Source organism: Pseudomonas sp. NPDC087358, from assembly GCF_044900785.1.
GTDB lineage: Bacteria > Pseudomonadota > Gammaproteobacteria > Pseudomonadales > Pseudomonadaceae > Aquipseudomonas.
Genome location: NZ_JBJDOA010000003.1, coordinates 517,394 through 631,491, shown reverse-complemented (window position 1 = coordinate 631,491; position 114,098 = coordinate 517,394). Strand labels below are relative to the sequence as shown.

Genomic DNA, 114,098 nt, shown 5'->3' with positions numbered 1-114,098 from the left:
GAGGGCCCGCTGATCCCGGCGCTGATCAGCGAAGCACGCACCGGCAAACAACGAGATGGCCAGGCCAGGCAGATCGCCGAGCGACGAGGCAAGGTGATTCGGGGTGGGCGCTAAGCGCTGTTATTGATGCGCGCCGAAGCCCGTGGCCACTGCTTACTGACGATGCAGCGCGGTTTGCATGCCCGCCGTTGTTGTCGGGGTGCCCAGCGCCGTGCCGAAGAAGCGCACCGCCTCGCTGCTGAGGTTGCGATGGATGTCTTCTCGATCCACCCCGATGGCATCAGTACACAGCCCAGGCTGCGTCGCTCGTTGCTCATCGTCGCAAGGCGCCATGAACACAAAGTGCCCGGCGCCGGCCAACAATTTGAAGTCCGAGACCTCGGGCAGCTTGCGCGCCAATGCTTCGGCGTTCTTGTCGATGGCCAATAGTTCATCGCCATCACCGCTGTAGAGCAGCACCGGCACATGAACGTCGGACAGGGTATGTCGGCCGAACATCAGCCCCAGAGGCGCCATTAGCATCAGCGCGCCGACGCGCGGATCGGCCTGGGCATGCAGGTCATCGCGATCGGCCAACAGCTCCCCTTGAGTTTTGCAGGCGTCTCGGTCCTGTGGCCGCTCGATGCAGTACTGGCGCAGGCGCTGCAGGTCAGGCTGGGCGCCAGCCAGAATCAATGCGGTTTCGCCACCGGCCGAATAGCCGATCACACCGACGCGTCGGGCGCTGATATAGGGAGAGAGCATCGGGTCGAGCAAGGCGGCGCTGATGGCCTCGGAAATCTGCAAAGGCCGCCCGTACAGGTTGCTCAAGCTACCCAGGCGGCTATGGTCAAGATAGTTATCACCGGGATGAAAGACCGCGACCACCACAAAGCCCTTGCGCGCCAACGAGGTGGCCAGATCGTGCTGTGCCAGAGGCGTGCCAGTATTGCCATGCGAGAGCATCAACAGCGGGAAGCGGCCCATGGCAATCGTCGCATCTTCAGCCGCCTGGATCGGATAACCCTGGACCCGGGTCACCGTCTCCTCATCAGTCGACGGGTAGAAGGCATAGGCATGCATGGGCTTTGAATCCAGCGGATCAAGGAACGTCAGCTCATGGAAGCCCACGCTCCACGTTGCCAGCTCGCTGGCCTGCACCGAAATCAGGCCAGCCAAGAGGCTAAATACCATCACTGCACAAAGACGCATCATCGCAATGCCCTTGACTTTATCAATCCGTGTCGTGCGATCCAGACCCGTAGGGTCTGATCTCCTTTTAAAACGGTATCTGCAGTCATCTGACCCGGAGGCATGGATAACATTCAGAGCCGTTGTCAGATCAATAGTGCACAAGCCGGGCCAAACTCAGATAAATAGACGGGGATGGCCGAATGACATATCGCGCGGGCCGGAAGATGCGCGCAATTTTACGTCGCTTTGTTACAAGTTACCCGCAAAGAAATCGCAAAGGCTGTCGCGCGCCTGAACAGGCGCCCATAAACGACGAAAGCCCCGTCATCGTTTGGCGTTGGCCTGGGATGACGGGGCTTGCGGTGCTGTGGTAGCGAGTCAGAACATCGGTAATCGCTGCTTGAAGCGGCGATCAGGCAAACAGGGTTTCGTCGATGTGCTTCTGAGCGGCGGTGATGGCGTTGGCGCGCGGCTCATCGCCATAGGCCAGGCCATGGGCGAAGACGAACTGCAAGTCGGTGACGCCGATGAAACCGAACAGCACCTTGAGCAGGTCTTCATGACCGACGCTGCTTGGCTGACCGACATGCAGGCCGCCGGCAGTGGAAACGATGACCACTTTCTTGCCTTTGCACAGACCTTCCGGACCGGCTTCGGTGTAACGGAACGTGCGACCGGCAACGCTGATACGGTCGATCCAGGCCTTCAGTTGGCTAGGAATGGTGAAGTTGTACATGGGCGCGCCGATGACCACGACGTCAGCGGCAAGAAATTCTTCCAGGGTCGCCTCGTTGGTTTCTACTTCCAGTTTCTGCGCAGCATCGCGACCTTCGGCCGGTGTACCGGCTGCAGCCAGAGTGGCGCCGGAGAAGTGGCTCAGTGCATCATTTGCCAGGTCGCGATAGACCACCTGGGTATCCGGTTGACCGGCGGTGAAGGCTGTAACCACGCTGCGGCTCAGTTGGCGCGAAGCGGAATGGTCGCCAAGGATGCTGGAATCAATGTGCAAGAGTTTCATAACGTGCTTCCCAAGTGAGAATCGCCGCTTGGCGATCAAGTGGCGAGAATCCTACCTTGCAAGGCAATCACTGATTAGTCGGCAAAAACATGATGGTTCGTCCTGCTGACAGGACGATGAAGTGATCGATTGCTTCCATGCGACGCCTGAGAAGAAATCCTGCTTCAACGGCGAGCAATGGGCGCACTATCATCGGCAATGACCCCATCGAGGCCGTTTACCCCATGAAGCTTACAATTCTCGCCATTGAAGGCGTCTTCGACACGGGCCTGACTGTCCTGCTCGATGCCTTTTCGACCGCCAATGATCTGGGCGCGATGCTTCTGGAGACCTCACCGCATTTCGATATCAGCACGGTCGGTGTCAGACCGACCGTGCGCACCGCCCTGGGCCTGGAGGTTCCGATCCAACCGGTCGATGAGCTGTCCAGGCCCGACTGGGTGATCATCCCCGCCCTGAACACCCGGATGCCCGAGCAACTGGTGGCATCGCTCGGACGTAACGACATGCTCGACGCCAAGGCACAGCTCTTGACCTGGCATGCCCAGGGCGCCGGCATCGCGGCTTCGTGCATCGGCACATTCCTGCTGGCCGAGACCGGGTTGCTCAGTGGTCAGGAGGCGACCACCAGTTGGTGGCTGGGTCCCTTTTTTCGTCAGCGCTACCCGGACATCGCCCTCGACGAGTCAAGGATGCTGGTGCCGGCCGGCAACGTCGCCACCGCCGGGGCCGCCATGGGCCATCTCGATCTGGCGCTATGGATCATCCGCAAAGCCAGCCCCGAGCTGGCAGCGCTGGTGGCCCGATACATGCTCGCTGACTATCGCTCGTTGCAGGCGCCCTACATCATCCCCGAACACATGGCGCATGCGGATCCGTTGATGGAGGCCTTCGAGCGCTGGGCGCGCAGCCACCTCAAGTCCGGGTTTTCCCTGCAGGACGCGGCCACGGCGCTGGCCACTACGCCGCGCACTCTGCAACGGCGCACCGAAGCGGTGTTGGGAAAGTCGCCCCTGGCGTTCTTTCAGGACATGCGGGTGGAGCGCGCGCAGCATCTGGTGCGCACCACCAGCCTTGACCTTGAGGCCATCGCCGCGCAAGTCGGCTACGTCGATGGCGCGACCCTGCGCACACTCCTGCGCCGTCGCCTGGGTCGTGGCCTGCGCGAGTTGCGCGCCGATCTGAAATAGCGCTCGGTGCGCCCGCTGATGCCCAGGGTCAGGCGCGCGAAGCGATGCCCATGACCAGGCAAAGCCGGTTTTGGCGAAGGTTGCGAGCGAAGTTTTCGGCCATCTGTGCGAAGCGATCTCCCATCACCAGCTTGAGCGTCGGCCCCTGTTCGGCCGCTTGCACGGCGGGCAACTGGAAGCGGTCGAACCACTCGACGATTTCTTGCGTGACGTCTTTCCAGCGAGTCACTGTCAGCCCGGCGTCGTTCAGCGACGCACGGGTCTGCGCCTCGCTCAACAGCACACTGTCTTCACTGCGCTGCGCCCAGGGCACGGGGTAAAGCGGCGCAGGCTGACCCTGCACTGCCAGCACGTCGAAAAAGCCGAAGGTTCCACCGGGCTTGAGCACGCGTGCGACCTCTTGATAGACCTTGAGACGGTTGGCGATGTTCATCACCACATGCTGGGTGTAGACCACGTCGAACTGCGCATCGGCGAGCGGCAGCGCCAACAGATTGCCGACCTGATAGTCCACGCGCTCGCCACTGCCGGTACATGAGGCAAGCAACCTGGCCACCGCAACGAAGGACTCGGTCAGGTCGACCCCGGTCACGTGGCAGTCGTAGGTTTGCGCGGTGTAGCGCGACGGGCCGCCCAGACCGGAACCTGCGTCGAGTACCTGCATGCCCGGGGCCAGACTCAACAGGGCAATGAAGTCCGCGGTGGTTTTCAGCCCGCCGCTGTGGAACTGGTCGAAGCCGGCCAACTGTTCGTCGCTGATCGGACCGTCGCCCATTTGCGCCAGCAACTGCTCTACCCGCGTCAGCAAATCCTGTTCATGGGTATCGCCCTGGTAGTGCTGGCGAGCCGCCTGGGTCTGATCGTTCATGGTGCCTTGCTCTCGTCAAGTAACAGCGCCAGCGGCGATAACGGCCCGACCGGAATGAACTCGAACGTCATCAGGCCTGCCTTGTCCAGCGGCATCCGGGCGAACATCGCGCGGGCCTCGGCGACATCGGTCACATTCAGCACAAACACCACGCCGCTCTGGTCGGTGCGCACGTTCCACTGCTCGATTTTCCCGGCGAGGCTGAGCTTGACCGTCTCGCGCACTTCCTGCGGCAGCACGGCGCTGACCGCCTCCGGGGTAGCGGTAGGCGTCAGGGAACCGATGGCGATGATCTTGGTGGTCGGCACCTTGGGCAGCTGTTGCGCCGCCGAGGCAGCGCCGGACAGCGTGAACGCCAGTGTGCTGGAGATCGCAAGCAGTGCCATACGCCGCCAGGCGCCACGGGTTTTAAAGGTAGAAACAGCTGAAATGCTCATCTTGGGGAATCCTTTGAACGTCATGAATGAAGGTTTTTGCAGCGCGGGCCCGGCATCGAGCCCGGTTGTGCCCGGCTCAGGCGTCAGCCTGTGGGCGTAACAACGCGGGCGGTACCACGGTTTCCACTCGCCCGGTCAGGACGTCGTAGACCATCCCGGTCACGGTGAAATCGCCCGGCAGCTGAGGATTGGCCTTGAGCGCGGCGACATCGATTGCCACGGCCTGGTAAGGGTCAGCGATGGCCAGGTTGTCGAGCTCTGCAACCGTCACACCCAGATTTTTCGCCAGCAATTCCGGCGCGTGGTGCAGGCAGGGGGTGATGCCGCAGTCAGTATGGTGTAGCACGATCAGGTTCCAGCCCGGGCCCATGTCTTTGCCTTGAGCCTTGGCCACCGAGCGGACGATCGCCATGTTTTGCAGGGTCGCCGGGTTGATCCGGCCACCGACGTTACGTATGACGGCGGCCTCGCCATGCGCCAGGCCCAGGACATCGGCTGGATCCACACGCGGATCGACACAGCCGATCACAACCGTCTTCATCGAAGGCATTATCTTCAGACCGGCATTGAACTCAGTGCTGGCAAAGGTGGCGTTACGCTGCAACAGGTCATCGATCACGTTCATGAAAGCCTCTCGTTGATAAGGGAGTCAGCGCATCACTGCCCTTGAGCCATCTGCTCTGGGCATGCGCGGTAGGGGTTGGGCACAGGTAGGATGATGGTCGAAATCTAATGAGCTGGCTATCGTCGAAAATGACAAGTTTCGGATCGATTGCGTCACCGTCATGCGCCCTGCCCTGTGCAACCGACCAAGGGCCGCTCCAGCTAACAAATGATAGTCGTCATTGCTATTGGACACGCAAACGCAGGCGGCGCTGCCGGCAGCCCTATCTCTTGCTGGCGGGGTGGTCCTTGCCGGCCTGTTCGCAGGCCTGGCGGTCAGCCTCGGCGTTGAAGCCAAAGTCCTCTGCCAGCTGGTCGATCAAGCCCCTGACTGAGGGCAGCAGACCGCGACGCGAAGGAAACACGGCATGGATCAGCCCGCTGGGTGGTGCATATTCGGGCAGCACCTCGACCAGACGACCGTCATGCAGTTCGTGGCGAACCATGATCTCGGGCATCTGCACGATCCCCACGCCCTGAACCGCCGCACGCCGCAGGGCATCGAGATCGGAGGTGACGAATCGGGGGTAATGGGCGACTTCGATGCGCTTTGCCTTCGGACCCAGCAGGGTCCAGCGGTGCTCACGGTTGGCCGGTCCCAGGTCCATGCTGGGCAAGCCCGCCAGATCCTCGGGCGTTTTCAGGTTGATGCCTTCGACCAGCGACGGACGAGCGACCAGCTTCTGATAGCTCTCACCAAACACCCGCGCCACCAGTTCGGTGTCCTCAAGGGGTGGAAATCGAACGCGCAAGGCCATGTCGTAGCCCTCCCCCAGGACATCGACCCGGCGGTTGGTGCTGTCGATATGCACCTGGACCTTGGGGTGCATGACCATGAACTTTGCCACCGTATCGCTGACACCCATCGCACCCAGGGCCGGCGGACAACTGATGCGCACGATCCCTTGCGGTTCGGAGCGCGAATACTCCACCACCTGCTCGGCCGCGTCGGCCTCGACCAGCATCGCCACGCAATGCCGGTAGTAATCCTGCCCGATTTCGGTGACGGCAAACTTGCGCGTCGAGCGCTGGATCAGCCGCACGCCCAGACGTTCCTCAAGCAAGGCGATGCGCCTGCTGAGCCTGGATTTGGTGATGTCGAGTTTTCGTCCGGCAGCGGCGAATCCCTTGTGGTCGACCACCTGGACAAAAAAATACAGATCATTGAAGTCGTACACCAGGCGCGCTCACAGGCAGGAAACAGAGGCCATTATTACAGCTGACCGCACAAGTGTCGTGCTGCGCAGCGAAGACGCCGGGCGATCGAGTCTGCTAAAAGGTGCACCCGCCAGCACGGTTTTCCGAGAGGACAGCGCATGAACATCGAAGAAGTTGCGGCTTTTTGCCTGGGCTTGCCCGGTGCCAGGGAAGATTACAAATGGGGCGGCGTGCGGGTGTTTTCCATCTGCGACACCAAGATGTTCGCGGTCATGGGCCTGGCCGGTGACGACCTGTCGTTCAAGGTCGGTCCGCAGCTGTTTCTGGGCTATGTCGACCGCCCGGGCATACGCCCTGCGCCCTATCTGGCTCGCGCGTACTGGATCACCCTGGCGTATCCCTACGCCATGGGCGATGTGGAACTGCGCGAACTGCTGACCCGCTCTCATCAACTGGTGGTCAGCAAACTGGCGAAGCGCCGGCAGGCGGCGCTCAAGCTCTGACATCGGTCAGGGTCAGTAGAAATGCCGGGCCAGGAAGTTACCTCCCGACAGTACGCGGTCGGCCCAGAACAACTGGTGCAACACGACGATCAACCAGAACACAAGCTGATAAGACAGCTTGCGTGTCTTGTGTCGAAACGCTTGCTGCGCCACCAGCGCACCCGGCCAGCCGCCGAGCATCTCGACCGCGTGCAGCAGTTTTTCGGGCGTGCGCTGGCCCTGCATGCGGGCCTGCTTCTTGTCGTATCCGTATAACCCGAAGGCGATCACGCTCATCAGCGGGTAGATCGCCAGCGCCAGCCATGAACCACCGTGCAGCCCCAGCGCCAGCCCGCCATACACCGGCAAGGCACACAACAGCAGCAGGATCGCCAGCTTGAACTTGAGAAACCGCACAGCGCGCCGGGCCACACGGTTTTCGGTGTTTGGCTGCATGGGCTGATTCATCGCCTCAGGCCTGCACGCTGGACCAATCGACCCAGCCGAACACCCAGGTCGCCAGAATCAGCAGCCCGAATGCAATGCGATACCAGGCGAACACCGCGTAGCTATGGGTCGCGATGAACTTGAGCAGCCCGCGTACAGCGATCATGGCGAAAATGAAGGAGGTGATGAAACCCACCGCGAATACGGCGAAATCGTCCGGTTGAAACAGATGCCGGTACTTGAACCCCGAATACAGTGATGCCGCGATCATGGTCGGCATGGCGAGGAAGAACGAGAACTCGGTGGCCGTCTTGCGCGACAGGCCAAACAGCAGACCGCCGATGATGGTCGCGCCCGAACGCGACGTGCCGGGGATCATCGCCAGGCATTGGGCGAACCCGACCTTGAGCGCATCGACCCAAGTCATCTGTTCCACCGTTTCGGCATGCACCTGGTGCTGCCGGCGTTCGGCCCAGAGCATGATGAAACCGCCAATCACCAGTGCAGCAGCGACGGTCACGGGATTGAACAGGTACTCGTGGATCAGATCGGAAAACATCACCCCCAGCACCACCGCCGGTAACACGCCGATGATCAGGTTAACGGTGAAATGCCGGGCCTCAGGCTTGGTCGGCAGGCCGGTGACGACCTCGACGATCTTGTGCCGGAACTCCCACATCACCGCCAGGATCGCCCCCAGTTGAATGATGATGTTGAACGCCATCGCCCTTTCGCCACCGAAACCGATGAGGTCGGCGACGATGATCTGGTGGCCGGTGCTGGAGATCGGCAAGAACTCCGTCAACCCTTCAACGACCCCAAGTATTAACGCCTGTGCGGCGGTCCAAAGATCCATCATTCCCCCAGTTGGAGCCCGCTCGTGGCGAAGCTCTCTTGATATGTTTTGAACACTGTCCGGTGCACGTTAAACGGTCCGATGTAAAAACCGCATGAACAGTCAAGACTGCGGGCTCAAGCACGCGAGCGCCGCGATCCTATCAGACCTGCAAGGCGAACGCTCTAGCATGGATATTGGCGCGCAGGCATTGACGTTGCAGGCCCGCTGATGACGTTTTGGCTATCAGCGGCTCAGGCGAACCTTCCTTTGATTCAGCACGCCACAATGGTTCAGAAACGGCTTACAATCGCCGACCTTTTTATCGCCTTCCTTGTTTGCAGGAGTCTTCATGTCCGGGCTTGAACTGTTCGCCGCTGCACTCGGTGTCATTGCCGTCTGGCTGACAGTCAAACAGAACCCCTGGTGCTGGCCTGTGGGGCTGGTGATGGTGCTGCTCTATACCTGGATCTTCTTCGACGTGAAGCTGTACTCGGACATGCTGCTGCAAGTGGTGTACGCGGTGCTGCAGCTGTATGGCTGGTGGCAATGGACCCGGCGCGGCGCCGCCCTGGAGGGTCGCAGCGTGACGTCGCTGGACGCCGGCGCCCTGAGTCTGAGCCTGGCCGTCGGCGCGGTGGTGAGCCTGATTCTCGGTGCGGCCATGGCGCACTTCACCGATGCCGCGCAACCCTGGCTCGATGCGGCCCTGACCGGTTTCAGCCTGGTGGCGCAGGTATGGATGGCGCAGAAACGCGTGCAGTGCTGGCCCTTGTGGATTGTCCTGGACGTGATTTTCGTCGGCCTGTTCCTCTATAAGGCGCTGTACCTGACCGCCGCCCTGTATGCGCTGTTCACCCTGCTTGCCGTGCAGGGCTGGCGTGACTGGCGCGCCGATCCGGCGCTGGCGCGCTGAAGCCGGCGATGAAGGTTCTGATGTTGGCAGGCCCCGAATCCAGTGGCAAGAGCTGGCTGGCAGGGCACATCCAGCAGCGCTTCGGCGGCGAGCTGGTCGGTGAGTACGTGCGTCACTTCATCGACCACGAGCAACGTGACACCTGTTATGCCGATATCCCTGCCATCGCCCGCGGCCAACTGGCCTGGGAGGACGCTGCACGCGCCCGGGCGCCGCACTTGCTGATCCTCGATACGCACCTGCTGAGCAACATGCTATGGAGCCGCACACTGTTCGGTGACTGCCCGCCATGGTTGACCCAGGAACTCGCGGCGCGCCGTTACGACCTGCACCTGTTGCTCTCGCCCCAGGGCGTGGACTGGGTCAGCGATGGCCAGCGTTGTCAGCCACAGCTGGGCGAGCGGCAGGCATTTTTCGATGCCAGTCGGGACTGGCTCGACCGACATGGGCAGCGCTACGAGGTGATCGAAGGAAGCTGGAGCTACCGCATGGAGCGGGCGTTCGAGGCAGTTGAAGCGCTGCTTCGGATCGATGCCGGTTGATGGATAAACAGCAGAGCGTGCCGCACACCCCCCTGGCAGCACGGCTTGCCAGGCCAGCCTGGTGAAATCGATACCGCCGGCAAGCCGGGCGGCTACACAGCCATCCGGATCGGGCGCCCTCAGCGAATCTGGTGCTTGTGCAGCAACCGATAGAACGTTGGCCGGGAAATGCCCAGCACCTTGGCCGCAACGCTGAGGTTATCGCTATGGCGGGTCAGTACATCGCACAGCGCCTGGCGCTCTGCCCGGCATTTGTATTCATCCAGCGTGCCCATGCTTGAACTGATTTCCTCCTCGCCCAGCAAGCCCAGGTCAAACGCCTCGATCTGCCGTCCTTCGGCCAACACCAGCCCCCGACGCACACGGTTTTCCAGTTCGCGGACGTTGCCCGGCCAGTCGTGTTTGCCCATGGCGACCAGCGCGTCCTGACTGAAATTGCGCGGACGACGGCCGGTTTCCCGACTGTAGAAATGTGCGAAATGGTTGGCCAGCAACGCCAGATCACCGTGCCGCTCGCGCAGCGGCGCGGTACCGACCTGCAGTACATTGAGCCGGTAATACAAGTCTTCGCGAAAATGCTTCTTGCGAATCGCCGCTTCCAGGTCCACATGGGTGGCCGCAAGAATGCGCACGTCGACCGCAATGCGTTCTGCGCCAACGTCGATGTGCCGATCCTGAAGAAAGCGCAGCAGGTTGGCCTGCACATCCAGCGGCAGGTCGCCTATCTCGTCAAGAAACAAGGTGCCGCCGTTGGCCGCTTCGATGCGCCCGCGCTTGCGTTGCCGACCATTGGCGCCCTCATCCTCATAACCGAACAATGCGGCCTGCAGTTGATGCTCGCCTATGGCACCGCAATTGATCGAGACAAACGGGCGAAGCCGCCGCTGGGACTGCATATGCAGTGTGCGCGCCACCAACTCCTTGCCGGTGCCGGTCTCGCCCCGGATCAGCACCGGTGACTCGGTCGGCGCCAGTTTGGTCAGCAACCTGCGCAGCTCACGAATCGGCCTGCTCTCGCCGAGCATCTCGTGTTCCGGCCCGCTGCCGTAACTCGAGCCCTGGGCGCGCAAGCGCGCCATGCCGTAGGCACGTCCCAGGGTGACCTGCACTCGGGCGACATCGAACGGCAGGGTGTGAAAGTCGAAGAACCACTCGCAGACAAAGTCGCCAATCAGCTCACGGCGCAGGTCATCAGCCGTCAGCACCGCTATCCATTCGGTGTTGCTGCGGGTGATCAGGTCCTTGATCAGCTGGGGCTGCTCGAAATGCTGGGGCAGCAGGCGAATCAATCCCACGTCACACGAGCGAGACGCCGCCGATTCCAACGGGCAGCTGTCAACCTCCCATCCTGCGATGCGCAGGCCCGGGATCAAACGCAGGCATTCGTCACAGGGTTCGACAATTAACAGGCGGCGGATCGATGCCAGTTCATGCATGAGTAATTCCTTGGCGCCAAGATTCAACTAACTTTCTGGAGGAAAAACATTTTTAGAAACAGTGTCTTGGAGACCTTGATGGGTACATTAGCAAGTTTTTTGACACCCCCTTGTACCGATTATCTATAAGGCTAAGATCAAATAGTGCTTAGGCTTGGGCAAAACGCACTAAAGCGGTAATCAGGCGAGTGAATCACTGCCGTAACACTCCCAATACCCTGAAAAAAACGCCGGACAGCGGGTTTAAAACATCGGCAATCGACAAATTAATCACAAAAAATGCAAATCCGTTGTGACTTCACCCCCGGCGCGGGTCATCAGTACAAGTATCCAACCGAACGGGAAGCCCGCCGCCGGTGACTGAATTGATACGGGCACTTGAGGACACTCCATGAACGCCCCTTTGCGCTTTAATGAAGCCTTGCTGATCGCCGGACACGCCTTCGAACCCTTCCAGTGCGTGGCCTGGGCCCCACAGGACGGCAACGGCGAACTGAGCCTAACCGTCGTCGACCGCACCAGCACCCGTATCGGGCGCAAACAGATCCCCAGCAGCGCCTATTGCGATCCGAAACAGCTGGCGCAGTTTCTGGAACAGGCACGCGCAGAAATCAGCGGTGAGGGCTACAGCCTGGAGCCATGGACCATGCCGGCCTGAGCTTGATGCGAACACTCATTGCAGAACTTTTGTCCTGAGTGTTCGGAGGTCTGGACGATTTTTGCCGAACAGGATGTGCATTACTCTGACGGTCAACAAGTAGACCGCCATCGAACGATCGGTTCGGGCGCGAAACTTACTTACCTTAAAGAGCACACATCATGCGAATCATTAAATTTGAACGGTATGGCGCGCCCGAGGTTTTGCAGTATCAGGAAGTCGGCGCGCAACTGCCTGCCGACAACGAAGTGCTGATCCGGGTCAAAGCCATCGGTCTGAACCGTGCCGAATCCATGTGGCGACAAGGTGCCTATGTCGAGCCGGTCAATCTGCCGGCACGGCTGGGTTACGAAAGCGCCGGCATCGTCACTTGCGTTGGCGCCGGGGTCACCCACGTCAAGCCGGGCGATGCAGTCAGCACCATCCCCTCGTTTTCCCTGAATGACTACGGCATGTACGGCGAGGAAGTCCTTGCCCCTGCCCACGCCGTGGTCAAGCACCTGCCGACGCTGTCGTTCGAGCAGGCCGTGTCCATCTGGAACCCCTACATCACGCCTTATGGCGCATTGATCGCCACCGGGCTGCTCAAGGCCAACGACACGGTATTGATCAACGCCGCCTCAAGCAGCGTGGGCGTAGGCAGCATCCAGATGGTCAACATGATGGGCGCGGTATCCGTGGCCCTGACCCGCACCGGCGAAAAACGCCAGCAACTGCTCGATGCCGGGGCGCAGTACGTGATTGCCACCGAGGAACAGGACCTGGTCGCCGAGGTGATGAAGATCACCGATGGCAAGGGTGCGCAGATCATCCTTGAGCCGGTCGGCGGCGCGAACTTTCCAAAACTGATCTCAGCCCTGCAAGTTGGTGGCACCGTGTTCGTCTACGGCGGCCTGAGCACGGATGTCACACCGCTGCCCATTCTCGAGGTAATCGCGCGCAAGCCGATCATCCGCGGCTACAACCTGTTCGAGGTCACGACCCACCCGGACAGCCAGAAGAAGGCCGTCGAGTTCATCTCTCAAGGGCTGGAGTCGGGTGCACTGAAACCCATCATCGAGAAAACGTTCACGTTCGATGAAATGGTGCAAGCGCATCACTATCTGGAAAAAAGCCAGCACCTGGGTCGGATCGTGGTCCTGGTCGACTGACCACCCCCCTCTTTCTTCAGCTTCGCCCAACGCGCCCTGTTGCCGACCAGGCAGCAGCGATGCGCGTGTGTGGACGCCTGAAAACACGCTATTTGCGAGGCAACGTAATGAGTACTGTCCAAACAGATTCAACTGCCGGGATGTCCTGCGCCGCCGAGGCAACCGAGATGGCCGCCTCGACCCCGCGCCAGTGGCTGTCGGTGTTCTCCGTGGCCCTTGGCGCTTTCGCCTTTGTCACCACCGAATATCTGCCTGTCGGGGTGCTGCCGCAGATCGCCAGGGAGTTGAGCGTCTCCGACGGCACGGCCGGTCTGATGGTGACCATCCCGGGCATCATCGCCGCGCTGTCGGCACCGACCATGATGATCGGCGCAGGCAAGGTCAATCGTCGTCACCTGCTGATACTGCTGGCCATGTTGCTGGTCGCGTCCAACCTGATCAGTGCCCTGGCGCCTGATCTGCTGACCATGCTGCTCGGACGCGGATTGCTGGGGGTCGCTCTTGGCGGGTTCTGGGCGATCGCCATCGCGGCTGCCGGGCGTCTGGTGACCCCGGACAAGGCGGCCAAGGCGACAGCGATCATCTTCGCCGGCATTACCTTCGCCACCGTATTGGGCGTGCCCTTGGGCACCTTCATCAGTACGCTGCTTTCCTGGCGGGCATCGTTTCTGGCCACCGCCGCACTGGCGCTAGCGGCCCTGGCAGCGCAATTCGTCACCCTGCCTTCGCTGCAAGCCAACGAAAGCCTGCAGGTCAAGACCCTGCTGCGTTACGTGAGCAAGAACAGCACTCAGCGCAGCATCCTGCTGATGGGTCTGATCATCGCTGCGCATTTTGCCTCCTACACCTACATCGCGCCGTTTCTGGTGCAACGGGCAGGCTTCAGCGCCGGGACCATCACCCTGACCCTGCTCGGTTTCGGCCTGCTCGGCATGCTCGCCAACTTCATGGTATCGGCCAGCGTCACCCGCCATCTGCAGCTGTCTCTGGGCGCTGCCGTGGGGCTGATGTTGCTGGCCCTGGTGTCGCTGCCCTTCGTGGTCGGCAATGACCTTGGCGTCGGCGCCGCAGTGCTGGTCTGGGGCGTGGCCTACGGTGCCATCCCGCTCGCCTTGAGCACCTGGATGCAACTGACCTCGCCCAGGCTTGCCGAAGCCAGTTCGGCGATGCTGGTGACCACGTTTCAGGTCGCCATCGCCTCGGGCTCGTTGCTCGGTGGCGTCATCGTCGACGGCTACGGCATCGCCCAGACGCTGTTTTTCGGTGCGCTGCTGGGGTTGCTGGGACTGGTGGTGATGGCGACCTTCGGTTTTGGCCAGGATCGCTTGATCGAGAAGTTACAGCGTTGAGCGCGGGTGTCTGAGCGTTGCTGCGGACGTAGGAGGCGATGGACGAAAGCCCTCGCCGATCGCGGGTTCACTCGCGCCACTGGTCAAAAACGCAGCAGCGACATCTCATCTCATCTCATCGATATGGCGGTATTCAGCCTCCAGCCGGCGGGCGATCTGGTTCGCCCTGCCCAGCCTGATCGGCCCCTGCTCGATGTCGATCAGCAGGCTTGGGCAGTGGAACGGTTCGCAGACGGGCATATCCTTGACCCGGCCATCCGTCACGATCACCACCCGCTGCACTTCTGCCGGGTAGCGCTTGCGCCGTTTGACCAGCCATTCGCCAGCCTGGCTGATCGCATCGAACAACGGCGTTCCGCCACCAGCGCCCAGGGCCTGGAGCCACGGCTGCAGCGCCGCTCCGGCTTTCAGGCCGTGATGTTGCCAGTGTGCACTGGCGCCGCTGGCGGTAAGCAAGGCCAGTCGCGCGCGCTGCCGATACGCATCGTCGAACAACTGGGCGAGCAGACCCTTGGCCTGACTCAACGCCTGATGGCGACGGGTCGAGGCCGACGCGTCGACGATCACCAGCCACAGCGTTTGCGCGCGATGGGTTCTGGGCTGGTGAACCAGATCTGCACGGCGCTGAGGGCGGCCGCGCAGTAATGTCGGCAACCAGGCGACGGCACCCTCGATCCCGGAGCGCGCTGCACCGCTTTTGCCGCCATTGAGTGTGCCCGGGCGGGGGTTGGCATTCGCCCCCGTCATATGGCGAGGGCGAATGCCTAGGGCTTTTTTGGCCAGCTCGGCACGTCACGACGAGCGCCGGTGGGCACCGGCTGCGCGGGCATTTCGCCCCAACTGCCCTCGCCTTGCCCAGAGGCCTGGGGCTGCGGTTGTGTCGGATGATCGGCTGTGGCAGGTGCCGGCGGCTGCGGCGGCTGGGCTTCGCGGCGCCGGTGACGCAGGGCGAAGTCGGCCACGGCGTCGATATCGTCCTCGCAGATGGCCGACGCGCCGCGCCAGGCGGCATGGGCCCGCGCCGCACGCAACCAGACCAGATCGGCACGCAAGCCATCCACGCCGGCGGCAAAGCAGCGCTCGGTGATGATTGCCAGACTCTGGTCATCCAGTTCGATGCCCGCGAGCAAGCCGCGCGCCGTCTCGCAGCGGGCCTTCAAGGTCAATTGCTCAGGCGCCCACAACTGGCAGAACGCTTGGGGATCGGCATCAAAATCCAGTCGGCGGCGAATGATCTGTCCGCGCTGCCGGGGCAAGGTCTGCCCGCTCAGCGCGACGTTGAGGCCAAAGCGATCGAGCAGCTGCGGACGCAGTTCGCCTTCTTCCGGGTTCATGGTGCCGATCAACACGAAACGCGCCGGGTGGCGATGGGAAATACCGTCGCGCTCCACCAGATTGACCCCGCTGGCTGCAACGTCCAGTAGCAAGTCCACCAGGTGGTCAGGCAGCAGATTGACCTCGTCGACATACAGCACACCGCCATCGGCCTTGGCCAGCACGCCGGGCGAGAAGCTTGCACGCCCCTCGCCCAGCGCCGCGTCCAGGTCCAGCGTGCCGATCAGGCGCTCTTCGGTGGCGCCCAGCGGCAGGGTGACGAACTGCCCACTGGCCAGCAGATCGGCCAGGCCCCGTGCCAGGGTGGACTTGGCCATGCCACGCGGCCCTTCGATCAGCACACCGCCGATTCTCGGGTCGATAGCGGTCAGACACAGGGCCAGCTTTAGCTCGTCGGCGCCGACCACAGCGGCCAGGGGGAAATGTGGAGTGTCGGTCATATCTATTCTCGTCAATCTCGGCTCAGTCACAGATCCAGTAGCGTGCGATCACCTGTAGCCGTCCGGCTCGCCGGCGGTGGGCATCATCGGGTCCCTACCGCCGGCAAGCCGGGCTTCTACCACGGACGACGCGAGCCTCAGGATTCTTCTATATCCAGCAACAGGTTTTCCAGCGCCTCGCGGTAGCCACCGGGCTCCTGCCACAGCCCGCGTTGCTGGGCCTCGAGCATGCGCTCGGTCATGTCGCGCAAGGCATCGGGGTTGTGCTGCTGGATGAACTCCCGGGTCGAGGGGTCGAGCAGATACGCGTCAGCCAGCAACGCGTACTGGTGATCGTCGATCAACTCGGTGGTGGCATCGAAGGCGAACAGGAAGTCCACCGTCGCGGCCATTTCGAATGCACCTTTATAACCGTGGCGCTTGACCCCTTCGATCCATTTCGGGTTGGCCGCCCGCGAGCGCACCACCCGGTTCAGCTCTTCCTTGAGGCTGCGGATTTTTGGCAGGTCGGGCTGGCTGTGATCGCCATGGTAACTGGCAACCTTGCCGCCACTGAGGCTCTCCACCGCCGCCAGCATCCCGCCCTGGAACTGGTAATAGTCGTTGGAGTCGAGCAGGTCGTGCTCGCGGTTGTCCTGATTCTGCACCACCGCCTGCACCTGACTCAGGCGCCGGGCAAAGTCCTGGCGGGCAGGCGTGCCTTCATCCGCCGCGCCGTAGGCATACCCGCCCCAATTGAGGTAAACCTGGGCTAGGTCTTCGCGGGTCTGCCACACACGACCGTCGATGGCGTTCTGCACACCGGCACCGTAGGCACCAGGCTTGGCCCCGAAAATACGCCAGCCGGCCTGCTTCGTCGCTTGCTCGGCGCTCAGTCCGCCACGCTGCAACTGCTCGCGCTCCTGACGCACGCGCGCGGCCAGCGGGTTCATGTCATCGGGTTCGTCAAGCGCGGCCACCGCCTGCACCGCCGCGTCGAACAGGCGAATCAGGTTGGCGAACGCGTCACGAAAAAAGCCGGAGACCCGCAGGGTCACGTCGACCCGAGGGCGATCCAGCAGGCTCAGCGGCAGGATCTCGAAATCGTCGACCCGCTGACTGCCCGTCGCCCACACCGGGCGTACGCCCATCAGGGCCATGGCCTGGGCGATATCATCGCCACCGGTGCGCATGGTTGCGGTGCCCCAGACCGACAAGCCAAGTTGACGTAGATAGTCACCATTGTCTTGTAAGTGCCTCTCCAGCAACAGATTTGCCGATTGAAAGCCAATTCTCCAAGCGGTCATGGTCGGCAGATTTCGCACGTCCACCGAAAAGAAATTGCGCCCGGTCGGCAATACGTCCAGGCGTCCGCGGCTCGGCGCACCGCTGGGACCTGCCGGCACGAAGCGGCCACCGAGCGCATCCAGCAGGCCGCGCATTTCGGCAGGGCCACAAGCGTCCAGACGGGGAGCGACCACTTCATAAATTGAGTTAACAACATCTTCCAACCCCTTGTCGTTAAAGCAATTTGGCTTGCCTGAATGAGAAACACACTGTTCGACCAACCGGGCGGCATACAGCTCCAGACGTTCACGCGTGTCGCCGATGGTGCGCCACGGCTCGGCACTGACCTCATGCAACGCCTCAGGGCGTGGCCCGCCCCATGGCTCGCCCAGCACACAGTCCAAGGGATCGAAATCCAGCGCCAGGGCGTTGCTCAAGACCCGCAGCAAACTGGCCTGCGGCCCGCGACCATCGCCCCTGGGCACGCGCACCAGCGCCAGCAGGGTATCGATGCGCAGCCGCCCGCCTGGCGACTCACCGAACACATGCAAGCCGTCGCGAATCTGCGACTCCTTCAGGTCACACAGGTACGTGTCCAGGCGCGGCAACCAGATCGCCGCATCGGCGTCGCTGTCCAGATGCTCGTCCAGCGCCAGCTCACGATCGATGTGGGTCTCGCGGACCAGATCGAGAATATCGTTTTGCAGCTCGCGGGCGCGGCGGGGGTCGAGCAGCTGCGCTTCGTAGAACTCATCGGCCAGCAGCTCCAGATTACGCAGCGGGCCGTAGGTCTCGGCACGTGTCAGCGGCGGCATCAGATGGTCGATGATGACTGCCTGGGTGCGCCGTTTGGCCTGAGCGCCCTCGCCCGGATCATTGACGATAAAAGGATAGATGTTGGGCATAGGGCCCAGAATCGCATCCGGCCAGCACTGTTGCGACAGGCCCACGCCCTTGCCCGGCAGCCACTCCAGATTGCCGTGCTTGCCAACGTGAATCACAGCATGGGCGCCATAACGGTTGCGCAACCAGAAATAGAACGCCAGGTAGCCATGCGGCGGCACCAGATCCGGGTCGTGGTACACCGCGCTGTGATCGACGTTGTAGCCCCGGGCCGGCTGAATGCCGACAAAGGTCATGCCCAGGCGCAAGCCTGCGACCATCATCCGGCCGTTGCGGCACATCGGATCATGCTGCGGCTCGCCCCAGCGCTCGATCACCGCGCTGCGATTGGCTTCGGGCAGGGCCTGGAACGCGGCCAGGTATTCGTCCATGACCATGCTCTGGTGGCACGGCCGTTGATCGAGACTGTCGGGGTCATTGGTCACGCCACCGAGCAAGGCGTGGATCAGCTCGGTGCCGGTGCCGGGCAGCGCCTGAACCGGATATCCCTCGCCCTGCATCGCCTTGAGGATATTGAGCGCTGCCGCCGGTGTGTCCAGCCCGACCCCATTGCCGATCCGCCCATCGCGGGTCGGGTAGTTGGCGAGAATCAGCGCCACGCGTTTGTCGGCGTTGGCGGTGCGCGCCAGCAGGACCCAGCGCCGGGCCAGTTCAGCGACGAAATCCATGCGCTCGGGGTGGGCGCGATAGCAGACCACATCGGACTGACTGCGCTCGCTGTACCAGGCCAGGTCCTTGAAACTGACCGCACGGCTGATGATGCGACCATCGAGCTCCGGTAGCGCAATATGCATCGCCAGATCCCGCGAGCCAAGGCCCTGCTCGCTGGCCTGCCAGGCCGGTTCGTTGTCCTGGGCGCAGATCGCCTGAATCACCGGAATATTGCGCCGGAACGGCCGCAGATGCGGCGCCTCCGGGCTCGACTGGGCGAAGCCTGTGGTGTTGAGGATCACCTCGCACTCGGTTTCATCCAGCCAGTCCTGCACCGCGGCCAGGCAAGCAGGTTCCTTGAGGCTGGCGACGGCAATCGGCAAAGGGTTCAAGCCTTGCGCCAGCAATCGCTGACAGAACACGTCGATGAAACCGGTATTGGCCGCCTGCAAGTGCGAGCGATAGAACAGCACCGCAGCCACCGGATTGCCTTCTTGCCAATCAGCCTGCCAGTCGTTCAAGCCGGCGCTGGCCTTGCCCGGATGGTATACAGCGGTGCGTGGCAGCGTCTGCGGCTCGCCCCAGGCGTAGTCGCGATCCAGCCAGCGACTGGCCAGGCAGTGAAACAGCTGCAAGGCGTTGTGCTTGCCACCCTGGCGCAGGTAATGCCACAGCCGCTCGCGATCCTGGGCAGGCTCGGTGCTCAGATCGCTGAGTTCCGGATCGGGACGGTCGTCGCCCGGCACCAGAATCAGCTTCACGCCGCCGTTTTTTTTAGAGGCCGCCGCCAGCGCCACCAGCCGCTCGACGCCATAGCGCCAGTAGCCGATACCGCCGTGCAGCGAAATCAGGATGACCTTGGCGTGGCGCAGCACCTGGTCGACATACAGATCCACCGAAGCGTGGTTCTGCACCTGCATGGGGTTGGCCAGACGCAGACTCGGGTAATCGTCTGGCAATTGCTGCGCGGTCTCAGCCAGCAACGCCAGGTGGGAATCGCCGCTGCACAGGATCACCAGCTCGGCAGGCGTTTGCCCAAGGTCAGCGATGCTGTCATCGGGGACGAAGCCTCCGGGCTGGGTGCGCAGCAGGTGCATGGTTAACCCTTGACCTCAACGGCGGCGCGCAGCTGGGCTTCGAGGACGGCTGCGTCCAGGTCCTGACCGATCAGCACCAACTGGGTCAGGCGCTGTTCGTCAGCCTTCCAGGCGCGGTCGAAATGCTTGTCGAAGCGTGTACCGACGCCTTGCACCAGCAGGCGCATCGGCTTGCCGGGAATCGCCGCAAAACCTTTGACGCGCAAAATGCCGTGCTGCACCACTGCCTGGGTCAGGGCGTCGAGCAACAGCGCTTCGTCGGCTTGCGGCAGCGAGATGGAGATGGAATCGAAGGCGTCATGATCGTGGTCGTCGTGGTCATCGCCTTCGTGGTGATCATGGTGAGTCTTGCGCCCATCGATGTGCAGCTCGGACTCGGCACCCACGCCCAGCAGAACGCTGATCGGCAGCTGGCCTTTGCTCGCTTCAATGACTTTCACCGCCGGCGGCAGTTCTTCGGCGACTTCGGCGCGCACGGCGGCCAGTGCATCGACGTCGAGCATATCGGCCTTGTTCAGAATCACCAGGTCGGCGCTGGCCAGTTGATCAGCGAACAGTTCGTGCAGCGGCGATTCGTGATCCAGGTTCGGGTCGAGTTTACGCTGCGCATCGACCTGATCCGGGAATGCGGCGAAGGTACCGGCGAGCACCGCCGGGCTGTCGACCACGGTGATCACCGCGTCGACTGTGCAGGCGTTGCGGATTTCCGGCCATTGGAAAGCCTGGACCAGCGGCTTGGGCAGGGCCAGGCCAGAGGTTTCGATGAGGATGTGATCCAGATCGCCGCGCCGCGCGACCAGTTCCTGCATCACCGGGAAGAATTCTTCCTGCACGGTGCAACACAGGCAGCCGTTGGCCAGCTCGTAGACGCGGCCATTGGCCTCTTCTTCGGTGCAGCCGATGGTGCATTGCTTGAGGATTTCACCGTCGATGCCCAGCTCGCCGAATTCGTTGACGATCACCGCGATACGACGCCCCTGGGCGTTATCGAGCATATGCCGCAACAGGGTAGTTTTACCCGAACCCAGAAAGCCGGTGACGATGGTGACGGGAAGTTTGGCCAGTGTTTTCATCGGATGCCCTTGAGCTTTGCGGCGGGCAGACTGGACGAGAACCGCGCGGCCGCCGATCAATGACAGGCATGCGGTTCGCTTCGCCACCGGATCACCCCGCCCGGTAATAATGAGAATTGCTGAGGGCGCTGTTCGAACAGCAGGCCCGGGTCGAGGCAGGTCTCCTGGCTTACGGCGGCCAGTCGCTGAAAGGTCATCAGGCGACCGGCATTCATCGCGCCTTCCCGCTTGCGCAGTGGCTATGCAATGAACATGACCGTTTACAGTTGCGGGGGCAGCTGTGGCATGGACCACATTCCCTTCTTAGCGCCGCGCCGGTGAGAACCGGAGCAGCGAACCTCAAGTGCGCAAGGCTACGCAGTGGTCCGGGGAAGGTCAACGAGCAAAAATCTTCGGGACTGAGGCCTCGTTTAGGAATGAGCTTGCTCGCGATCAACCTGGCCAGGCGACCTGATGTGGAACGGTCGATGGCAATCGCCAGCAAGCTCACTCCTACAGGGGATGCGCAACCAGCCCCCGTTGGTTGACTGAGGTGCTGCTGCATGCTTTCCTACACACCTTGTTACGGGTGCCCTTCACAGGGTGAAACGGGAAACCGGTGCGTTCAGGCCTCAAGGCTTGTGCAAGTCCGGCGCTGCCCCCGCAACGGTAAGCGAGTGAAGAGTCAGATCCACTGTGTCGGAAAGCGATATGGGAAGGCGATTCTTGAAGGCATGTGCTGCATGTGTCCCTCGCAAGCCCGGAGACCGGCCCGACAACGACACATAACAAACCCGCGGTGGGCGGGCGCTGTTGAGTTGACTACTGACGTGGGTCAGTGGTTTTCCCTGCGCCTTCCCGTCCGCTGACATTTCAGAGGGAAGCGCCATGTCGATCAGCACAACCAGCCAGACGTCCAGCAACATCAGCACCCAGAGCCAACGCCTCAGCGCTGCCATCAGCGCGATGATCCTCGGCGCGTGCCTGGTGTATTTCGCCGGTTTCTCGCACATCGACGCCGTGCACAATGCCGCGCACGACACCCGTCACAGCTCTGCCTTTCCGTGCCACTGAGACCTGCCGCCATGTTCAAGCGTATCGCTCAAACGGCCGGTTTCACCGGACTGCTCGCCGCCCTGCTGCTGACTTTGCTGCAAAGTTTCTGGGTCGCACCGTTGATCCTGCAGGCCGAAACCTACGAGAAAGCCCCCGCCGCCCAGGCACATGAGCATGAGCATGCAGGGGCCATGGCCGGTCATGTCCATGACCAACAAGCCTGGGAGCCCGAAGACGGCTGGCAGCGCGTGCTGTCCACCACCGGCGGCAATCTGGTGGTCGCCGTGGGCTTTGCCCTGATGCTGGCGGCGCTCTACACCCTGCGCACCCCGCGCACCGTTCGTGAGGGCGCGTTGTGGGGCCTGGCCGGTCTTGCCGTGTTCGTGCTGGCACCCACTCTGGGCCTGCCCCCCGAGTTGCCGGGAACCGCTGCCGCGGACCTGACTCAACGGCAGATCTGGTGGGTCGGCACCGCAGCCTCCACCGCCGCGGGGCTTGCCCTGATCGTGTTTGCCCACAACTGGCTGCTCAAAGTCCTGGGTGTGGCGATTCTGGTGGTGCCTCATCTGGTCGGTGCGCCGCAGCCTGAAGTGCATGCCTCGCTGGCACCTGAAGCCCTGCAAGCGCAATTCAAGATCGCCTCTCTGCTGACCAACGCCGTGTTCTGGGTCGCCATGGGCCTGATCAGCGCCTGGCTGTTCCGCCGCAGCGAGGCGTCCTCGGCTCACTCCGGTCTGAACCACGCCGTATGACTGCGGCCGGCGACCGGCCGATACTGGTGATCGGCCTGGGCTGCCAACGCGACTGCCCGGCGTCGGTGCTCATGGGCTTGATCGAGGTCAGCCTGCTGGAACATCGACTGTCGCTGTCCGACATCACCGCCCTGGCCTCCATCGACAACAAATCGTCGGAGCCTGGGCTGCTGGAACTGGCGCAGCAACTGACGTTGCCGCTGACGTTTTTCAGCGCTGAGCAGCTGGCCGGCTTTGAACCGCAGTTGACCCATCGCTCAGCGATAGCGTTCGAACACACCGGCTGTTATGGCGTCGCGGAAAGCGCGGCGCTGGCGATGGCTTCGCGCTTGTCGAACCGTGCTGCCAAGCTGCTGATCCCGCGCACCAACAGCTCGCAGGTGACCTTTGCCTTGGCCGGCCACGAGCCCCTGTAGCAGTCGGCCTGCCGGCGGTGGCGATCTTGCGCACGCCTGCGCCGGCAAGCCGGACTGCTTCAGGTGCGTATTCAACCCTGACACAATGCTTGAACCTCAATAGCGTCTGGAGACCCCATGACCGTTTTTTTCATCGGTGCAGGCCCTGGCGACCCTGACCTGATCACGATCAAGGGCCAGCGTCTGATTCGCACATGCCCGGTGATCATCTATGCCGGATCGCTGGTGCCCGAGGCCGTGCTGCAGGGTCATCACGCCGTGCAGGTGACCAACAGCGCTGAACTGCATCTGGAGCAGATCATCGACTTGATGAAATCTGCTCATGCAAACGGCCAGGACGTCGCCCGCGTGCACTCGGGCGACCCCAGCCTGTACGGCGCCATCGGCGAGCAGATTCGCTGCCTGCGCCAGTTGCAAATCCCGTTCGAGATCATCCCCGGGGTGACCGCCGCAGCCGCCTGCGCCGCACTGCTCGGCACCGAACTGACCCTGCCGGACATCTCGCAGAGCGTCATCCTTACCCGCTACGCCGACAAGACCGCCATGCCCGAGGGCGAAGCGCTGGGCGACCTGGCGCGGCACAAGGCGACCATGGCGATTCATCTGGGGGTCAATCATCTGGGGAAAATCGTCGCCGAGCTGAGCCCACACTACGGCAGCGACTGCCCAATCGCCGTGGTTCACCGCGCCAGCTGGCCGGACCAGGACTGGGTGGTCGGCACGCTCGCTGACATCGAGTTTAAGGTGCAAGCCAAAGGCTTTCGCCGCACTGCGCTGATCATCGTCGGCCGGGTGCTGGGCAATGATGTGTTCAGCGAGTCATCGCTGTACCGCGCCGGGCATGCGCATGTGTTCAGGCCTTGAGTGAATCGCGCTGGTTTTAGCGCTGCCTGGCGGCAGAAGCGTTTCGCCTTCGGCGAGTGACTTTTGAAAAGCGACAAAAGTCACCAAGATTGCTTGCTCCTGGTTTGGCCTGCACCCAAGTCGCGATTTGTGGTGTCTGGACTACCGCGGATTTAGAAGCAAAAATAAAAAACAGGTGTGGGCACCGGACTTAAAACCCACACAAAACAAAAAGCCCCGAACCAGTCGGGGCTTTTCGAGTCAGGCAAAGTCGCTTAGTAGTAAGCGTTTTCTTTCTGAGTGTGGTCGGTGACGTCACGCACGCCCGACAGCTCGGGGATGCGCTCGAGCAAGGTGCGCTCGATGCCTTCCTTGAGCGTCACGTCAGCCTGGCCGCAGCCCTGACAGCCGCCACCGAACTGCAACACGGCGATGTTGGCTTGATCTTCCTCGACCACGTCGATCAGGGTGACCTGACCGCCATGGCTGGCCAGACCCGGGTTGATCTCGGTCTGCAGGTAGTAGTTGATGCGCTCGTTGATCGGGCTGTCGGCATTGACCATCGGTACTTTGGCGTTTGGCGCCTTGATGGTCAGCTGGCCGCCCATGCGGTCAGTGGCATAGTCGACCACTGCATCGTCCAGAAACGCCTCGCTGAAGGAGTCGATCCAGGCGGTGAAGCTTTTCAGGCCAATGGCCTTGTCTTCCGGTTTCTCTTCGCCCGGCTTGCAGTAGGCAATGCAGGTTTCAGCGTATTGGGTGCCAGGCTGGGTAATAAACACGCGGATGCCGATGCCGGGGGTGTTCTGCTTTTGCAGCAGATCGGCCAGGTAATCGTGGGCGGCATCGGTAATAGTAATAGCGGTCATGAAAATTCCTCGCAGACGTGGGCGCAGTTTACGCCAATCCACGGCAACTGACAAAGTCCTAGTAATTCGCTCAGGTAAAGCCGCGCCCATCAAGGGATCAGGGCAGCGCCGCTTCCCGGACCGCCCTTCTGCTGTCCAGCCAGCCTTTCATCCGTCGGTACAGGCCCTTCTCGATCCATTCGTAACTGAGCCAGGCGCCCAACGCGATCACCGGGACACACACGGCGAACGCGGCATACGGATTGACCCCATAGCGCTCGGTGACCAGCCAGCCGCAGTACAGCACCAGAACATGCAGCAAGTACACCGAATACGAACAATCGCCCATGGTTTTCAGTAGGCGACTGCCACGCATGTAGGGCTCCAGCGAAATGCACGCCACTACGATCACCGCGCTGGGGATGCCCCAATGGATAAATCGCAGGTCAGGCTGCAGTTGCTTGATGGCCAGCAATGCCGCGCCGATGGCCAGCAACGGCAGCCACAGACGTTCGGTAATCCAGCCGCGACGGTAGATGACCCCGATGCCGATGCCGAGCAGGAACTCATAAACGATGTCATTGGCATAGAATCGGCTGATCAACCCCGAGCGCCCCAGTACGTCGGTCACGGCGAACAGGGCGGCGCCGATGATCAACGGTCGCAGACGTTGCTGGAACAGGAAAACCATCGAGAACAGCACGTAGAACAACATTTCGTAGTTCAGCGTCCAGCCGACGTTCAATGTCGGGTACAGGCCATAACCGCCGGGGTTTTCCGAGGGGATGAACATCAACGACAGGATGAAGCTCTGCCAGTCGACCACCTGATGCGGCAGCAGCGGATGGGCGACCACCACCAGCAGGCCCATGACCAGGGTATAGAGCCAGTACGCAGGGACGATTCGAATGATGCGGTTGAGCATGAAACGGCTGGCGGGCATATCCTTGTCCACCGTGGACAGGTAAATCACCAGACCACTGATGACGAAGAAGATGTCGACGCCAACGGCGCCTTTTTCAGTGAAAAACCGCCCGACCGGGCCGCTTGGATGAAAATCGAAAAAAATCTGCATGAAGTGGTGACACACTACGGCCCACGCGGCGAGTGCCCGCAGGGCTTGAACCGAAATCAACATCTGCAACCTCTTGCTTACACGGATTTGACCCACGATTCGGGACCTCGAAAAGGCCGCATTTCTCGGGACGACTCACAGGCTCCGACTTGGGTTTTGCGCAAAAGGTTCGGCTGGATCGACGGGCTGCATAATGGCTGCAGGCCATGTTCTACAAGGGTTTTGCGGTTTCGCCCAGTACCTGTAGGCGTGAGCGTGTTGGCGATTCAGTTGTGTCAGGGACTCATTTTTTTCCCCGGTCCAATACCCCTGTCGCGGTCCGGCTTGCTGGCGGCAGCGACTTTGCGCGCTACCACCGGCAAGCCGGACGGCTACAGGAAAGTGGCGCAGAACTCAGAGATTCTCATACCGATTCATGTCCAGCACCCCCGCTTCCTGCGGCTCGGTCTCACGAATGTACTGGTCCAGCTCATGGAAATAGCTCCAGAACAGCGGATGGCTGCGACGCACGCCCCAGCGCTGGACGATCCGCTCGAACGCGGCCTTGTCATCCCTGGCCTGCTCCATCGCATCGACAAAGGCGTGCACGTCGCTGGCGGGAATATTGAACATGAAATTGGGGTAGCTGCTGAGCACGCCCGGGTAGATCGTCAGACTGTCCAGCCCCGGCTGATAGCGATACACCTCGCCCAGCAGGAACGCCACGTTGCTGTGCACGCGATTGCGCAGCAGGCTGTAGACGATGCGTTTGCCATTGCCGTCCTGAATGCGCAGCATCGTCGCTTCCGGCAACTGATTGATGACTTTCAAACCTGCTGCGGGACGGGAGACCAGGCGACTGAGGGTCTGCTCCACATCGCTGAACACCGGATCGAGCCCCTGGCGTGAGCAAAACGCGCCGCTGCAGCGGTTGATAGGATCCGGTGTCACATTCAGGGTTGCGGCCCGCTCGATCAACTTGCGCTCGAAATCACTCTTGGGGTCCTTCTCATCGAGCTTCATGCCGGTCGGGGTGTCGTCGTCGATGGCCTGGTAATCCAGCCACATCTTCACCTTGCCACTGTTCTGGTACCAGCTGCCGAGGATCTCGTCACGCTTGTTGGCCGGCATCAGACGCAGGAAGTTGACCTCGGCGCCGTTGCGAATCAGGTCGAAATACAGACGCGTCTGCACCTGATGCGAGACGTTGCCATAAACGTCGAAATTCACCGCCAACTGGTAATAGGTGCGCTCCAGCAGCGGGTAGTCGAACAGCCACACGCTGTTGGGCAATTCGCCGATCAGCCCCTTGTTCACCGAAGCACTGTCGAAATGCCGAAAGATCGTCAGCAAGGCGTTGTCGTTTCCGGCCCACAGGGTGGCCCAGCCTGGCGGCGGCATGTGCGCATAGGCGTCGCTGCGCAGGTCTCCGTACTCGTTGCGCCTGTCGCGGTAGTCGTGCCACACACTCAGCACGCTGCCCACATCATCGTTCTGCCCCGGCATCGCCAACAGCGGCGTGGCCTTGGCGCGATAGGCGGCATCGGTGATGTAACGGTCGTGAGCCGGCTCCTGGAACAGCGTCCAGAAGTGATCGCGGATCACGTCGGTGGCGATCTCGCCGCGGCAGACCGGGCCGCGGATGAAAGTGCGCACGAAGTATTCGGCGTTATCGAGCATGAACTGGTAACGGGCCACCGCCGGGATTTCCTTGAAGGTCTCGAACGGGTTGGCGCGGTGCTGCGGACCGTAGCCCGGCAATGCACTGGCGTGCCAGCTGCCGCTATAGAACAGCTGCTTGACCCGTGCCAGCTTCTGCGGGCCCATCGGGTAGGTGATGTGCGTCTTGTGCACGATCACGCCCTGCACCGGCAGCAGGCGGTAATAGAAGAGAGTGCCCGGATCGTCGTCGGGACGACGTGTGGCGATCAGGTCCACCGGCTGCCCGCTTGGCGTGCGCGAACGCACCCATTGAAAGAAATGCCCCGGCTCGCCATCGGTGAAGTAGATGTGCGCCAGAAACAGATGCTCGAACAGCCAGCGACCGACCAGCGCCTCGGTCGAGCCCGGACGATTGAGCAGGGTTTCCCAATCGATTATCTGCGAAGCCTCCTCGGGACTTGCCTGCAACGGCGTGCGCTCCACCGGGGCCCCGGACGCCAGCCAGCTTTGCAGAGTGTTGTACTGCACATCGGTGAGCCCGGTGACCGCCAGTGGCATGCCCTGGCCGGGGTGCGCCTTGGTATAGCCCTCGAACTCCTGCGGCAGCGGGCACATGTTCTGCCGACCGAGCCCCAACATGATGTCGTCCGGCAGCCGGGCATTGGGCACCAGTGGCGTGGCATGGCCGAACTCGAGCATCCTCGCCATCAGTGCCGCCTGGTTGCTCTGGCCGTCGAGCACTGAATAAAAGCCCTTTTTGCGCCAGGCGTCGGGACCATCGGCATCGTAGAAAATCCGCGTCGGAGCCACCGCCGTGCTGCGATCGCCCTGATACACCGGCACCTTGGACGCGCCGCGCAGTACACCTTCGCCGCTGCCCAGGTTCAGCTGACAGGCGGCATCATTGCAGGCGTGGCAGGCTACGCACTTCTCGGTGAAGATCGGCTGAATATCCCGGCTGTAGGAGATCGCGGGCGGCGGAGCGGGCGACTGCGCGAACGCTGCACCGCAAAACACTACAGCCAAGGCATTGGCGAACAAGCGATGCAACATGGAACGGACGTCCTGAAAACAAGAAACCCGCCAATTCTACCCGTGGCAAGCTGCCATCAACATGAACAGAATTCATGTAAATCTCGTAACGGTTTAAAACGGTACAGGTTTGCTATCATTTCGCACCTTTGGGCAACACCTTATTTCGCATTTCTTCATCCGGGTAATCTTCATGTCAGATCGCAGCGCGCGTCTTCAAGCACTCCAGCAGGCTCTCAAAGAGCGGATCCTGATTCTCGATGGCGGCATGGGTACCATGATCCAGAGCTATCGCCTGGAAGAAGAAGACTACCGCGGCAAGCGTTTTGCCGAATGGCCGAGCGACGTCAAGGGCAACAACGACCTGCTGATCCTCACGCGCCCGGATGTGATCGGGGCCATCGAAAAGGAATACCTGGACGCCGGCGCCGACATCCTCGAAACCAACACCTTCAACGCCACACAGGTGTCCCAGGCCGACTACGGCATGGAAGCGCTGGTGTACGAACTCAACGTCGAGGGCGCGCGCCTTGCCCGCAAGGTCGCCGACGCCAAGACCCTGGAGACCCCGGACAAGCCGCGCTTTGTCGCGGGCGTCCTGGGCCCTACCAGCCGCACCTGCTCGCTGTCGCCTGACGTCAACAACCCCGGCTATCGCAACGTCACCTTTGACGAACTGGTGGAGAACTACACCGAGGCCACCAAGGGCCTGATCGAAGGCGGTGCGGACATGATCCTCATCGAAACCATCTTCGACACCCTCAACGCCAAGGCGGCGATCTTTGCCGTGCAGGGCGTGTACGAGGAGTTGGGTTTCCAATTGCCGATCATGATCTCCGGCACCATCACCGACGCCTCGGGCCGTACCCTGTCCGGGCAGACCACCGAAGCGTTCTGGAACTCGGTGCGTCACGCCAACCCGATTTCGGTCGGCCTCAACTGCGCCTTGGGCGCCAGCGAGCTGCGGCCGTATCTGGAAGAGCTGTCGAACAAGGCGCAGACCCACGTTTCCGCCCACCCCAACGCCGGCCTGCCCAACGAATTCGGCGAATACGACGAGGCGCCGAACCAGACCGCTGCGGTCATCGAAGAATTCGCCCAGAGCGGCTTTCTGAACATTGTCGGCGGCTGCTGCGGCACCACGCCGGCGCACATCAAGGCCATCGCCAACATCGTCGCCGGCTACGCGCCACGGGTGATCCCGGACATCCCCAAGGCCTGCCGCCTGTCGGGTCTTGAGCCGTTCACCATTGATCGCAGCTCGCTGTTCGTCAACGTCGGCGAGCGCACCAACATCACCGGCTCCGCCCGTTTCGCCCGCCTGATCCGTGAAGACAACTACACCGAAGCCTTGGAAGTCGCCCTGCAACAGGTCGAAGCCGGCGCCCAGGTGATCGACATCAACATGGACGAGGGCATGCTGGACTCGAAGAAGGCCATGGTCACCTTCCTCAACCTGATCGCCGGCGAGCCGGACATTTCCCGGGTGCCGATCATGATCGACTCCTCCAAATGGGAAGTGATCGAAGCCGGCCTCAAGTGCATCCAGGGCAAGGGCATCGTCAACTCGATCAGCATGAAGGAAGGCGTGGAGCAGTTCATTCATCACGCCAGGTTGTGCAAGCGTTATGGCGCCGCCGTGGTGGTCATGGCCTTCGACGAAGCCGGTCAGGCCGACACCGAGGCGCGCAAGAAAGAAATCTGCAAACGCTCCTACGACATTCTGGTCAACGAAGTCGGCTTCCCGCCGGAAGACATCATTTTCGACCCGAACATCTTCGCCGTCGCCACCGGCATCGAGGAGCACAACAACTACGCGGTCGACTTCATCAATGCCTGCGCCTACATCCGCGACGAACTGCCCTATGCCCTGACCTCGGGCGGCGTATCCAACGTGTCGTTCTCCTTCCGTGGCAACAACCCGGTGCGCGAGGCAATTCACTCGGTGTTCCTGCTGTATGCGATCCGCAACGGCCTGACCATGGGCATCGTCAACGCCGGTCAGCTGGAGATCTACGACCAGATCCCGGCCGAACTGCGTGACGCCGTGGAAGACGTGGTGCTCAACCGCACCCCCGAAGGCACCGACGCCCTCCTCGCCATCGCCGACAAGTACAAGGGCGATGGCAGCGTCAAGGAAGCGGAAACCGAAGAGTGGCGTGGCTGGGAAGTCAACGAGCGCCTCAAGCACGCGCTGGTCAAGGGCATCACCACGCATATCGTCGAGGACACCGAGCTGTCGCGCCAATCGTTCGCCCGTCCGATCGAGGTCATCGAAGGCCCGCTGATGGCTGGCATGAACGTGGTCGGCGACCTGTTCGGCTCGGGCAAGATGTTCCTGCCGCAGGTGGTCAAGTCGGCCCGGGTGATGAAACAGGCGGTGGCGCACCTGATTCCGTTCATCGAGGAAGAAAAAGGCGACAAGCCAGAAGCCAAGGGCAAGATCCTCATGGCCACGGTCAAGGGCGACGTGCACGACATCGGCAAGAACATCGTCGGCGTGGTGCTGGGCTGTAATGGCTATGACATTGTCGATCTGGGGGTGATGGTGCCGGCCGAGAAGATCCTGCAGGTCGCCAGAGAGCAGAAGTGCGACATCATCGGCCTGTCCGGCCTGATCACTCCGTCGCTGGATGAAATGGTCCACGTTGCCCGCGAAATGCAGCGTCAGAATTTCAGCCTGCCGTTGATGATCGGTGGCGCGACCACCTCCAAGGCTCACACTGCGGTGAAGATCGAGCCCAAGTACAGCAACGATGCGGTGATCTACGTCACTGACGCTTCACGCGCCGTGGGCGTGGCCACGCAGCTGCTGTCCAAGGAACTCAAGGCCGGTTTCATCGAGAAGACCCGCGCCGAATACGTCGAAGTTCGCGAGCGCACCTCGGCCCGCAGCGCCCGCACCGAGCGTTTGAGCTACAGCGCGGCAGTCGCCAAGAAGCCGCAGTTCGACTGGGCCAGCTATCAGCCGGTCAAACCGACCTTTACCGGCGCCCGGGTGCTGGAAGACATCGACCTCAACGTGCTGGTCGATTACATCGACTGGACGCCGTTCTTCATTTCCTGGGACCTGGCCGGCAAATACCCGCGCATCCTCACCGATGAAGTGGTCGGCGAGGCGGCGACCTCGCTGTTCCAGGACGCCCAGGAACTGCTGCGCAAACTGATCGACGAGAAACTGATCCGCAGCCGCGCGGTGTTCGGCTTCTGGCCGGCCAATCAGGTCGATCATGACGACATTCAGTTGCTCGACGACCAGGGTCAGCCGTTGGCGAAGTTGCATCACCTGCGCCAGCAGATCATCAAGACCGACGGCAAGCCGAACTTCTCGCTGGCCGACTTCGTGGCCCCCGCTGGCAGCGGCGTGACCGACTATGTGGGTGGCTTCATCACCACCGCCGGCATCGGTGCCGAGGAAGTCTCCAAGGCCTATCAGGACAAGGGCGACGACTACAACGCGATCATGGTCAAGGCGCTGGCCGACCGTCTGGCCGAAGCCTGCGCCGAGTGGCTGCACCAGCAAGTGCGCAAAAACTACTGGGGCTACGCCACTGACGAGCAACTGGACAACGACGACCTGATCAAGGAGAAATACGCCGGCATCCGCCCTGCCCCCGGCTACCCGGCCTGCCCGGATCACACCGAGAAAGGCGTGCTGTTCGACCTGCTCGATCCGACCCAGGGCGACGGCAAGCCAGGCATCAGCGGGGTATTTCTCACCGAGCACTACGCGATGTTCCCGGCGGCAGCGGTCAGCGGCTGGTACTTCGCCCATCCACAGGCGCAGTACTTCGCGGTGGGCAAGGTCGACAAGGATCAGGTCGAAAGCTACAACGCCCGCAAGGGCCAGGAAATGCGCGTCACCGAGCGCTGGCTGGCGCCCAATCTGGGGTATGACGAGTAATTTGCCAGGCTGATGACACAGCATGACCTGTAGCGGTCCGGCTTGCCGGCGGTAGCGGTTTCAACCCCTACCGCCGGCAAGCCGGACGGCTACAGAGGATTACGGCTATCCTTTCTTTAGCGCGACGCATAGCGCACAGGAGGGAAGATGGACAAGCCATCCCACAGCTCACCGCAACGCCCCGACGACACCCCCAAACCGCCGACCTTCTGGCAGATGCTGCACAGCGTCATGGCAGCAGCCTTTGGCGTGCAAAGCAGCAAGAACCGCTCGCGGGACTTCAGCCACGGCAAGCCGGTGCACTTCGTGCTGATGGGGATCATTTTTACCGCGATGTTTGCCCTGGGGCTGATGGGTATCGTGCAACTGGTGCTGCATTTCGCCGTGCCTTGAGTCTGCTGCCGATCATTTCGCCCCACCGAGCCGCACAAACGGGTAGTCCACGCCCGGCGGACTGTGGCCTGCGGTGAACTGCCGGACATCGATGTCGTAGTCGTCACGCTCGTTGGCCTGCATGTAGCGCACACTGTCGCCGCGTTCCCTGATCTGCATCGCCCGCACCCGCCAGGTGCCGATCGGTTGGCGCATGTCCGCCGCGGCCAGGTCATAGTCATGCAGCAAAACCAGCGCCCAGCCTCCCAGCGTGAAGTGACCACCGACCACCACACTCAAGCGTCCTTCGTGCAACGCCTGCAAGGCCGCCGTGGAATCGTTGATGGTGCCGATCAGCACATCCTTGCCGGGCTGCTTGCCGGTCTCGCGCACCGCGTCCATCACCCCGAAGGCCATCTGATCGCTGGCCGCCCAGATCAGGCTGACGGCGGGATAACGCTTGAGCAGCACCTGGGCTTGCTCATAAGCCCGGTCGCGGCGCCAGCCACCAAGCACAATCTGCCGCAGGCGCACGCTCGGGTATTGCGCCAGGGCCCGATAAAGGCCCTTCTCACGCTGCAGGGAGACAGGGGTGCTGTTGGTGCCGGAGAACGCCAGCATTTCCAGTGGCTGACCGGCTGCCAGCGGCAGCTGCGACTCGATCAGACGCTTGGCGATCAGATAGCCGCCCTCCTCATCGTTGGCGACTACGCTACCGAGAAAGTCCGGGTAACGGCTGCGCAAGTCGCCAAGAATGCTCAGCTGGTCGGCGGTGAAGGTGTTGTTCACCGCCAGCAACTTCACTCCGCTGCCAACCGACAGGCGCAGAATTTCCGGAGCCACGTTGAGCTCGTTGGAGAACACCAGGTAATCGGGCCGATCACCCCCTTGCAGCGCCTTGCGCGCCAACCCCCCGAGCGTGCGTGTGTCGCGGTCGGTGTAGTAGATCTGCAGGCTGAGCCCGAGCCGATCCGCCGCGGCCTGCATGAACCGCGAATAGCTCGACCAATACGGGTCTGACGCCGAACCGGGATTGAGAAACACCACAGAAGCCGCGCACGCGCCACTGAGCCACAACGCACCGATGGCGAGCATGAGGCAGCCACTGAAAAACCGGACCATGGTCACCGAGCCTCATACCGAAAAAAAATCCAGCCGACCTGCATCAGGCCTGCTCATACCTTATCGGCAGCCAGCGGCTAACGTTTACCCGGTTCGGCGCATTGCGTTACTGGTGACTGACCCAGAAGACGGCAGTCCCCACGACGAGAATGATGATGAAGAAAATCGCCCAGGCATCCACATGGCTGTCGGACTTGGCAACTTTAGGGTGGTTGTTACTCATTGCATCGCCTCTTGTCAGTCTTATTGGTGATTGCAGATGAAACAGACCGCAGACGGTTGACCCCGGCCTGAGCCTGAGTAAAGTCGATGCATGTCCTTATCACAAGTGTGGTAATGAGCAGGCGATGGATTGCTTAGCACTTTCGGTTATTTGCATATACTCAAACATCACTTTTGCGCATATCCGCAAACTGGTAACCTCCCCCGGCTCCGTCAGGAGTGCGCGACCGTGCGCGCAGATTTGTTCGGCAAACTGGAAGCAGGCGACAACGCATCGCCTTTCAGCTCGGCCCAGCAGCAGTGAACCGCCTGAGAACAGGACCACCATGTACGTATACGACGAGTACGATCAGCGGATCGTCGAGGACCGCGTCAAGCAGTTCCGCGACCAGACCCGCCGCTATCTGGCCGGCGAGCTCAGCGAAGAAGAGTTCCGCCCGCTTCGCCTGCAAAACGGCCTCTACATCCAGCGCTTCGCGCCGATGCTGCGCGTGGCTGTGCCTTACGGCCAGCTGACCTCGCGCCAGACCCGCATGCTGGCCAAAATCGCCCGCGACTACGACAAGGGCTACGCGCACATCAGTACCCGGCAGAACGTGCAGTTCAACTGGCCGGCGCTGGAAGACATTCCCGACATCCTGGCTGAACTGGCCACCGTGCAGATGCACGCGATCCAGACCAGCGGCAACTGCCTGCGCAACGTCACCACGGACCAGTTTGCCGGCGTCGCTGCCGACGAACTGGTTGACCCGCGCCCATGGTGCGAGATCGTGCGTCAGTGGACGACCTTCCACCCGGAATTCGCCTACCTGCCGCGCAAGTTCAAGATCGCGATCAACGGCTCGACGTCCGATCGTGCCGCCATTGAGGTGCACGACATCGGCCTTGAGCCGGTCAAGAACGCTGCCGGCGAGCTGGGCTTTCGCGTGTTGGTGGGCGGCGGCCTGGGCCGGACCCCGGTGGTCGGCGCATTCATCAACGAGTTCCTGCCGTGGCAGGATCTGCTCAGCTACCTGGACGCCATCCTGCGGGTCTACAACCGCTACGGTCGTCGCGACAACAAATACAAGGCGCGGATCAAGATCCTGGTCAAGGCGCTCACCCCTGAGGTCTTCGCCGAGAAGGTCGAGGCCGAGATGGCTCACCTGCGTGGCGGCCAGACCACGCTGACCGAGGCCGAAGTCCACCGCGTCGCCAAGCACTTCGTCGACCCGGAGTACAAGGCGCTGGCAGATTACAGCGCCGAGCTGGCCCAGCTGGACAAGGAACACCCGGGTTTCGCCCGCTGGCGTTCGCGCAACGTACTGGCGCATAAAAAGCCTGGCTATGCTGCCGTGACCCTGTCGCTCAAACCAACCGGCGTTGCGCCGGGCGATGCCACCGACAAGCAACTGGACGGTATCGCCGACCTTGCCGACCGTTACAGCTTCGGCCAGCTGCGCACCTCACACGAGCAGAACGTGATTCTGGCGGACATCGAGCAAAGCCAGTTGTTTACCCTCTGGGGCGAACTGCGTGACCAGGGCTTCGCGACGCCGAACATCGGCTTGCTGACCGACATCATCTGCTGCCCTGGCGGCGATTTCTGCTCGCTGGCCAACGCCAAGTCGATCCCGATTGCCGAATCCATCCAGCGCCGTTTCGACGACCTCGATTACCTGTTCGACATCGGCGAGCTGGACCTGAACATTTCCGGCTGCATGAACGCCTGCGGCCACCACCACGTCGGCCATATCGGCATTCTGGGCGTGGACAAGAAAGGTGAAGAGTTCTATCAGGTTTCCCTGGGCGGCAGCGCCAGCCGGGATGCAAGCCTGGGCAAGATCCTTGGCCCGTCGTTCGCACAGGACGCCATGCCGGATGTGATCGAGAAGCTGATCAACGTCTACATCGAAAAACGCAATGAAGACGAACGCTTCATCGACACCTACCAGCGTATCGGCATCGACCCTTTCAAGGAGCGCGTCTATGCAGCGAATCATTAAGAACAACGCAGTCATCGACGAAACCTGGCACCTGCTGCCCAAGGACACCACCCTGGATGGGCTGTCCAACTGCGACGACCTGATCGTGCCTCTGGCGCTGTGGCGTGACCACGCCCATGCGCTCAAGGCCCGCGATGGTGGACTGGGTGTCTGGCTGGACAGCGACGAAGAAGCCGAGGAAATCGGCGACGACGCCGGTCAGTTCCAGGTTATCGCCCTGAACTTTCCGGCCTTCACCGATGGCCGTAGTTACTCGAACGCGCGTCTGTTGCGCGATCGTTTCGGCTTCAAGGGCGAGCTGCGGGCCATCGGCGACGTGCTGCGTGACCAGTTGTTCTACCTGCGCCGCTGCGGCTTCGACGCCTTCGCGATTCGGGCGGACAAAGACCCGTATGAAGCACTCGAGAGCCTCAAGGACTTCTCGGTGACCTATCAGGCGGCGACCGACGAGCCACTGCCGCTGTTCCGTCGTCGTTGATTCGACGCTGATCGGCAGGTAATGAAAAGCCCCGGCTTCGTGAGAAACCGGGGCTTTTTGTTGTAAGCGCTACGAGTATGGGGTCGCATGATCGTTCCCACGCAGAGCGTGGGAATGATCATCACGATAAACCACAGCGCAAGCGCATCACCAGAAGCGCTGCTGGGTCAGCTTGCTCCACCACCCCGTCAGCACCCGGTCCACTGACCCGCTGGCTGCCAGGCCCACGCGTTCCTGCAAGCTCTTGCGCTCGGCATAGTGCAGATGGAACACCTCGGCGGTCCGGGCTTTTTCCGACAGGTATTCATCGCTGGTTTTCAGCTCGTCGACCAGTTGCTTGTCCTTGGCTGCCATGCCCAGCCAGACCTCACCGGTGGCGACTTCATCGATCTGCAATTGCGGGCGGTAGCTGGCGACGAAGTTCTTGAACAGCTCGTGGGTGATGTCCAGGTCCTGCTGGAACTTCTCGCGGCCCTTCTCGGTGTTTTCGCCAAACACAGTCAGGGTGCGTTTGTACTCACCAGCGGTCAGCACCTCGAAGTCGATGTCGTGCTTTTTGAGCAAGCGATTGACGTTGGGCAGTTGCGCGACCACGCCAATCGAGCCCAGCACCGCGAAAGGTGCACTGATGATGCGATTGCCGATGCAGGCCATCATGTAGCCGCCGCTGGCCGCCACCTTGTCGATGCAGATGGTCAGCGGAATCCCGGCCTGACGGATACGTGCCAGCTGCGAGGACGCCAGGCCGTAGCTGTGGACCATGCCACCGCCGCTTTCCAGACGCAGCACCACTTCGTCCTTGTGGGTGGCCAGGGTCAGCAGCGCAGTGATCTCGTGACGCATGTTCTCGGTCGCCGACGCCTTGATATCACCGTCGAAATCCAGCACATAGACCCGCGGCTTGATCTCGGTCTGCTTCTTGTCTTTCTTCAGCTCCTTGGCCTGCGACTTGCGCAAGGCCTTCAACCGCGCCTTGTCCAGCAGCGAGCCCTCGAGGCGGTCACGCAGCCCTTTGTAGAAGTCGTTGAGCTTGGTCACATGCAACTGACCGCCCGCACCGCGCCGACCGCGGCCGCGCATGGAGGCCAGGGCAATCAGGACCACAATGATCGCGACCACCACCGTGACGGTTTTTGCCAGAAAGCTGGCGTAATCGAAAATGAACTCCACACAAAACTCCTCACCTACACGTCAGATCCGATACAGGATCGCGAATGATTCCAGCATACCGACGCTTGCAGTGCCGGGCCAGCGACAGACCGCCCGCGACCGCGACAATCGCGCAATTCAAACAAGCGTATGTTTTTTCATTGACAGACCCTGCACCGTACTCATAACCTCGCATCACTTTCAACGTGCCGGGATGACGCGGACGTGGGCAGCATCTATCTGATACGACATGGCCAGGCCTCCTTTGGTGCAGACGATTACGACGTGCTGTCGCCGACCGGTTATCGCCAGGCCGAAGTCCTCGGCGCGCACCTGGCGGATCTTGGCTTGAGCTTCGATCGCTGCCTGTCCGGCAGCCTGTATCGCCAGCGTCATACCGCCGAGACGGCCTTGGCCCAGTTGGGCGCCGCAGGCCTCCCCACGCCTGCCCTGGAGACCGACCGCGCCTTCAACGAGTTCGACGCCGAGGCGGTGATTCGCGCCTTGCTCCCGGCGATGCTGCCCGATGAGCCCCAAGCGCTGGAGGTGATGCGCAACGCTGCGCACAACCGCGCCGAATTCCAGCGTCTGTTCGCCCTGATCATTGGCCGCTGGCTCGGCGGCCAGCATGACACGCCGGCGCTGCAAAGCTGGCTGGCTTTCGTCGAACAGGTACAGGCGGGCCTCAACGGCATTCTCGACAGTGCCGGCGCAAACGACCGCATCGCCGTATTCACCTCCGGCGGCACCATCACCGCCCTGCTGCACCTGATCACCCAAATGCCCGCAACCCGGGCATTCGAACTCAACTGGCAAATCGTCAACACTTCGCTCAACCACCTGAAATTCCGGGGTCGCGAGGTGTTGCTGGCTTCCTTCAACAGTCACGCGCACCTGCAACTGATGAAGGCGCCGGAGCTCATCACCTACCGCTGAGCCCGGCCAACCGCACCCCAGGGTGCCTGCAATCACTCATATAAAGGATGACACCATGACCTCCGTAGCCGATGCCGTACAAGCGATGAAAGCCAAGTTCAACCCAAGCGCCGCTGCGGGCCTGGACCTGGTGTTCGGTTTCCGTATCGACGAGACCAAAAACTTCTCCCTGATCGTCAAGGACAGCACCTGCGAACTGCAGGAAGGCGAGAACCCGGACGCACAGGTTACCCTGGTGATGGACGGCGAAACCCTGGAAGGCATCGTCAGCGGCGAGACCGACGGCATGCAGGCGTTCATGGGCGGCAAACTGCGCGCCGAAGGCGACATGATGCTGGCGATGAAGCTGAGCGAACTGTTCCCGTCCTGATCCCGGGCGATGGTCTGTAACCATGACCACGCCTGTAGCAGTCCGGCTTGCCGGCGATAGCGACTCTGAAGACGCCACCGCCGGCAGACCATGCTGCTACCGGAACACAGACAAAAAACCGAAGCCCTGAAACTTCGGTTTTTTTTCGCGCCGTGGTTTGCCACAGGGATGAATCAAGGCCGCTGATCGACCCGTAACACGCTCGCCAATAAGGCCCTGTGCGGCTTGTGAGAGGGGCCGGCGACACATTAGATTAGTCAATGATCATAGCCATCCAAAATAAACAGCAGGGATAAGCATGGCGCTAACCGACCAATCCACCCAGGTTCGATCCGGCGAAGAGCTCGACGCAGCGCTGATCGACCCTTACCTCAAAGCCCAGATCCCGGGCCTGAGCGGCACCGCCCAGATCAGCCAGTTTCCCGGTGGCGCTTCCAATCTGACCTACCTGCTCAAATACCCCGGGCAAGAGCTGGTGCTGCGCCGTCCGCCGTTCGGCCACAAGGCAAAAAGCGCCCATGACATGGGCCGCGAGTTCCGCATTCTCAATCAGCTCAAGCACGCCTTCCCCTACTGTCCGAAGGCCTACGTGCACTGCACCGACGAGTCGGTGATCGGCGCCGAGTTCTACGTGATGGAACGGGTCAAGGGCATCATCCTGCGCTCCGAACTGCCGGGGGAGCTGAATTTCGATGCCGCCCAGACCCAGGCGCTGTGCAAAAGCTTCATCGACAAACTGGTGGACCTGCATCAGGTCGATTACAACGCCTGCGGCCTGGGCGACCTGGGCAAACCGCAGGGTTATGTCGAACGGCAGATTCGCGGCTGGACCGAGCGCTACGAGAAAGCCCGTACCGCCGATGCGCCAAGCTGGGAAAGAGTCGCGCGCTGGCTGGACGAAAAGCGACCGGCCGACCATCCCGTCTCAAGCCTGGTGCACAACGATTACCGCTTCGACAATGTGATTCTGGACCCGAACAACCCGATGCAGATCATCGGTGTGCTGGACTGGGAGCTGACCACTCTGGGAGACCCGCTGATGGATCTGGGCAACAGCCTGGCGTACTGGATCGAGGCGGATGATCCTGCGCCCGTGCAACTGATGCGCCGCCAGCCAAGCCATGCCCCCGGCATGCTGACCCGTGAACAGTTCGTGGCCTATTACGCCGAGCGTTCGGGGATTGCCATCGACAATTTCGACTTCTACTACACCTATGGCCTGTTTCGCCTGGCCGGCATCGTGCAGCAGATCTACTACCGTTTTTTCCATGGTCAGACCCAGGACAAACGCTTTGCCCAGTTCATCCACATGAACAAGCTGCTGGAACACATGGCCCTGCAGGTGATCGACCGTTCAAGCCTCTGATTGACGATAAGGAAGACAACATGTCCAAGACTCAACTGTTCGACCTCGACGGCAAGATCGCCTTCGTTTCCGGCGCCAGCCGCGGTATTGGCGAGGCCATCGCCAGGCTGCTGGCCCAGCAAGGCGCCCATGTGATCGTGTCCAGCCGCAAGATCGATGGCTGTCAGCATGTCGCCGACGCCATCATTGCCGAGGGAGGCAAGGCCACGGCAATCGCCTGTCACATTGGCGAGATGGAACAGATCACCGGCGTGTTCGCACGCATCCGCGAGGAATTCGGGCGCCTGGACATCCTGGTCAACAACGCTGCGACCAACCCGCAGTTCTGCAACGTGCTGGACACCGATCTGGGCGCGTTCCAGAAGACCGTCGACGTCAACATTCGTGGCTACTTCTTCATGTCCGTCGAAGCCGGCAAGCTGATGCGTGAGCACGGTGGCGGCAGCATCATCAACGTCGCGTCGATCAACGGCGTTTCACCCGGCGTGTTTCAGGGCATCTATTCGGTGACCAAGGCAGCGGTGATCAACATGACCAAGGTTTTCGCCAAGGAATGCGCGCAGTTCGGCATTCGCTGCAACGCACTGCTGCCGGGCCTGACCGACACCAAGTTCGCTTCGGCGCTGGTGGGCAATGAGAAAATCCTCAACGTCGCCCTGCAACAGATTCCGCTCAAACGCGTCGCCGCGCCAAGTGAAATGGCCGGGACCGTGTTGTACCTGGCCAGCGATGCCTCGAGTTACACCACCGGCGTTGCATTGAATGTGGATGGCGGGTTCTTGTCCTGACGCAACGCTTGCACAACCAGACAGACGTATAGCAGCACGGCTTGCCAGCGGTGACGGTTTCAAACATGCCACCGCCGGCAAGCCGGACTGCTACAGGTCAGCGATGACGCCAATGAGGCGAACCTGAGGCTTTTTTGATGGAATAAAGATTCCATCCAGCTCCGCTGCAGAATACATTTTGCGCACAACAACACTCCTCAAGGACGCTGTCATGCGCGATTCATCTCTTCCGGATCTGGGGGTCGGCCTGATCGGTACGGGCTTCATGGGCCGGGCCCACGCCATGGCGTTTCACAACGCCCGCAGCACCTTCGAACTGCCGGTAAACCTCAGACTTGCCGCGCTGGCCGACGCCGACGCTGCCCGCGCCGAACAATGCGCGCGGGCATGGGGTTTCGATCGCAGTCATGCCCACTGGCAGCAGCTGATCAACGACCCGAGCGTCGATCTGGTCGCCATCACCACCCCTAATCACCTGCACTTTCCCATGGCCATGGCCGCCCTTGAGGCCGGCAAAGCGGTGTATTGCGAAAAGCCGCTGGCGGTGAGTCTGGACCAGGCGCGGCAAATGCAAAGCGCAGCCAAGGCCGCCGGTGTCGTGACCCGAGTGGGCTACAACTACCAACACAACCCGATCATCGGCCTGGCCCGGCAGATGATCGCAAACGGCGAGTTGGGGCAGATCGTCAGTTTCCAGGGCGAGTTCAGCGAAGACTTCATGGCGAACGCGCAATCGCCGTGGTCCTGGCGCTGCGAACCGGCCCACGCCGGGGGCGCGCTGGCCGATCTGGGCAGTCATCTGCTGGCCATGGCTCGTTACCTGCTGGGCGACGTCGAGGCGGTGTGTGCCGATTCTCAAACCGTTCACCGACAACGCCCCGCCACCCAAGGTGGCCAGGAGCAGCGCCAGATCGCCATTGATGATCAGACCTACGCCCTGCTGCGATTTGCCAATGGCGCGCGTGGCACCTTCGCCAGCAGCTGGCTCAAGCACGGCTACAAAAACCACCTGAGCTTCGAAATCAGCGGCACCAAAGGCACGCTGGCGTTCGATCAGGAGCGGCTCAACGAATTGCAGTTGTATCGTGCCGGCGCGCCTGGACGCGACGGGTTCCAGCGGATTCTCGCCGGGCCGAGCCAACCGGGTTATGCAGCCTTCTGCCCTGCTCCCGGGCATCAACTGGGCTACAACGAACTCAAGACGCTGGAAGTGCATGCGCTGATCCAGGCCCTGTGCGGACAGGGTAACGAGGGACCGGATTTCGCCGAGGCGATGCACATCGAGCGCCTGGCGGCGGCGATACGGATTGCCGCCAGGGAAATGCGCTGGGTGACGGTTTCGGATATTTGAATGGTTTTTCGCCGCAGCGCTTACCTGTAGCACTCCGGCTTGCCGGCGGTAGCAATTCAAGGTCGCTCGCGCCGGCACGCCGGACTGCTACAGCCTGAGGGCAGAATCACAAGCAGATCGCCGACATGGGGGCCAAACACAAACGCTTACAGGTAGAATGCCGCACTTCCGGGCAGCCATTGCGCCCGTCTGCCAAGTAAGCCATGTCCATGCCGTTCGAACTCACTGTTGATCCCAGCACCCTGCTGATACTTGCCCTGGTCGCTTTCGTCGCCGGTTTCATCGATGCCATTGCCGGCGGCGGCGGCCTGCTGACGACCCCTGCACTGCTCACCGCCGGCCTGCCGCCGCACCTGGTGCTGGGCACCAACAAGCTCAGCTCGACCTTCGGCTCGGCCACCGCGGGTTTCACCTTCTATCGACGTAAGTTGTTCCACCCAAGGCAATGGACTCGGGCACTGGTCGGGACTGCGGTGGGGTCTCTGATTGGCGCGGTGGTCGCCCATTATCTGCCCGCCGAAGTGCTCAACCAGATGCTGCCGGTGATTGTCTTCGCCTGCGGTGTGTACCTGCTGTTCGGTGGCACGCCCAAGGCGCCGCTCGACAGCGATGCGCCCATCAAGACCCGATGGCAGCTGCCGCAAGGCCTGGGCCTGGGATTTTATGACGGTGTGGCCGGGCCTGGCACGGGCGCGTTCTGGACCGTCAGCACGCTGCTGATGTATCCGGTGGATCTGGTGAAAGCCAGCGGTGTGGCACGCAGCATGAACTTCGTCAGCAACGCTGCGGCGCTGACGATTTTCGCGATCAATGGATCGGTGGACTGGGTGATCGGCCTGGCCATGGGCTCGGCCCTGATGGTCGGCGCATTCCTGGGCGCCCGGACGGCGATCCAGGGCGGTGCGAAGTTCATCCGCCCTGTGTTCATCACCGTCGTGCTGGGGCTGACCGTGCGCCTGGCCTGGCAACACTGGTTCGGCGGCGCCTGAGCCGTCAGCCGGGCAGCAGCGGTTCTGGCGCGCCTGAGCGCTGGGCCAGGTAAAGGTCAATTAGAAACCGCGCGATGGAACGACTGGCCGGCAACGGTGGCATGTCGTGAATGCTGAACCATTGCGCGTCTTCGATCTCATCGGCCTGCGGCACGATCTCACCGCTGTCGTACTCGGCATGAAAACCCAGCATCATCGAGTGGGGGAACGGCCAGCACTGGCTGCCCTTGTACTCGATGTTCCTGACCTTGATCTGCACCTCTTCCATCACCTCGCGGCGCACGCAGTCTTCAGCCGACTCACCCGGCTCGGCGAAGCCTGCCAGGGTGCTGTACACGCCGGCCACAAAACGCGGCGAACGGGCCAGCAAGACTTCGTCACCGCGGGTGATCAGCACGATCATGCTCGGTGAGATACGCGGATAAGAACGCAGGTCGCAGGCCTGGCAATACATGGCGCGCTCCCCAGGGACCTGCTGCATCGGCTGACCGCAGCTGCCGCAAAAGCGATGCTCGCGGGCCCAGGTGCTGATTTGCGCGGCGTACGCCAGCTTCTGGAACACGTCGGCGTCATCACCCAGCATGAACTGGCGCAAGGTTTGCCAACTCGTACCCTCCAGCTGCACCGGTTGCCTGAGCACCTGAACGTACACCGGTTCGCCATCGAAATGGCCGATCCCGTGTTCGCTGATCAGCGGCAACTCCTGGCGTTTGAGCCATTCGCGGGGAAACATCACCCCGCTGCCGTCCAGCAGAAAACCCTGGTCACTGTGAACCACGGCCCAACCTCCGGCTGCTTGAGTATCCAGCACAGCGGTGGTCCAACGCCTGGGGCGCGTCATCAAAGCACTCCTTTAGTTGCGCGCTGCGCCGTCGGCACTCAGGGCTGAGCGCTCAACGGCAGCAGGCGCCGGCCGATCCCGGATCGCCGGTCAATTGTCGAAGACTGGCTTGTGTTTGCCCATGTGAGCAACCATTGCCAGTTTCAGGTCCGCCGATTGCAACATGGCAGCGTTCCAGGTGGCAACGTATTCAAGACCATCGTCGACACTGTGATCGCGCATGTAGCCGATCATGCGCTTGCTGCCGGAGACGGCGATCGGGGATTTCTCGGCGATCTGCCTGGCGATGGCAAACACCCCGTCGAGCAACTGCGCAAGGTCGGCGAAGGTGCGGTTCACAAGGCCCATGCGCAGCGCCTCGTCAGCTTCGACATTGCGCCCGGTGTAGGCCATTTCGCGCATCATGCCGTCGCCGATCAAGCGCGGCAGGCGTTGCAGGGTGCCGACGTCGGCCGCCATGCCCATGTCGATCTCGCGAATCGAAAACAGCGCATCGGCCGCCGCGTAGCGCATGTCACAGGCACTGATCAGATCGATCGCACCGCCGATGCAATAGCCCTGCACCGCGGCCAGCACCGGCTTGCTGCAACGGTCGACGACGTTGAACGATGCCTGCATCTGCAGGATCTTACGCCGCAGCAACCGTGCGTTGCGCCCGACATCCTTGCCCAGTTCGTTGGCCACCGACGCCAGCAACATCAGGTCGATCCCGGAAGAAAAATGCTTGCCGGCACCGCTGAGCACCACCACGCGGACATCATCGGTGTCTTCGATCCATTGGAAAATATCGATGATTTCGCTCCAGAACGCCGCGTTCATGGCGTTGATTTTCTCCGGGCGATTGATTTGCACGTGGGCGATGTGGTCAGTCAGCTCAACCTTGAAAGCGCTGTAGTCGGACACGGCGATGATCCTTGAAAAGTCTGTGAAGGGTAAAAAACCCCTGACGTCGGACTATATCAATCCCGTCCCTGCGCCGCAGGCCACGGTTGCGCCATTTGCCGGACGCGCCCGCTTTACCCGGGCGCTGGCACAGCAATAGGCCACTAAATAAACTGAACGGTCACCTTGGACCATTGTCCAGTGTGGTGGCAGCAAAGCGCCGGAATCAGCCGGTTCATGCAGCTGCCAGAACAGCTGGTCGATGATCGCTGTTCTACCCCTTTCTCAGGTCGCAAGAGGGCGATTCTTGATCACATCAAAAGCGGCAACCGGCATCGTGGGCCTGGATGACATCCTTGCGGGTGGACTTTCACGCAGTCATGTATTTCTTCTTGAAGGAGAACCCGGAACCGGCAAGACCACCGTCGCTCTGCAGTTTCTGCTGGCTGGCGCCAGTGCGGGTGAGCGCGGGCTGTACATCACCCTTTCGGAAACCGAGCGCGAACTGCGCGACGGCGCCAGATCCCACGGCTGGGAGCTGGGCGAACACATCAACGTATTCGAGCTGACACCGCCTGAAGACCTGCTCAACGCTGAACATCAGCAGAGCCTGCTGTATTCGTCCGACCTTGAACTGGGCGAAGCGACCAAGCAGATTTTCGAGGTCGTGGAACGAGTCAAGCCGCTGCGCGTGGTCATCGACAGCTTGTCGGAAATCCGCCTGCTGGCACAGAGTTCGTTGCGTTATCGCCGGCAGATCCTGGCGATCAAGCATTACTTCGCGCGCTACGACGCAACCGTGGTATTGCTCGATGACCTGACCACCGAGTCCCTGGACAAGACCGTGCACAGCGTGGCCCATGGCGTGATCCGCCTTGAGGAACTGACCCCGGCTTACGGCGCCGAGCGCCGCCGCATGCGCGTGGTCAAGTACCGTGGGCAGAAATACCGTGGCGGTTACCACGACTTCAACATCATGGAAGACGGCATTCACGTGTTCCCCCGTCTGGTTGCCGCCGAACACCGCAGCGGTTACACGACCCGGCAGATCAGCAGTGATATCGATGAACTCGACGAACTGCTCGGGGGCGGCATCGACAGCGGCTCCAGCACCCTGATCCTGGGTCCGGCGGGCACCGGCAAATCGCTGATCTCACTGGTGTTCGCCGCCGCTGCCGTGTCGCGCGGGGAAAAGGTCGCCTTGTTCATTTTCGATGAGGAAATGGGCCTGCTGTTCGAGCGCATGAAAAAGCTCGGCATCGACTTGAAAGCCTTGCAGGAGACCGGCAACCTGCTGATCGAACAGGTCGATGCGGCGGAGCTTTCGCCGGGCGAGTTTTCCCACCGGGTGCGGCGCAGTGTCGACGAGAAAGAAATCCGCACCGTGGTCATCGACAGCCTCAATGGCTACCAGGCGGCGATGCCTGAAGAAAACGCCCTGGTGCTGCACATGCATGAGCTGTTGCTGTACCTGAACCGCCAGGGCGCATCGACTTTCATGACCGTGGCGCAGCATGGCCTGGTGGGCGACATGCGCGCCCCGGTGGACATCACCTACCTGGCCGACACCGTGATCCTGTTGCGTTATTTCGAAGCACTGGGCAAAGTTCGCCGAGCCATTTCCATCATCAAGAAACGTACGGGGACCCATGAGTCGACCATTCGCGAATACCGCATCAGTGGTACCGGTTTGAAAATCGGTGCGCCACTGGAAGACTTCCAGGGTGTCCTGCGCGGCGTGCCTCACTACTTCGGTGAAAGCAATCCGCTGTTGCGGGATGAGGAAGTGTGAGCACACCGGGGCAACTGTCGGAACGTGCAATCATCCTCGCCCCACGCGGCAGGGACAGCCAGATCGCCTTGATGATCCTGCAGGAAGCCGGCTTTCCGGCGATCATCAGCCACGATCTGGCCAGTTTGTGCAAGGAACTGAGTTCGGGTGCGGGGCTGGCGATCATCGCCGACGAAGCCCTGCGCGGCGTCGAGCTCAATCCACTGCTGGGGCTGCTGGCCAACCAGCCCACCTGGTCGGATCTGCCCATCGTCTTGCTGACCCATCACGGCGTGCAGGAGCACAATCATTCGGGCCGCCTGGGCAAGATGCTCGGTAACGTCACCTTCCTGGAGCGCCCTTTCCATCCGGCGACCCTGGTCAGCCTGGTCATCACCGCGGTGCGCGGGCGTCGTCGTCAATACGACGCACGCAGCCGCATGGAAGACCTTCTGGAAAGCGAGCAGCGCCTGCAGCACGCGCTCAAGGCCGGGCGCCTGGGCTCCTGGCAACTGGAAGCGGAGTTTCTCGAGCTGCACTTCTCGGCGATCAGCAAGACCCACTACGGGCGCGACGAGGAGGCGCCCTTCACCTATCACGACTGGCTCGACTCGGTGTATCCCGAGGATCAGCCGCGCATGCAGTCAGCGCTGCAACGCAGTCTGGATACCGGTGATGACTTCATCATTGAATTTCGCAACATCTGGCCGGACGGCTCGCTGCACTGGGTGGACGTGCGCGCCCGGGCCACACGAGCGCGCAACGGTCGGGTCAGCCTGCTGGCCGGGGTCACCTCGGACATCACCGAACGCAAGCTGGCTGAAACCCAGCTGCGGCGCCTCAACGAAACCCTGGAACAGCAGGTCGAAGAGCGCACCTCGCAGCTGCGGCACAACGAAGAGGTGCTGCGCCAGTCTCAGAAGATGGAGGCGGTCGGACAGCTGACCGGCGGCATCGCCCACGACTTCAACAACATGCTGACCGGCATCATCGGCAGCCTGGAACTGCTCAGACGCCGCCTGGCGCGCGGCCGCACCGAGGACCTCGACGGCCTGATCGACCTGGGCGTGACCTCGGCCAACCGTGCCGCCGCGTTGACGCACCGGCTGCTGGCGTTTTCGCGCCGGCAGTCGCTGGATACCAAGCCGGTGGAAATGAACGAACTGGTCAACTCCATGGGCGAGCTGCTGCATCGCAGCGTCAATGAAAGCATCCGCCTGGACATGTGCCTGGACCCGCAGCTGTGGACCGCAGAGGCCGACCCCAACCAGCTGGAAAGCGCCCTGCTCAATCTGGTGCTCAACGCTCGCGATGCGATGCCCAACGGCGGCATGCTGATGATCGAGACCTTCAACCGCAAGCTCGATCGTGATTTCACCAACGCCTATGAAAACCTTCTGCCTGGCGATTACGTGGTGCTCAGCGTCACGGACACCGGCTGTGGCATGCCGGAAAACGTCATCAGCCGGGCCTTCGATCCGTTCTTTACCACCAAACCGATCGGCCAGGGCACAGGCCTGGGTCTGTCGATGATCTACGGCTTCACCAAGCAGTCCCACGGCCATGTGTCGATCGAGAGTCAGGTCGGGCACGGCACGACGGTACAGCTGTTTCTACCGCGCTTTCATGGCGCCCGCGATGAGGACGAAGCGGCTGTCGAACACAAGGCGGTTGAGGCTCAGGATGGCGAAACCATTCTGATCGTCGAAGATGACCCGGCGGTGCGCGCGCTGGTCAGCCAAGTGCTGGGCGAGCTGGGCTATGCCTTCCTGGAAGCCGGTGACGCGGTCGGTGCGGTGCCGATCCTCGAATCCACGCAGCGCATCGACCTGATGATCAGCGATGTCGGCCTGCCGGGGATGAACGGCCGGCAACTGGCCGACATCGGGCGTCAGCTGCGGCCGCAGCTCAAGGTGCTGTTCATTACCGGCTACGCGGAAAACGCCAACGTGCGCGCAGGCTTTCTCGACACCGGCATGCAGATGATCACCAAGCCGTTCGCCTTCGACCAGTTGACCGCCAAGGTGCGGGAGATGATTGAGGGGTAGAATTCCTGCAGCGCTTCAGCCCGCAGGGCGTGGGAGTCTGCCGGGTGGCGCTCCACCTTGCCGACGATCTGGCGCGAAGCGTCAGCCAACCTTACCCACGGTATGCACCTGACGCACCGAGCCGTCTGATACTACTGCCGGTGTCCGGCAGATCATCAGCAAGCCGGACTGCCACGGCCTGCGGCCAGAATCAACAGCACGCGGCGCAGTAGAGGTCGATCGCTTCGGTTCGAAGGACGACAGATGTCTATCGCCTCTGCCCGCAGCACGGCGGATGTCGATTGCTTCTGCCCGCAGGGCGTGGGAGTCCGGCTTGCCGACGATCTGGCGCGAAGCGTCAGCAAACCTGAGACCACAGTGTCGGGCGCAAGCGTGCGGGTGACGGGTTAATTCAACAATTGCTGAATCTTCGAATGCAGGGTTTCCATGGTGAACGGCTTGGCCAGGATCGGCGCCTTGCGCGCGATGGGGCTGCCGGACTCGACGATTTCCGCCGGATAACCACTGATGAAAATGACCTTGAGTTCCGGACGCAGCTTGACCGCGGGCTCGGCAATCATCACCCCGGACACGCCACCGGGCAGGCGGTAGTCAGTGATCATCAGGTCCAGATGGGGCTTGGTCGCGAGGATTTCGAATGCCTGCTCGCCGTTTTCCGCCTGCAGCACCCGATACCCCTCTCCCGACAGATAGTCGGACAGCAGCATCAGGATCAGCGGCTCGTCTTCGACGATCAGTACGACATTTTCTGCATCAGAGCTCATTGGAACGCCTTCGATCTTATAAATAGCTGCCATTACGACCATGGCCCGCCCAGGAGGTTGCGCAGAAAAATCAGATATTTACCTGGACGGTCACGACCGATTAAACGCCGCAGGTTTAAACGTTGGCGGCAGCGCTCTGGCCCGAGCATCGCGGGCCGGATCGGCACTCACAGCGGCAGGCTGACGCGAAACAGCGAGCCGTCGCCCTCTTCGCTCTCGACGCTGATCTTGCCGCCATGGGCGGCGACGATCTGCTCGGAAATGAACAGACCCAGGCCCAGCCCCGATACCGCATGACTGGCCGACACGCGCTCGAACTGCTGGAAGATGCGCTTCTGGTTTTCCACACTGATGCCGATCCCCCGGTCCTTGACCTCGACCCGCGCCTCATTGCCCTCGGCATACACCCGCACCTCGATCGGCTTGTGAGCGCCATAGCGCAAGGCGTTGGTCAGCAGGTTAGCCAGCACTTGCTCGATCCGGAACTCGTCCCAGACGCCGATCACCGGCTCGCTGGCATGCAGGGTCACGACACTGTCCGCGGCGGAAATCTGCGCGGCGTAGCTTTCCACCAGATTGACCGCAAGCTCGGCCAGGTCGAATGGATGGGTGCGAATCGACAGCTTGCCGGTGCGGATGCGCGACACATCGAGCATGTCCTCGATCAGCCGGATCAGGCTCTGAATCTGGCGCTCGTCCCGCTCGACCATGGCCTTGAGCTTGTCCATGGTGAAGGCCGAGGCGTTGTCCTTGGCCAGATGCAGCTTGCGCAACTGGGTTTCCAGGATCAGCCCGTTGAGCGGCGTGCGCACCTCATGGGAGACAATCGACATGAAGTCATCACGCATGCGGATCGCGTGCTCGAGCTCGTTCTGCGTCGACTTCAGCTCGCGCAGCAGCGCTTCCTGCTCCTGCCGGCTGCGCTCGAGCTCTTCGACCTGCTGCTTCATGGCTTTGCGCTGGCGGTAGAGATCGACGAAGACGTTGACCTTGCTCTTGACCGCGTGGATATCCAGCGGCTTGTGGAGAAAATCCACCGCGCCGCTTTCATAACCCTTGAAGGCGTAATTGAGCTCCCTGCCCGCTGCGCTGACGAAGACAATAGGGATGTTCTTGGTTTTCTCGGTACTGCGCATCAGCTCAGCCAGCTCGAAGCCGTTCATGCCCGGCATCTGCACGTCGAGAATCGCCATGGCGAACTCGTGCTCCAGCAACAGCGATAGGGCTTCGTCGGCCGACAACGCCTTGTACACCTGACGGTCCTCGCGTTTGATCAACGCTTCAAGGGCCAGCAGGTTTTCCGGCAGATCGTCGACGATCAGCAACTTGGCTTTGATTTCACTCAGCATGCAATTCGTTCCAGCTCGACAAGCAACAGCCCAATGTCGGGCAAAGGCAGGAGAAAGTCCGGTGTATGCAGGGCCAGCGCCGCATCGGGCATGGTACGCGCCAATGCCTGGGCCGGGTCCTGGACCACGGTAAGACCACCGTACTCCTTGATTCGTGCCATACCCCTGGCACCGTCATTATTGGCACCGGTCAACAACACCCCGGCAAGCTTTGCATCATAGGCATCGGCGGCAGATTCGAAGAGGATGTCGATGCTGGGACGAGAGTGGAAAACCCGCTCCTCCTGACTGAACGACAGGGTCAAATCCGCCTCCACCGAGAGGTGATACCCGGGCGCGGCGAAGTACAGCGTGCCGGGCTTGATAACCTCCTTGTCATCGGCTTCCTTGACCGGCACCGCCAGATGCGAGCTGAACACTTCGGCCAGCAGGCTGCGGCGCTCGTCGGGCAGGTGCAGCACGGCAATGATCGGCAAACCAAAGCCCTTGGGCAGCGGCCGGAATATCGTCAGCAACGCCTCGACCCCGCCGGCAGATGCACCGACCACAATGGCGTCGACCCTGGGAAGCGCAAGCGCGCCCTGAGGAGTATCGGGAAAGGACGTTCTCATGATTTGCGATAAATCCGCTCTTGTTTGACCAAGGGTTCGAATTGATCTTTATAGCCCGAAAACTCGAGGGTTTCCTTGCTGCCCAGCACCAGAAAGCCTCGATGACACAGCGACTCGTGAAACAGCCCGAATGCCCGGTCCTGCAGCTTCTTGTTGAAGTAGATCAGCACATTGCGACAGGAGATCAGCTGCGTTTCGGAAAATACGCTGTCGGTGGCCAGGCTGTGGTCGGCGAAGGTCACGTTTTCCCGCAGGGTCTTGTCGAAAATGGCGTAGTCGTAGGCGGCGGTGTAGTACTCGGAAAACAGCCGCTTGCCGCCGGCCTTGAGGTAGTTTTCGTTGTAGGCGCGAACGTTCTCCATGGAGAAAATGCCCTGCTTGGCTTTCTCCAGGGAACTGGGGTTGATGTCGGTGGCGTAGATGATGGTGCGTTCGAGTAAGCCTTCTTCACGCAGCAGGATCGCCATCGAGTACACCTCCTCGCCCGTGCTGCAGCCGGCAATCCAGATCTTCAGCGAGGGGTAGGTGCGCAACAGCGGCACCACTTCCTGGCGGATGGCCAGGAAGTGCGAGGGATCGCGAAACATTTCGCTGACCGGTATGGTCAGGAATTGCAGCAACTGCATGAACGCCGACGGGTCATGCAGCACGCGTTCCTGCAAGGCAGAGATGGTCTTGAGCTCGAACTGACGCAGGGCATGCGCCACGCGTCGTTTCACCGACGCGCCTGAGTAGTCGCGAAAGTCATAGCTGTATTTCAGGTAGATCGCCTCGATTAGCAGGCGCAGCTCGATCTCGGTGTCTCGCTCATGGGGCATCGGTGCAACCTGGTCTTTCTACGGGCGTGGTCAATTGATCCGATCCATTCAGATACGTTCCATTTTCGGTAGCCACACACGAATCAGCGAAAACAGCCGGTCAAGGTCGATGGGCTTGGCCAGATAGTCGTTGGAACCTGCCTGCAGGCAACGGTCCTGATCGTCTTTCATGGCCTTGGCCGTCACGGCGATGATCGGCAGCTTGCGCCAGCGCGGGTCCTTGCGGATTTGCATGGTGGCCTCATAGCCATCCATTTCCGGCATCATCACGTCCATCAACACCAGGTCGATATCTTCCACCGTGTTGAGCTTTTCGATGGCCTCCAGGCCGTTGCGGCCGACCTCGACGATGGCCCCTTTGTGCTCCAGCGCGCTGGTCAGGGCGAAGATGTTGCGCACGTCGTCATCGACCACCAGGATCTTGCGGCCTTCAAAGACGCGGTCGCGACTGCGGGCAGTCTTGAGCATTTTCTGCCGCTCGTTGGACAGTTGCGACTCGACCTTGTGCAGGAACAGCGTCACTTCATCGAGCAGGCGTTCCGGCGATCGCGCGCCTTTGATGATGATGGTGCGCGAGTACTTGAGCAGCTCGGCCTCTTCATCGCGGGTCAGGTTGCGCCCGGTGTAGACGATCACCGGCGGGAAGGCGCAGATCTCGTCGGTGGACATACGCTTGAGCAGGTCATTGCCCAGCATGTCCGGCAGTTTAAGGTCGATGATCATGCAGTCGTAGGCGTTGTCGCGCAGCAGTTCGAGCGCATCCTGGGCGAAGCCGACCGCCGTGATCTCGATGTCGTCGTCGCCGATCAGGCGCGCGATGCTGTCACGCTGCAACGCATCATCCTCGACCAGCAGCACCCGCTTGACCTTTTGCGTAAGCTTGGCTTCCAGGCGGGCGAAGACATCCTTGAGTTCTTCGCGGGTGGTCGGTTTGACCGCGTAGCCGATCGCGCCCATCTGCAACGCGGCTTCCTGGCGATCCTCGACGGAAATCACATGCACCGGAATATGCCGTGTGGCGGGCATTTCCTTGAGACGTTGCAGCACCGTCAGCCCGGAATGATCGGGCAGGCGCATGTCCAGCAGCACGGCGTCCGGCAAGAGGCTTGAGGCCAGCTCGAAGCCTTCGTCTGCACCATGGGCGACCAGGCAGTGGTAGCCCAGCTCGTGCGCCAGGTCGTAGAGGATATGGGCAAAGCGCACTTCATCCTCGATCACCAGGATGCAACGCTTGCTGAACGGGGCCTTGTCGCGGTCGTCGGCGAAGCGCGGAATAGGCTCGATGACCGGCGCCTTTGGCGCAGCAACGGCAACCGGTTGCGGTGCGGGCTGCACAGCCACTGGCGGCTCTTCTACATACGGCGATTGCGCCTGTTCGTCGTACTGCTCTGGCAACACCAGGGTAAACAGGCTGCCCTGGCCAGGTGCGCTGGTGACGCTGATCGACCCGCCGAGCAGGCGCGCCAGATCGCGGGAAATCGACAGCCCCAGGCCGGTCCCGCCGTAGCGCCGATTGGTGGTGCCGTCGGCCTGGCGGAAGGCTTCGAAGATGCTTTCCTGCTGATCTTCGGCAATCCCGATGCCCGAATCGCGCACGGTGAAGGCAATGCCTTCGCCCGGCTGGCGGGAAACAGTCAGGCTGACCGCGCCGGTTTCGGTGAACTTGATCGCGTTGGACAGCAGGTTCTTGAGGATCTGCTCCAGACGCTGGCGGTCGGTGTACAGCGAAACCGGCGCACCGGGTTGCACTTCCACGGTGAACTGCAGCTGCTTGTCGCCGGCCAGTGGCTCGAAGGTCATGCGCAAGCCATCGACCAGACGGCTGACGCTGCTGTTTTCCGGGCGCATGTCCAGCTTGCCGGCCTCGACCTTGGAGATGTCGAGGATGTCGTTGATCAGGTTCAGCAGGTCGTTGCCGGCCGAATAGATCGATTCGGCGAACTTGACCTGCTCCCCGGTCAGGTTGTCCAGCGGGTTCTCGGCCAGCAATTTGGCGAGGATCAGCGAGCTGTTCAACGGCGTGCGCAGTTCATGGGACATGTTGGCAAGGAATTCGGACTTGTACTTGCTCGAACGCTGCAGCTCCTCGGCGCGGGCTTCCAGCTCGACCTGCGCGATGTTCAGCTCCTCGTTATTGCGATCCAGCGCATCGCGCTGGTCGGCCAGGGCCTTGCCCTGCTCGGCCAGCTGCTCGTTGGTCTGTTCCAGCTCCGCCTGCTGGGTTTCCAGATGAGCCTGGGATTCCTTGAGGATCCGCGATTGCTCTTCGAGTTCTTCGTTGGCGGTGCGCAGCTCCTCCTGCTGGACCTGCAACTCTTCGTTGAGCTGCTGGGTTTCGGCCAGCACTTCCTGCAAGCGCTGACGGTAGCGCGCCGCTTCGATGGAGGTGCCGACGTTGTCGGCAACCAGCTCCAGAAACTCGATATCGCGCGGGGTGAGCGCGCGCAGAAAACCCAGCTCGATGACGCCGTTGACCTGATCGTCGTTGCGGGTAGGCACGACGATCACGCTGCGCGGTGAACCGTCGCCCAGACCCGAAGTGACCTTGAAGTAATCCTGAGGCACGTCATCCAGGGTGATGATCTGATCCTCTTCGGCGGCCTTGCCGACCACGCCTTCGCCGCTGTAGATCGACTGCTCCTGCAACTCCTGCTGACGCGAGAAGCCGTAGGAGGCCACCCGCATCAGGCCTCCATGTTCCTGACGCACATACACCGCCGCCACCACGGCGCCCAAGTGATGAGCGAAGAACTGCAACACATTGCGCCCCAGCAGATTCAGGGTCAGCTGCCCGATCACCTGCTCGGCCAGCTCGCTCTGGCCATTGCGCAACCAGGCAACGTGGGCCAGTCGCTCGGCGTCTTCCTGCTGTGCCTTGAGGTTGGCGGTGTAGGTCGAGGACAGCGCGGTCATGTCACGGCGACCGACCCAGGCCAGGATACCGCTGACAATCAGCACGAATATGATGTAGAGCGAAACCGAGAGCACCGTGGTATGCGTCACGTCGGTGTTGCGCGTCAGCCGTAGCTGATGCTCCACGTTCGCCGCCTGATCGTACTCATCCCGAATCTCATCGGTCAGACGCTTGCCGCGGCGGTTCTGGATCGGCGTGGAGTAATCGCCAGCGGTGCGACGCAGGGTGATCATCTCCTGGGCGAACTGGTTCCAGGATTCCTGCATGGCCGCAAGGCGCTTGAAGCGATCGACTTGGTCGGGGTTGTCCGCGACCAGCTCTTCCAGACCGTTGAGCTCGGCGATAATGCTCGGCTTGGCGACCTCGTAGGGGTCGAGAAAACGCTCATCGCCGGTCAGCAGGAACCCGCGCATGCCGGTTTCCATGTCTACCGACAGCTTCAGCGAGCGGTTGATGTTGTTGATCACCCGATCGGTGTGCTCGACCCACTGGATCACCGACAGCAGATAAGTGATCAGGATCACGAAGAAAGCCGCGCTGAGCACGCCGACCGCCAAGGGTAAACTGACATTGCGGCTCAGAAGTTTGCGGAAACGTTGCTCATCGACTGCAGAGGTGTGGATCATCGCAAGGGCCCAGGCGGATTCGTCTAAACGACGGAGTTTGCCGTAAACTTCAGGAAAAAACTCCAGCTTCTGACATATAAGGTTGAATTTTCAGACTTTAGATGTAGGACAAAACTTGGCGTACTATACGTTTGAGTGATTTGCCGGCGCCATCATATTCATTTGAATTGTGTTTTTGACGCCGGGAACTTGTCACAATTGCTGGCTTAGCTGTTTAGCCGATCGGGCGCCCACTGCCCTGTCGAGACCTCGCCATTTTCAAGGAAACTTTCATGTCCGACCCACTCAGCACGATTCTGGTGGTTGAAGACGACAGCATCGTGCGCATGCTGATCGTCGACGTTCTCGAGGAGCTTGAGTACAAGGTGCTCGAAGCGGCCGACGGCAAGGAAGCCCTGGCCTTTCTGGAAAAGCAGGATGAGGTGATCGATCTACTGATGACCGACAAGGGACTGCCCGACATGGACGGCATCGAGCTGGCAAACAAGGCCCGCGAGCTGCGCCCGGAACTGCCGATCCTGTTCGCCAGCGGTTACGCCGAGAACATCGACGCGCCTGCCGGCATGCAGATCATCGGCAAACCGTTTTCCATCGATCAGTTGCGCGACAAAGTGAAAAGCATTCTTGGCCAATGATCACACCGGCCACGCTGCACGGCCTAGCCATGTCCTGATCATCGGTTACGTCTGGCCCGAACCTGGCTCATCGGCTGCCAGCGGGCATGTCATGCAACTGATCGACTGTTTTCTCGAGCACGGCTGGCAGATCACCTTTGCCAGCGCCGCCAGTGAAGGCGAGCACAAGGCAGACCTGGCCGCGTTGGGCATCAGCGAAATGCCCATCGAGCTCAATAACAGCAGCTTCGACGCTTTCATCAGTGCATTGCAGCCGGACGTGGTGCTGTTCGATCAGTTCCTCATGGAGGAGCAGTTCGGCTGGCGCGTCGAGAAGCACGCCCCCGATGCCCTGCGCGTGCTGGAAACCTGCGACCTGCAGAGCATGCGCCACAGCCGGCATCAGATACTCAAGGAGCTGCTCAAGGATGGCATCAGCGCCGATGGCTACGGCGAGCTGTTCGCGGCACCCGATGCGCGGCTTTTCATGCGCATGGCGGTGACCGATCTGGCCCAGCGTGAACTCGCATCGTTCTATCGCTGCGACCTGAGTCTGGTGGTGTCCGATGTCGAGATCGATCTGTTGACCGAGCATTTCAAGCTGCCCGCGCAGTTGCTGCACTGGTGCCCGTTGATGCTGCGCGACATCCCGCAGAGCGGCAGGGGTTTCGCTGAGCGCGCGCACTTCCTGACCATTGGCAACTTCCGCCATGCACCGAACTGGGATGCCGTGCTGTGGCTGAAAAACACCCTCTGGCCGCTGATTCGCCAGCAACTGCCGGCCGCGCAGTTGCACGTCTACGGCGCCTACACCCCGCCCAAGGCAACTGCCCTGCATAACGCCGCCCAGGGTTTTCACATCATGGACAGGGCCGACGACGCACTGCAGGTGCTGGCGGCCGCTCGGGTGTCCTTGGCACCCTTGCGTTTCGGCGCAGGCATCAAGGGCAAGGTGATGGACGCCATGATCAGCGGCACGCCGACGGTCACCACTCCTGTCGGTGCTGAAGCCATGCACGGCGAGCTGCCGTTCCCCGGCGCTGTAGCCGGCGATGCGCAGGCGCTGGCCGACCACGCCGTGCGCTTATACAAGGATCAAGCGCTGTGGGAGCAAGCCCAGCGCGCGGGTTGGCAGGTGTTGCAAGCACGTTTTGCGCACCAACAGCACTGCGCATCGCTGATCGAGCGCATCAACCAGCTGCGCGACAACCTGGCGGCCCACCGCACAGCCAACTTCACCGGCGCGATGCTTCGTCATCATCAGCACAAGAGCACGCAGTACATGTCGCAGTGGATCGAGGCGAAGAACAGGCTAGCCCCCACCGACCGGTAACCCAGGCCGATCCTGTCGCCGTGCGGCACCAGCCGCTTGGTCACCATCGGCTCAGTCCACTGCACGACGCAGCAGATAGGTGTCCATGATCCAGCCCTTCTCTGCCCGCGCCGCTTGCCGAGTGCGTTTGATCTGTTCGCAAACCTCACGCAGAGGCCCGCAAATCAGGATCTCATCAACCGTGCCCAGGTACGCCCCCCAATAGATGTACAGGTCCTGATCGACGAAACGCTCGAAGCCGCAATGCGCGTCGAGCATCACCACCGTATTGTCGATTTCCACCCCCTGCTGCTGCCCCAGACGGCGGCCGGTGATGATCACAACCGGCTCGCCGATGCGGTTCAAGGCAATCCGGTGCTGCGCCGCCAACGCCTGCACGCTGGTAATCCCGGGAATCACCTGGTAGTCGAAGACTTGCCGGGCGCGCGCCAGCACCCGCTCGAGGATGCGCAACGTGCTGTCATACAACGCAGGATCACCCCACACCAAGAACGCGCCGGGCTCGTCATCCGTCACCTGCTCGGCAATCAGCTGCTCGAACAACACGGCGCGCTGCTCATGCCAATGCTCGATCCCGTGGCGATAAGACTGCCGATCATCCTCGCGCTTGGGATCACGCACTTGCAGCAGACGATAATCGTCCCCCTCGATATAGCGCTCACAGATGTCCCTGCGCAGACGCAGCAGGTCATCATTGGCATACCCCTTGTCGAGAATGAAAAAAACCTTCGCCCGGTTCAACGCCTTGATCGCCTGAACGGTGATGTGCTCTGGATGACCGGCGCCGATGCCGATGACGAGGAGTTTTTTCATGGGGTTACAGTTCCTCAATGGCGCAGGGCATGATTGCGCTGGATATTGACCGGCCAGGGCTGTCGTGGGGAGGACGACAGGTTGACTCCATACCCATATAGGTATAGCTTGCGCATGTCACATGGATTTGAAAAGCCGCTTTTCTGGGTGGCTGGCAGTAGAAAGGATCTCATCAATATGCCCGCCGATGTACAGGACACTTTCGGATTTGCTCTCTACCTCGCTCAAACTGCTAGTAAGCATACGCATGCCAAACCGCTGAAGGGCTTCGGCCATGCAGGTGTGCTGGAGGTCGTCGAGGATTTTCACGGCGACACCTACCGAGCCGTCTATACGCTGCGCTTCACTGATGCGGTTTATGTTCTGCACTGCTTCCAGAAGAAGTCGAAGAAGAATATCCAGACATCACAGCAGGACATTGCCATGATCAAGAGTCGACTCATGGCCGCCGAATCCCATTGGAAAGGACTGAGACATGACTGAAATCGAACAAGGAAGCGGCAATGTCTACGCCGACTTGGGTCTGGCGGACGCCAGTGAAATGCTGGTCAAGGCACAGCTGGCCGGCAAGATTGCCAGCATCCTCAAGGCCAGGCATCTGACTCAGGCACAGGCTGCGCAAATACTCGGCATTCCCCAACCCAAGGTGTCGGACATGCTGCGCGGGAAATTTCGCGGCATTAGCGAGACCAAGATGATCGAATGCCTGACCCGTCTTGGCCGGGACGTGCAAATCGTGGTCAAGGCAGCACCGCGGTCCCGCAATGAGGGGCGTGTCGAAGTGGTTTTCGTTTGAAGGGTAGCGGCTATTTTCCGCACGGTATTTAGTGCACATTAACCCCACGCCACTCTCCAGCCCCGGCACGCGCATGAGCAAAACAACAAGAATCACCGACCCTTCCTACGAGCTGATGGACGACCATAACGGGCTGTCGATCATCTATCGTGAACATGGCTTCCCCTGCCCGCTGGTGCGCTGGCACTTTCACAAGGAATACGAACTGCACCTGATCGTTGCCAGCTCCGGCAAGGTGTTCGTCGGCGATTACATCGGCAACTTCTATCCCGGAACACTGTTCCTGACGGGCCCCAACCTGCCGCATAACTGGATCAGCCAGATCGAGGAAGACGAGGTCGTGCCCAAGCGCGACATGCTGGTCAATTTCACCGAGCAATTGCTCGACAGCGGTAACCAGGTGTTCGCCGAGCTCAAGTCGCTGGCCCCGCTGCTCGAACGCGCGCAGTACGGCATCGAGTTTCGCTGCAAGCGTACGATCCGCCAGGCCATGAAGCTGATGCAAAAGATTGCCGACTCCAGCGGCATGACCCGCCTGGGCCACTTTTTCATCTTGCTCGAACTGCTGGCCGCCAGTGATGACTTCCAGTTGCTGTCCGGCACCACGGCCTCGCAGCTCTCGGATGATCATGCCGTGGAGCGCACCAACAAGGCGGTGGAGTACATCTTCACTCACTACGCGCGCGAATTGCCGCTCGAAGAGGTGGCCGACTATCTGGGCATGAAAGCCACCTATTTCTCCCGGGTATTCAAACAGGCCACCGGCCGCTGCTTCGTCGAGTTCGTCAATCGCCTGCGCATCAGCAAATCATGCGAATTGCTGGCCGATGGCGACAAACCGGTTACCGACGTCTGCTTCGAGTCCGGCTTCAACAACATTTCCAATTTCAATCGACGCTTCCAGAAGCTCAAAGGCATGACACCGTCGCACTATCGACGCCTGGCCGTGCAACGTCTGACCGAACAGAACCTGTACTGATTCGTCCCCTTCCTGCTCCCATCAACTACGCTGGAACTGCGCCGCACTGTGCCGGATCGCAGTTTTGGGGTGTTGTCGTCTGAACTGCCAGTGCAAAAAAGTATCAGTTCAAGTGTCTCGCAGGATTTGTCATCCATCGTGCAGACCGTTGTAATCAACTGACCTTCTTCCACGTCTTGGGAAGGAACAAAAACAATAACCAAGCTTCTGTCGCCCCTTGGGCGCGGAAGAGGAGTGATAAATGAAGACCTCTGCAAAGTTTCTGCTGGCCGGGACCTATCTGACACTCTCAACCTTGGCAACCGTGGCCCAAGCGGGCGACGTGACCATTGCCACCGTCAACAACAGCGACATGATCCGCATGCAGCGGCTGTCGAAAACCTTCGAACAACAGCATCCCGATATCAAGCTCAAATGGGTCGTACTCGAAGAGAACGTCCTGCGCCAACGCCTGACCACGGACATTGCCACCAAGGGCGGCCAGTTCGACGTGCTGACCATCGGCATGTACGAAGCCTCACTCTGGGGTGCCAAGGGCTGGCTGAAGGAAATGACCGACCTGCCCGCCTCCTACGCACTGGACGATGTGTTCCCCTCGGTGCGTGACGGCCTGTCGGTAGACGGCAAACTGTTCGCCCTGCCGTTCTATGCCGAAAGTTCGATCACCTACTACCGCAAGGATTTGTTCAAGGCGGCCGGGCTGACCATGCCGGAGCGTCCGACCTGGACGCAGATTTCCGAGTTCGCCGACAAGCTCACCGACAAGTCCAAGGAGCAATACGGCATCTGCCTGCGCGGCAAGGCCGGCTGGGGTGAGAACATGGCGCTGATCAGCACCGTGGCCAACGCCTTTGGCGCACGCTGGTTCGACGAACAGTGGAAGCCGCAGTTCGACCAGCCGGAGTGGAAGAACGCGCTGAACTTCTACGTCAACGTGATGAAGAAAGACGGCCCTCCTGGCGCGTCGAGCAATGGTTTCAACGAAAACCTGGCGCTGTTCAACAGCGGCAAATGCGCGATCTGGGTCGACGCCAGCGTCGCCGGCTCGTTCGTCACCGACAAGTCCCAGAGCAAGGTCGCCGACAACGTGGGCTTTACCTACGCGCCGCATGAAGTCACCGACAAGGGCTCGGCCTGGTTGTACTCGTGGGCCCTGGCGATTCCGACCAGCGCCAAGAACGACAAGGACGCTCGCGCCTTCACCGAGTGGGCGACGTCCAAAGAGTACGCAACCCTGGTGGCGGAGAAAGACGGCGTGTCCAACGTGCCGCCGGGTACGCGCGCCTCGACCTACACCGACGCTTACAAGCAGGCGGCGCCGTTCGCCAACATCACTCTGGAATCGCTCAAGGCCGTGACGCCCAAGGCGCCAACGCTCAAGCCGGTGCCTTACGTGGGTATTCAGCTGGTGACCATTCCTGAGTTCCAGTCGATCGGTACCTCCGTGGGCCAGCAGTTCTCTGCGGCTTTGGTCGGCACGTCCTCGGTCGATCAGGCGCTGACCAACGCACAAAGCGTATCCGAGCGTGAAATGAAGCGAGCCGGCTACCCGAAAAAGGGCTGACCCTCACTGCTTCAAGGCGGCGGGAGGCGCCCTGCCCCCGCTGCCACGCTCACGCTTATGCCCCGGTTCGGAGTCATCATGAACACCTCAACCATTACCCCTCGCGCGGCCTCGGCCGACGACAAGTCGCCAGTCAAGAGCAGCGTCACCAAGCCCGGCTGGTTCCTGGTCAGCCCCTCAGTGTTGTTGCTGCTGGTGTGGATGCTCGTCCCGCTGGGCATGACCATCTACTTTTCGCTGATCCGCTACAACCTGCTTAACCCGGGCGAGAACGAGTTTGTCGGCCTTGAGAACTTCGAGTTCTTCGTCACTGACGCAGGATTCATCCCCGGCGCCCTGAACACCCTGCTGTTGGTCGGCAGCGTGCTGGCCATCAGCGTCATCCTCGGGGTACTCATCTCCGCGCTGCTGGAAGCCAGTGAATTCCTTGGCCGCGGCATCGTGCGCGTGCTGCTGATTTCGCCGTTCTTCATCATGCCCACGGTCAGCGCGCTGATCTGGAAGAACCTGATTTTCCATCCGGTGTCCGGGATCCTGGCCTCGGTCTGGAAAGCCTTCGGCGCCCAACCGGTGGACTGGCTGGCCAACTACCCGATGCTGTCGATCATCATCATCGTGTCCTGGCAATGGCTGCCGTTCGCCATCCTCATCCTGATGACCGCCATGCAGTCGCTGGATCAGGAGCAGAAAGAAGCGGCACGCCTGGATGGCGCAGGCCCCATCGCGATCTTCTGGCACCTGACCCTGCCGCACCTGGCGCGTCCGATCGCCGTGGTGGTGATGATCGAGACCATCTTCCTGCTGTCGGTGTTCGCCGAAATCTTCACCACCACCAATGGCGGTCCGGGTTTCGCCTCGACCAACCTTGCGTACCTGATCTACAACCAGGCGCTGCTGCAATTCGACGTGGGCATGGCTTCGGCCGGCGGCTTGATTGCCGTGGTCATCGCCAACATTGCCGCAATCATCCTGGTGCGGATGATCGGCAAGAACCTTACCGACAAATCCTGAGGGCAAGGTCATGATGACGCTCAAACAATCCCGTGGCCTGCAAAGTGTCTTGCTCGGCACCTTGTCGTGGCTGATCGCGGCGCTGATTTTCTTTCCGATCTTCTGGATGGTCCTGACCAGCTTCAAGACCGAGATCGATGCATTCGCCACCCCGCCACAGTTCATCTTCACGCCAACCCTGGAAAACTACCTGCACATTCAGGAACGCAGCGATTACTTCCATTTCGCCTGGAACTCGATTCTGATCTCCTTCAGCGCCACGATCCTGTGCCTGCTGATCGCCGTGCCGGCCGCCTACTCCATGGCGTTCTTCGAAACCAAGCGGACCAAGGGCACGTTGTTGTGGATGCTCTCCACCAAAATGCTGCCGCCGGTGGGTGTGCTGATGCCCATCTACCTGCTGGCCAAGACCTTCGGCCTGCTGGATTCGCGCATCGCGCTGATCGTGATCTACACGCTGATCAACCTGCCGATCGTGGTCTGGATGATTTACACCTACTTCAAGGACATTCCCGGGGAAATCCTCGAAGCCTCGCGGCTCGATGGCGCCACCACGCGCCAGGAAATCTTCAAGGTGCTGATCCCGATCTGCAAGGGCGGGCTGGCCTCCACGGCGCTGCTGTCGCTGATCCTGTGCTGGAACGAGGCGTTCTGGTCGCTGAACCTGACCTCCTCCAACGCCGCGCCGCTGACCGCCCTGATCGCCTCGTACTCAAGCCCTGAAGGCTTGTTCTGGGCCAAGCTGTCGGCCGTCTCCACGCTGGCCTGTGCGCCGATCCTGATCTTCGGCTGGATCAGCCAGAAACAACTGGTGCGCGGCCTGTCGTTTGGCGCGGTGAAATAACCGAGCCCTGTAGGAGTGAGCTTGCTCGCGATAAGGTTTTATGCCGAAACATAGATGTCGGATAGAACGGCCAATCGCGAGCAAGCCCACTCCTACAGGTGATGATTTTGTTGTATTTGAAGAATAAGACTGGAGCCCCAAATGGCTAACCTGACAATCAGAAATCTGCAAAAAGGCTTCGACGGCCACCAGATCATCAAAGGCATCGACCTGGACGTCAAAGACCGTGAATTCGTGGTCTTCGTCGGTCCGTCCGGGTGCGGCAAGTCCACCCTGCTGCGCCTGATCGCCGGGCTTGAAGACGTGACCGGTGGCAGCATCGAGCTCGATGGTCGCGAGATCACCCAGGTCACCCCGGCCAAGCGCGACCTGGCCATGGTGTTCCAGACTTACGCGCTGTATCCGCACATGACCGTGAGCAAGAACCTGTCCTTCGCCCTGGACCTGGCCGGCACGCCCAAAGCCGAAGTGGAAAAGAAAGTCGCCGAAGCAGCACGCATTCTCGAGCTCGGTCCGCTGCTGGAGCGCAAGCCCAAGCAGTTGTCGGGCGGCCAGCGCCAGCGCGTGGCAATCGGTCGGGCGATCGTGCGCAATCCGAAGATCTTCCTGTTCGACGAGCCGCTGTCCAACCTCGATGCCGCGCTGCGCGTCCAGACCCGCCTGGAGCTGTCGCGCCTGCACAAAGAGTTGAAAGCGACGATGATTTACGTGACCCACGATCAGGTCGAGGCCATGACCCTGGCCGACAAGGTGGTGGTGCTCAATGGCGGCCGCGTGGAGCAGGTCGGCTCGCCGCTGGAGCTGTATCACCACCCGGCCAACCTGTTCGTCGCAGGCTTTCTCGGCACGCCAAAAATGGGTTTTCTCAAGGGCAAGATCAGCCGCGCCGACGCCAGCGGCTGTGAAGTCACCCTCGATGCCGGGGCAACCATCAGCCTGCCGTTCACCAACGCCCAACAGAGTGTCGGCGACGCGGTGACCCTGGGCATCCGCCCGGAGCATCTGGAACTGGCCAGGGACGGTGATTGCCAACTCAAAGTGATCGCCGACGTCAGCGAGCGCCTGGGCAGCGACACCTATTGCCACGTGCGCACCACGTCCGGTGAACCGCTGACCATGCGGATTCGCGGCGATCTGGCCAGCCAGTACGGCGAGACCCTGAACCTGCACCTGGACAGCATTCATTGCCACCTGTTCGACGCTCAGGGCCAGGTCATCGGCAAGGCCCTGCAGGCAGCGGCCTGAGTTTTCGCCAAGCCTTACAGCATCAGGAATCCGAGAGCGTAATCATGAAACTGAACAAACAGAATCTGTCGAACCTGGGCGCCGACATTGCAGTGCCCGCCTACGCCCTTGAACAGCGTCGCCAAGGCATCGCCCACATCGGCGTAGGCGGCTTCCACCGCGCCCACCAGGCGTTCTACACCGACGCCTTGATGTCCCTGGGGGCCAAAGACAACAGCGGCGAGGGCCTGGATTGGGCGATCTGCGGCGTCAGCCTGCGTGAAGAAGATCGCAGCAACTTCGAAGCCCTGCGGGACCAGGACTTCCTCTACACCCTGTTCGAACTGGGCGACACCCCGGACACCGAAACCCGCATCATCGGCTCCATGAGCCAGATGCTGATGTCCACCGACAACCACCTGGCGCTGATCGACAAGCTCGCCAGCCCCGAAATCCGCATCGTCTCACTGACCATCACCGAAGGCGGCTATTGCATCGACGACAGCACCGGCGAGTTCATGAGCCACCTGCCGCAGATCCAGCACGACCTGACGCACCCGGCCACGCCGAAAACCGTGTTCGGCTACCTGTGCGCGGCACTGGCCAAACGCCGAGCCGAAGGCACCCCTGCGTTCACCCTGATGTCCTGCGATAACCTGCCGCACAATGGCGCCGTGACCCGCAAGGCGCTGCTGACCTTCGCCAGGTTGCGTGACGTCGATCTACACGACTGGATCGCCGAAAACGTCAGCTTCCCCAACGCCATGGTCGATCGCATCACGCCGATGACCAGCACCGCGCACCGCCTGCAACTGCATGACGAAAAAGCCATCGACGATGCCTGGCCGGTGGTCTGCGAGCCTTTCGTGCAATGGGTGCTGGAGGACAAGTTCGTCGATGGCCGCCCGGCCTGGGAAAAGGTCGGCGTGCAGTTCACCGATGACGTCACGCCCTACGAAGAAATGAAGATCAAGCTGCTCAACGGCAGCCACTTGGCACTGACCTATCTGGGCGCGCTCAAAGGTTACCGCTTCGTTCACGAGACCATGAACGACCCACTGTTCGTCGACTACATCCGCACCTACATGGACCTGGATGTCACCCCGCAACTGGCCCCGGTGCCGGGTATCGACCTGACCGAGTACAAGCAGACCCTGATCGACCGGTTCTCCAACCAGGCCATTGCCGACCAACTGGAGCGCGTGTGCTCGGACGGCTCGTCGAAATTTCCCAAGTTCACCGTGCCAACCATCAACCGCCTGATTGTCGACCAAGGCAACATGGACCGTGCATCCTTGGTGGTCGCCGCCTGGGCGTTGTACCTGCAAGGCAACACGACCGGTGATTTCACCGGCGAGAACGGCGTCGAGTACAAGGTCGTCGATCCCCGTGCCGACTTCTGCAAGGCGTTGGTGGCCGATGATGTGCTGGTGACTCAACGGCTGCTGGAGGTGGAAGAAATCTTCGGCGCGGCGATCCCGAAATCCGCCGAGTTCGTGGCATCGTTCGAGCACAACCTGAACAGCCTGAAGCAGTTGGGCGTCAGCAAAACCCTGGAAAACCTGTTGGCGAAAACCGTCTGAGGTGAACATGTTTCTCGGCATCGATTGCGGCACCCAAGGCACCAAGGCAATTATCCTGGATGCCGTCAGCGGCAAGGTACTGGGCGAAGGCTCGGGCGCCCATCAGATGATCAGCGGCGCCAACGGGCGCCGTGAGCAGGATGTGCAAGAGTGGCTCAATGCGTTCGAGCAGGCGACTGCGGCCGCGCTGAAACAGGCCGGGATCTCCGGTGCCCGGATTCAAGGCATCGGTGTGTCCGGGCAGCAACATGGTCTGGTGATGCTGGACGAACTGGGCCATGTGCTGCGCCCGGCCAAGCTGTGGTGTGACACCGAATCGGCGCCGGAGAATGACCGCCTGCTGGAGTATCTGGGCGGCGAAGCCGGTTCGCTCGAACGCCTGGGGGTCGCCATTGCTCCCGGCTATACCGTGTCGAAACTGCTGTGGACCAAGGAGCAATTTCCCGACCTGTTCGCCCGCATCGACAAGATCCTGCTGCCCCATGACTTTCTCAATTACTGGCTGACCGGGCGCTGCTGCAGCGAGTACGGCGATTCGTCCGGCACCGGCTACTTCAACGTGCGTACCCGCCAGTGGGACCTTGAAATTCTCCGGCACATCGACCCCACGGGCCGCCTGGTCGATGCCTTGCCGCAGTTGCTCGAAGCTCATCAAGCGGTGGGCACGATTCTGCCAGCAATCGCCGAACGCCTGGGCATCAACCCTGACGCCGTGGTCTCCAGCGGCGGCGGCGACAACATGATGGGTGCCATCGGCACCGGCAACATTGCGCCTGGCGCAATCACCATGAGCCTGGGTTCGTCCGGCACCGTCTACGCCTTCGCCGATCAGGGCAACGTCAGTGCACAACCCTCGGTGGCAACCTTCTGTTCGTCGTCCGGTGGCTGGCTGCCGCTGATCTGCACCATGAACCTGACCAACGCCACCAGCGCCATTCGTGAGCTGTTCGCGCTGGACATCGGCGCCTTCAACGCGGCCATTGCCGCCTCGCCCATCGGCGCCCAGGGGGTATTGATGCTGCCCTTCCTCAATGGCGAACGCGTGCCCGCCCTGCCCCACGCCACCGGCAGTATTCTGGGGCTGGACAGCACCAACCTGAATCAGGCCAACTTGTGCCGCGCGGTGGTCGAAGGCACGACCTTCGGCCTGCGCTACGGCCTGGACCTGCTGCGCGACAGCGGCATCAAGAGCGCCAACATCCGGCTGATCGGTGGCGGCGCGAAAAGCGCAGTCTGGCGGCAGATCGTCGCCGACATCATGGACACCCCGGTGGTCTGCACCGTTGGTAGCGAAGCGGCAGCGCTGGGCGCAGCCATCCAGGCCGCGTGGTGTCATTCCCATGTTCAGGGTGCAGTACAGTCGCTGGCGGCCCTGTGCGAGCGTTGCGTGAGCCTGGACGCCAGCAGCGAAACGCAACCGGTGGCGCAAAACGTAACGGCCTATCACAGGGTCTATCAGCACTACCGCAATCAATTGCAGGGCATTTGACGCACAGCCCGTCAGCCCTTTTGGAGTCCCTATGTATCTGGTCTGTGGCGAAGCACTGTTCGACTTTTTCAGTCAGCCGGACAGCAGTGCACAAAGCAACAAGGTGGCGTTTCAGGCCATCGCTGGCGGCTCGCCGTTCAACGTCGCCGTGGGTTTGCGCCGGTTAGGCGTGGAGTCAGGTTTCTTCGCCGGCATTTCCACCGACTACCTGGGCAAACGCCTGGCGACGGTGCTCGAAGAAGAAGGCGTACGCGATGACTTCCTGATCCACTTCGATGCGCCGACGACGCTGTCGATGGTCGCGGTAGGCGCCGACGGCTCCCCGCAATACAGCTTTCGCGGCGAAGGTTGCGCCGACCGCCTGCTGAGCATCGAGCACCTGCCGGTGCTGGATGCCAGCGTGCGCGGGCTGCACGTGGGTTCCTTCTCACTGGTGGTGCAGCCGGTCGCCGACGCGCTGTTGACACTGGTGCAGCGTGAGAGCGGCAAGCGGCTGATCACCTTTGATCCCAATGTGCGGCTCAACCCGGCACCGAGCATCGAGTTGTGGCGCGATCAGGTGGCGAAATTCGCCAAACACGCGCACATTGTCAAAGTCAGTGATGAAGACCTGCACCTGCTTTATCCAGACCTCGAGGCCGCAACCATCGCCCAGGGCTGGCTCAAGGATAACTGCCAGCTGGTTATCATGACCCGTGGCCGCGAGGGCGCGACCGTCTTCACCCGTTCACTGGGCAACTGGTCCGTCCCGGCCCGCGAAGTCCACACCGCCGACACCGTGGGTGCCGGTGATACCTTCCAGGCCGCGCTGATTACCTTCCTCACCGAACGTGAACTCGATACCCCGGCCAGCCTGCCAACGCTTACCCGCCAGACGCTGACCGAAATGCTCGACTTCGCCGTGGCTGCGGCGGCCGTGACCTGTACGCGGGTGGGCCCGGACCTGCCGTATCGGGATCAGGTGGTTTAAGCCACTTTTCAACTGGCCCGCGCTTGAGTCAATGACCGCGGCCAGGCAAAGGCCAGGCACATAAAAAAGGGGCAGCCGGTCGATACCGTTGCCCCGTTTCCTTGTCACCCACTGCATCAATCGCGCCGATCGGTCAGGCCATTTCCGCCTTCGCCATGGCGATCTTGGTCTTGACCTCTTGCTCGGCGACTTGCTGCTCCTGCCTGGTTTTCTGCAGGTCGGCCACTTTCTTGTCCACTGCCGCCTGCTGTTCCGGCGTCATCTTGTCGTACTCTTCCTTGCTCACCCCGGTCAGCTGCTGACGCACCTTCTCGGCATCGCTCTGGTTCATGTACGCCAGGAACTCATCTTTGGCCGATGTGGCCGCCGACGCACTCGAATCACTGGCGTCAACGCCTGCGATCTCGTTATCGACGGTTTTCGCCACGCTGTCGGATGCCGCGACCTGCTTGTCGGAGCTGGAAGAGAACGCAGCAGCGGCAGCCGCTTTGTCATCGTCCGTCACCGAGGCAGTGGTGTTGGCCAGCGCAGCCTTGAGGTTCACCATCATCTTGGCGAAGGATTCGTCGTAACCCTGGTCGGCGCTGCTTTGAGTGGAACTGTCGTCGCTACCGGCAATGGCGGCGACCGGCGCGCTGGCACCTGCCATTGCGCTGTTGTACGCATCCTGATCGCTTGTATCGAACTGGGTATGGGCCACAGCTTTCGAGACAAAATGCTGGATGGCACTGTTACCAATGATCATCTTTCACCTCCTTATCGGGTTATCGATGTATCTCTGGTCACAGCAAGACTGGTGCCACATCTTGTTACATCTGTGCAATGCCCGTCCTGCAAGGGTTTCGACGGTTTTCGGCCACGGCGCAGAGCGGCAATGTCGGCGTGAATTTGCCGTCGGCGGCAGGCGCTGGCCGCCCTGCCGCCTTGCCGCCTTGCCGCGCGCTTAGTCGAGAAACGCCTTGACCGCTTGATTGACCTTGCCGATCTCGCAGTTGGGCGCCATGTGTCCGCAATCATTGTCGAGCACCAGCAGCTTTGCGCGTTTTTGCGCGGCCAGCGCCTTTGACGGCCCCGGGTCGATCAACCGATCCTGTTCGGAGGTGATGATCAGCAGCCGCGCCTTGATCCTGCCCGCCAGGGCGGCCATGTCGCCATCCCGGGCCAGACCAAAAGTGGTCATCGCCTGCAGCTGTCGATACCAGTCCACTGCGCTGAAGCTCTGGCTGGTCTGGGTCCCGTGGAAGCGATCGCCGGTGGCATGTTTGCCCGCCACGGTCTTGGCCGCCGTATGCTCCGGCGTCCACATCGACTCGGTATGCAGCGCCGTGAGGTTTCTGAATACGGTGCCTGGGGGATAGTTACCGGCGTTCCAGCCCGGATTGTGTTCGATGGCGCTCAGTTCGCCCCGCCACACTTGCAGGTCACGCGCGGTCGGTTGCGCAGTGCCAACGATGCTCACGATGTTGCTCGCATAGTCGGGGTACATCACCGCCCATTGCATGGCCTGCATCGCGCCCATGGAAATGCCGACGATGGCATGGGCGTGGTCAATGCCCAGGGTCAGAGCAAGCAGCCGATGCTGCGCCTTGACCATGTCGCGGATGCCGAACTCCGGAAAGTTCAGCCGTGGGTGGCTCTTGCTGTTGGACGGTGAACAGGACACGCCGTTGCCAATAGCGTCCAGGGCAATGACATACCAGCGATCGGTGTCGATCAGTTTGCCCGGCCCGATCAGATCGATCTGGTCAGCCGTGCGTCCCGTCAGCCAGGTCGGCACCAGCACCACGTTGCTCTGGTCCGCCGCCAGCGTGCCGTAGGTTCGGTAACCCAGCGAACATTGCTTGATCTTGCCACCGACCATGGTCAGCGAGCCGATACTGGCCAGCTGCTGCTCGGCCGCCATGCACACACAGACGCTCATCATGGCGAGCAACGCACAGAGCGTGCGGCCCGCATATCGACACAGGATCATGGTTTTCCCCCAGGCAAACAGGCTTCCGTTCCGCAGCCCAGGACAACCATGTACATCACCGCCCATGCCTTCGCGCCGCAAAACAAGCGTAGACGGTTGTAGCCGGGACGTTGAATCAGGCGATCAATTGCTTGACCGGTGCACGGGCTTATTGCGGCGGATCCTGCGCCTGCAAACGCAGGCCCCAGTCGCGCAGTGAGGCGATTACCGGCCCGACTTCGCGCCCTTTGGCAGTGAGCAGGTATTCGAGACGCGGGGGGTGTTGCTCGTACAACCGTCGCTCGATCAGGCCATGGGCCTGGAGCGCCTTGAGCCGGGTCGACAAGGTGCTGGGCGCGCAGCCCTTGAGCGAATCCTGCAGATCCTGAAAGCGCCGCGAGGGGTTGCGCAACAGATCGCGCAGGATAAGGATCACCCAGCGCTCACCAATCACCTCCAGGGCGGTGATCACCGGGCAAAACGCGTAGGTCGGCATGGCCGATGAGTCGGGGGTTAGAGCATCGATGTCTGACATGCGCCGGAGTCTAGCAAGGGCGCAAGGCACTGGAAAGCCTCCCGCCCGGACATCCCCGGCACCCTCGGACCGACAAGCCCCACGCCTGCTGGCGAACGCGGCAGGCCCGTCAATTTCTTCAGCGCGGCCCCAGCGCAACAGCCATTGTCGCCATCGCGGTACTTCAGCCATGGCCACAATCGCAGGCCATCTGGCCAGACCTGCATCTAATTTCACCCTCGATGGAATAACCCTGCCTGTGCTTCGTCATACGGGCTCAAGAAAGTCATCCGAACCCAAATGAAGGAAACACACCATGAAAACCGCACTGATCGCCCTGACCCTGACCGCCCTGAGCAGCTTCGCCGTAACCGCCAACGCTGACATGAAAAACATGGCGCAGGTCCAGGAATACACTTACGGCACCAAGCTTGATATCGCTGAAGTCACCAAAACGCCCAACCTGAATTTCTGCGGCGTGCGCCCGGTGGATCTTGGTTATGTCGACCATATGGGCAAAGCCCACACCCTGCGTTACGAAACCAGTGGCAACACCTGCCTGGGCGATAACTGATACCGCCGTCCGGCAACGCCCCACGAGAAAGGTCGCCCTCACCCATAACAATGGCGACCTCTCGCATTTTTGATTTCCACGCAAAACTGTTGTGCCTGCCACGGCATTTTTCTCATTAGTCGGCCTGCGGATACTGGGCGCCATTCGACAATGGCCCTGCGCCAGAGTGCTCATCATGCCGCTTGCCTCGTTGGCGCTGACCCTCAGTGCCTTTGCCATCGGAATCACCGAATTGGCCAGCGTCGGACTGATACCGACCATGGCTGCCGGCCGCAACGTCAGCCTGCCTCGGCGGGTCCGTTGGGCAGTCTGTATGCAGACCTCGCCGGTTTTAGCCCGAACAGGGTCAGCGTTATGCTGCCGGCCAGACACCCCGGCCTGAGCGAGCGCCGCGAAAGCCCGGTGTTCGTCGGTTACTGATTGCCCCTGCGCCACAGCCTCGCCAATGCGAAGCTTCGAGGTTTTTCCCATGCATCCAAGATTCAGCAGATTGATCGGCGAAAGTGGTTTTTCCATCGGCCTGGAACTGCCGCTGGACAACGACTGGTCCAGCAGCGGCCGACGCCTCGCCGAACAACAACAGCGGCCGTTCGGCATTCCCGACATTCGCCGTCATGCCGCACTGGCAAGGCAGGCCGATCAAAGCGGGTTCCGTGCCCTGTGGATTCGCGATGTGCCCCTCTACGACCCGGCATTCGGTGATGCAGCCCAAGTCTACGAGACGTTTTCCTATCTGGGCTATCTGGCCGGGATTACCCAAGACATTTTGCTGGGCACTGCCGCCGTGGTCCTGCCGCTGCGTCAGCCCTGGCTGACCCTGAAGGCGGCCAACAGCATTGACGAACTGAGTGACGGGCGCCTGCTGCTGGGCGTGGCCAGCGGCGACCGGCCCATCGAGTACCCCTTGTTCGGCAAGGATTTCGAGCAACGCGGTGCAGCGTTCCGGGATGCCGTGGAGCTGATCAGGACTCAAGGCCAGGGACAATTGCCGCAAGGCACCCGGCTGCTGCCAGAGGTGCAGCAGGCACTGCCCATGCTGGTGGCCGGGCTTTCGCAACAGTCACCGGCCTGGGTCGGGGAACACATGGATGGCTGGCTGAGCTACCCCGGAACGCCGGATGAGCACCGCCGTCGCGTCGGCTTATGGCGTGAAGTGGCCGGGGACAAACCCTACGTCAGCTTCATCCATCTGGATCTGGATGCCAATCCACACGCACCGCTGCAGCGCGTGCATTTCGGTGGGCGCTGCGGTCGCCTGGCGCTGATCGATGAACTGCAAACCCTGCAGGGTCTTGGCGTACAGCACATCGGCCTGCATCTGCGGCGCAGCGAACGTGACGTGAGTGAGGTGATTGGCGAACTGGCCGAGCATGTGCTGCCGATGTTTCATTGAGTCGGCAGACGACCTGTCGCTACGGGGGCGGCCCGCTGCGGCTGGCGTTTGGCTAAGTGCGCCGGGCCAGGCGATCGAGTCGTCCGCCAGCGGCTGCCAGTGCAATCCACTAGCGCGCAGCCAACGCCCAGACCCGTGCCAGATCCCGGGCACGATCATGCAGCAGGGTTGCGGCGTTGCGGCAGGCCTGGTCCAGGGTCATCGGCCCGCTGGTCAAGGCAAAGGCCGCGCTGATGCCATGCTCATACAAATCGGCATACCCCTCACCCAGTGTCCCGGCGAGCACGATCACCGGCACGTTCTGGCGCTGGGCAATCCTGGCCACACCAAACGGCGTCTTGCCACGCAGGGTCTGGGCATCGAACCGCCCTTCCCCGGTGATGACCAGGTCGGCGCCGTCCAGCGCCTGGGCCAGGCCGGTCAAATCGGCGACCACTTCCACACCAGGGCGAAACGACGCGTTCAGATAGGCTTTGGCGGCAAAGCCCATACCTCCTGCCGCGCCGCTGCCCGGATACTCGCTGTCATCGACGCCCAGTACACGCGCCGAGTGTTCGGCAAAATGCCCCAACGCCGCGTCCAGCATAAGCACCTGCTGCGGCGAGGCGCCTTTCTGCGGACCGAAAATATGCGAGGCACCATGCAGGCCGCAGAGTGGGTTGTCGACATCGGCGGCCACCTCGAACTGCACGTCCTTCAGACGCGCATCCAGCTGCGTCAAGTCGATACGCGCCAGCTGTGCCAAGGCCAGGCCACCGGGTGGCAATGGCTGATCCGATGCGTCGAGAAACCGCGCGCCCAACGCTGCGAGCATGCCTGTCCCGGCGTCGTTGGTCGCACTGCCGCCGATGGCCAGGATCACCCGCTGGGCCCCCGCCTGCACGGCGGCGGCAATCAGCTGCCCGGTGCCGAATGTGCTGGTCACGGTGGCGTCGCGCTGTTCCAGGGTCAGCAATTGCAGACCGCTGGCCGTGGCCATCTCGATGATTGCAGTGCGGGACTGGGGCAGCCAGCCCCATTGCGCGTCTACCGGTTCTCCCAGCGGGCCGACAGCCGGGGTCTGCATCCATTGCCCGTCGCAGGCCGCCAGCACGGCCTCGATAGTGCCCTCACCGCCATCGGCCATGGGGCATTCGACCAGACGAGCGTCGGGCCAGACTTCCCGCAGGCCACTGGCAACCGCCTGGGCAACGGCCTGGGCGCTGAGGCTGTCCTTGAAGGAATCCGGGGCGATGACGATTTTCATATTGTTCTCCTTATCCGAGTCGCGATCTTCTCATTACTGCGCGGGTTTTCCGCCTGCCCATCGCACAATGCTGATCGGCCGCCGTTGGTCATACGAACAAAAACGTCTGGCAACGGTGAGCCGCGGTCGACGCTTGCGCGGTTGTTCTTTATAACGTGATTTCGGGCATGGCTGATTCGGCCACGCCCCCTGTCAGTTATGACACTATGTGGCCACTATTTCCCTAAGGTCTCTGGCGATATCTGCGCGCAGCGCTGCGCCAGCTTCGCCCATCGATGATGAAAGCCGCTGCCTTATGCTTTTGAACGACCCGGTTACCCTGCTGTTCATCATCATCCCGTTCGGATTCATGACCACGCTGATGCTGTGCCTGTCGTACGTCGGCAGCAGCCGTCATCGCGCGCCGTTACATTGGTGGATTGCCGGCGACCTGGTGCTGGCCGCCTATCGCGCGGTGGACCTGCTGCAGCCTGGCGTGCTCGGACCTGAGCATGCCTGGCTGGACATGCTCTCGCCGCAGACGGCATTCCTCGCCAACACCTGCGGATTGCTCCTGGCCATTGCTTGCCACAGCCTGGCGTTGCATCAACTGTGCGACCGGCACCGCAGCGTGGCCTGGCATCTGCGCACCCTGCTGGCCCCCGTGCTGCTGTATGGCATCGGCGCCGGCGTGCTCTTGCACAATGGCTTGATGCTGGCGTGGTTCTTCCTGTTCTGTGTGGTCAGCATTGGCCTTCAGTTTTGCATCACCTGGCCATTGAGGCGCCGTTTTCGGGGGGCCTGGGCCTTGCTTGCCGGTCATGTCGCGTTGCTGATATTCCATGCCCACTCGGCCGTCACCCTGGCCCTGCAGCCGCCACCCGCGTTGGATTTCACCGAGCCGGACATGTTCTCGCTGCCCGCGCTGGCCATGGATTTCATGGTGTCGTTCCTGTTCACCTTGAGCTTCGCCCTGATGCTGCAGGAGCAACTGCGTCGGCAGGTCGTGCAATTGAGCATCACCGACACCCTGACCGGCGCGCTCAACCGGCGCGGCGCGGTGTCGACCATTCTTGAGCAGGAACGGCGACAGCATGCGGCCCGGCGCTATCCGCTGTCGGTGGCGATGATCGACCTGGACAACTTCAAGCAGATCAATGACCAGTACGGTCATGCGGTCGGCGATATGGCGTTGCAGATGTTCGCCAGCACCGTCACCCGGCTCACGCGCAAGGACGATGTGTTCGTGCGCTGGGGTGGGGAGGAATTTCTGCTGGTGTTCCCTGGCACCGATATCCAGCAAGCCCAGGGGTTCATGGCGCGGCTGCGCGAAACCCTGGACACGCAACAGCGCACGCCTTCATTGCCGTTTTCCATTGGTTTCAGCGCAGGCCTGGCGCAAACCTCGGTGATGAACAGCCGAGAGGATTTCGAGGCATTGCTGCGCTCGGTGGACAAGGCGCTGTATCGGGCCAAGCGTGTGCGTGGGCGCGTCGAGGTGGTGGAGGCGGTGGATTTGTAGCCGTGAACAGGCCCTGGCAATGGCAGTGACCTGTAGCCGTCCGGCTTGCCGGCGCTGGCGCCATAGCGGTCGCTAGCGCCGCAAGCCGGACGGCTTCAGAACAATCGCCCCAGCCAATGCTTTCAACCTCAGGCCTGCTGAATACGCGGCACCATCTGCATCCCCACGTACAGGCGCAGCAGGTCATCGGTGCGATACGGATCGCAGCCACTGACCTCGGCAATCTTCTCCAGCCGATAACGCAAGCTGTTGCGATGGATCCCCAAGGCATCGGCGCAGGCCTGGCTTTCGCCGCTGTAATCGAACCAGGCGCGCAGCGTATCGAGCAATTGCCCGTTGCCCTGCAGACGGGTCACCGGCTGGGCCACGCCCTCGGCCAGCCAGTCATGGCGGTTACGCCAGAACAGCAGCGCCAGACGATAACTGGCCAGGCGCAGCAGCTTTTGTTGAGGCTGGACATGACGGGCGTAATCGAGCAGATCACGTGCCGCCGCACACCCATTGCGCAAGGCGCCAAGATCGGCCGAAGGTTCGACCGTGGCCATGCGCTGCGCCGGCCAGCCATGCTCATCGAACTGCTCCAGCAGCAAGGCATCGTCGCGATCCTTGCCGGCCGCACGGCACCAGTAAATCAGACTCGGCTCGCAGAACACACACCAACTGTTGGCGTAGCGGCCATTGAGCCAGGCGCCCAACTGCCCTGCGTAAGTCGCCTCGGCAGGCAACTCGATCAACACTGCCTGGCGCGGCAATTGCGGCTGCAGACCCAGCTGCTCGGCCTCATCGACCAAGTGCGCGGCCGCGTCGCCCAGCAGCAAACGCGAGAGCAGATCCTCACTGCGCTGATGCCGCCATTGCTCATCGGCCTGCTGGCGCCGATGCTCCATGAGCATCTCGGCAGTCATTTTCACCAGTTCGGCGTACACCCGAACCTGATCCGGCTCGCCTGTGATGCCCAGCACGCCGACCAGTTTCTGGTCCAGCAGCAACGGCAGATTGACGCCCGGTCGCACCCCGTTGAGCTGCAGCGCCGTGTGCGAATCGATCTCCACCACGCGGCTGTTGGCCAAAACCAGCTGCGCGCCTTCATGCCGGGTGTACAGCCGATCGGCCTCGCCACTGCCGATGATGATGCCCAGGTAGTCCATGACATTGACGTTACACGGCAAGATCGCCATCGCCCGATCGACGATGTCCTGAGCCAGGGCATGATCAAGGGCGAACATGGGACAGGGCCTGTGAGCAAGGTGGTTGCAGGTTCATACACATCACGATTTGTTTTTATGGGTGGGGGGAGTCTGCCTGATTTTCGCGCGCAGTTCCTGCCTGGGGAACGATCAGCGCCGATACCCGTCACACAATTGGCATGGCACAGTGCCAATTGCTGCGGGTCTGAGCCTGCGGTACGTCTCCTAGACGATTCAGTCATTTCCAGAGCATCTGCCATCTTGCCCATATCCCGCCTTGCCCTGCTCCTTTCGCTGCTGAGCCTGCAAGCTTGCGCCGCCAACGATGCGCCGTTGGGCCAGGCAAGCTTTGCCGAGTATCGCCAGCAGACCATTGCCTGGATGCAGCACAACCGCACGTTTCAGACCGACGATCATGCCGCCGAAATCGAATGGAACGCGCCCCGCGAATGGCGACCCAACGCCGCGCCCCGCCGCGCGATCCTGCTGGTGCATGGGCTGGGGGATTCGCCGTGGTCGTTCAATGACGTTGGGCAAAAACTGGCTGAGCAGGGATTTCTGGTGCGCACGGTGCTGTTGCCCGGCCACGGCAGCAAGCCTGCAGATATGCTCGATGTAACCCTCAAACAATGGCAGCAGGTGGTGCGCGAGCAAGCGCAGATCCTCCAGCGCGAGGTGCCGACGGTGTACCTGGGCGGGTTCTCGACCGGCGCCAACCTGGTGCTGGACTACGCCTACGAACACCCGGAAATCGCCGGGCTGGTGCTGTTTTCTCCGGCGTTTCGGCCGGACAACACCTACGCCTGGGTCACCCAGTACATCGGCTGGTTTCGCCCCTGGCTGGCCAGCCCCAACGACGGCGTGCGCCCGATGCAGACGCCGGTGCGCTACCTCAACGTGCCCACCAACGGCTTCGCCCAGTTCTACCGCAGCGCGCTGCTGGCCCAGGACCGGATCAAACAGGCGCCCTATTCCAGGCCGGTGTTCGTCGCCATCACCCAACACGACTCGGTGCTCGACACCGCCTACGTGCTGGACAACTTCAATGCGCGCTTCAGCAATCCCGCCAGCCGGCTGATCTGGTACGGCGACCAGCCGGCCCCGGCGGCAACGACCCCAAGGGTGCTGGTGCGCAATGATTACCTGCCGCAATACCGCATCGCCCAGTTCTCGCACATGGGCCTGATGTTTTCCCCGGACAACCGCCTGTATGGGCAAGCCGGCAGCCAGCGCATCTGCTGGAACGGCCAGCAGGACGCCGACATGCATAAATGCCTGAGTGGGGAGCCGGTGTGGTATTCGGACTGGGGTCATCGCGAGCCTGGCAAGGTGTTTGCGCGGCTGACGTTCAATCCGTATTTCGAGTGGCAGATGGGGGTGATGATGGAGGTTCTGGCGCAAGGTAAAAGATAGCGAGTGATGCACAACTCAGGACAAAAGTAGCCAAGCCTGCGGGCAGAATCGAAAGTATGTGAGCGGATTAGCGCAAGCACACTTCACTCCACCGGCGCCAAGCGCTCGCGGCTATTGCTCAGATGCGTCCACATGGCCGCCCGCGCGGCGTCCGGATCCTGGCGGCGGATCGCGGCCAATATCGACTCGTGCTCCAGATTCGCCAGATAGGCGTGATGCGTCAGGCTGCTGCCCGCTCTTTCGCTGGTAGCGATGCGACTGCGTGGAATCACCGCATTGCCCAGATTCTGCAGAATCTCGACGAAATACGGGTTGCCAGTGGCCTCGGCGATCAGCAGATGAAAGCGCCGGTCGGCCTCCACGCAACTGTCCTCCTTGGCCAACAGATCCTGGTAGTCATCCAGCGCCGTGCGCATCGCCGTCAGCTGCTCCTGGGTGCGTCGCTGCGCCGCCAGCGCCACCGCCTGGGTCTCGAGGCCCATGCGCAACTCGATGATGTGGCGCACGCTGAACGCCGTTTCGACCTTCAGTTGCAGGCCGCTGTGCTGCACACGCTGCAACACGAAGGTGCCCTTGCCCTGATGGGTTACCACCAGACCCGACGCCTGCAGTTTTGAAATCGCCTCGCGCACGACAGTGCGGCTGACACCCTGCTGGCGCACGATCTCGCTCTCGGAAGGCAGTTTCTCGCCGGGGGCGATCGTGCCCATCAGAATCCGCTGGCTCAGGTCAGTGACCAGATCCGTGGCCAGGTTGTGCTGGCGTCGCTTGGGCGCAATCGGGGGAGGTATCTGCATGGTCAGGTTGTCCGAACACTTATAAAAATACCGGACTCAGGGTCTGGCGATACTTGTCTTTTCTCAATCCTGCAGGTGCCGAAATCGACGGCAGTCAAGCGCTCTGCCAACCGACGGTCGTCCTTGAAAGCCACGGAACCTCAGGCCTGAATCGCTCCCAGCGCACTCATCCAACTTGTCAGACAAGCGAGGATATTCCCTTGAAATAATTCCCACAAGCCCCGCAAAACCGCTTGCGGCGCGACGCCTTACTTGTATGATGACTGGCAACAAGGCGCACACCTTGTCACACACAACTTGAGCTTTAACCCGCATAAAAATAATCAGTGGGAGCAAACCAGAGTGAACACATCCTCATCACGGGTGAATGACGCCAACGACTCCGTCCTGCAATCGGCGGTCTCCAAGGTCAAGCGTCATATCCTGCCGTTGTTCGTCATCATGTTCATCGTCAACTACATCGACCGGGTCAATATCGGCTTCGTGCGTAGTCACATGGAACATGACCTGGGCATCGGCGCGGCCGCATACGGTTTCGGCGCCGGCCTGTTCTTCATCGCTTACGCGCTGTTCGAAGTCCCCTCCAATATCCTGCTACAGAAAGTCGGCGCGCGTATCTGGCTGACCCGGATCATGTTCACCTGGGGTCTGGTCGCTTGCGGCATGGCTTTCATCCAGACCGAAACCCACTTCTATATCCTGCGCTTTCTGCTGGGTGTGGCTGAAGCGGGTTTCTTCCCGGGCGTGATCTATTACTTCACGCGCTGGTTGCCGGGTGTCGAGCGTGGCAAGGCGATTGCCATCTTTCTCAGCGGTTCGGCCTTTGCCTCGCTGATCTCAGGCCCGCTCTCGGGCATGCTGCTGCAGATCGAGGGCCTGGGTTTCCACGGCTGGCAATGGATGTACTTCATCGAAGGCATGTTTTCGGTGGTTTTGTGCTTCTTCGTATGGTTCTGGCTCGACTCCAAACCCCACGACGCCAAGTGGCTGACCGAGGCCGAGAAAGACGCGCTGGTCAGCACCATCGATGCCGAGCAACGCGCCCGCGAAGCGGCGAACCCGGTGAAGCTGTCCATTGGCAAGCTGCTCAAAGACCCGCAGATCATCCTGTTCTGCGTGATGTACTTCTTCATTCAATTGACGATCTACGCCGCCACCTTCTGGCTGCCGAGCATCATCAAGAAAATGGGCGACATGAGCGACTTCCAGGTCGGCCTGTACAACTCGATTCCCTGGTTCATCGCCATCGTCTGCATGTACGGCTTCGCCTCGCTGTCGGCCAAATGGAAACACCAGCAGGCCTGGGTCGCCGCGGCCCTGCTGATCGCCGCCGCCGGGATGTTCATGTCCACCACCGGCGGCCCGGTGTTCGCGTTCGTCGCCATCTGCTTCGCGGCCATGGGCTTCAAGTCGGCGTCATCGCTGTTCTGGCCGATCCCCCAAGGCTATCTGGATGCGCGCATCGCCGCCGGCGTGATTGCCTTGATCAACTCGGTGGGTAACCTGGGCGGCTTCGTTGCGCCGACCACCTTCGGCATCCTCGAACAGCAGACCGGCTCGATCCAGGGTGGCCTGTATGGGCTGACCGCAACCTCGATCATCGCCGCCGTCCTGGTGTTCACCGTACGCACCACGCCCAAGCCCGGTGCCGTACCCGTGCCCAAGGCAGACGCCACGCCCAGCCACTCCTGATGCCCTGAACTTCGTTTTGACGGCGCTCTCGCAGCGCCCTGTAAACCCAAGGATTTAGCCATGACCACACCGAACTCCGGCAGCACCCCAGTCATCACCCAGATGCAGGTCATCCCGGTGGCAGGCCACGATGACATGCTGCTCAACCTGAGCGGCGCCCACGGCCCGTATTTCACGCGCAATATCGTGATCCTCAAGGACAGCGCCGGCCACACCGGCGTCGGCGAAATCCCCGGTGGCGAAAGGATCCGCCAGACCCTGGAGGACGCCCGTTCGCTGGTGGTCGGCAGCACCGTCGGCAACTACCAGAAGATCCTCAACGACGTGCGCCGCACCTTCGCCGAGCGTGACTCGGGCGGCCGGGGCCTGCAGACCTTCGATCTGCGCATCACTATTCACGCCGTGACCGGCATCGAGGCTGCCGTGCTCGACCTGCTGGGTCAGCATCTGGAAGTCCCGGTCGCCGCCCTGCTCGGCGAAGGCCAGCAGCGTGACCAGGTCAAGATGCTCGGCTACCTGTTCTACGTAGGCGATCAGAACAAGACCAACCTGCCCTATCGCACCGAAAACGACGCTGACAACGAGTGGTTCCGCGTGCGCCACGAAGAGGCCCTGACCCCTGAAGCGGTAGTGCGTCTGGCTGAAGCGGCCTACGCGCAATACGGGTTCGAAGACTTCAAACTCAAGGGCGGCGTGCTCAGCGGCGATGCCGAGATCGAAGCCGTCACCGCCCTGGCCGAACGCTTCCCCAAAGCGCGCATCACCCTGGACCCCAACGGCGCATGGTCGCTCAAGGAAGCCATCCGCCTGTGCCGTGACCAGCACAAGGTGCTGGCCTATGCCGAAGATCCGTGCGGTGCGGAAAACGGCTACTCGGGCCGCGAGGTCATGGCCGAGTTTCGCCGCGCCACCGGCCTGCGTACCGCGACCAACATGATCGCCACCGACTGGCGTGAGATGGGCCATGCGATCCAGTTGCAATCGGTGGACATCCCACTGGCCGACCCGCACTTCTGGACCATGCAGGGTTCGGTGCGCGTCGCGCAGATGTGCAACGAGTGGGGCCTGACCTGGGGTTCGCATTCCAACAACCACTTCGACATCTCGCTGGCGATGTTCACCCACGCCGCAGCCGCAGCGCCGGGCAACATCACCGCCATCGATACCCACTGGATCTGGCAGGACGGCCAGCGTCTGACCAAGGCGCCACTGCAGATCGTCGGTGGCAACGTGCAGGTGCCGAAAAAGCCGGGCCTAGGTGTGGAAATCGACATGGATCAGGTCGCCAAGGCCCACGAACTGTACAAAGGCATGGGCCTGGGCGCACGCGATGACAGCGCGGCGATGCAGTTCCTGCTGCCCAACTGGAGCTTCAACAACAAGCAGCCTTGCCTGGTCCGCTAAGCGCGGGCGTCAAGGCTGTCTGAAAACGTTCCACGTTAATTGCCAACTGGCGACCGGCGCGTAACCCCTTGCGCGCCGTTTTTCTTCACCCGCTCCAGCGACTTCGGCGTGCTAAGGTTTGCGCACATTGCTGCCGCGAAGCCCCCTCATGTCTCATCTGACCCAGACCCACCCCCGCCTGACCATTGCCATTGCCCTGGGCTTTGCCGCCGGCATCGCTGCGGCGTTTGTCGCACCCAGCATCACCCTGACCAGCAAATGCCTGATCGCCTGGAACGTCGCCGGCTGGATCTACATGGTGCTGATCATGCAACGGACCTTCAAATCCAACGCCGAGGACGTGCGACGCATCGCCGAGGTCGAGGACGAAAACGCCGGGCTGGTGCTGGTAGTGGTGTGTGTCGCGGCGATTGCCAGCCTTGCGGCCATCGTTCTGGAGCTGGCCGGGATCAAAGGCATGAGCTCCAGCGACAAGGCCATGCATTACGCCTTCACCGGTTTCACCATCGTCGGCTCCTGGCTGTTGACCGGGGTGATCTTCAGCCTGCATTACGCGCGAATGTTCTACACCTGGGATGGCGAAGACGCAGCCTTGCGCTTCGCCGACGGCGAGCAGAACCCCGACTACTGGGACTTCCTGTATTTCTCCTTCACCATCAGCGTCGCCGTGCAGACCTCCGACGTCGGCGTCGCTACCCGGGCGATGCGCAAGGTCGTGCTGGCGCAGTCGCTGATCGGCTTTCTGTTCAACACCTCGATTCTCGGGTTCTCGATCAACATCGCGGCGGGGCTGTTCAATTGACCGCTGTGAAGCAACGCAAATCCCCTGTAGGTTCAGTGTCCGTCATCAGGTCAGCCGCACCCCGGAGTGGTCAGCCCGTCAGAACTCTTTTCAGGGTTCCACTTAGACTTGCCCAAGCGTACTGTGAGCGCCACAAAGTCCAATGTGCTCCTTGAACGAGGCCTAACTAATGACTCAGGGTTCTGCGCTGAGAATTGCCGTACTCGATGACTGGCAATCCGTCGCCCACGATGTGCTGGACTGGTCAGTCCTCGGGCCGATTGGCGACGTCAGCTTTCTTCACGATTACCCCGCCGACACCGCGACCATGGTCGCCCGCCTCAAAGACTTCAACGTGATCTGCGTGATGCGCGAGCGCACGATCTTCGACGATGCCCTGCTCAGCCAACTGCCCGACCTCAAGCTGCTGGTCAGCGGCGGCATGCGCAACGCCGCGCTGGACCTCAAGGCCGCCGCTCGTTTGGGCATCACCGTGGTCGGCACCGAGAGCTACAAGTACGCCGCGCCGGAGCTGACCTGGGCGCTGATCATGGCTGTGACGCGCAACATCGTCGATGAAGCCAACTCCCTGCGCGCCGGCAATTGGCAGATCGGTATCGGCAGCGACCTGTACGGCAAGACATTAGGCATCGTCGGCCTGGGCAGCATCGGCCAGAAGATCGCCCGCTATGCGCAGGCCTTTGACATGAACGTGATTGCCTGGAGCGAAAACCTGACCGCAGAGCGCGCGGCCGAACATGGCGTGACCTATGTCAGCAAACAGACGTTGTTCGAGCAGTCGGACATCATTTCCGTCAACCTGGTGCTCAGTGACCGCAGTCGCGGACTGGTGGACGCTGACTCCCTGAACCGGATGAAGCCCACGGCATATCTGGTCAACACCGCCCGGGGTCCGATCGTCGATGAGGACGCCTTGATCGAAGTGCTCCAGCAGAAGAGAATCGCCGGTGCGGCGCTGGACGTGTACAGCATCGAACCCTTGCCCGCCGATCATCCGTTGCGCAGCCTGCCCAACCTGTTGGCGACGCCGCATGTGGGGTATGTCACGCAGAACAACTACCGGATGTTCTTCAGCCAGATGATCGAAGATATCCAGGCCTGGCATGCAGGGACGCCGATTCGGGTGTTTGCCTGATCCGGCGCCCTCCCGTAGCAGCCCGGCTTGGCGATAGCGATCCCAGGGACGCCACCGCCGGCACGCCGTGCTGCTCCAGGATGCTTCACAGCTTCTGATACCCCATCAAGGACCTCGATCATGACCACCCCCCTCACTCTGTTGCCCGCCGACCCGCGATCCGCCCTGCTGATCATCGACATGCAATACGACTTCATGCCCGGCGGCGCGCTGGCGGTGGCCGAGGGGGAAAAACTGGTGCCTCTGATCAACCGTCTCGGTGCCCGCTTTCGCAACGTGGTGATCACTCAGGACTGGCACCCGGCCGGGCATGTCTCGTTTGCCAGCAGCCACGCCGGCCGCAATCCGTTCGACAGCATCACCCTGCCCTACGGCCCGCAGACCCTGTGGCCGGATCACTGCGTGCAAGGCAGCCACGGCGCACAACTGCACGCCGAGCTCGACATCGCCCATGCCCAGCTGGTTCTGCGCAAAGGCTGCAACAGCGGGATCGACAGTTATTCAGCGTTTGTCGAGGCCGACCGTACCACCCAGACCGGGCTGGCCGGTTATCTCAAAGAGCGCGGCATCGATAACGTGTTCGTGGTCGGGCTGGCGCTGGACTTTTGCGTGGCATGGTCGGCGCTCGACGCGCGGGCGGCCGGGTTCAACACCTGGGTGATTGCCGATGCCTGCAAGGCGATCGATCTGGCCGGGTCGCTGGACCAGGCCTGGCAGGATTTGCAAACGGCGGGGGTGGTTCGGATCAACAGCGACGACTTATCTGACTGAGCGCCAACTTGTCAGGGGACCAGGCGCTTGCGTTACCCCTGGCCCAACGCAAAACGCTTCAACCCCTCACCCTCCATCCGGTAACGCACCCACTCATCCTGCGGTTCGGCGCCAATCGATTTGTAGAAATCAATCGCCGGCTGATTCCAGTCCAGCACACTCCATTCAAAACGGGCACAACCGCTGTCGTGGGCGATCTTCGCCAGATGGCGCAGCAAGCGTTTGCCCGCGCCGATACTGCGATGCGCTGCCGAGACGAACAAGTCTTCCAGATACAACCCCTTGCGGCCCTGCCAGGTGGAATAGCTGAGGAAATACACGGCAAAGCCAATCGGCTGGTCGTCCAGCAGGCAAATCAACGCCCTGGCTGGCGAGGGCTCGTCGAACAGGCTGCGCTCGATATCGGCCACGTTGGCCTTGACCTCGTGCTCGGCTTTTTCGTAGATCGCAAGTTCAGTGATAAAGCCCAGAATCACGGCGGCGTCGGCGCGGGTAGCGTCACGAATATGAAGGGTCACAGCGGGGTCTCCTGAATCAATGAAAAAGGCTGGCGTGGGCTGGCGAACGACAGGCAGCCGATTGTGTCTCAACCAACAGCACGGCGCAGCAGACAAAACCGAAAACACTGCTCCCACCTCAGCAACCAAAGGATTTTCATGGACAGTGAACAAGACGGCAAGACCCCAGGCCTGACCGCCGAGGAAGAGCGCGACATCGACGAAAACCAGCCGCCGCGTGCCGCCGTCCTGCACGAGACGATCCGCATGCAGGGCGACCAGGAACTGGAGCGCAATGTCGCGGCGCTGTTCTGGTCGGCGCTCGCCGCCGGCCTGACCATGGGCTTGTCACTGATGGCCATGGGGTTGCTCAATTCGCGCTTGCCCGATGGCGAAGCCTTCAAGGTCATTGCCAGTGTCGGCTACAGCGCGGGGTTCCTTGCGGTCATCCTCGCCCGTCAGCAGTTGTTCACCGAAAACACCCTGACTGCCGTGCTGCCGGTGATGAGCAAGCCGACCCTGAACAATTTCGGGCGGCTGCTGCGCCTGTGGAGCGTGGTGCTGGTGGGCAATTTGTGCGGCACGCTGCTGGTGGCCTACGTCATGCTGCATTTGCCAATCTTCGACACCAAGACTGACGCGGCCTTTCTGGAAATCGGTCGCAAGGTCATGGAAAACAGCACCTCGCAGATGTTCGCCAAGGGCATCGTTTCCGGCTGGATGATCGCCACCATGGTATGGATGATTCCCTCCATGGAAAACGCCAAGATCTGGATCATTCTGATGATCACCTACCTGATGGCCCTTGGAGACTTCACCCACATCGTGGTCGGCTCGGCGGAAGTGTCCTATCTGGTGTTCGCCGGCGAGCTGGCCTGGAAGGAATTCTGGCTGGTGTTCGCAGGCCCCACGCTTGCGGGCAACATCATCGGCGGCAGCTTTATATTCGCCTTGATCAGCCATGCGCAGATCAGGAGTGAAAGCGGTACGCCGAAGAAGCAGGCGTCGAAGCACGAACAGCGAGCCGATCCGAAACGCGAAGGCCCGAGCGAGCGATAAAAGCAGCCCCTGTAGGAGTGAGCGTGCTCGCGATAGAGCATGCCTCCTGTAGGAGTGAGCGTGCTCGCGATAGAGCATGCCTCCTGTAGAAGTGAGCTTGCTCGCGATAGAGCATGCCTCCTGTAGGAGTGAGCTTGCTCGCGATAGAACATGCCTCCTGTAGGAGTGAGCGCGCTCGCGATAGAGCATGCCTCCTGTAGGAGTGAGCTTGCTCGCGATAGAGCATGCCTCCTGTAGGAGTGAGCTTGCTCGCGATAGAACATGCCTCCTGTAGGAGTGAGCTTGCTCGCGATAGAGCATGCCTCCTGTAGGAGTGAGCTTGCTCGCGATGAGCATGCCTCCTGTAGGAGTGAGCTTGCTCGCGATAGCGGTCTATCTGCCAGATATTGGGTGCCTGACCTACCGAAATCGCAAGCAAGCTCACGCCTACGTTGGGCCTTAGGGCCCAACTTAAATTATTTTTAAGAAATACCGACTACGTTTAAAGGCAAAATGAAGCCTTCAGTCACTACGTGGTTCAGACAATCCAATGACCCGAATTCTGACAATCGAAGACGATGCCGTCACCGCCAGGGAAATCGTTGCAGAACTCAGCAGCCATGGCCTTCAGGTGGATTGGGTCGACAATGGCCGCGAGGGTCTGGTGCGTGCGGTCAGCGGTGATTACGACCTGATCACCCTGGACCGCATGCTGCCGGAAGTCGACGGTCTGGCGATTGTCACCACCATGCGCGCCTTGGGGATTGCCACGCCGATCCTGATGATCAGCGCCCTGTCCGACGTCGACGAACGGGTCAGAGGCCTGCGTGCCGGCGGCGATGATTACCTGTCCAAACCCTTTGCCTCCGACGAAATGGCTGCCCGGGTCGAAGTCCTGCTGCGCCGCAGCAACCCCGGTACCCAAGCCGAAACCATGCTCAAGGTGGCGGATCTGGAGCTGAACCTGATCACCCGCGAAGCCAGCCGCGCAGGCCAGCCACTGAACCTGCTGCCCACCGAATACAAACTGCTGGAATTCCTGATGCGCAACAGCGGCCAGATCATCACTCGCATGATGATCTTCGAGGAAGTCTGGGGGTACCACTTCGACCCTGGGACCAATCTGATCGACGTGCACATCGGTCGCTTGCGCAAGAAAATCGATCCCCCTACCCTGACGCCGCTGATACGTACCGTTCGAGGCTCAGGTTATGTCATTGCCGAACCCGTCTAAGGGCTGGCGCTCCTCCAGCAGCCGTCTGCTGGCGCTTTACAGTTTTCTGTTCGTGGCCTGGAGCAGCATCCTCATGGGGGTGCTGTATTGGGAAGTCACCAGTTACCTCAACACCCTCGCCCGTCACTCACTGATGCAGCGCCAGCAGCTGTTCTCGCGTTTCGAAGGCGCGCAGCTGGACGATGCGCTGGCTACCAGTGACAAGTTCGACATGCGCTCGGTTGACGCCTATGGCTTGTTCGACAACGATCTCAAGCCCATCAGCGGACCGATCCACGCGATCCCCGAGGGGCTCGGGCTGACCGGCGAAATCCAGGAACTGGACACCTGCATCGAGTCCGACGATCCGGATCTGCCAAGGGCCAGCTGCGATGCGGTGGCGATTCATACCCTGGACAATCGCTGGCTGATCCTGGTGCGTGACAACGGCTCGCTGTTTGCCGTGACCACGCTGATTCTGCGCGCCCTGCTGTGGGGTATTTCCCTGACGATCATCCCAGGCGCCGCTGGCTGGCATCTGCTGCGTCGCCGGCCACTGCGGCGAATCGGCGCGATCCAGGCCAGTGCCGAAGCCATCGTCACCGGCGACCTGACCCGACGCCTGCCCGTCTCCGACCGGCGCGACGAGCTGGACATGCTGGCCGACATCGTCAACGCCATGCTCGACCGCATCGAACGTCTGATGAATGAAGTCAAAGGCGTCTGCGACAACATCGCCCACGACCTGCGCACCCCACTGACCCGCCTGCGTGCACAGTTGTACCGGATCCAGCAGCAGTCGCCGGAAGATTCCCCACAAGGCGAACAGATGGCGCAGGTGATCGCCGATGCCGACACCCTCATGGCACGCTTTCGTGGGTTGTTGCGCATTTCCGAGCTGGAGGATCACCAGCGTCGTTCGGCGTTCGGCCAGCTCGATCCGCTGCCGCTGCTGCAGGAACTGCACGACTTCTACCTGCCGCTCGCCGAAGAAGGTCGCGTCGCCCTGCAATTGAAAGTGGCCGAGCATCTGCCGCCGGTGGTGGGCGACCGGGCGCTGCTGTTCGAGGCGCTGTCGAATCTGCTCAGCAACTCGATCAAATTTACCCCGCCCGGCGGCCAGGTACTGATGATCGCCCGCGCCGAAGGTGACACGACGTTCATCGAAGTTCAGGACACCGGCCCCGGCATCCCCGATGCCGAGCGCGAGGCCGTGTTCAAACGCTTCTACCGCAGCGAAACCGGCAATCAGCAAAGCGGCTTCGGCCTGGGCCTGTCCATTGTCGCCGCCATCGTCAACTTGCACGGCTTCAAACTGCGCATCGGCAACAGCCCTTCGGGGGGTGCGAGTCTGGTGCTGGAGTGTCGGCAGGTGTTGGCGTTGGGGTGACATGACAAAGCCGCCTCAGGGGCGGCTTTGTCATATAGGGTCGGGCTTACAGGTTGCGGGCTTTCTCGATGATCCGATCCTGGCGTTCCCAGGCCTTTTTCATGACCTCCTGGTAGACGCGTTCCTTCTCTTCGGAAGTGGCGTTGCGGACGAAGTCGGAAAGCGACCGTTTCAATTCTGGTGTCGTTTTCTTAGCAGTGCTCATATTCATTCCCTCTGGTTGTCAGCATCCTTGCGAGCGAAGCCTGATCATAAATTTCGGGGACATGATCGTCAACGCGCTGGATGTTCTCCTTGTAAACCTGTGTTAGCCCCTGTTCATTCTTGATGAAAATATCAACAGTGATCGCATGTCCAAACTCCAGTTTTAACCGGTTTATAGTGTCTCTGGCACTGAAGTACTGCCTGACAAACTCTTCCAGCGGAATGTTGCGCCCCTCAATCTGCTCTCTCGCCTTAACAAACTGCCACGCCAAAGCCGGATCCTGATATACGTAGAGAAACAGCACGAACCTGCCATGTTTCAAAGATCTACGGATGTTCCGCGCCACGACATCAAAGTTTGCAGAGGTACCATCGAGCAAAAATGACTGGCTTTGCTTCAAGACCTGATCGTGAATCCTGTCCACCAAAACAGAAACCGCACGCTGAAAGAGATAGGCGTTGCCACCTGTATAAGATGGAAGTTCCACTCGGAGCAAATCGGGATCAATCCGAACCGACATGGCTTCGAATCTGGCCAGAAACTCTAATGATGCCTCGGTCTTACCTGCGCCGGGAGACCCGGCCATGAATATCGAAACAGGGAACTCATCCGGCAAATAAACCGCCTGATCCGTCAGTCTCCTCGCAATTTCCTTCCTGTTCGCCTTGGCAAACACCACTGCGTCATCCGCGACCCGTTGATCATCCGGCTCCATTGACTACGCCTCCTTGCCTGTACTCATCACAAATGGGTCCGGGCACGGTAAGCGTGCTCGACCAGCTCTGCCTACCCGACGCAACAAAACGAAACAGGATGCGTTGGTCAGCATTCACCAGCCAGCTCAAAACCCACGTCTGATACCTGACAAGCCAGCAAGGCTCACTCAGTGCGCAGAATTCCGACGTCGTCTACAGGTCTGGTGGTGTACCGGGGTTTCGACGCACAGGTTGTTCTCTGTAGCAATCCGGCTTGCCGGCGTTGGCATCTTCAAGACCGCTTCCGCCGGCAAGCCGGACTGCTACAGGGTGGGTTGTACAGCTCTGCTTTTGATTGATCGTTCCAACGCTCCGCGTGGCAACGCAGTGATTGACGCTCCGCGTCAACGGACGCAGAGCGTCCCGGGCGGCATTCCCACGCGGAGCGTGGGAACGATCAGCAATGCCGCTCATCCCCCTACGCAACACCTGCGCTCGGCCTTCCAGGTCGCCATCCTGTGCGTTCACAAAAGCGCGGCACTCCGCCCCCCCCTGGTAGCAATCCGGCTTGCCGGCGGTGGCATCTTCAAAACCGCTTCCGCCGGCAAGCCGGACTGCTACAGGGTGGGTTGTACAGCTCTGCTTTTGATTGATCGTTCCCACGCTCCGCGTGGCAACGCAGTGATTGACGCTCCGCGTCAACGGACGCAGAGCGTCCCGGGCGGCATTCCCACGCGGAGCGTGGGAACGATCAGCAATGCCGCTCATCTCCCTACACAACACCTGCGCTCGGCCTTCCAGGTCGCCAGTCTGTGCGTTTGATCGTTCTGATTTTGCTAACCAGTAACCTCGCCGAAGGCCAGACAGGATCACCCCGGCATGCAGGTAAAGTCCTTGCTATGCCCAATCTGATGCCCATGAGCATCCTCAAGCTTCACTCGGTACTCCTCGCCCAGACTCGACTCCACCAGCTTGTAATGCTCGCCGGCCTTGAACTGACTGAAGCTGATGCCTGTCTGGCAATTGACCTGGCCATCGTCACCGCTGCCTTCAACGATCAGTTCCAGGTCCAGCTTGTGTGCCCCCGGCTTGACCTCGAAATAGCGACCGTCGTTGAGGCGCTTGCCGTCCAGGTCCTCGGCCATCAGCACCCCTGAAGGCTCTTCCTGCAGGCCGATCCAGGCCTCGCTCGGGTCAGCCTTGGGCATGGGGCCGGCGCAGGCCGACAACGCAGCAACAAGACCTAACATCGGGATCAGCAACAGCGATTGGGCTTTCATGACGGCGCACCTCGGCAGATTGAAAAACGGTCGGGAAATCCCCGCTCAGCGGGACGGATTTCGATCGAGCAAGGCTGCGCGCGGTGCACATGAACAACAAATGAATCCCCCATGAAAGCTCTTTGTGCATCGGACTAACGATTTGTTCATCTGCCGGAAAGCCGCCTGTTAGGTGCCTGCACCAAGACTGCGCTGATTCGAAATGGGAGGTTTCCGGCATGCTCGGGCTGGTCAAGACTGCATTGCTCAAGCCGTACACGTTCATCGTGTTGGCGATTTTCATCTGTATCGTCGGGCCAATGGCGGCCCTCAAGACGCCCACTGACGTGTTCCCCGAAATCGGCATCCCGGTGGTCGCTGTGGTCTGGCAATACGCCGGGCTGTCGCCGGACGCCATGGCGGGACGGGTGATCTACACCTACGAGCGCTCGCTCAGCACCACGGTCAACGACATCGAACACATCGAGTCGCAGTCGCTGCCGGGCATGGGCATCGTCAAGATCTTCTTCCAGCCGGGCGTCGACATCCGCACCGCCAACGCGCAGGTGACAGCGGTGTCACAAACCGTGCTCAAGCAGATGCCGGCCGGTATCACCCCGCCGCTGATCCTCAACTACAGCGCCTCCACCGTGCCGATCCTGCAGATGGCGTTTTCCAGCCCGACGCTTTCGGAGGCGCGGATTCGCGACCTGGTGCAGAACAGTATTCGCCTGCCGCTCAGCGCCGTACCGGGCCTGGCGATGCCGACGCCCATGGGTGGCAAACAACGGCAGATCACCCTGGACCTTGACCCGCAGGCGCTGGCCGCCAAGGGCTTGTCCGCGCAGGACGTCGGCAATGCGCTGGCCGCCGGCAACCAGATCATTCCGGTGGGCACGGCAAAGATGGGCAGCGACGAATACACCGTGCTACTGAACAACAGCCCCAAAGCCATCGACGAACTCAACGACCTGCCGATCAAGACCGTGGACGGTGCGCTGATCACCATCGGTCAAGTGGCCCACGTGCGTGACGGATCGCCCCCGCAGACCAACATCGTGCGGGTCGATGGCCGTCGCGCGGTGCTGATGCCGGCGCTGAAGAACGGCAACATTTCGACCCTGTCGATCGTCGACAACATCCGCAACATGCTGCCGCTGATCAACGAAACCCTGCCGCCGGAACTGAAAACCTCGCTGCTGGGTGATGCCTCGGTGTTCGTCAAGGAGTCGGTAGGCAGCGTCGCCCGCGAAGGCATCATTGCCGCGCTGCTGACCAGCGTGATGATTCTGCTGTTCCTCGGCAGCTGGCGCTCGACGGTGATCATTGCCGCCTCCATCCCCCTTGCCGTGCTATCGGCCATTGCGCTGCTTGCGGTCAGCGGCCAGACCCTCAACGTCATGACCCTCGGCGGGCTGGCGCTGGCGGTCGGGATTCTGGTGGACGACGCCACGGTGACCATCGAGAACATCAACTGGCACCTGGAACAAGGCAAGGCGGTCAAGGACGCGATCATGGACGGCGCCCGGCAGATCGTCGGCCCGGCGTTCGTCTCGCTGCTGTGCATCTGCATCGTCTTCGTGCCGATGTTCATGCTGCAAGGCATTGCCGGTTACCTGTTTCGCCCCATGGCGCTGGCGGTGATCTTCGCCATGGGCAGCTCGTTCCTGCTGTCGCGCACACTGGTGCCGACGCTGGCGATGTTCCTGCTCAAGCCCCATGTGCTGGAAACCGGCCCCGGTCATCACCCGCAGGATGCGTTCATCAATCACCACGAGGGCGATCAGCAGGGTCGTCAGCGCAACTTCGTTCTGCGCGGCCTGCTGAGCTTTCAGCAAGGCTTCGAGCATCGCTTTTCGGCCATCCGTGATCTGTACCATGGCCTGCTGGGGCTGGCCCTGCACCATCGCAAATCGTTCCTGCTGGGTTTTCTGGCTTGCGTACTGGCCAGTTTCGCGCTGCTGCCAAGCCTGGGTGAGGACTTCTTCCCCGCCACTGACGCCGGTGCGTTGTCGATGCATGTGCGCCTGCCGCTGGGCACCCGCATCGAAGAGAGTGCTGCGGCCTTCGACCGCATCGAGCAGCGTATCCGCCAGATCATTCCGGCCAATGAACTGGACACTGTGATTGACAACATCGGCATCCCGCTCAGCGGCATCGACATGGCCTACAGCAGCAGCGGCACCATCGGCCCGCAGGACGGTGACATCCAGGTGACCCTCAAGCCCGATCATGCGCCGACCGCCGACTACGTCAAACGCTTGCGCGAAGCCTTGCCGCAGAGTTTCCCCGGCAGCCAGTTCGCCTTCATACCGGCAGACATCAGCAGCCAGATTCTCAACTTCGGCGCACCTGCCCCGCTGGACCTGAAGGTCTCCGGTCCCAACGGCGAAGCCAACCAGGCCTATGCCCTGGAGCTGCAACGCCGGCTGCAACACATTCCCGGTATCGCCGATCTGCGCATCCAGCAGTCCACCGGCTACCCCTCGCTGCAAGTGGACGTGGACCGCCTGCGCGCCAAGCAACTGGGCATCACTGAAAAAGACGTGACCACCAGCCTCGGCGCCTCACTGGCCGGCACCTCGCAAGTGGCGCCGACCTATTGGCTGAACCCGAAAAACGGCGTGTCCTATTCAGTGGTCGCCGCCACCCCGCAATACCGCCTGGACAGCCTGCCGACCCTTGAAGCCCTGCCGATCACCGGCAGCGAGGGTCAATCGCAGATCCTCGGCGGCCTTGCCACCATCAAGCGGGTCGACAGCCCGGCGGTGGTCACCCACTACAACATCCAGCCGACCCTGGACCTGTTCGCCAACGTGCAGGGCCGTGACCTGGGCGGCGTCGCCAAAGACGTGCAGAACGTCATCGACGAAACGGCGCATCTGCGGCCCAAAGGCGCGACCGTCAGCCTGCACGGTCAGGTCGATGCCCTGCACGAAGCCTTCAGCGGCCTGAGCCTGGGCCTGCTCGGCGCGGTGGTCCTCATCTACTTGCTGATCGTGGTGAACTTCCAGTCGTGGACCGACCCGTTCGTGATCATCACCGCCCTGCCCGCGGCCCTGGCCGGGATCGTCTGGATGCTGTTCCTCAGTGGCACCTCGTTATCGGTGCCGGCCTTGACCGGGGCGATCCTGTGCATGGGCGTGGCGACCGCCAACTCGATTCTGGTGGTGAGCTTCTGTCGCGAGCGCCTGGCCGAACATGGCGACGCCCTGCTGGCCGCAATGGAGGCCGGCTACACGCGCTTCCGTCCGGTGTGCATGACCGCCCTGGCGATGATCATCGGCATGCTGCCGCTGGCCATTTCCCAGGAACAGAACGCCCCGCTCGGCCGCGCCGTGATCGGTGGGCTGATCCTGGCGACCACCGCCACCCTGCTGTTCGTGCCGGTGGTGTTCAGCCTCGTGCACCGTCGTTCGCAACCCCGTTGTGTAAACCCCAACACCGCCACCCAAGCCCGCGCTACCGATGGAGAAACACCCCATGTCGTCTGAAAACGCCCCTTCGCGCAAACGCCTGATGCTGACCGGCATCGGCGGTCTGACCCTGGCGGCGCTGCTGGTCGCCAACGGCCTGGCGGCGCGCACGCGTCATGATCATCAAGTGGCCGCGTGGACCGAAAGCCAGGCGGTGCCCGTGGTCAGCGTGGTGTCCCCTGCGCAAAACGCCCAGGGCGATACGCTGCAACTGCCCGCGCGGCTTGAGGCCTGGAGCAAGGCGGCGATCAACGCCCGGGTCAGTGGTTATCTGAAAGACTGGAGCGCGGACATCGGCGCTCAGGTCCAGGCCGGTCAGGTGCTCGCCCATATCGACAGCCCGGAAATGGACCAGCAACTGGCGCAGACCCGTGCCCATCTGGCCCAGCAGCAGGCCACCGCGCGCATCGCCCAGACCACCGCCCAGCGCTGGCAACATTTGTTGGCCACGCATTCGGTGTCGCAACAGGAGGTGGATGAAAAACGCTCGACCGCTACCGCCGCGAAGGCCGACGTGCAGGCTGCCGAGGCGGACTATCAACGCCTGGTGGACCTCTCCGCCTACAAGACCATTCGAGCCCCCTTCAGCGGCACCATCATCGCCCGCAACACCGACATCGGTCAGCTGATCAAGGCCGATGACGGCGGTGTTGCTCCGCTGTTCAGCATGGCCGACACCCACCGCCTGCGTCTCTACGTGCCGGTGCCACAGAACTACGCCAGCGTGATCCACCCGGGCATGCAGGTGCAGTTGAGCGTCCCCGAGCATCCGGGCAAGACCTACAGCGCGCGGCTGATGGGCGACTCCACCGCGGTCGATCCGCGCTCCGGCACGCTGCTCGCACAATTCGTCGCCGACAACCCGGACGGCTCGCTACTACCCGGTGACTACGCCGACGCCACTTTGCCGGTCGCCGCTGGCGGACAGGGCGTGAGCATCCCCGCCAGTGCGCTGATCTTTCGCGCCAAAGGCACCCAGGTGGCGACCCTGGACAGCGCAGGTCACGTGCACCTGCGCACTATCCATATCGCCATGGACCTGGGCGACCGGCTGGTGGTCGATCAGGGCTTGCAGGTCGCAGACAAGGTGATCGACAACCCGCCCGACGCCTTGCGCGAGAACGATCCGGTGCAGCTGGCTGACGCTGGAGGTGAGCATGCGCCCAAGGCTTGAACGTCTGGCCCCCGCCATTGCCATCGCCCTTGCCATCAGCCTGCAGGGCTGCTCGCTGGCACCGACCTATCACACACCGAACGTGCCGTTGCCTGAGCACTACAAGGAACAGGCCGGGGTCGACTCCAAAGCATGGCATCCGGCGCAACCGGCCGATCAGCTCAAGGCGCCATGGTGGCAGCTGTTTGAGGACAAACAGCTGGACGACCTGCAACAGCGACTGCTCGCCGCCAACCCGGACCTGGCAGCGGCCCTGGCCCACTACGACGCCTCCCAGGCCTATGCCAGCCAGTTGCACGCCGGGTTGTTTGCGCAAGTCGGCGCCAGTCTCAGCCCGCTGCGCCAGCGTCAATCGGACCGCAAGCCATTGCGCGGCTCCAGCCAGCCTTCGGTGTACAACAGTGACACCGCCGGGTTCAGCCTGAGTTTCGACCCCGACCTGTGGGGCAGGATCCGCAATCAGGTGGCCGCCGGTGACGCCCAGGCTCAGGCCTCGGCGGATGATCTGGCGGTCGCGCGGCTGAGCCTGCAAAAACAGCTGGCGACCCTGTATGTGCAGGCCCGCGGCCTGGATGCCCAGAGCCGGATTCTCAAGACGTCGCTGGATGACTACAGCCAGGCCCTGCAACTGACCCGTGATCGCTATGAGGGCAAGATCGCCTCGGAACTGGACCTGACCCGGGCCCAGAGCCAGTTGGCCGAAGCCCAGGCACAACTGGACGACGTGAAGGCCCAGAGCGACCTCAGCGAACACGCCATCGCCGAACTGATCGGCGTGCTGCCCAGCGACTTTGCGCTGGTGCATGACGCCGACCCGCTGAGCGTGCCCAGTCTCCCGCAGGCGCTACCTGGCAGGCTGTTGCAGCAACGCCCTGACATTGCTGCGGCAGAGCGTCGGGTGTTCGCCGCCAACGCCAATATCGGCGTGGCCAAGGCTGCCTGGTATCCAGACTTCAGCCTGACTGGCCTGCTAGGTGGCCAGACTCAAGGCAGTGGCAATCTGCTCGCTGCCGCCAACCGCTACTGGGCGCTGGGACCGCTGATCAACCTGCCGATCTTCGACGGCGGGCGGCGCAGTGCCAATGAGCGCCAGGCCAGGGCCGAGTTCGAAGAAGCGGCCGCGCAGTACCACAGCCAGGTCCTCAGGGCGGTGCGTGAGGTCGAAGACAATCTGGGGCAGATACAGGATTTGCAACGCGAGTCAGCCGATCAGCAAGCCGCCGTCGACGCTGCGCAAAGCGCCGAGCGCATGGCCATGAGCAGCTATGAAGCAGGCGCGGTGAACTACCTTGAGGTGGTCACCGCGCAGACCACGGCGCTGCAGGCGCAACGCCGTTTGCAGGAAGTGGACACCAGCCGTTTGCAGGCCCATGTCGGGTTGCTGGTGGCCTTGGGCGGGGGCTGGAAATCCGCATCCTGACCTGATCAACCGGCGCTTTGACCGGGAGCCGTCATAACGCGACCTGCCGGCGGTGACGGCCTCACCATCGCCACCGCCGGCAAGCCGGACGGCTACAGGGTTGGAGCAATCACCGATCCGCCAGCGCCTTGGGCACGCTCCACACCAACAACGCTCCCAGGATCAGGAACGCTGCCACAGCATACAAGCCGGTATCGGTGTGCCCAGTGAAGGTATTGAGTGCGCCGACCATGTACGGTGAAACGAAACCGGCCAGGTTACCCATGCAGTTGATCCCGGCAATCGCCGCCGCTGCCGAAACACCGGCCAGGAACGCCGAAGGAATGCCCCAGAACAGCGACAGCGCAGACAGCACGCCTGCCGTGGCGACACACAGGGCCAACACCACCAGCACCGGGTTGGCACCCACCAGCGGACAGGCGATGAACCCCAGCGCGCCAATCAGCAAAGCGCCAGAGAAATGCTGCCGACGCTTGGCCGAACGGTCTGCGGTCATGCCCGAGAGGATGATGGCCGGCAGCGCGACCAGATACGGAATGGCCGAAACCCAGCCGACATTGGCGATGTCCTGAATACCCGATTGCTTGATCAGCGAGGGCAGCCAGAAACTGATGCCGTAGAGGCCGATGATCTGGCAGAAATACACCGCCGTCAGCTTCCAGATATTGCGGTCCTTCATGAAGCTGCCAACGCTGGCGTGCTGGGTCTTGACCGCGTTCTCGCGTTCCAGATCACTGTGGATCTGCTGCTTCTGTTCATCGCTGAGCCATTTGGCCTTGGCCGGTTTATCCACCATCAGGAACAGCACGGCGATCCCGGCGAGGAACGACGGAATGGCTTCGAGCAGGAACAGCCATTGCCAGTTGGCCATGATCGGCGAGTCTTTCATCTGCGCCATGATGATTCCGGAAATCGGCCCGCCTATCACCCCCGCCAGCGGAATGGCGATGTAATACAAGCCCAGCGACAGCCCGCGTTTCTTCGACGGAAACCAGTACGTCAGGTACAGCATGATGCCCGGTGAAAAACCGGCTTCAGCGACGCCCAGCAAAAATCGCGCGATGTAGAAATGCATTGGCGTTTGCACGAACAGCATCGCCGCGGAAATGATCGCCCAGGTAATCATGATCCTGGCGATCCACACCCGGGCGCCGACCCGGTGCAGAATCAGGTTGCTCGGCACTTCGAAAAAGAAGTAACCGATAAAGAACACCCCGGCCCCGAAGCCGTACACCGCATCGCTCAAACCCAGATCGGACATCATCTGCAGTTTGGCGAAGCCGACGTTGACCCGGTCCAGGTAGGCGGTGAGGTAGCAGAAGATGATGAACGGCATGATTCGCCAGGCGATCTTGCGGTACACGTCGCCACGTGTTCCTGCCTGGCTGGTCGTCCCACTGACGACGGCGTCGCTGATGTTCGGCATACGTACCTCTTCTTTTGTGAAGATCTTGTTATTGTTGGCCGGCCCTGGCGGCGCCCCGTTCAGCACTGGCTGAACAGGGGTAGCCGACACGGGCCAGAGTGCAGCGCCTGCCGATTAACGCAATGTCGCCTGGAACACCTCCTCCATCTCCTTGCGCACCCGTACTGCCTGAATCGAAAGGTCGGCGGTGACGTCGCTCCAGCGTACCGGCTGCCCCGCCGCCACCGGGCGAGTCAGGGTCACCCCGTGGGCCAGCCCGATCGGCAAACCGCCCATTGCCAGTGAGTCGACAGCAGGCATCAGCTTGCCGTACACCCGATGTCCGCCCTCGCCGTCCAGCCGTTCGCCCGCCTGCAAATCACGCTTGGCGGTCGCCACCACGTCGCCTCGGAACCCGTTGGTGGCGCCCGTGGCCCGACCGAGCAGCGCAGCCTGGGCCACCGAAATGCCCAGCTCCAGTCCGATCATGTGGTAAGGCCGGTACAGTGACGCATACTCGCCGGTAGGGTCGGTGCGTACGCCGTATTGCGAAAAGCAGTCGCGCACATAATCGCTATGGCCCTTGAAGGTGACATACACACCCCAGCGCAGGTCGCGATAGACCGGACGCTCGTCGCGTTCCAGCGAAGAAATGACTTCTACGGTCCCTGAGTGAGAAAGAATGCCGCCGACCTCCCGTGGCCGCAGCAAAGTCGGCAGATCGTCGACCCCGCAAGGGGGAAACGCCAGGCCGGTAGCCGCCGGGGTCAAGCCTGTGGCGTTGGACACCGCAGCCATTTCAAGCGCGGACTTGGTGCCGTCCAGAAACGAGTTGAACATCTGCGCGTTGAAATCGCCGGACCCGACCTGTTCCTCGGTGAAACCGTAGTAACCCCAGACGGTATCAGGGGTAGAGGTATGGTACGCGGGCAGGTATTTGGTGCCTTTACCTGCGCAGACCACCTCGAAACCCGAGGTTCTGGCCCAGTCCACCAACTCAACGATCAACGCCGGTTGATCGCCGTAAGCCATGGTATAGACGATGCCGGCTTCGGCCGCTTTTTTCGCCAGTAGCGGACCGGCCAATACGTCGGCTTCGACGTTGACCATAATGATGTGCTTGCGGTGCTCGCAGCACAGCATGGCATGTTTGATGCCCGCGGCGGGGCTGCCCGTGGCGTCGATGATGACGTCGACCTGACCATTGGAGATCAGCGCCTGGGCGTCATCCTGAATGTAGGTGGTGCTGTTGCGTACCGCATCGTCGAAGGAGCGGGCGGCATATTGCTCGGCGCTCCAGCCGACCCGTTGCAATGCGTTGCGGGCGCGCTCCGGTGACAGGTCGGCAATGCCGATCAGGTGAATCCCCGGTGTGCGGCGTGCCTGGGAGAGATACATCGAGCCGAATTTGCCGGCGCCGATCAGGCCGACACGAATCGGCTTGCCGTCTGCCTGCCGCTGTTGCAGTTGATCGATCAACATCATGAGGGTGCATCCTCTTTATTGTTTTTTTGAACAATGAGCGGCTGGTGATCCGACTTCGATTGCTGCCGGTGCGTTGAGCCGCCCTCGCCACCGTTTGTGGTGATTGGAATCTAGCATTAGTATTTCTGCGGATGAATGAGGCTTTTCTCACTACCGGATGTGCAAAAAACCACATGGACGCTTTCAACTGGAACGACTTGCAAACCTTTCTGGCCATCGCCCGCACCGGACGCCTGACCGTTGCCGCACAGCGCCTGAACCTAGATCACTCGACCCTGAGCCGGCGCCTGGCGAGCCTGGAAGAGGCGCTGGGGGTCAAGCTGTTTGATCGCCGTGCGACGGGGTACACCCTGACTCAGGAGGGTGAGGCGCTGATGTCTGAGGCTGAATCGATCGAGAGCATCAGCCTGCGCTTGCAGACGCGGCTGCAGGACGCCCAGCACAGCGTGTCCGGAACCCTGCGCATTGGCACCCCGGAAGGTTTCGGCACCTGGTTTCTGGCCGAACGGCTGCCACGGCTGATCGCCGACCACCCGTTGCTGGAGATCGAACTGGTGGCCAATCCCCGCAATTTCAGCCTGTCCAAGCGTGAGGCCGACCTGTCCATTGCGATGTCCCGACCGGATCACGGGCGGGTTCACGCCCGCAAGCTGGTGGACTACGAACTGGGGATCTACGCCTCGCAGCACTACCTGGCGCAACACGGCAGCCCTGACTCAGTGACACAGCTGGCGCAGCACAAGTGGGTGGGCTATGTAGAAGACCTGATGTGGACGCCGGAGCTGAACTACTTTCATGGGCAGCTACCCAGCGTGCACCCGCAAGTGCGCATCTCCAACGTGATCTCCCAGCTGGCGGCGGTGCGCAGTGGAGTCGGACTGGGGATCCTGCCGTGCTTCATGGCCCGCAACGAAGCCGGGCTGCGCCATGTGCTGCCCAGTCAGAAAATTCACCGTACCTACTGGATCATCACCCACGCCGACACCAACGAACTGGCGCGCGTGAAGGTCATGCAGCGTTTCCTGGAGAAAGAGGTGGCGCGCGACCCGTGGTTCTGGAAGATCTGAAAACCCTCGGATTCTGTAGCAGCACGGCTTGCCGACGGCGTCCATGGAATCGCGGCGGTCGGCAAGCCGGACTGCTACAGGGGTTGCGTTTTGGCCTGTGGGCTTGGTGTCAGGCCTCAGCCTGCGCAAAATCGAACAACACCTGCGGCGCTTCGATCAACATCGAGCGCATGAGCTGCGCCGAGCAGTCCAGCGCCTGCAATTGCTCGACGACAGTGGCGTAACTGACGCGTTTTTCGTGCTGGGTGTGCGGCCAGTCGCTGCCCCAGACCAGACGTTGCGCGCCAAAGCTCTGCACCAGTAACGGCAACGCGGCGCGGGCGAAATCGAGGTTTTCCGGTGCGTTGCCTTCCAGTCGATAAATGCCCGAGACTTTCAGCCATAGCTGACCGCTCAGGGCCAGCTCCAGCATGTCGCGAAAACCTGGCTGATCGAGGCCCAGTCGTGCATCCGGACGGCCGAAATGATCGATCACCAGCTTCACGCCAAACGGCATCAAACCTCGTACCAGAGCGGGAATGTCCGCAACCTGTCGATGCAGTTCGACATGCCAGTCCAGCTCGGCGATGTGGCCGAACAACACGGCCCATTGCGGTTCGGAAAAATCCGGCAGCGCCTTGCCCATGAGGTTCAGGCGAATGCCGACCACGCCCAGACGATCCATTTCGGCCAGCTGCGCACGGCTGATGTCGCGCTCGACCACGACCACCCCGCGCAGCCGTTCGGGCGCCTGTTTCAGCGCATCCAACAGGTAGCTGTTATCGCTGCCCAGAAAGCTCGGCTGCACCAGGACCCCATGGCTCAGACCATGGCGCTGCAAGTTGTCCTGGTAGATCGCCAGCGTCGCGTCGTAGTCGGGTGAATAGCGTCTTGCCGATGTCAGATCCAGCTCCCTGCTGAATACGTGTGCGTGGCCGTCGATGCCAAGAATCGACGTAGGGAAGGTATCGGACATGGATCTCATCTATCAAAGAAAGCGCGGTGCCTGGTGACTGAAAACCAGGCCACCGCGCAGAAGGAATATCAGGCACTGGCGGTCTGGTTGTGGCCGCCCGCTCCTTGGTCGGCAGCGCTGGCTTCCAGGCTGCGGCCGCGGGTTTCCGGCAGGCACAGGGCGGCGATCACGGCCACACCGTAGGCGATACCGGCATCGATGCCGATCGCCGAGCCCAGCGACATCGACTCGCTCATGTGACCCACCAGGAACGGGAACACCGAGGACAGTACGCGCCCGAAGTTGTAGCAAAAACCCACCCCTGCCCCGCGCACGTCGGCCGGGTACAACTCGTTGAACAGCGCACCGAGACTGGCCGGAATGCCGGCAGCGAAGAAGCCCAGCGGGAAGCCCAGGAACAGCATCTGAGTGTTGGTCAGTGGCAGGAACACGTAGCACTGCACGGTGATCACACAGCAAAGGGCGAACAGCACGATGTTCATCCGCCGACCGATACGGTCGATCAAAAAACCACTGGCCACGCAGCCGCACCAGAAGGCGACGATGATCACCGCCAGGTAGCCGCCGGAGTTGAGCACCGAGAGGTTGCGCTCGGTCTTCAGGAAGGTCGGCAGCCAGGTCATCACCGCGTGATAACCGCCGTGAGCGCCCAGGCCCAGCAGCCCGCCGAGCAGGGTCACGCGGATCAGTTCGGGGCGGAAAATACCGGCCAGGGATTTGAAGAAGCTCTGTGGGATCGCGTTGTCTTTCTGCAGGCGCTGGAAGCTGTCCGGCTCCTCGACGTTACGGCGCACCCAGATGATCAGGAACGATGGCAGCAGACCCACCAGGAACATCACGCGCCAGGCCATGTCCTGCGGCACGAACGAATAGATCAGCGCAAAGACGCCCACCGCCAGGCCCCAGCCCACGGCCCAGGCGCTCTGCACAGTGCCCATGACCTTGCCGCGGAATTTCGGGTTGATGGTTTCGGCCATCAGCACCGCGCCTGCGGCCCACTCGCCACCGATGCCGAAGCCTTGCAAGGCCTTGACGATCAACAGCGAGCTGAAGCCGGTGACGAAGGCCGAAATGAAGGTAAACACCGAGAACCAGAGGATCATCCATTGCAGGGTGCGCACGCGACCATAGCGGTCCGACAGCGTGCCGCCGACCCAGCCGCCGAGGGCGGAAGTGATCAGGGTCACGCCGCTGATCAGGCCTGCGTCGCCCTTGCTCAGGGCGAATGCGGCAATCAGCGCCGGAATGGCCAGACCGAACATCTGGACTTCAAGGGCGTCCAGCGACCATCCGCCGAAACAGGCCCAGAACGTCTTGCGCTCCCGAGGAGTGACTTGGCGATACCAGTTGAACATGGTTCTTGTCCTTATGCAGGTGAAGCGGCAGTTATTGTTGAGCCCGTTCTCGATGACAGGCCTGGCGCAAAACTTTCCTGTAGCAGTACGGCCGGGCGGCGTTCCGCTTGCCGGCGTTCGATCTCAGGACCGCTAGCGCCGGCACGCCGCACTGCTACAAAACATGGGGGAGCTTTCGACCTAGCGGATGTCGACGCTGTAACGGAAGTGGCTGGCGTGCCCGCGCGAGCGACGCCATTCCAGGGGCTGGCCGGCGTAGTTGCGGGCCAGGCGCTCGATCACCACCACCGGGCTGTTGGCCGGCACCTGCAGCAGGCGCGCGTGCACCTCGCTGATGGCTTCGGCGGTCAGGGTTTCTTCGGCGTAGGCGACGACCTGGCCGCACAGCTCTTCGTAGATCGGATACAGCAGCGGGCCATGTCTGCCCAGATCGGTTTCCAGCAGGGTCTGGAACTGCACTTGCGGCAGCCAGATTTCTTCGGCCAGCACCGGTTGGGCGTCCAGTAGACGCAGGCGAATCATGCGAATCACCGGGGCATCCAGCGGTAGCCCCAATGCCTGGGACACCGCAGAGGGCGCGGTCACCGGTTCAATGGACAGAATCCGGCTTTCGGGCACCTGACGCTCGCCCGAGACACTCTGGAAACGGAAGAAACGGAACAGCGAGGACTGGAACTGCGGACGACGGATGAACGTGCCCCGCCCTTGCTGACGTTCCAGAATGTTTTCGCTGACCAGCATGTCAATGGCCTTGCGCACCGTGCCGGTGGACAGGCAGTACTCGCTGGACAAGGCGGCTTCGGTAGGAATCGCCTCACCCGGACGCCATCGGTTGTTGGCGATCTGTTCGGCCAGTTGATCACGCAGACGTTGATAGAGCGGCAGGCGGACATCACTCGATAGGCTATTCATGGCGGCGCTTCGCTGTTGTATTTATGTAGTCATCTATATGAATCTGAGCGAAGTATTGTCTCGTTACATTTAATCGTCAAGGCCAGGCAGTGATGCCGTCGGATGAGCGGCGTGATGATTGCGCCTCTGTAGGAGTGAGCTTGCTCGCGATGGCGGTCTTTCTCTAACGACGATGGCAACTGATACAACGCCATCGCGAGCAGGCTCGCTCCTACACGGGGTTCGGCACGCGATTAATGCACTGCAGCCTTGTGCGCAGACGCAACGCCGACAATATGCTCCACCACATACTGTGCATCCTGTGCCACGCCCGAGAACCGCCCTGAACCCCAGGTGTACAACCAGGGCAAGCCAAGGAAATACAGGCCTGCCTGAGCGGTCACGCCACGCTCATGCCCCGGATGCCCACGGCCGTTGAATACGGGTGCCTCGACCCAGGTGAAGTCTGGGGTAAAACCGATGCACCAGATGATGCTGGTGATGCCCTGCTCCAGCAGATTCAGCTCACCGCGCTCTTGCCCCGGCGTCCACAGCGGCTCATAAGGCTCGCCAGCCGGCGCTTCGATGCCGTGCTCGGCGATGTATTTGTCGATGGAGCCGTTGATGCGGTTGTACACCGCATCGGCGCTGTCGAGGCTGGCGCCCAGATTGCCGGAGAACTGCAGCACCTCACCTTGCAAGCCTTCCAGGCGTCCGAACAGCTCCATGCCTTCAAGGGCGAATTTGCGCAGATCGATGTCACGCCCGCCATCGCGTCCGGTGACGTAATGGTTGGTGTTGTCGCGCACCCCTTCACGCAGCGGGTGAGTGTCGACCCCAATGCGGTAGTAACCCATTTCAGCCAGCCACTCGACCACGTCCTTGCCGCGATAAAAACGCGCGCAACGCGGTGCATCGCCAACCGCCAGGTACACCTTGCGCCCGGCCAGGTGCAGGTCTTCAGCGATCTGCGCGCCGGACTGGCCGGAGCCGACCACCAGTACGTGACCCTCGGGCAAGGCCTGCGGATTGCGGTATTGCTCGGAATGAATCTGCATGATGCCAGCGGGCAGACGCTCGGCCAGGCGCGGAATGATCGGCGTGTGATAACCGCCCGAGGCGCAGATCACCTGGTCGGCGCTGAACTCACCCTGGCAGGTGTGTACATCGAACCCGCCTGCCGCGCGCGGCACCACGCGTTTGACCGCGACGCCCTCACGTACCGGCGCATTGACCGCTTTGACGAACCCGGCGAGGTAGTCGTTGATCTCATCCTTCTTCATGAAACCATGCGCATCCTTGCCGCCGTGCTCTTCGCTGTAGCGATACCCCGGCAGCGCGCATTGCCAGTTCGGCGTGACCAGGCTGAAGGCGTCCCAGCGTTGCCGGCGCCAGGTGTGGGTCAGGCTGTGCTTCTCCAGCAGCAGGTGATCGATGCCCTGTTGCTGCAGGTAGTAACTGGCCGACAACCCGGCCTGCCCGCCGCCGACGACGATCACGCTGTGGTGAGGGGGCTTGATGGAAGTGAGTGAACCAGGCATGTGTGGTCTCCGCAGGTGCGTTTAGGGCTTGGAATGAATATCTGGAGGAGTGGGCTTGCTCGCGATGACCTCGTGCCGGCCGACACCGTCATCACACCTGGAGCGCAATCGCGAGCAAGCTCACGGCTACAAGGGCACGATTGGCTCGTGGATCAAAACGAACTCCACCCGGCCCCGGTCACCCGGCCGCCGCCTTCGGTGCGCATGCTCAGGACCTCCACCTGCCCGTCCGCAAGAACAGAGGCCTGGCCCTTGAGCATGCTGAGGGTGTCCATGGCCGAGCTGCAGTAGAAGCCCTTGACCTGCCTGACCCGCTCGGATGCGTTGTTCAGGCCGCCTTCGATGCGCTGCAGAAAATCCGCCAGCGGATAGCTCGCACCTTCCTGCAAATGCTCGTAGATCACAGTCGAGGGCGAATAACCGGCGGCCTCTTTGCCGTTGGGCCAGCGGATCTTGAAATTGACGGCGGGCATGTCAGTGCTCCTTGTGTGCAGACAACGGGGAAAGATCGAGATGGGAGTAACCGAAGCCGGTGAACGGCTGTTCCTTGAGGTTCCAGAAGGTGTGGCGTTGAAGGCCGTGCTGAACGCTGAGTTCGGCGCTGTCGGTGACCTGGCCAATGCGTTCACAGCGCACCCCCTCGAAGGCGAAAGCCGCCTGCACGTTGGTCCAGTCGGCCTCCTCCAGGGTCATCAGAAAGCCGTAGCTGGGGAACACTTGCAGCCAGCGCGTCAGATCGGAATCGTCCCAGACGTCGACTGGACGCGGCATTTGCTGCAAGTCGATCTCGGCGCCACAGCCGGTGGTTTCCAGCAGCATCAACAGACTGCCCAGCACCCCGGCATTGCTGATGTCCTTGGCGGCGTGCAGCAGTTGGGCTTCGGCCAGGCGCGGCAGGACTTCAAGCTTGCTGCGCAGACGCCCGGCGGGCACGCCTTCGAACGCTTTCCAGTAGGTGCTGTCGGCATGCCAGCCACCTTCCAGATCCACCGCCATGGCGATCACCTGGCCGGGTCTGACATGCAGGGTCGACAGCAGCTTGCTGGCGATGCCGGTGATCGCCACCGCCAACGCAGTCGGGTTGTGCTCGGCAAGGCTGGTGTGACCGCCCGCCAGCATCAAGCCATAGGCGTGGCAGGCGGCGACAATGCCGGCGAGGATTTCCTGCGCCGCAGCGTCGTCGTGATGCCAGTAGGCGTTGACCACCGCCGTTGCGCGGCCGCCCATGGCGGTAATGTCGCTGACGTTGGCCATCACCGCCGACCAACCGGCGAACCACGGCGCGGCATTGACGAAACCGGGCAACATGCCTTCGATCGCCAGCAGCTGGAAGTGATCGCCGCAGGCAATGGCTGCCGTGTCGTCGCCGGGTAACGCATAGAGTTCGGCACGCGTCAGCGGCCTGGCGGCCCCGCCGAGCGCTCGCGCCGGTTGCTGGATCGCCTGCTTGGAGCGCATCGCCGGTGTGTTGCGCAGCACGTTGAGCAGCGTCGGCAAATCCACTGAATCATTCATGGCGAGCCACCTTGAGCGCACGCAGCGAGACTTGTCGCGGCATCAACGGGTAACTCGCCAGGTCCGCCTGCATCAGGCAATGGGGCTGACCGAGCAGCTGCAGATGCTGGAGGGTCTGCCATTGCAGGCCGTGGAAATACCCCTCGTTGGGCGCCTGCACCGTGGCATGAAACGTGTGGCAGCCCAGATCCCTGGCCCGTGACACCGCCTCGTTGACCAGCGCCTTGCCGATCATGCTGTGCCGACGATAGGCCTGGGCCACGCACAAGCGGCCGCCAAACCACAGGCCCGGCTCGGGTTGATAAATGCGCACGGCACCCACCACCTGATCGGCCATGCCGCAACTGCCGGCCAGCGCAACGATGGCGATAGCCTGGAAGTCATGGCTGTCCTTGTCCTGAGGCAGCAGGTGTTGCTCATCGGAAAACACCGCGCGACGCAAGGCGAAGTAAGCCTGTTTCTCCCAGTTTTCCGTGGCCGGCTTGACCACCAGTTCACCGGCACGAAAGGGTTCGAAGGTGCTGTCGACGAGGGCAAAGGCCAGGTTGTGCATGATCGGTCTCCCATGTGGCGCAAGGTCGTGTCGCGGTTATTCGTGGTTTTTCAGCGCAGAGCAGGCGCCGCACTTGGCGCAGCCGGCGTTGATGTTTTCCGAATGCAGCCCGTGACGACGCAGGCTGGCGCCGATCTGCGGATACAAGCGGGCCATCATCGCGCTGTCGGGTTTGGGGTGATGGGCCAGCGGTGTGCCGTCGATGGGCACGAACGGCACCACGAACGGGTACACGCCCATGGCACTCAGGCGCTCGCTCATGTCGGTGATCGCGCGTTCACTGTCGCCAAGGCCGGCCAGGATGTAGGTGCTGACCTGACCACGCCCGAAGACCTTCACCGCCGCCTCGAAGGCTTCGAAATAGCGCCTCAACGGCACCTCGGCCTTACCGGGCATGATCCGCTGACGCACCTGTTCGGTGACCGCTTCCAGGTGCATGCCCAGCGACACCACGCCGCTGTCGGCCAGACGCTGGAACCAGCGATCGTCATCCGGCGGCTCGCACTGCGCCTGAATCGGCAAATCCACCGCGGCAGTCACGGCGGCGGCCGATTCACACAGAATCGCTGCGCCGCGATCCGAGGTCTGCGGGGTGCCGGTGGTCATCACCATGTGCTTGACGCCGTCCAGTTCCACTGCAGCCTTGGCCACCTCGGCCAACTGCTGCGGACGTTTGCGGGCGATGGTCTTGCCCGCCGCCAGCGACTGGCCGATGGCGCAGAACTGGCAGGAGGTGGCGCGATCGTTGAAGCGAATGCAGTGCTGCAACACGGTGGTGGCCAGCACGTCGGCGCTGTGCAGGGTGGCGATCTTCCAGTAGGGAATACCCTCGGCGGTGCTGAGGCTGTAAAAGTTCGGCACGCCCGGCATCTTCACCTGACCGACCTGCAGCCCTTCACGGAAGATCAGCGCCTGGCTGCCATCGGCAGTGGGCTGCGCCTGATACGGCGAGTTCTGCGAGGCCTGATTGAGGATCGGCACCATCATGGTTCGGCCGCCGAAGGTCAGCGCCTTGTGGTCCGAAGGCCCGGCACCGCCCTGGCGCGACAGGCCATTTTGCGCAGCCGGCCAGCGCACGCCGTGGCATTGCAATTCGGCCAGCAGTTCATGGGTTTGCATGGTCGATGTCCTCGCCAGTGGTGCTCATGTGAGGGACGGCCAGGTGATGCGCGGCGCGCTCGTGGACCTTGGCCGTCGGGGTACGGTCAATCAGCAGGCTGAGCAACTCGGGGCGGCTGTAGTGCCCGACTGAATCCATCATGCGTTTGCGCTTGTCGATCAACTTCAGATCCAGATCTGCGATCACCCAGCCCTCGCCCTGGCGCAGCGGCTCGCCGAGCAACTTGCCCTCGGGCGAGACGATCGCCGTGAAGCAACCGCCGGAAATCGGCCCCAGGGCGCAGCCGGTGTCGTGCATGATCTGGCCCTGCTGATCGGCATCCAGCCAGGCCGTCGCGTTGACCACGAAGCAGCCGGATTCCAGGGCGTGATGGCGGATGGTGACTTCGATCTGTTCGGCGAAGATGTCGCCCACCAGTGAACCGGGGAACATCGCCACGTGGATCTGCTCGCCGTCCGCCATCAGGGCGTAGCGGGCCAGCGGGTTGTAATGCTCCCAGCAGGCCAGCGAGCCGATGCGGCCCACGGCGCTGTCGACGGCGCGCAGGCCGGAACCGTCGCCCTGCCCCCAGACCATGCGCTCGTGGTAGGTCGGGGTGATCTTGCGCCGGTGCTGGATCAGCGTGCCATCGGCGTCGAACAACAATTGGGCGTTGTAGATCGTGCCGCCTTCGCGCTCATTGACGCCGATGGAGGCGACGATGCCCGCTTCACGGCAGGCCTCGCCGATCTGCCGGGTTACCTCGGAGGGCACGGTGACCGATTGTTCCAGTAGTTGCAGGTGTTCCTTGCCCATCGCGAAGGGCGGCTGGACGAACGAAAAATAGGGGTAGTACGGCACCACGGTTTCCGGGAAAACCGCAAACTGCACACCCTCGCGACCCAGCGCAAGCAGCGTGTCGCACAGCTTGGCGACAGTGCCCTGGCGGGAGTACAGCACGGGGCTGAACTGAACGGCGGCGGCGCGGATGGTGGTCATGGGCTGGTCCTGATCGTTCGGATAAAGCATTGGGTGCTGACGTCGAGCGGTCCCACGGTCGCCGTGGGATGCCGTCGCAAGCGCTCTGCGCCGGTTCGGCAGACGCGGAGCGTCTCGGGATGCATTCCCACGCAGAGCGTGGGAACGATCATTGCGTCAATGCGGTGCTGACCGCCGGATCAGGCCGTCCAGGTATCGATGATCATCGCGCCCTCACGGCGCATCAGCAGGCGCAGGTCCATCACGTCCAGCGGGTTGATCGGGCGGATACCTTCGATCAGGGCTTTTTCGGTCTGGCCGTACAGCGCCTGCAGAGCAAAGCGGCAGGCGTAGACTTCGCCGCCTTCGGCCATGAACGCTTTAATCTGGTTGTTCACAGCCAGGTGACCGGGAAACGCTTCGGCGCCCAGGGTCGGAAAACCACGCTGTACCCCCAACTGCACGCCCGGCCCGTACAGCAGCACCTTGGTTTCGAAACCCTTGCGCAGCAGACGCTTGGCCTGAAGCATGTTGACCAGGCCGATCGACCCCTCGAACGCGATGGTGTGGAAGGTCAGCAGGGCTTTTTCGCCAGGCTCGGCTTTGACGTCCTCGAAGACCTTCTCTTCGTAATTGACCAGGAAGTCGCCGTCTTGATAGTGGTTGATCTCTACGCTTGGCATGTCGTCGCTCCGTTCGTTCAGGTGTTGGCGGTGTTCTGGATCGTTCACCGGGTGACACAAGAGGTAGAGCGAACGCCGTGCCAGAAAATAAAAACCGTTTTGATAGCGGCTTAACTGCTTGATATCACGCAAGATCGCTATCTGATCCGCTTTTTAACCAACATTCTGATGCTTTCGGGAAACCACGTATTCCCGTAGAAATACGAATATTCGTAGCGGCACATCACGAGATTTCGTAAATCATGAACGAGCCAGACTCGCTGATCGGCTGGGCCGACCTTGCCTACTCCTCGCGGCATATGGTGTTCGAGCACTGCGCCGAAGCGATTGCCTTGCTCGACCCGTATAGCGACCACTTCGGCGACCTCAACATCGCTACCTGCAAGCTGCTCGGCTATCCGCGTCAGGACCTGCTGGAGCTGCCGGTGAGCAAACTGTTCGGCCACCAGTTGGCAGACCTGATCGTGTTCACCCAGGCGGTGATGGATAAAGGCCGGGGCTGGACCGACGATTTGAGCTGCAACATCAGGACCGGCGAGCGCATCGAGCTGGAAATCTCCGCCACGCTGTTGCAGATCAAAGGCCGTGCCCAGCTGATTCTGGTAATGCGTGAAGCCAGCCAGCAGAAGTACCAGCAGGATCAGGCGCACACCGAGCGCACCATGCGCGGCGGGCTGATCGAATGGCGCAACATCCTCAACCTGTTTCAAGAGTCGGAGCGCGACAACCAGTTACTGCTCAGCTCCGTCGGCGACGGCATCTACGCCATCGACAGCGAGGGCCTGGCGACCTTCGTCAACCCGGCTGGCGCGCGCATGCTGGGCTGGGAAGTCAAGGACATGATCGGCAAGAACATCCACCGCATTCATCACCACAGCCATGAAGACGGCAGCCACTATCCGGTGGAGCAATGCCCGATCTACAAGGCCGTGCATGACGGCGTGGTGCATGAAGGCCGCCAGGAGGTGTTCTGGCGTCGCGATGGCAGTTTCTTCCCGGTTGAATTCACCAGTACGCCGGTGATTTCCGATGGGCGCATCGCCGGGGCGGTGGTGGTGTTTCGCGACATCACTGAACGGCGCAGCACCGAGACCCAACTGCAGACCGCGCTGGAGCAATTGAAGGTCCTCAAGCAGCGCCTGGAAGACCAGAACGCTTACCTGCAGGAAGAAATCCACATCGAACACAACTTCCGCGAGATCGTCGGCCAGAGCGCGCCGATTCTGAAGATCATCAAACAGATCGACGTGGTCGCGCCCACCGACGCCAGTGTCTTGATCAATGGCGAGTCGGGGACGGGCAAGGAACTGATCGCCCGCGCCATTCACCAGGCCAGCCGACGCAGCGCCCATCCGCTGATTCGGGTCAACTGCGCGGCGATTCCCACCGAATTGTTCGAGAGCGAATTTTTCGGCCACATCCGCGGCGCGTTTACCGGGGCGGTACGTGATCGCGTCGGCCGCTTCGAACTGGCCGATGGCGGCACCTTGTTTCTCGACGAGATCGGCGAAATCCCCCTGGAGCTGCAGAGCAAACTGCTGCGGGTGTTGCAGGAGGGCCAGTTCGAACGGGTCGGTGAAGAGCGCACGCGCAAGGTCGATGTGCGCATCATCGCCGCCACCAATCGCGACCTGCGCCAGGAGGTCGGGGCCAAACGCTTTCGGGAAGACCTGTACTTTCGCCTCAACGTCTTCCCCATCCAGTCCCCTGCCCTGCGTGATCGGCCGGTCGACATCGCGCCGCTGGCCGCGCACTTTCTCAAGCAGGTCGGCAAACGCCTGAACATGCCCGGCCGACGCCTGCGCAACAGTGACATCGAGCGGCTGCAGCACTACTCATGGCCGGGCAATATCCGCGAACTGCAGAACGTCATCGAGCGGGCGCTGATCACCTCCACTGGCGCCGACCTGAATCTCGACCTGCCGGAGGAGCCCAAGCCCCAGGACGCCACGAACAACAGCGCACTGCCCAGCGATAGTTTCCTGACCGAAACCCAGATGCGCGACCTGGAACGCAACAACATGCACGCCGCGTTGAAAGCGGCCAATGGCAAATTGTTCGGCAAAGGCGGCGCTGCGCAACTGTTGGGGGTCAAGCCCACGACCCTGGCTTCGCGATTGAAGCGCCTGGACATCGAACTGAATTGAGCGGTTCTTTATTGAAACCTGCCGGGGTCATGCAGATGCTTCGGGTTATTCACTGCTAAATCTATGGGGGT

Annotated in this window: 102 protein-coding genes, 1 pseudogene and 2 riboswitches (1 of these 105 cut by a window edge); of the genes and pseudogenes, 55 read left to right on the top strand and 48 right to left on the bottom strand. The window is 61.6% G+C overall.

Features of this window, described 5'->3' with window-relative positions; genetic code table 11:
- Positions 1-114, top strand: the 3' portion of a protein-coding gene (locus ACI2KS_RS09680; RefSeq protein ID WP_404619453.1) for a TIGR03915 family putative DNA repair protein. It extends 756 nt beyond the left edge of the window; only the last 114 of its 870 coding nucleotides appear in the window; its start codon lies beyond the left edge, outside the window; it ends in the stop codon at positions 112-114.
- Positions 115-153: 39 nt separating this feature from the next.
- Here the strand turns inward: ACI2KS_RS09680 and ACI2KS_RS09675 are convergent, their stop codons facing one another.
- Together ACI2KS_RS09675 and ACI2KS_RS09670 are read right to left on the bottom strand one after the other, a co-directional pair.
- Positions 154-1,194, bottom strand: a complete 1,041-nt coding sequence (locus ACI2KS_RS09675; protein ID WP_404619451.1) for an alpha/beta hydrolase family protein — start codon at positions 1,192-1,194, stop codon at positions 154-156.
- A 391-nt stretch (positions 1,195-1,585) separates the two neighbouring features.
- The gene (locus ACI2KS_RS09670; protein ID WP_404619449.1) at positions 1,586-2,191 is read right to left on the bottom strand and encodes an FMN-dependent NADH-azoreductase; all 606 of its coding nucleotides are present in this window, start codon (positions 2,189-2,191) and stop codon (positions 1,586-1,588) included.
- A 224-nt stretch (positions 2,192-2,415) separates the two neighbouring features.
- Here ACI2KS_RS09670 and ACI2KS_RS09665 point away from each other — a divergent pair, with 224 nt between their 5' ends.
- Complete coding sequence (locus tag ACI2KS_RS09665; RefSeq protein WP_404619447.1) at positions 2,416-3,381, top strand: GlxA family transcriptional regulator; 966 nt, start codon at positions 2,416-2,418, stop codon at positions 3,379-3,381.
- 28 nt (positions 3,382-3,409) lie between these two features.
- On the opposite strand, the gene ACI2KS_RS09660 is transcribed toward ACI2KS_RS09665, so the two are convergent.
- The 4 genes from ACI2KS_RS09660 to ACI2KS_RS09645 all read right to left on the bottom strand — a co-directional run bounded on the left by ACI2KS_RS09660 (position 3,410) and on the right by ACI2KS_RS09645 (position 6,527).
- Positions 3,410-4,249 (bottom strand): class I SAM-dependent methyltransferase, encoded by an 840-nt coding sequence (locus ACI2KS_RS09660; RefSeq protein ID WP_404619445.1) that lies wholly within the window; start codon positions 4,247-4,249, stop codon positions 3,410-3,412.
- Positions 4,246-4,686, bottom strand: coding sequence for a hypothetical protein (locus ACI2KS_RS09655; protein ID WP_404619443.1), 441 nt, complete (start codon positions 4,684-4,686; stop codon positions 4,246-4,248). The genes ACI2KS_RS09660 and ACI2KS_RS09655 overlap by 4 nt, the downstream gene beginning before the upstream one ends.
- Positions 4,687-4,762: 76 nt before the next feature.
- Positions 4,763-5,311 (bottom strand): carbonic anhydrase, encoded by a 549-nt coding sequence (locus ACI2KS_RS09650; RefSeq protein ID WP_404619441.1) that lies wholly within the window; start codon positions 5,309-5,311, stop codon positions 4,763-4,765.
- Positions 5,312-5,573: 262 nt separating this feature from the next.
- A complete protein-coding gene (locus tag ACI2KS_RS09645) occupies positions 5,574-6,527 on the bottom strand; it encodes a LysR substrate-binding domain-containing protein (protein WP_404619439.1) in 954 nt (317 codons plus the stop codon).
- A 138-nt stretch (positions 6,528-6,665) separates the two neighbouring features.
- Between ACI2KS_RS09645 and ACI2KS_RS09640 the strand changes: the two genes are divergently transcribed.
- Entirely contained in the window at positions 6,666-7,010 is a 345-nt protein-coding gene (locus ACI2KS_RS09640) for an MmcQ/YjbR family DNA-binding protein (RefSeq protein WP_404619437.1), read from the top strand.
- Positions 7,011-7,022: 12 nt separating this feature from the next.
- Here the strand turns inward: ACI2KS_RS09640 and ACI2KS_RS09635 are convergent, their stop codons facing one another.
- A complete protein-coding gene (locus ACI2KS_RS09635; protein WP_404619435.1) occupies positions 7,023-7,445 on the bottom strand; it encodes a DUF1294 domain-containing protein in 423 nt (140 codons plus the stop codon).
- A gap of 16 nt (positions 7,446-7,461) precedes the next feature.
- Positions 7,462-8,292, bottom strand: coding sequence for an undecaprenyl-diphosphate phosphatase (locus tag ACI2KS_RS09630; RefSeq protein WP_404619433.1), 831 nt, complete (start codon positions 8,290-8,292; stop codon positions 7,462-7,464).
- A 331-nt stretch (positions 8,293-8,623) separates the two neighbouring features.
- Between ACI2KS_RS09630 and pnuC the strand changes: the two genes are divergently transcribed.
- Both pnuC and ACI2KS_RS09620 read left to right on the top strand, forming a co-directional pair.
- The gene (pnuC, locus tag ACI2KS_RS09625) at positions 8,624-9,187 is read left to right on the top strand and encodes a nicotinamide riboside transporter PnuC (protein WP_404619431.1); all 564 of its coding nucleotides are present in this window, start codon (positions 8,624-8,626) and stop codon (positions 9,185-9,187) included.
- An 8-nt stretch (positions 9,188-9,195) separates the two neighbouring features.
- Positions 9,196-9,729 (top strand): AAA family ATPase, encoded by a 534-nt coding sequence (locus ACI2KS_RS09620; protein WP_404619429.1) that lies wholly within the window; start codon positions 9,196-9,198, stop codon positions 9,727-9,729.
- A gap of 119 nt (positions 9,730-9,848) precedes the next feature.
- On the opposite strand, the gene ACI2KS_RS09615 is transcribed toward ACI2KS_RS09620, so the two are convergent.
- The gene (locus ACI2KS_RS09615; protein WP_404619427.1) at positions 9,849-11,165 is read right to left on the bottom strand and encodes a sigma 54-interacting transcriptional regulator; all 1,317 of its coding nucleotides are present in this window, start codon (positions 11,163-11,165) and stop codon (positions 9,849-9,851) included.
- A 391-nt stretch (positions 11,166-11,556) separates the two neighbouring features.
- Between ACI2KS_RS09615 and ACI2KS_RS09610 the strand changes: the two genes are divergently transcribed.
- From ACI2KS_RS09610 to ACI2KS_RS09600, 3 genes are all read left to right on the top strand, one after another.
- Positions 11,557-11,823, top strand: coding sequence for a hypothetical protein (locus tag ACI2KS_RS09610; protein WP_404619425.1), 267 nt, complete (start codon positions 11,557-11,559; stop codon positions 11,821-11,823).
- 161 nt (positions 11,824-11,984) lie between these two features.
- Positions 11,985-12,974, top strand: coding sequence for a zinc-dependent alcohol dehydrogenase family protein (locus ACI2KS_RS09605; protein ID WP_404619423.1), 990 nt, complete (start codon positions 11,985-11,987; stop codon positions 12,972-12,974).
- 107 nt (positions 12,975-13,081) lie between these two features.
- Positions 13,082-14,323 carry an MFS transporter gene (locus ACI2KS_RS09600; protein ID WP_404619421.1) on the top strand — a complete coding sequence of 414 codons (1,242 nt, stop codon included), beginning with the start codon at positions 13,082-13,084 and terminating at the stop codon, positions 14,321-14,323.
- A gap of 105 nt (positions 14,324-14,428) precedes the next feature.
- On the opposite strand, the gene ACI2KS_RS09595 is transcribed toward ACI2KS_RS09600, so the two are convergent.
- The 4 genes from ACI2KS_RS09595 to cobW form a co-directional block, all read right to left on the bottom strand.
- Positions 14,429-15,070: a VWA domain-containing protein gene (locus ACI2KS_RS09595; protein WP_404619419.1), complete on the bottom strand. Its 642-nt coding sequence runs from the start codon at positions 15,068-15,070 to the stop codon at positions 14,429-14,431.
- Between the two features lie 17 nt (positions 15,071-15,087).
- Positions 15,088-16,098, bottom strand: coding sequence for an ATP-binding protein (locus ACI2KS_RS09590; protein ID WP_404619417.1), 1,011 nt, complete (start codon positions 16,096-16,098; stop codon positions 15,088-15,090).
- Between the two features lie 137 nt (positions 16,099-16,235).
- The gene (cobN, locus tag ACI2KS_RS09585) at positions 16,236-20,015 is read right to left on the bottom strand and encodes a cobaltochelatase subunit CobN (RefSeq protein WP_404619415.1); all 3,780 of its coding nucleotides are present in this window, start codon (positions 20,013-20,015) and stop codon (positions 16,236-16,238) included.
- 2 nt (positions 20,016-20,017) lie between these two features.
- On the bottom strand, positions 20,018-21,088 hold the full coding sequence (cobW, locus tag ACI2KS_RS09580) for a cobalamin biosynthesis protein CobW (protein WP_404619413.1): 1,071 nt from the start codon (positions 21,086-21,088) through the stop codon (positions 20,018-20,020).
- 136 nt (positions 21,089-21,224) lie between these two features.
- Positions 21,225-21,444, bottom strand: a riboswitch (cobalamin riboswitch).
- Between the two features lie 193 nt (positions 21,445-21,637).
- Positions 21,638-21,858, top strand: a riboswitch (cobalamin riboswitch).
- Between the two features lie 97 nt (positions 21,859-21,955).
- Between cobW and ACI2KS_RS09575 the strand changes: the two genes are divergently transcribed.
- From ACI2KS_RS09575 to cobM, 4 genes are all read left to right on the top strand, one after another.
- Complete coding sequence (locus ACI2KS_RS09575; protein WP_404619411.1) at positions 21,956-22,141, top strand: CbtB-domain containing protein; 186 nt, start codon at positions 21,956-21,958, stop codon at positions 22,139-22,141.
- An 11-nt stretch (positions 22,142-22,152) separates the two neighbouring features.
- A complete protein-coding gene (locus ACI2KS_RS09570) occupies positions 22,153-22,875 on the top strand; it encodes a CbtA family protein (protein WP_404619409.1) in 723 nt (240 codons plus the stop codon).
- The gene (locus ACI2KS_RS09565) at positions 22,872-23,291 is read left to right on the top strand and encodes a cobalamin biosynthesis protein (RefSeq protein WP_404619408.1); all 420 of its coding nucleotides are present in this window, start codon (positions 22,872-22,874) and stop codon (positions 23,289-23,291) included. Before ACI2KS_RS09570 ends, ACI2KS_RS09565 begins: the two co-directional genes overlap by 4 nt.
- 117 nt (positions 23,292-23,408) lie before the next feature.
- Entirely contained in the window at positions 23,409-24,155 is a 747-nt protein-coding gene (gene cobM, locus ACI2KS_RS09560) for a precorrin-4 C(11)-methyltransferase (RefSeq protein WP_404619406.1), read from the top strand.
- A 254-nt stretch (positions 24,156-24,409) separates the two neighbouring features.
- On the opposite strand, the gene nfuA is transcribed toward cobM, so the two are convergent.
- The 3 genes from nfuA to ACI2KS_RS09545 all read right to left on the bottom strand — a co-directional run bounded on the left by nfuA (position 24,410) and on the right by ACI2KS_RS09545 (position 28,751).
- Positions 24,410-25,003 (bottom strand): Fe-S biogenesis protein NfuA, encoded by a 594-nt coding sequence (gene nfuA / locus ACI2KS_RS09555; RefSeq protein WP_404619404.1) that lies wholly within the window; start codon positions 25,001-25,003, stop codon positions 24,410-24,412.
- Positions 25,004-25,100: 97 nt separating this feature from the next.
- Entirely contained in the window at positions 25,101-26,120 is a 1,020-nt protein-coding gene (locus ACI2KS_RS09550; protein WP_404619402.1) for an acyltransferase family protein, read from the bottom strand.
- 330 nt (positions 26,121-26,450) lie between these two features.
- Complete coding sequence (locus ACI2KS_RS09545) at positions 26,451-28,751, bottom strand: fatty acid cis/trans isomerase (RefSeq protein ID WP_404619400.1); 2,301 nt, start codon at positions 28,749-28,751, stop codon at positions 26,451-26,453.
- 172 nt (positions 28,752-28,923) lie between these two features.
- Between ACI2KS_RS09545 and metH the strand changes: the two genes are divergently transcribed.
- Positions 28,924-32,634: a methionine synthase gene (metH, locus tag ACI2KS_RS09540; protein WP_404619398.1), complete on the top strand. Its 3,711-nt coding sequence runs from the start codon at positions 28,924-28,926 to the stop codon at positions 32,632-32,634.
- 147 nt (positions 32,635-32,781) lie between these two features.
- On the top strand, positions 32,782-33,027 hold the full coding sequence (locus ACI2KS_RS09535) for a DUF2970 domain-containing protein (RefSeq protein ID WP_404619396.1): 246 nt from the start codon (positions 32,782-32,784) through the stop codon (positions 33,025-33,027).
- 12 nt (positions 33,028-33,039) lie between these two features.
- Here ACI2KS_RS09535 and ACI2KS_RS09530 read toward each other — a convergent pair whose 3' ends face one another.
- A complete protein-coding gene (locus ACI2KS_RS09530) occupies positions 33,040-34,128 on the bottom strand; it encodes an ABC transporter substrate-binding protein (RefSeq protein ID WP_404619508.1) in 1,089 nt (362 codons plus the stop codon).
- Positions 34,129-34,676: 548 nt separating this feature from the next.
- Between ACI2KS_RS09530 and ACI2KS_RS09525 the strand changes: the two genes are divergently transcribed.
- Positions 34,677-36,335, top strand: a complete 1,659-nt coding sequence (locus ACI2KS_RS09525; protein WP_404619394.1) for a nitrite/sulfite reductase — start codon at positions 34,677-34,679, stop codon at positions 36,333-36,335.
- Positions 36,319-36,813, top strand: a complete 495-nt coding sequence (locus tag ACI2KS_RS09520; RefSeq protein WP_404619392.1) for a DUF934 domain-containing protein — start codon at positions 36,319-36,321, stop codon at positions 36,811-36,813. Before ACI2KS_RS09525 ends, ACI2KS_RS09520 begins: the two co-directional genes overlap by 17 nt.
- Before the next feature lie 147 nt (positions 36,814-36,960).
- Here ACI2KS_RS09520 and sohB read toward each other — a convergent pair whose 3' ends face one another.
- The gene (gene sohB, locus ACI2KS_RS09515) at positions 36,961-37,983 is read right to left on the bottom strand and encodes a protease SohB (RefSeq protein WP_404619390.1); all 1,023 of its coding nucleotides are present in this window, start codon (positions 37,981-37,983) and stop codon (positions 36,961-36,963) included.
- Between the two features lie 204 nt (positions 37,984-38,187).
- Between sohB and ACI2KS_RS09510 the strand changes: the two genes are divergently transcribed.
- The 6 genes from ACI2KS_RS09510 (at position 38,188) to ACI2KS_RS09485 (ending at position 43,762) form a co-directional block, all read left to right on the top strand.
- A complete protein-coding gene (locus ACI2KS_RS09510) occupies positions 38,188-38,898 on the top strand; it encodes a histidine phosphatase family protein (RefSeq protein ID WP_404619389.1) in 711 nt (236 codons plus the stop codon).
- Positions 38,899-38,953: 55 nt separating this feature from the next.
- Positions 38,954-39,268, top strand: coding sequence for an SCP2 sterol-binding domain-containing protein (locus tag ACI2KS_RS09505; RefSeq protein WP_404619387.1), 315 nt, complete (start codon positions 38,954-38,956; stop codon positions 39,266-39,268).
- Between the two features lie 298 nt (positions 39,269-39,566).
- The gene (locus ACI2KS_RS09500; protein ID WP_404619385.1) at positions 39,567-40,634 is read left to right on the top strand and encodes a phosphotransferase family protein; all 1,068 of its coding nucleotides are present in this window, start codon (positions 39,567-39,569) and stop codon (positions 40,632-40,634) included.
- Between the two features lie 20 nt (positions 40,635-40,654).
- Positions 40,655-41,422, top strand: a complete 768-nt coding sequence (locus ACI2KS_RS09495) for an SDR family oxidoreductase (RefSeq protein ID WP_404619384.1) — start codon at positions 40,655-40,657, stop codon at positions 41,420-41,422.
- A 211-nt stretch (positions 41,423-41,633) separates the two neighbouring features.
- A complete protein-coding gene (locus tag ACI2KS_RS09490) occupies positions 41,634-42,773 on the top strand; it encodes a Gfo/Idh/MocA family protein (protein ID WP_404619382.1) in 1,140 nt (379 codons plus the stop codon).
- A gap of 209 nt (positions 42,774-42,982) precedes the next feature.
- The gene (locus tag ACI2KS_RS09485) at positions 42,983-43,762 is read left to right on the top strand and encodes a TSUP family transporter (protein WP_404619380.1); all 780 of its coding nucleotides are present in this window, start codon (positions 42,983-42,985) and stop codon (positions 43,760-43,762) included.
- Positions 43,763-43,766: 4 nt separating this feature from the next.
- Here ACI2KS_RS09485 and nudC read toward each other — a convergent pair whose 3' ends face one another.
- The gene (gene nudC, locus ACI2KS_RS09480) at positions 43,767-44,603 is read right to left on the bottom strand and encodes an NAD(+) diphosphatase (RefSeq protein WP_404619378.1); all 837 of its coding nucleotides are present in this window, start codon (positions 44,601-44,603) and stop codon (positions 43,767-43,769) included.
- A 90-nt stretch (positions 44,604-44,693) separates the two neighbouring features.
- Complete coding sequence (locus tag ACI2KS_RS09475) at positions 44,694-45,506, bottom strand: crotonase/enoyl-CoA hydratase family protein (RefSeq protein ID WP_404619376.1); 813 nt, start codon at positions 45,504-45,506, stop codon at positions 44,694-44,696.
- Positions 45,507-45,747: 241 nt separating this feature from the next.
- Here ACI2KS_RS09475 and ACI2KS_RS09470 point away from each other — a divergent pair, with 241 nt between their 5' ends.
- The 3 genes from ACI2KS_RS09470 (at position 45,748) to ACI2KS_RS09460 (ending at position 49,694) form a co-directional block, all read left to right on the top strand.
- Positions 45,748-47,277, top strand: a complete 1,530-nt coding sequence (locus ACI2KS_RS09470) for an ATPase domain-containing protein (protein ID WP_404619374.1) — start codon at positions 45,748-45,750, stop codon at positions 47,275-47,277.
- On the top strand, positions 47,274-49,304 hold the full coding sequence (locus tag ACI2KS_RS09465) for a response regulator (RefSeq protein WP_404619372.1): 2,031 nt from the start codon (positions 47,274-47,276) through the stop codon (positions 49,302-49,304). The genes ACI2KS_RS09470 and ACI2KS_RS09465 overlap by 4 nt, the downstream gene beginning before the upstream one ends.
- 243 nt (positions 49,305-49,547) lie before the next feature.
- On the top strand, positions 49,548-49,694 hold the full coding sequence (locus tag ACI2KS_RS09460) for a hypothetical protein (RefSeq protein WP_404619370.1): 147 nt from the start codon (positions 49,548-49,550) through the stop codon (positions 49,692-49,694).
- Here ACI2KS_RS09460 and ACI2KS_RS09455 read toward each other — a convergent pair.
- The 5 genes from ACI2KS_RS09455 to ACI2KS_RS09435 all read right to left on the bottom strand — a co-directional run bounded on the left by ACI2KS_RS09455 (position 49,691) and on the right by ACI2KS_RS09435 (position 56,386).
- The gene (locus tag ACI2KS_RS09455) at positions 49,691-50,068 is read right to left on the bottom strand and encodes a response regulator (protein WP_404619368.1); all 378 of its coding nucleotides are present in this window, start codon (positions 50,066-50,068) and stop codon (positions 49,691-49,693) included. The genes ACI2KS_RS09460 and ACI2KS_RS09455 overlap by 4 nt on opposite strands.
- Before the next feature lie 167 nt (positions 50,069-50,235).
- Entirely contained in the window at positions 50,236-51,417 is a 1,182-nt protein-coding gene (locus ACI2KS_RS09450) for an ATP-binding protein (protein WP_404619366.1), read from the bottom strand.
- Entirely contained in the window at positions 51,411-52,028 is a 618-nt protein-coding gene (locus tag ACI2KS_RS09445) for a chemotaxis protein CheB (protein WP_404619364.1), read from the bottom strand. Before ACI2KS_RS09445 ends, ACI2KS_RS09450 begins: the two co-directional genes overlap by 7 nt.
- Positions 52,025-52,846: a CheR family methyltransferase gene (locus ACI2KS_RS09440; RefSeq protein WP_404619362.1), complete on the bottom strand. Its 822-nt coding sequence runs from the start codon at positions 52,844-52,846 to the stop codon at positions 52,025-52,027. The genes ACI2KS_RS09445 and ACI2KS_RS09440 overlap by 4 nt, the downstream gene beginning before the upstream one ends.
- Positions 52,847-52,894: 48 nt before the next feature.
- Positions 52,895-56,386: a response regulator gene (locus ACI2KS_RS09435; RefSeq protein WP_404619360.1), complete on the bottom strand. Its 3,492-nt coding sequence runs from the start codon at positions 56,384-56,386 to the stop codon at positions 52,895-52,897.
- A 272-nt stretch (positions 56,387-56,658) separates the two neighbouring features.
- On the opposite strand from ACI2KS_RS09435, the gene ACI2KS_RS09430 reads away from it, so the two are divergent.
- Both ACI2KS_RS09430 and ACI2KS_RS09425 read left to right on the top strand, forming a co-directional pair.
- A complete protein-coding gene (locus tag ACI2KS_RS09430; protein WP_404619359.1) occupies positions 56,659-57,021 on the top strand; it encodes a response regulator in 363 nt (120 codons plus the stop codon).
- Between the two features lie 91 nt (positions 57,022-57,112).
- Complete coding sequence (locus tag ACI2KS_RS09425) at positions 57,113-58,333, top strand: glycosyltransferase family 4 protein (RefSeq protein ID WP_404619506.1); 1,221 nt, start codon at positions 57,113-57,115, stop codon at positions 58,331-58,333.
- Positions 58,334-58,384: 51 nt separating this feature from the next.
- Here the strand turns inward: ACI2KS_RS09425 and cobF are convergent, their stop codons facing one another.
- Positions 58,385-59,146: a precorrin-6A synthase (deacetylating) gene (gene cobF, locus ACI2KS_RS09420; protein WP_404619357.1), complete on the bottom strand. Its 762-nt coding sequence runs from the start codon at positions 59,144-59,146 to the stop codon at positions 58,385-58,387.
- Positions 59,147-59,260: 114 nt separating this feature from the next.
- On the opposite strand from cobF, the gene ACI2KS_RS09415 reads away from it, so the two are divergent.
- From ACI2KS_RS09415 to ACI2KS_RS09370, 10 genes are all read left to right on the top strand, one after another.
- Positions 59,261-59,629, top strand: coding sequence for a type II toxin-antitoxin system RelE/ParE family toxin (locus ACI2KS_RS09415; RefSeq protein WP_404619355.1), 369 nt, complete (start codon positions 59,261-59,263; stop codon positions 59,627-59,629).
- Positions 59,622-59,942 (top strand): helix-turn-helix domain-containing protein, encoded by a 321-nt coding sequence (locus ACI2KS_RS09410; RefSeq protein WP_404619354.1) that lies wholly within the window; start codon positions 59,622-59,624, stop codon positions 59,940-59,942. The genes ACI2KS_RS09415 and ACI2KS_RS09410 overlap by 8 nt, the downstream gene beginning before the upstream one ends.
- A 73-nt stretch (positions 59,943-60,015) precedes the next feature.
- Positions 60,016-60,921 (top strand): AraC family transcriptional regulator, encoded by a 906-nt coding sequence (locus tag ACI2KS_RS09405; RefSeq protein WP_404619352.1) that lies wholly within the window; start codon positions 60,016-60,018, stop codon positions 60,919-60,921.
- A gap of 241 nt (positions 60,922-61,162) precedes the next feature.
- Positions 61,163-62,485, top strand: a complete 1,323-nt coding sequence (locus ACI2KS_RS09400) for an ABC transporter substrate-binding protein (RefSeq protein WP_404619350.1) — start codon at positions 61,163-61,165, stop codon at positions 62,483-62,485.
- 78 nt (positions 62,486-62,563) lie between these two features.
- On the top strand, positions 62,564-63,496 hold the full coding sequence (locus tag ACI2KS_RS09395; protein ID WP_404619348.1) for a carbohydrate ABC transporter permease: 933 nt from the start codon (positions 62,564-62,566) through the stop codon (positions 63,494-63,496).
- Between the two features lie 10 nt (positions 63,497-63,506).
- On the top strand, positions 63,507-64,340 hold the full coding sequence (locus tag ACI2KS_RS09390; RefSeq protein ID WP_404619346.1) for a carbohydrate ABC transporter permease: 834 nt from the start codon (positions 63,507-63,509) through the stop codon (positions 64,338-64,340).
- A 141-nt stretch (positions 64,341-64,481) separates the two neighbouring features.
- Positions 64,482-65,585 (top strand): ABC transporter ATP-binding protein, encoded by a 1,104-nt coding sequence (locus ACI2KS_RS09385; RefSeq protein ID WP_404619344.1) that lies wholly within the window; start codon positions 64,482-64,484, stop codon positions 65,583-65,585.
- A gap of 44 nt (positions 65,586-65,629) precedes the next feature.
- Positions 65,630-67,147: a mannitol dehydrogenase family protein gene (locus ACI2KS_RS09380; protein ID WP_404619342.1), complete on the top strand. Its 1,518-nt coding sequence runs from the start codon at positions 65,630-65,632 to the stop codon at positions 67,145-67,147.
- 7 nt (positions 67,148-67,154) lie between these two features.
- Positions 67,155-68,636, top strand: coding sequence for a xylulokinase (gene xylB / locus ACI2KS_RS09375; protein WP_404619340.1), 1,482 nt, complete (start codon positions 67,155-67,157; stop codon positions 68,634-68,636).
- 31 nt (positions 68,637-68,667) lie between these two features.
- Positions 68,668-69,606, top strand: coding sequence for a carbohydrate kinase (locus ACI2KS_RS09370; protein ID WP_404619338.1), 939 nt, complete (start codon positions 68,668-68,670; stop codon positions 69,604-69,606).
- Positions 69,607-69,739: 133 nt separating this feature from the next.
- Here the strand turns inward: ACI2KS_RS09370 and ACI2KS_RS09365 are convergent, their stop codons facing one another.
- From ACI2KS_RS09365 to ACI2KS_RS09355, 3 genes are all read right to left on the bottom strand, one after another.
- Positions 69,740-70,351, bottom strand: coding sequence for a hypothetical protein (locus tag ACI2KS_RS09365; RefSeq protein WP_404619336.1), 612 nt, complete (start codon positions 70,349-70,351; stop codon positions 69,740-69,742).
- Positions 70,352-70,549: 198 nt separating this feature from the next.
- The gene (locus ACI2KS_RS09360; RefSeq protein WP_404619334.1) at positions 70,550-71,578 is read right to left on the bottom strand and encodes an alpha/beta fold hydrolase; all 1,029 of its coding nucleotides are present in this window, start codon (positions 71,576-71,578) and stop codon (positions 70,550-70,552) included.
- A gap of 148 nt (positions 71,579-71,726) precedes the next feature.
- Entirely contained in the window at positions 71,727-72,092 is a 366-nt protein-coding gene (locus ACI2KS_RS09355) for a winged helix-turn-helix transcriptional regulator (protein WP_404619332.1), read from the bottom strand.
- A 295-nt stretch (positions 72,093-72,387) separates the two neighbouring features.
- Between ACI2KS_RS09355 and ACI2KS_RS09350 the strand changes: the two genes are divergently transcribed.
- The 3 genes and pseudogenes from ACI2KS_RS09350 to ACI2KS_RS09340 all read left to right on the top strand — a co-directional run bounded on the left by ACI2KS_RS09350 (position 72,388) and on the right by ACI2KS_RS09340 (position 74,038).
- Positions 72,388-72,645: a DUF2790 domain-containing protein gene (locus ACI2KS_RS09350; protein WP_404619330.1), complete on the top strand. Its 258-nt coding sequence runs from the start codon at positions 72,388-72,390 to the stop codon at positions 72,643-72,645.
- A gap of 175 nt (positions 72,646-72,820) precedes the next feature.
- A pseudogene (locus tag ACI2KS_RS09345) lies at positions 72,821-72,963 on the top strand (MFS sugar transporter); the annotation flags it as partial.
- 151 nt (positions 72,964-73,114) lie between these two features.
- Positions 73,115-74,038: a TIGR03571 family LLM class oxidoreductase gene (locus tag ACI2KS_RS09340; protein WP_404619328.1), complete on the top strand. Its 924-nt coding sequence runs from the start codon at positions 73,115-73,117 to the stop codon at positions 74,036-74,038.
- A 109-nt stretch (positions 74,039-74,147) separates the two neighbouring features.
- Here ACI2KS_RS09340 and ACI2KS_RS09335 read toward each other — a convergent pair whose 3' ends face one another.
- A complete protein-coding gene (locus tag ACI2KS_RS09335) occupies positions 74,148-75,284 on the bottom strand; it encodes a glycerate kinase (protein ID WP_404619326.1) in 1,137 nt (378 codons plus the stop codon).
- A gap of 295 nt (positions 75,285-75,579) precedes the next feature.
- Here ACI2KS_RS09335 and ACI2KS_RS09330 point away from each other — a divergent pair, with 295 nt between their 5' ends.
- Positions 75,580-76,785, top strand: coding sequence for a diguanylate cyclase (locus ACI2KS_RS09330; RefSeq protein ID WP_404619324.1), 1,206 nt, complete (start codon positions 75,580-75,582; stop codon positions 76,783-76,785).
- A 128-nt stretch (positions 76,786-76,913) separates the two neighbouring features.
- On the opposite strand, the gene ACI2KS_RS09325 is transcribed toward ACI2KS_RS09330, so the two are convergent.
- Positions 76,914-78,011 (bottom strand): CdaR family transcriptional regulator, encoded by a 1,098-nt coding sequence (locus ACI2KS_RS09325; RefSeq protein ID WP_404619322.1) that lies wholly within the window; start codon positions 78,009-78,011, stop codon positions 76,914-76,916.
- A 222-nt stretch (positions 78,012-78,233) separates the two neighbouring features.
- Here ACI2KS_RS09325 and ACI2KS_RS09320 point away from each other — a divergent pair, with 222 nt between their 5' ends.
- Positions 78,234-79,385, top strand: coding sequence for an alpha/beta fold hydrolase (locus ACI2KS_RS09320; protein ID WP_404619320.1), 1,152 nt, complete (start codon positions 78,234-78,236; stop codon positions 79,383-79,385).
- An 83-nt stretch (positions 79,386-79,468) separates the two neighbouring features.
- Here ACI2KS_RS09320 and ACI2KS_RS09315 read toward each other — a convergent pair whose 3' ends face one another.
- Complete coding sequence (locus ACI2KS_RS09315) at positions 79,469-80,182, bottom strand: FadR/GntR family transcriptional regulator (protein ID WP_404619318.1); 714 nt, start codon at positions 80,180-80,182, stop codon at positions 79,469-79,471.
- Between the two features lie 342 nt (positions 80,183-80,524).
- Between ACI2KS_RS09315 and ACI2KS_RS09310 the strand changes: the two genes are divergently transcribed.
- The 5 genes from ACI2KS_RS09310 to pncA all read left to right on the top strand — a co-directional run bounded on the left by ACI2KS_RS09310 (position 80,525) and on the right by pncA (position 85,986).
- Positions 80,525-81,874, top strand: coding sequence for an MFS transporter (locus ACI2KS_RS09310; RefSeq protein WP_404619316.1), 1,350 nt, complete (start codon positions 80,525-80,527; stop codon positions 81,872-81,874).
- 60 nt (positions 81,875-81,934) lie between these two features.
- A complete protein-coding gene (gudD, locus tag ACI2KS_RS09305; protein WP_404619314.1) occupies positions 81,935-83,278 on the top strand; it encodes a glucarate dehydratase in 1,344 nt (447 codons plus the stop codon).
- Between the two features lie 148 nt (positions 83,279-83,426).
- Positions 83,427-84,080 (top strand): DUF1345 domain-containing protein, encoded by a 654-nt coding sequence (locus tag ACI2KS_RS09300; RefSeq protein ID WP_404619312.1) that lies wholly within the window; start codon positions 83,427-83,429, stop codon positions 84,078-84,080.
- 169 nt (positions 84,081-84,249) lie between these two features.
- Positions 84,250-85,215, top strand: a complete 966-nt coding sequence (locus tag ACI2KS_RS09295; protein WP_404619310.1) for a D-2-hydroxyacid dehydrogenase family protein — start codon at positions 84,250-84,252, stop codon at positions 85,213-85,215.
- Between the two features lie 120 nt (positions 85,216-85,335).
- Complete coding sequence (gene pncA / locus ACI2KS_RS09290; protein WP_404619308.1) at positions 85,336-85,986, top strand: bifunctional nicotinamidase/pyrazinamidase; 651 nt, start codon at positions 85,336-85,338, stop codon at positions 85,984-85,986.
- A gap of 32 nt (positions 85,987-86,018) precedes the next feature.
- On the opposite strand, the gene ACI2KS_RS09285 is transcribed toward pncA, so the two are convergent.
- Positions 86,019-86,504: a GNAT family N-acetyltransferase gene (locus ACI2KS_RS09285; protein WP_404619306.1), complete on the bottom strand. Its 486-nt coding sequence runs from the start codon at positions 86,502-86,504 to the stop codon at positions 86,019-86,021.
- Between the two features lie 138 nt (positions 86,505-86,642).
- On the opposite strand from ACI2KS_RS09285, the gene ACI2KS_RS09280 reads away from it, so the two are divergent.
- From ACI2KS_RS09280 to ACI2KS_RS09270, 3 genes are all read left to right on the top strand, one after another.
- Positions 86,643-87,542, top strand: coding sequence for a formate/nitrite transporter family protein (locus tag ACI2KS_RS09280; protein ID WP_404619304.1), 900 nt, complete (start codon positions 86,643-86,645; stop codon positions 87,540-87,542).
- A gap of 529 nt (positions 87,543-88,071) precedes the next feature.
- Complete coding sequence (locus tag ACI2KS_RS09275; RefSeq protein WP_404619302.1) at positions 88,072-88,755, top strand: response regulator transcription factor; 684 nt, start codon at positions 88,072-88,074, stop codon at positions 88,753-88,755.
- Entirely contained in the window at positions 88,733-90,124 is a 1,392-nt protein-coding gene (locus tag ACI2KS_RS09270; protein ID WP_404619300.1) for a sensor histidine kinase, read from the top strand. The genes ACI2KS_RS09275 and ACI2KS_RS09270 overlap by 23 nt, the downstream gene beginning before the upstream one ends.
- Positions 90,125-90,170: 46 nt before the next feature.
- Here ACI2KS_RS09270 and ACI2KS_RS09265 read toward each other — a convergent pair whose 3' ends face one another.
- The 3 genes from ACI2KS_RS09265 to ACI2KS_RS09255 all read right to left on the bottom strand — a co-directional run bounded on the left by ACI2KS_RS09265 (position 90,171) and on the right by ACI2KS_RS09255 (position 92,304).
- Positions 90,171-90,329, bottom strand: a complete 159-nt coding sequence (locus ACI2KS_RS09265) for a hypothetical protein (RefSeq protein ID WP_404619299.1) — start codon at positions 90,327-90,329, stop codon at positions 90,171-90,173.
- Entirely contained in the window at positions 90,316-91,044 is a 729-nt protein-coding gene (locus ACI2KS_RS09260) for a zeta toxin family protein (protein ID WP_404619297.1), read from the bottom strand. The genes ACI2KS_RS09265 and ACI2KS_RS09260 overlap by 14 nt, the downstream gene beginning before the upstream one ends.
- Positions 91,045-91,893: 849 nt before the next feature.
- Complete coding sequence (locus ACI2KS_RS09255) at positions 91,894-92,304, bottom strand: hypothetical protein (protein WP_404619295.1); 411 nt, start codon at positions 92,302-92,304, stop codon at positions 91,894-91,896.
- A gap of 218 nt (positions 92,305-92,522) precedes the next feature.
- On the opposite strand from ACI2KS_RS09255, the gene ACI2KS_RS09250 reads away from it, so the two are divergent.
- From ACI2KS_RS09250 to ACI2KS_RS09240, 3 genes are read left to right on the top strand one after another with little or no spacing between them, the layout of a single operon-like run.
- Entirely contained in the window at positions 92,523-95,777 is a 3,255-nt protein-coding gene (locus ACI2KS_RS09250) for an efflux RND transporter permease subunit (protein WP_404619293.1), read from the top strand.
- Positions 95,767-96,933 carry an efflux RND transporter periplasmic adaptor subunit gene (locus ACI2KS_RS09245; protein WP_404619291.1) on the top strand — a complete coding sequence of 389 codons (1,167 nt, stop codon included), beginning with the start codon at positions 95,767-95,769 and terminating at the stop codon, positions 96,931-96,933. Before ACI2KS_RS09250 ends, ACI2KS_RS09245 begins: the two co-directional genes overlap by 11 nt.
- Positions 96,917-98,353 carry an efflux transporter outer membrane subunit gene (locus tag ACI2KS_RS09240; RefSeq protein WP_404619289.1) on the top strand — a complete coding sequence of 479 codons (1,437 nt, stop codon included), beginning with the start codon at positions 96,917-96,919 and terminating at the stop codon, positions 98,351-98,353. The genes ACI2KS_RS09245 and ACI2KS_RS09240 overlap by 17 nt, the downstream gene beginning before the upstream one ends.
- Before the next feature lie 109 nt (positions 98,354-98,462).
- Here ACI2KS_RS09240 and ACI2KS_RS09235 read toward each other — a convergent pair whose 3' ends face one another.
- Positions 98,463-99,779, bottom strand: coding sequence for an MFS transporter (locus ACI2KS_RS09235; RefSeq protein ID WP_404619287.1), 1,317 nt, complete (start codon positions 99,777-99,779; stop codon positions 98,463-98,465).
- Between the two features lie 114 nt (positions 99,780-99,893).
- Complete coding sequence (locus tag ACI2KS_RS09230; protein WP_404619285.1) at positions 99,894-101,243, bottom strand: NAD(P)H-dependent oxidoreductase; 1,350 nt, start codon at positions 101,241-101,243, stop codon at positions 99,894-99,896.
- Between the two features lie 173 nt (positions 101,244-101,416).
- Here ACI2KS_RS09230 and ACI2KS_RS09225 point away from each other — a divergent pair, with 173 nt between their 5' ends.
- On the top strand, positions 101,417-102,310 hold the full coding sequence (locus tag ACI2KS_RS09225; RefSeq protein ID WP_404619283.1) for a LysR family transcriptional regulator: 894 nt from the start codon (positions 101,417-101,419) through the stop codon (positions 102,308-102,310).
- Positions 102,311-102,419: 109 nt separating this feature from the next.
- Here ACI2KS_RS09225 and ACI2KS_RS09220 read toward each other — a convergent pair whose 3' ends face one another.
- The 10 genes from ACI2KS_RS09220 to ACI2KS_RS09175 form a co-directional block, all read right to left on the bottom strand.
- The gene (locus tag ACI2KS_RS09220; RefSeq protein WP_404619281.1) at positions 102,420-103,265 is read right to left on the bottom strand and encodes an amidohydrolase family protein; all 846 of its coding nucleotides are present in this window, start codon (positions 103,263-103,265) and stop codon (positions 102,420-102,422) included.
- 68 nt (positions 103,266-103,333) lie between these two features.
- Positions 103,334-104,620, bottom strand: coding sequence for an MFS transporter (locus ACI2KS_RS09215; RefSeq protein WP_404619279.1), 1,287 nt, complete (start codon positions 104,618-104,620; stop codon positions 103,334-103,336).
- A gap of 180 nt (positions 104,621-104,800) precedes the next feature.
- On the bottom strand, positions 104,801-105,532 hold the full coding sequence (locus ACI2KS_RS09210) for a GntR family transcriptional regulator (protein ID WP_404619277.1): 732 nt from the start codon (positions 105,530-105,532) through the stop codon (positions 104,801-104,803).
- Between the two features lie 233 nt (positions 105,533-105,765).
- On the bottom strand, positions 105,766-107,052 hold the full coding sequence (locus ACI2KS_RS09205) for an MSMEG_0569 family flavin-dependent oxidoreductase (protein ID WP_404619276.1): 1,287 nt from the start codon (positions 107,050-107,052) through the stop codon (positions 105,766-105,768).
- A gap of 152 nt (positions 107,053-107,204) precedes the next feature.
- Positions 107,205-107,525: an MSMEG_0570 family nitrogen starvation response protein gene (locus ACI2KS_RS09200; RefSeq protein ID WP_404619274.1), complete on the bottom strand. Its 321-nt coding sequence runs from the start codon at positions 107,523-107,525 to the stop codon at positions 107,205-107,207.
- Between the two features lies 1 nt (position 107,526).
- The gene (locus ACI2KS_RS09195) at positions 107,527-108,567 is read right to left on the bottom strand and encodes a sll0787 family AIR synthase-like protein (RefSeq protein ID WP_404619272.1); all 1,041 of its coding nucleotides are present in this window, start codon (positions 108,565-108,567) and stop codon (positions 107,527-107,529) included.
- Entirely contained in the window at positions 108,560-109,120 is a 561-nt protein-coding gene (locus tag ACI2KS_RS09190; RefSeq protein ID WP_404619270.1) for an MSMEG_0567/Sll0786 family nitrogen starvation N-acetyltransferase, read from the bottom strand. Before ACI2KS_RS09190 ends, ACI2KS_RS09195 begins: the two co-directional genes overlap by 8 nt.
- 36 nt (positions 109,121-109,156) lie before the next feature.
- Positions 109,157-110,239, bottom strand: a complete 1,083-nt coding sequence (locus tag ACI2KS_RS09185; protein ID WP_404619268.1) for an MSMEG_0568 family radical SAM protein — start codon at positions 110,237-110,239, stop codon at positions 109,157-109,159.
- The gene (locus tag ACI2KS_RS09180; RefSeq protein WP_404619266.1) at positions 110,226-111,218 is read right to left on the bottom strand and encodes a Nit6803 family nitrilase; all 993 of its coding nucleotides are present in this window, start codon (positions 111,216-111,218) and stop codon (positions 110,226-110,228) included. The genes ACI2KS_RS09185 and ACI2KS_RS09180 overlap by 14 nt, the downstream gene beginning before the upstream one ends.
- A 179-nt stretch (positions 111,219-111,397) precedes the next feature.
- Positions 111,398-111,880 carry an MSMEG_0572/Sll0783 family nitrogen starvation response protein gene (locus tag ACI2KS_RS09175; protein WP_404619264.1) on the bottom strand — a complete coding sequence of 161 codons (483 nt, stop codon included), beginning with the start codon at positions 111,878-111,880 and terminating at the stop codon, positions 111,398-111,400.
- A gap of 242 nt (positions 111,881-112,122) precedes the next feature.
- On the opposite strand from ACI2KS_RS09175, the gene ACI2KS_RS09170 reads away from it, so the two are divergent.
- Positions 112,123-114,027 (top strand): sigma 54-interacting transcriptional regulator, encoded by a 1,905-nt coding sequence (locus ACI2KS_RS09170; protein ID WP_404619262.1) that lies wholly within the window; start codon positions 112,123-112,125, stop codon positions 114,025-114,027.
- The last annotated feature ends 71 nt before the right edge of the window (positions 114,028-114,098 follow it).

Coding starts and splice junctions, on each gene's coding strand:
- ACI2KS_RS09675 (WP_404619451.1), bottom strand. CDS start 1,194: ATGATGCGTCTTTGTGCAGTGATGGTATTTAGCCTCTTGGCTGGCCTG.
- ACI2KS_RS09670 (WP_404619449.1), bottom strand. CDS start 2,191: ATGAAACTCTTGCACATTGATTCCAGCATCCTTGGCGACCATTCCGCT.
- ACI2KS_RS09665 (WP_404619447.1), top strand. CDS start 2,416: ATGAAGCTTACAATTCTCGCCATTGAAGGCGTCTTCGACACGGGCCTG.
- ACI2KS_RS09660 (WP_404619445.1), bottom strand. CDS start 4,249: ATGAACGATCAGACCCAGGCGGCTCGCCAGCACTACCAGGGCGATACC.
- ACI2KS_RS09655 (WP_404619443.1), bottom strand. CDS start 4,686: ATGAGCATTTCAGCTGTTTCTACCTTTAAAACCCGTGGCGCCTGGCGG.
- ACI2KS_RS09650 (WP_404619441.1), bottom strand. CDS start 5,311: ATGAACGTGATCGATGACCTGTTGCAGCGTAACGCCACCTTTGCCAGC.
- ACI2KS_RS09640 (WP_404619437.1), top strand. CDS start 6,666: ATGAACATCGAAGAAGTTGCGGCTTTTTGCCTGGGCTTGCCCGGTGCC.
- ACI2KS_RS09635 (WP_404619435.1), bottom strand. CDS start 7,445: ATGCAGCCAAACACCGAAAACCGTGTGGCCCGGCGCGCTGTGCGGTTT.
- ACI2KS_RS09630 (WP_404619433.1), bottom strand. CDS start 8,292: ATGGATCTTTGGACCGCCGCACAGGCGTTAATACTTGGGGTCGTTGAA.
- pnuC (WP_404619431.1), top strand. CDS start 8,624: ATGTCCGGGCTTGAACTGTTCGCCGCTGCACTCGGTGTCATTGCCGTC.
- ACI2KS_RS09620 (WP_404619429.1), top strand. CDS start 9,196: ATGAAGGTTCTGATGTTGGCAGGCCCCGAATCCAGTGGCAAGAGCTGG.
- ACI2KS_RS09615 (WP_404619427.1), bottom strand. CDS start 11,165: ATGCATGAACTGGCATCGATCCGCCGCCTGTTAATTGTCGAACCCTGT.
- ACI2KS_RS09610 (WP_404619425.1), top strand. CDS start 11,557: ATGAACGCCCCTTTGCGCTTTAATGAAGCCTTGCTGATCGCCGGACAC.
- ACI2KS_RS09605 (WP_404619423.1), top strand. CDS start 11,985: ATGCGAATCATTAAATTTGAACGGTATGGCGCGCCCGAGGTTTTGCAG.
- ACI2KS_RS09600 (WP_404619421.1), top strand. CDS start 13,082: ATGAGTACTGTCCAAACAGATTCAACTGCCGGGATGTCCTGCGCCGCC.
- ACI2KS_RS09595 (WP_404619419.1), bottom strand. CDS start 15,070: ATGACGGGGGCGAATGCCAACCCCCGCCCGGGCACACTCAATGGCGGC.
- ACI2KS_RS09590 (WP_404619417.1), bottom strand. CDS start 16,098: ATGACCGACACTCCACATTTCCCCCTGGCCGCTGTGGTCGGCGCCGAC.
- cobN (WP_404619415.1), bottom strand. CDS start 20,015: ATGCACCTGCTGCGCACCCAGCCCGGAGGCTTCGTCCCCGATGACAGC.
- cobW (WP_404619413.1), bottom strand. CDS start 21,088: ATGAAAACACTGGCCAAACTTCCCGTCACCATCGTCACCGGCTTTCTG.
- ACI2KS_RS09575 (WP_404619411.1), top strand. CDS start 21,956: ATGTCGATCAGCACAACCAGCCAGACGTCCAGCAACATCAGCACCCAG.
- ACI2KS_RS09570 (WP_404619409.1), top strand. CDS start 22,153: ATGTTCAAGCGTATCGCTCAAACGGCCGGTTTCACCGGACTGCTCGCC.
- ACI2KS_RS09565 (WP_404619408.1), top strand. CDS start 22,872: ATGACTGCGGCCGGCGACCGGCCGATACTGGTGATCGGCCTGGGCTGC.
- cobM (WP_404619406.1), top strand. CDS start 23,409: ATGACCGTTTTTTTCATCGGTGCAGGCCCTGGCGACCCTGACCTGATC.
- nfuA (WP_404619404.1), bottom strand. CDS start 25,003: ATGACCGCTATTACTATTACCGATGCCGCCCACGATTACCTGGCCGAT.
- ACI2KS_RS09550 (WP_404619402.1), bottom strand. CDS start 26,120: ATGTTGATTTCGGTTCAAGCCCTGCGGGCACTCGCCGCGTGGGCCGTA.
- ACI2KS_RS09545 (WP_404619400.1), bottom strand. CDS start 28,751: ATGTTGCATCGCTTGTTCGCCAATGCCTTGGCTGTAGTGTTTTGCGGT.
- metH (WP_404619398.1), top strand. CDS start 28,924: ATGTCAGATCGCAGCGCGCGTCTTCAAGCACTCCAGCAGGCTCTCAAA.
- ACI2KS_RS09535 (WP_404619396.1), top strand. CDS start 32,782: ATGGACAAGCCATCCCACAGCTCACCGCAACGCCCCGACGACACCCCC.
- ACI2KS_RS09530 (WP_404619508.1), bottom strand. CDS start 34,128: ATGGTCCGGTTTTTCAGTGGCTGCCTCATGCTCGCCATCGGTGCGTTG.
- ACI2KS_RS09525 (WP_404619394.1), top strand. CDS start 34,677: ATGTACGTATACGACGAGTACGATCAGCGGATCGTCGAGGACCGCGTC.
- ACI2KS_RS09520 (WP_404619392.1), top strand. CDS start 36,319: ATGCAGCGAATCATTAAGAACAACGCAGTCATCGACGAAACCTGGCAC.
- ACI2KS_RS09505 (WP_404619387.1), top strand. CDS start 38,954: ATGACCTCCGTAGCCGATGCCGTACAAGCGATGAAAGCCAAGTTCAAC.
- ACI2KS_RS09500 (WP_404619385.1), top strand. CDS start 39,567: ATGGCGCTAACCGACCAATCCACCCAGGTTCGATCCGGCGAAGAGCTC.
- ACI2KS_RS09495 (WP_404619384.1), top strand. CDS start 40,655: ATGTCCAAGACTCAACTGTTCGACCTCGACGGCAAGATCGCCTTCGTT.
- ACI2KS_RS09490 (WP_404619382.1), top strand. CDS start 41,634: ATGCGCGATTCATCTCTTCCGGATCTGGGGGTCGGCCTGATCGGTACG.
- ACI2KS_RS09485 (WP_404619380.1), top strand. CDS start 42,983: ATGCCGTTCGAACTCACTGTTGATCCCAGCACCCTGCTGATACTTGCC.
- nudC (WP_404619378.1), bottom strand. CDS start 44,603: ATGACGCGCCCCAGGCGTTGGACCACCGCTGTGCTGGATACTCAAGCA.
- ACI2KS_RS09470 (WP_404619374.1), top strand. CDS start 45,748: ATGATCGCTGTTCTACCCCTTTCTCAGGTCGCAAGAGGGCGATTCTTG.
- ACI2KS_RS09460 (WP_404619370.1), top strand. CDS start 49,548: ATGTCTATCGCCTCTGCCCGCAGCACGGCGGATGTCGATTGCTTCTGC.
- ACI2KS_RS09455 (WP_404619368.1), bottom strand. CDS start 50,068: ATGAGCTCTGATGCAGAAAATGTCGTACTGATCGTCGAAGACGAGCCG.
- ACI2KS_RS09450 (WP_404619366.1), bottom strand. CDS start 51,417: ATGCTGAGTGAAATCAAAGCCAAGTTGCTGATCGTCGACGATCTGCCG.
- ACI2KS_RS09445 (WP_404619364.1), bottom strand. CDS start 52,028: ATGAGAACGTCCTTTCCCGATACTCCTCAGGGCGCGCTTGCGCTTCCC.
- ACI2KS_RS09440 (WP_404619362.1), bottom strand. CDS start 52,846: ATGCCCCATGAGCGAGACACCGAGATCGAGCTGCGCCTGCTAATCGAG.
- ACI2KS_RS09435 (WP_404619360.1), bottom strand. CDS start 56,386: ATGATCCACACCTCTGCAGTCGATGAGCAACGTTTCCGCAAACTTCTG.
- ACI2KS_RS09430 (WP_404619359.1), top strand. CDS start 56,659: ATGTCCGACCCACTCAGCACGATTCTGGTGGTTGAAGACGACAGCATC.
- ACI2KS_RS09425 (WP_404619506.1), top strand. CDS start 57,113: ATGCAACTGATCGACTGTTTTCTCGAGCACGGCTGGCAGATCACCTTT.
- cobF (WP_404619357.1), bottom strand. CDS start 59,146: ATGAAAAAACTCCTCGTCATCGGCATCGGCGCCGGTCATCCAGAGCAC.
- ACI2KS_RS09415 (WP_404619355.1), top strand. CDS start 59,261: ATGTCACATGGATTTGAAAAGCCGCTTTTCTGGGTGGCTGGCAGTAGA.
- ACI2KS_RS09410 (WP_404619354.1), top strand. CDS start 59,622: ATGACTGAAATCGAACAAGGAAGCGGCAATGTCTACGCCGACTTGGGT.
- ACI2KS_RS09405 (WP_404619352.1), top strand. CDS start 60,016: ATGAGCAAAACAACAAGAATCACCGACCCTTCCTACGAGCTGATGGAC.
- ACI2KS_RS09400 (WP_404619350.1), top strand. CDS start 61,163: ATGAAGACCTCTGCAAAGTTTCTGCTGGCCGGGACCTATCTGACACTC.
- ACI2KS_RS09395 (WP_404619348.1), top strand. CDS start 62,564: ATGAACACCTCAACCATTACCCCTCGCGCGGCCTCGGCCGACGACAAG.
- ACI2KS_RS09390 (WP_404619346.1), top strand. CDS start 63,507: ATGATGACGCTCAAACAATCCCGTGGCCTGCAAAGTGTCTTGCTCGGC.
- ACI2KS_RS09385 (WP_404619344.1), top strand. CDS start 64,482: ATGGCTAACCTGACAATCAGAAATCTGCAAAAAGGCTTCGACGGCCAC.
- ACI2KS_RS09380 (WP_404619342.1), top strand. CDS start 65,630: ATGAAACTGAACAAACAGAATCTGTCGAACCTGGGCGCCGACATTGCA.
- xylB (WP_404619340.1), top strand. CDS start 67,155: ATGTTTCTCGGCATCGATTGCGGCACCCAAGGCACCAAGGCAATTATC.
- ACI2KS_RS09370 (WP_404619338.1), top strand. CDS start 68,668: ATGTATCTGGTCTGTGGCGAAGCACTGTTCGACTTTTTCAGTCAGCCG.
- ACI2KS_RS09365 (WP_404619336.1), bottom strand. CDS start 70,351: ATGATCATTGGTAACAGTGCCATCCAGCATTTTGTCTCGAAAGCTGTG.
- ACI2KS_RS09360 (WP_404619334.1), bottom strand. CDS start 71,578: ATGATCCTGTGTCGATATGCGGGCCGCACGCTCTGTGCGTTGCTCGCC.
- ACI2KS_RS09355 (WP_404619332.1), bottom strand. CDS start 72,092: ATGTCAGACATCGATGCTCTAACCCCCGACTCATCGGCCATGCCGACC.
- ACI2KS_RS09350 (WP_404619330.1), top strand. CDS start 72,388: ATGAAAACCGCACTGATCGCCCTGACCCTGACCGCCCTGAGCAGCTTC.
- ACI2KS_RS09340 (WP_404619328.1), top strand. CDS start 73,115: ATGCATCCAAGATTCAGCAGATTGATCGGCGAAAGTGGTTTTTCCATC.
- ACI2KS_RS09335 (WP_404619326.1), bottom strand. CDS start 75,284: ATGAAAATCGTCATCGCCCCGGATTCCTTCAAGGACAGCCTCAGCGCC.
- ACI2KS_RS09330 (WP_404619324.1), top strand. CDS start 75,580: ATGCTTTTGAACGACCCGGTTACCCTGCTGTTCATCATCATCCCGTTC.
- ACI2KS_RS09325 (WP_404619322.1), bottom strand. CDS start 78,011: ATGTTCGCCCTTGATCATGCCCTGGCTCAGGACATCGTCGATCGGGCG.
- ACI2KS_RS09315 (WP_404619318.1), bottom strand. CDS start 80,182: ATGCAGATACCTCCCCCGATTGCGCCCAAGCGACGCCAGCACAACCTG.
- gudD (WP_404619314.1), top strand. CDS start 81,935: ATGACCACACCGAACTCCGGCAGCACCCCAGTCATCACCCAGATGCAG.
- ACI2KS_RS09300 (WP_404619312.1), top strand. CDS start 83,427: ATGTCTCATCTGACCCAGACCCACCCCCGCCTGACCATTGCCATTGCC.
- ACI2KS_RS09295 (WP_404619310.1), top strand. CDS start 84,250: ATGACTCAGGGTTCTGCGCTGAGAATTGCCGTACTCGATGACTGGCAA.
- pncA (WP_404619308.1), top strand. CDS start 85,336: ATGACCACCCCCCTCACTCTGTTGCCCGCCGACCCGCGATCCGCCCTG.
- ACI2KS_RS09280 (WP_404619304.1), top strand. CDS start 86,643: ATGGACAGTGAACAAGACGGCAAGACCCCAGGCCTGACCGCCGAGGAA.
- ACI2KS_RS09275 (WP_404619302.1), top strand. CDS start 88,072: ATGACCCGAATTCTGACAATCGAAGACGATGCCGTCACCGCCAGGGAA.
- ACI2KS_RS09270 (WP_404619300.1), top strand. CDS start 88,733: ATGTCATTGCCGAACCCGTCTAAGGGCTGGCGCTCCTCCAGCAGCCGT.
- ACI2KS_RS09265 (WP_404619299.1), bottom strand. CDS start 90,329: ATGAGCACTGCTAAGAAAACGACACCAGAATTGAAACGGTCGCTTTCC.
- ACI2KS_RS09260 (WP_404619297.1), bottom strand. CDS start 91,044: ATGGAGCCGGATGATCAACGGGTCGCGGATGACGCAGTGGTGTTTGCC.
- ACI2KS_RS09255 (WP_404619295.1), bottom strand. CDS start 92,304: ATGAAAGCCCAATCGCTGTTGCTGATCCCGATGTTAGGTCTTGTTGCT.
- ACI2KS_RS09250 (WP_404619293.1), top strand. CDS start 92,523: ATGCTCGGGCTGGTCAAGACTGCATTGCTCAAGCCGTACACGTTCATC.
- ACI2KS_RS09245 (WP_404619291.1), top strand. CDS start 95,767: ATGTCGTCTGAAAACGCCCCTTCGCGCAAACGCCTGATGCTGACCGGC.
- ACI2KS_RS09240 (WP_404619289.1), top strand. CDS start 96,917: ATGCGCCCAAGGCTTGAACGTCTGGCCCCCGCCATTGCCATCGCCCTT.
- ACI2KS_RS09235 (WP_404619287.1), bottom strand. CDS start 99,779: ATGCCGAACATCAGCGACGCCGTCGTCAGTGGGACGACCAGCCAGGCA.
- ACI2KS_RS09230 (WP_404619285.1), bottom strand. CDS start 101,243: ATGATGTTGATCGATCAACTGCAACAGCGGCAGGCAGACGGCAAGCCG.
- ACI2KS_RS09225 (WP_404619283.1), top strand. CDS start 101,417: ATGGACGCTTTCAACTGGAACGACTTGCAAACCTTTCTGGCCATCGCC.
- ACI2KS_RS09220 (WP_404619281.1), bottom strand. CDS start 103,265: ATGTCCGATACCTTCCCTACGTCGATTCTTGGCATCGACGGCCACGCA.
- ACI2KS_RS09215 (WP_404619279.1), bottom strand. CDS start 104,620: ATGTTCAACTGGTATCGCCAAGTCACTCCTCGGGAGCGCAAGACGTTC.
- ACI2KS_RS09210 (WP_404619277.1), bottom strand. CDS start 105,532: ATGAATAGCCTATCGAGTGATGTCCGCCTGCCGCTCTATCAACGTCTG.
- ACI2KS_RS09205 (WP_404619276.1), bottom strand. CDS start 107,052: ATGCCTGGTTCACTCACTTCCATCAAGCCCCCTCACCACAGCGTGATC.
- ACI2KS_RS09200 (WP_404619274.1), bottom strand. CDS start 107,525: ATGCCCGCCGTCAATTTCAAGATCCGCTGGCCCAACGGCAAAGAGGCC.
- ACI2KS_RS09195 (WP_404619272.1), bottom strand. CDS start 108,567: ATGAATGATTCAGTGGATTTGCCGACGCTGCTCAACGTGCTGCGCAAC.
- ACI2KS_RS09190 (WP_404619270.1), bottom strand. CDS start 109,120: ATGCACAACCTGGCCTTTGCCCTCGTCGACAGCACCTTCGAACCCTTT.
- ACI2KS_RS09185 (WP_404619268.1), bottom strand. CDS start 110,239: ATGCAAACCCATGAACTGCTGGCCGAATTGCAATGCCACGGCGTGCGC.
- ACI2KS_RS09180 (WP_404619266.1), bottom strand. CDS start 111,218: ATGACCACCATCCGCGCCGCCGCCGTTCAGTTCAGCCCCGTGCTGTAC.
- ACI2KS_RS09175 (WP_404619264.1), bottom strand. CDS start 111,880: ATGCCAAGCGTAGAGATCAACCACTATCAAGACGGCGACTTCCTGGTC.
- ACI2KS_RS09170 (WP_404619262.1), top strand. CDS start 112,123: ATGAACGAGCCAGACTCGCTGATCGGCTGGGCCGACCTTGCCTACTCC.